The 97317-nt window shown below is 71.3% G+C and carries 93 protein-coding genes and 1 tRNA gene; 41 read left to right on the top strand and 53 right to left on the bottom strand.

All coding sequences use genetic code 11. The features are described from left to right. A partial coding sequence (locus MKK68_RS25935; protein ID WP_244033362.1) for a TolC family protein occupies positions 1-751 on the top strand: 751 nt, incomplete at its 5' end. 208 nt (positions 752-959) lie between these two features. On the opposite strand, the gene MKK68_RS25930 is transcribed toward MKK68_RS25935, so the two are convergent. The 3 genes from MKK68_RS25930 to MKK68_RS25920 are packed head-to-tail and all read right to left on the bottom strand — an operon-like array spanning position 960 to position 4224. Beyond that, positions 960-1427: a secondary thiamine-phosphate synthase enzyme YjbQ gene (locus MKK68_RS25930; protein ID WP_147843099.1), complete on the bottom strand. Its 468-nt coding sequence runs from the start codon at positions 1425-1427 to the stop codon at positions 960-962. After that, positions 1424-3175 (bottom strand): cisplatin damage response ATP-dependent DNA ligase, encoded by a 1752-nt coding sequence (locus tag MKK68_RS25925; RefSeq protein WP_244033361.1) that lies wholly within the window; start codon positions 3173-3175, stop codon positions 1424-1426. The genes MKK68_RS25930 and MKK68_RS25925 overlap by 4 nt, the downstream gene beginning before the upstream one ends. Beyond that, positions 3172-4224, bottom strand: coding sequence for a ligase-associated DNA damage response exonuclease (locus MKK68_RS25920; protein WP_244033360.1), 1053 nt, complete (start codon positions 4222-4224; stop codon positions 3172-3174). Before MKK68_RS25920 ends, MKK68_RS25925 begins: the two co-directional genes overlap by 4 nt. Before the next feature lie 77 nt (positions 4225-4301). On the opposite strand from MKK68_RS25920, the gene MKK68_RS25915 reads away from it, so the two are divergent. Both MKK68_RS25915 and MKK68_RS25910 read left to right on the top strand, forming a co-directional pair. Continuing rightward, entirely contained in the window at positions 4302-5249 is a 948-nt protein-coding gene (locus MKK68_RS25915) for a class I SAM-dependent DNA methyltransferase (protein ID WP_244033359.1), read from the top strand. Between the two features lie 178 nt (positions 5250-5427). Next, positions 5428-6195 (top strand): YoaK family protein, encoded by a 768-nt coding sequence (locus MKK68_RS25910; RefSeq protein ID WP_147729555.1) that lies wholly within the window; start codon positions 5428-5430, stop codon positions 6193-6195. Between the two features lie 47 nt (positions 6196-6242). Here the strand turns inward: MKK68_RS25910 and arfB are convergent, their stop codons facing one another. Then, positions 6243-6662: an alternative ribosome rescue aminoacyl-tRNA hydrolase ArfB gene (gene arfB / locus MKK68_RS25905; protein ID WP_147729556.1), complete on the bottom strand. Its 420-nt coding sequence runs from the start codon at positions 6660-6662 to the stop codon at positions 6243-6245. An 18-nt stretch (positions 6663-6680) separates the two neighbouring features. Beyond that, entirely contained in the window at positions 6681-6965 is a 285-nt protein-coding gene (locus MKK68_RS25900) for a BolA family protein (RefSeq protein WP_147729557.1), read from the bottom strand. Between the two features lie 130 nt (positions 6966-7095). Between MKK68_RS25900 and MKK68_RS25895 the strand changes: the two genes are divergently transcribed. The 4 genes from MKK68_RS25895 (at position 7096) to cobT (ending at position 11427) form a co-directional block, all read left to right on the top strand. Then, positions 7096-7758, top strand: coding sequence for a J domain-containing protein (locus tag MKK68_RS25895; protein ID WP_147860001.1), 663 nt, complete (start codon positions 7096-7098; stop codon positions 7756-7758). Positions 7759-8020: 262 nt separating this feature from the next. Further along, positions 8021-9004 carry a cobaltochelatase subunit CobS gene (gene cobS / locus MKK68_RS25890; RefSeq protein ID WP_147728552.1) on the top strand — a complete coding sequence of 328 codons (984 nt, stop codon included), beginning with the start codon at positions 8021-8023 and terminating at the stop codon, positions 9002-9004. A gap of 18 nt (positions 9005-9022) precedes the next feature. Next, positions 9023-9520 carry a DUF29 domain-containing protein gene (locus MKK68_RS25885; RefSeq protein WP_243933877.1) on the top strand — a complete coding sequence of 166 codons (498 nt, stop codon included), beginning with the start codon at positions 9023-9025 and terminating at the stop codon, positions 9518-9520. A gap of 5 nt (positions 9521-9525) precedes the next feature. Further along, positions 9526-11427, top strand: a complete 1902-nt coding sequence (gene cobT, locus MKK68_RS25880) for a cobaltochelatase subunit CobT (RefSeq protein ID WP_244033358.1) — start codon at positions 9526-9528, stop codon at positions 11425-11427. A gap of 4 nt (positions 11428-11431) precedes the next feature. Here the strand turns inward: cobT and MKK68_RS25875 are convergent, their stop codons facing one another. Together MKK68_RS25875 and rpmB are read right to left on the bottom strand one after the other, a co-directional pair. Beyond that, on the bottom strand, positions 11432-12193 hold the full coding sequence (locus MKK68_RS25875; RefSeq protein WP_244033357.1) for a TraX family protein: 762 nt from the start codon (positions 12191-12193) through the stop codon (positions 11432-11434). Positions 12194-12221: 28 nt separating this feature from the next. Continuing rightward, on the bottom strand, positions 12222-12533 hold the full coding sequence (gene rpmB / locus MKK68_RS25870) for a 50S ribosomal protein L28 (protein WP_147728548.1): 312 nt from the start codon (positions 12531-12533) through the stop codon (positions 12222-12224). 468 nt (positions 12534-13001) lie between these two features. On the opposite strand from rpmB, the gene MKK68_RS25865 reads away from it, so the two are divergent. The 7 genes from MKK68_RS25865 (at position 13002) to MKK68_RS25835 (ending at position 20780) form a co-directional block, all read left to right on the top strand. Then, entirely contained in the window at positions 13002-13880 is an 879-nt protein-coding gene (locus tag MKK68_RS25865) for a DUF3108 domain-containing protein (RefSeq protein ID WP_243933383.1), read from the top strand. A gap of 2 nt (positions 13881-13882) precedes the next feature. Then, on the top strand, positions 13883-14218 hold the full coding sequence (locus tag MKK68_RS25860) for a hypothetical protein (RefSeq protein ID WP_243933381.1): 336 nt from the start codon (positions 13883-13885) through the stop codon (positions 14216-14218). Between the two features lie 139 nt (positions 14219-14357). Beyond that, positions 14358-17678, top strand: coding sequence for a helicase-related protein (locus MKK68_RS25855; protein WP_409567327.1), 3321 nt, complete (start codon positions 14358-14360; stop codon positions 17676-17678). 16 nt (positions 17679-17694) lie between these two features. After that, complete coding sequence (locus MKK68_RS25850) at positions 17695-18021, top strand: RNA-binding S4 domain-containing protein (RefSeq protein ID WP_147728547.1); 327 nt, start codon at positions 17695-17697, stop codon at positions 18019-18021. A 207-nt stretch (positions 18022-18228) separates the two neighbouring features. Beyond that, positions 18229-18567, top strand: a complete 339-nt coding sequence (gene fdxA / locus MKK68_RS25845) for a ferredoxin FdxA (protein ID WP_147728546.1) — start codon at positions 18229-18231, stop codon at positions 18565-18567. A gap of 441 nt (positions 18568-19008) precedes the next feature. Beyond that, on the top strand, positions 19009-19602 hold the full coding sequence (locus MKK68_RS25840) for a CarD family transcriptional regulator (RefSeq protein WP_147728545.1): 594 nt from the start codon (positions 19009-19011) through the stop codon (positions 19600-19602). Positions 19603-19904: 302 nt separating this feature from the next. Next, positions 19905-20780, top strand: coding sequence for an RNA polymerase factor sigma-32 (locus MKK68_RS25835; protein WP_244033356.1), 876 nt, complete (start codon positions 19905-19907; stop codon positions 20778-20780). 113 nt (positions 20781-20893) lie between these two features. Here the strand turns inward: MKK68_RS25835 and MKK68_RS25830 are convergent, their stop codons facing one another. The 3 genes from MKK68_RS25830 to MKK68_RS25820 form a co-directional block, all read right to left on the bottom strand. Continuing rightward, entirely contained in the window at positions 20894-22114 is a 1221-nt protein-coding gene (locus MKK68_RS25830) for an SMP-30/gluconolactonase/LRE family protein (RefSeq protein ID WP_409567326.1), read from the bottom strand. 98 nt (positions 22115-22212) lie between these two features. Then, on the bottom strand, positions 22213-22599 hold the full coding sequence (locus MKK68_RS25825; RefSeq protein WP_243951472.1) for a cell division protein ZapA: 387 nt from the start codon (positions 22597-22599) through the stop codon (positions 22213-22215). Positions 22600-22669: 70 nt separating this feature from the next. Next, a complete protein-coding gene (locus MKK68_RS25820) occupies positions 22670-22978 on the bottom strand; it encodes a DUF4164 family protein (RefSeq protein ID WP_147860338.1) in 309 nt (102 codons plus the stop codon). A gap of 417 nt (positions 22979-23395) precedes the next feature. Here MKK68_RS25820 and gap point away from each other — a divergent pair, with 417 nt between their 5' ends. The 6 genes from gap (at position 23396) to MKK68_RS25790 (ending at position 29439) form a co-directional block, all read left to right on the top strand. After that, positions 23396-24403: a type I glyceraldehyde-3-phosphate dehydrogenase gene (gene gap / locus MKK68_RS25815; RefSeq protein WP_147729605.1), complete on the top strand. Its 1008-nt coding sequence runs from the start codon at positions 23396-23398 to the stop codon at positions 24401-24403. A gap of 143 nt (positions 24404-24546) precedes the next feature. Then, positions 24547-25074 carry a hypothetical protein gene (locus tag MKK68_RS25810; protein ID WP_243951470.1) on the top strand — a complete coding sequence of 176 codons (528 nt, stop codon included), beginning with the start codon at positions 24547-24549 and terminating at the stop codon, positions 25072-25074. Positions 25075-25100: 26 nt separating this feature from the next. After that, positions 25101-26303: a phosphoglycerate kinase gene (locus MKK68_RS25805; RefSeq protein WP_244033355.1), complete on the top strand. Its 1203-nt coding sequence runs from the start codon at positions 25101-25103 to the stop codon at positions 26301-26303. 98 nt (positions 26304-26401) lie between these two features. After that, a complete protein-coding gene (gene fba, locus MKK68_RS25800) occupies positions 26402-27472 on the top strand; it encodes a class II fructose-bisphosphate aldolase (RefSeq protein WP_147860113.1) in 1071 nt (356 codons plus the stop codon). 282 nt (positions 27473-27754) lie between these two features. Continuing rightward, the gene (locus MKK68_RS25795) at positions 27755-28405 is read left to right on the top strand and encodes a thiamine phosphate synthase (RefSeq protein WP_147728079.1); all 651 of its coding nucleotides are present in this window, start codon (positions 27755-27757) and stop codon (positions 28403-28405) included. A 32-nt stretch (positions 28406-28437) separates the two neighbouring features. Then, positions 28438-29439: a tetratricopeptide repeat protein gene (locus tag MKK68_RS25790; protein ID WP_244033364.1), complete on the top strand. Its 1002-nt coding sequence runs from the start codon at positions 28438-28440 to the stop codon at positions 29437-29439. Positions 29440-29463: 24 nt separating this feature from the next. Here MKK68_RS25790 and MKK68_RS25785 read toward each other — a convergent pair whose 3' ends face one another. The 7 genes from MKK68_RS25785 to glgX form a co-directional block, all read right to left on the bottom strand. Beyond that, complete coding sequence (locus MKK68_RS25785) at positions 29464-29886, bottom strand: DUF779 domain-containing protein (protein ID WP_243933366.1); 423 nt, start codon at positions 29884-29886, stop codon at positions 29464-29466. A gap of 206 nt (positions 29887-30092) precedes the next feature. Then, the gene (gene adh, locus MKK68_RS25780; protein WP_243951464.1) at positions 30093-31616 is read right to left on the bottom strand and encodes an aldehyde dehydrogenase; all 1524 of its coding nucleotides are present in this window, start codon (positions 31614-31616) and stop codon (positions 30093-30095) included. A 185-nt stretch (positions 31617-31801) separates the two neighbouring features. Then, on the bottom strand, positions 31802-32122 hold the full coding sequence (locus MKK68_RS25775) for a plasmid stabilization protein (protein ID WP_147860111.1): 321 nt from the start codon (positions 32120-32122) through the stop codon (positions 31802-31804). Between the two features lie 50 nt (positions 32123-32172). Further along, complete coding sequence (locus MKK68_RS25770; RefSeq protein ID WP_244033354.1) at positions 32173-33795, bottom strand: hybrid sensor histidine kinase/response regulator; 1623 nt, start codon at positions 33793-33795, stop codon at positions 32173-32175. A gap of 306 nt (positions 33796-34101) precedes the next feature. Then, positions 34102-36063, bottom strand: coding sequence for an AI-2E family transporter (locus MKK68_RS25765; RefSeq protein ID WP_244033353.1), 1962 nt, complete (start codon positions 36061-36063; stop codon positions 34102-34104). Between the two features lie 205 nt (positions 36064-36268). Continuing rightward, complete coding sequence (locus MKK68_RS25760) at positions 36269-36646, bottom strand: response regulator (protein ID WP_147728597.1); 378 nt, start codon at positions 36644-36646, stop codon at positions 36269-36271. Between the two features lie 141 nt (positions 36647-36787). After that, entirely contained in the window at positions 36788-39058 is a 2271-nt protein-coding gene (gene glgX / locus MKK68_RS25755; RefSeq protein ID WP_147844239.1) for a glycogen debranching protein GlgX, read from the bottom strand. Between the two features lie 307 nt (positions 39059-39365). On the opposite strand from glgX, the gene MKK68_RS25750 reads away from it, so the two are divergent. The 3 genes from MKK68_RS25750 to MKK68_RS25740 all read left to right on the top strand — a co-directional run bounded on the left by MKK68_RS25750 (position 39366) and on the right by MKK68_RS25740 (position 41768). Continuing rightward, complete coding sequence (locus MKK68_RS25750) at positions 39366-40118, top strand: SHOCT domain-containing protein (protein WP_244033352.1); 753 nt, start codon at positions 39366-39368, stop codon at positions 40116-40118. A 52-nt stretch (positions 40119-40170) separates the two neighbouring features. Continuing rightward, entirely contained in the window at positions 40171-41238 is a 1068-nt protein-coding gene (locus MKK68_RS25745; RefSeq protein ID WP_147726083.1) for a spore photoproduct lyase family protein, read from the top strand. Between the two features lie 65 nt (positions 41239-41303). Continuing rightward, on the top strand, positions 41304-41768 hold the full coding sequence (locus MKK68_RS25740) for a nucleoside deaminase (protein ID WP_147726082.1): 465 nt from the start codon (positions 41304-41306) through the stop codon (positions 41766-41768). 24 nt (positions 41769-41792) lie between these two features. Here the strand turns inward: MKK68_RS25740 and MKK68_RS25735 are convergent, their stop codons facing one another. The 3 genes from MKK68_RS25735 to MKK68_RS25725 form a co-directional block, all read right to left on the bottom strand. Further along, entirely contained in the window at positions 41793-42104 is a 312-nt protein-coding gene (locus MKK68_RS25735; protein WP_243988837.1) for an ETC complex I subunit, read from the bottom strand. A 28-nt stretch (positions 42105-42132) separates the two neighbouring features. After that, a tRNA-Pro gene (locus tag MKK68_RS25730) sits at positions 42133-42209 on the bottom strand. Between the two features lie 61 nt (positions 42210-42270). Further along, a complete protein-coding gene (locus MKK68_RS25725; RefSeq protein WP_147726073.1) occupies positions 42271-42504 on the bottom strand; it encodes a hypothetical protein in 234 nt (77 codons plus the stop codon). Positions 42505-42764: 260 nt separating this feature from the next. On the opposite strand from MKK68_RS25725, the gene MKK68_RS25720 reads away from it, so the two are divergent. After that, positions 42765-43469 (top strand): glutathione S-transferase N-terminal domain-containing protein, encoded by a 705-nt coding sequence (locus tag MKK68_RS25720; RefSeq protein ID WP_244033351.1) that lies wholly within the window; start codon positions 42765-42767, stop codon positions 43467-43469. Positions 43470-43511: 42 nt separating this feature from the next. Here MKK68_RS25720 and MKK68_RS25715 read toward each other — a convergent pair whose 3' ends face one another. From MKK68_RS25715 to MKK68_RS25620, 20 genes are all read right to left on the bottom strand, one after another. After that, positions 43512-44378, bottom strand: a complete 867-nt coding sequence (locus MKK68_RS25715; RefSeq protein WP_244033350.1) for an MBL fold metallo-hydrolase — start codon at positions 44376-44378, stop codon at positions 43512-43514. Positions 44379-44445: 67 nt separating this feature from the next. After that, positions 44446-45456, bottom strand: a complete 1011-nt coding sequence (locus tag MKK68_RS25710) for an SDR family oxidoreductase (RefSeq protein WP_244033349.1) — start codon at positions 45454-45456, stop codon at positions 44446-44448. Positions 45457-45576: 120 nt separating this feature from the next. Then, a complete protein-coding gene (locus MKK68_RS25705; protein ID WP_244033348.1) occupies positions 45577-48786 on the bottom strand; it encodes an efflux RND transporter permease subunit in 3210 nt (1069 codons plus the stop codon). Between the two features lie 110 nt (positions 48787-48896). Then, entirely contained in the window at positions 48897-50030 is a 1134-nt protein-coding gene (locus MKK68_RS25700; RefSeq protein ID WP_244033347.1) for an efflux RND transporter periplasmic adaptor subunit, read from the bottom strand. Positions 50031-50148: 118 nt separating this feature from the next. Further along, positions 50149-50469, bottom strand: coding sequence for a rhodanese-like domain-containing protein (locus tag MKK68_RS25695; protein WP_147841424.1), 321 nt, complete (start codon positions 50467-50469; stop codon positions 50149-50151). Between the two features lie 100 nt (positions 50470-50569). Further along, the gene (locus MKK68_RS25690; RefSeq protein WP_244033346.1) at positions 50570-51847 is read right to left on the bottom strand and encodes a glycosyltransferase family 4 protein; all 1278 of its coding nucleotides are present in this window, start codon (positions 51845-51847) and stop codon (positions 50570-50572) included. Between the two features lie 258 nt (positions 51848-52105). Beyond that, the gene (locus MKK68_RS25685; RefSeq protein ID WP_244033345.1) at positions 52106-52678 is read right to left on the bottom strand and encodes a GbsR/MarR family transcriptional regulator; all 573 of its coding nucleotides are present in this window, start codon (positions 52676-52678) and stop codon (positions 52106-52108) included. 6 nt (positions 52679-52684) lie between these two features. Then, positions 52685-52792: a DUF2474 domain-containing protein gene (locus tag MKK68_RS25680; protein WP_244033344.1), complete on the bottom strand. Its 108-nt coding sequence runs from the start codon at positions 52790-52792 to the stop codon at positions 52685-52687. Next, a complete protein-coding gene (cydB, locus tag MKK68_RS25675; RefSeq protein ID WP_244033343.1) occupies positions 52792-53808 on the bottom strand; it encodes a cytochrome d ubiquinol oxidase subunit II in 1017 nt (338 codons plus the stop codon). Before cydB ends, MKK68_RS25680 begins: the two co-directional genes overlap by 1 nt. Positions 53809-53813: 5 nt before the next feature. Next, positions 53814-55238, bottom strand: coding sequence for a cytochrome ubiquinol oxidase subunit I (locus MKK68_RS25670; protein WP_244033342.1), 1425 nt, complete (start codon positions 55236-55238; stop codon positions 53814-53816). 290 nt (positions 55239-55528) lie between these two features. Continuing rightward, positions 55529-56419 (bottom strand): LysR family transcriptional regulator, encoded by an 891-nt coding sequence (locus MKK68_RS25665; RefSeq protein WP_147727817.1) that lies wholly within the window; start codon positions 56417-56419, stop codon positions 55529-55531. Between the two features lie 288 nt (positions 56420-56707). Next, the gene (gene trxB, locus MKK68_RS25660) at positions 56708-57685 is read right to left on the bottom strand and encodes a thioredoxin-disulfide reductase (RefSeq protein ID WP_244033341.1); all 978 of its coding nucleotides are present in this window, start codon (positions 57683-57685) and stop codon (positions 56708-56710) included. Between the two features lie 21 nt (positions 57686-57706). Beyond that, positions 57707-58744 carry a mitochondrial fission ELM1 family protein gene (locus MKK68_RS25655; protein WP_244033340.1) on the bottom strand — a complete coding sequence of 346 codons (1038 nt, stop codon included), beginning with the start codon at positions 58742-58744 and terminating at the stop codon, positions 57707-57709. 1 nt (position 58745) lies between these two features. After that, on the bottom strand, positions 58746-59297 hold the full coding sequence (locus MKK68_RS25650; protein WP_243933915.1) for a hypothetical protein: 552 nt from the start codon (positions 59295-59297) through the stop codon (positions 58746-58748). A 9-nt stretch (positions 59298-59306) separates the two neighbouring features. Then, a complete protein-coding gene (greA, locus tag MKK68_RS25645; RefSeq protein ID WP_187274882.1) occupies positions 59307-59783 on the bottom strand; it encodes a transcription elongation factor GreA in 477 nt (158 codons plus the stop codon). Between the two features lie 131 nt (positions 59784-59914). Further along, on the bottom strand, positions 59915-63388 hold the full coding sequence (carB, locus tag MKK68_RS25640; protein ID WP_243951436.1) for a carbamoyl-phosphate synthase large subunit: 3474 nt from the start codon (positions 63386-63388) through the stop codon (positions 59915-59917). Between the two features lie 300 nt (positions 63389-63688). Beyond that, complete coding sequence (locus MKK68_RS25635; protein WP_244033339.1) at positions 63689-64066, bottom strand: hypothetical protein; 378 nt, start codon at positions 64064-64066, stop codon at positions 63689-63691. A gap of 150 nt (positions 64067-64216) precedes the next feature. Further along, a complete protein-coding gene (gene cysK / locus MKK68_RS25630; RefSeq protein WP_244033338.1) occupies positions 64217-65191 on the bottom strand; it encodes a cysteine synthase A in 975 nt (324 codons plus the stop codon). Between the two features lie 243 nt (positions 65192-65434). Continuing rightward, the gene (locus tag MKK68_RS25625) at positions 65435-65590 is read right to left on the bottom strand and encodes a hypothetical protein (RefSeq protein WP_187276110.1); all 156 of its coding nucleotides are present in this window, start codon (positions 65588-65590) and stop codon (positions 65435-65437) included. A gap of 98 nt (positions 65591-65688) precedes the next feature. Continuing rightward, on the bottom strand, positions 65689-66195 hold the full coding sequence (locus MKK68_RS25620; RefSeq protein WP_147727014.1) for an META domain-containing protein: 507 nt from the start codon (positions 66193-66195) through the stop codon (positions 65689-65691). A gap of 343 nt (positions 66196-66538) precedes the next feature. Here MKK68_RS25620 and MKK68_RS25615 point away from each other — a divergent pair, with 343 nt between their 5' ends. From MKK68_RS25615 to MKK68_RS25600, 4 genes are all read left to right on the top strand, one after another. Then, positions 66539-66808 carry a multiprotein-bridging factor 1 family protein gene (locus MKK68_RS25615; protein ID WP_147841634.1) on the top strand — a complete coding sequence of 90 codons (270 nt, stop codon included), beginning with the start codon at positions 66539-66541 and terminating at the stop codon, positions 66806-66808. A gap of 103 nt (positions 66809-66911) precedes the next feature. Further along, positions 66912-67166 (top strand): hypothetical protein, encoded by a 255-nt coding sequence (locus MKK68_RS25610; RefSeq protein ID WP_244033337.1) that lies wholly within the window; start codon positions 66912-66914, stop codon positions 67164-67166. 76 nt (positions 67167-67242) lie between these two features. After that, entirely contained in the window at positions 67243-67842 is a 600-nt protein-coding gene (locus MKK68_RS25605; RefSeq protein ID WP_244033336.1) for a nitroreductase family protein, read from the top strand. Positions 67843-67848: 6 nt separating this feature from the next. Further along, a complete protein-coding gene (locus MKK68_RS25600) occupies positions 67849-69444 on the top strand; it encodes an AMP-binding protein (RefSeq protein WP_244033335.1) in 1596 nt (531 codons plus the stop codon). A 192-nt stretch (positions 69445-69636) separates the two neighbouring features. Here MKK68_RS25600 and msrP read toward each other — a convergent pair whose 3' ends face one another. The 4 genes from msrP to MKK68_RS25580 form a co-directional block, all read right to left on the bottom strand. Beyond that, complete coding sequence (gene msrP, locus MKK68_RS25595; protein ID WP_244033334.1) at positions 69637-70575, bottom strand: protein-methionine-sulfoxide reductase catalytic subunit MsrP; 939 nt, start codon at positions 70573-70575, stop codon at positions 69637-69639. A gap of 86 nt (positions 70576-70661) precedes the next feature. After that, the gene (locus MKK68_RS25590) at positions 70662-72380 is read right to left on the bottom strand and encodes an AMP-binding protein (protein ID WP_244033333.1); all 1719 of its coding nucleotides are present in this window, start codon (positions 72378-72380) and stop codon (positions 70662-70664) included. Positions 72381-72526: 146 nt separating this feature from the next. Beyond that, positions 72527-73207, bottom strand: coding sequence for a hypothetical protein (locus MKK68_RS25585; RefSeq protein WP_244033332.1), 681 nt, complete (start codon positions 73205-73207; stop codon positions 72527-72529). A gap of 30 nt (positions 73208-73237) precedes the next feature. Next, complete coding sequence (locus tag MKK68_RS25580; protein WP_244033331.1) at positions 73238-74737, bottom strand: leucyl aminopeptidase; 1500 nt, start codon at positions 74735-74737, stop codon at positions 73238-73240. 226 nt (positions 74738-74963) lie between these two features. Here MKK68_RS25580 and lptF point away from each other — a divergent pair, with 226 nt between their 5' ends. The 5 genes from lptF to rsmA all read left to right on the top strand — a co-directional run bounded on the left by lptF (position 74964) and on the right by rsmA (position 82241). Then, positions 74964-76121: an LPS export ABC transporter permease LptF gene (gene lptF / locus MKK68_RS25575; RefSeq protein WP_147860261.1), complete on the top strand. Its 1158-nt coding sequence runs from the start codon at positions 74964-74966 to the stop codon at positions 76119-76121. 6 nt (positions 76122-76127) lie between these two features. Continuing rightward, a complete protein-coding gene (gene lptG / locus MKK68_RS25570) occupies positions 76128-77216 on the top strand; it encodes an LPS export ABC transporter permease LptG (RefSeq protein ID WP_244033330.1) in 1089 nt (362 codons plus the stop codon). Positions 77217-77296: 80 nt separating this feature from the next. Beyond that, a complete protein-coding gene (locus tag MKK68_RS25565) occupies positions 77297-79897 on the top strand; it encodes an LPS-assembly protein LptD (RefSeq protein ID WP_147860262.1) in 2601 nt (866 codons plus the stop codon). A 75-nt stretch (positions 79898-79972) separates the two neighbouring features. Further along, complete coding sequence (gene pdxA, locus MKK68_RS25560; RefSeq protein WP_243933274.1) at positions 79973-81091, top strand: 4-hydroxythreonine-4-phosphate dehydrogenase PdxA; 1119 nt, start codon at positions 79973-79975, stop codon at positions 81089-81091. A 286-nt stretch (positions 81092-81377) separates the two neighbouring features. Beyond that, a complete protein-coding gene (gene rsmA / locus MKK68_RS25555) occupies positions 81378-82241 on the top strand; it encodes a 16S rRNA (adenine(1518)-N(6)/adenine(1519)-N(6))-dimethyltransferase RsmA (RefSeq protein WP_243933272.1) in 864 nt (287 codons plus the stop codon). Between the two features lie 34 nt (positions 82242-82275). On the opposite strand, the gene MKK68_RS25550 is transcribed toward rsmA, so the two are convergent. The 3 genes from MKK68_RS25550 to MKK68_RS25540 form a co-directional block, all read right to left on the bottom strand. Next, positions 82276-83244, bottom strand: a complete 969-nt coding sequence (locus tag MKK68_RS25550; protein WP_243933270.1) for a TIM44-like domain-containing protein — start codon at positions 83242-83244, stop codon at positions 82276-82278. 142 nt (positions 83245-83386) lie between these two features. After that, positions 83387-84478 (bottom strand): ATP-binding protein, encoded by a 1092-nt coding sequence (locus MKK68_RS25545; protein ID WP_244033329.1) that lies wholly within the window; start codon positions 84476-84478, stop codon positions 83387-83389. A 335-nt stretch (positions 84479-84813) separates the two neighbouring features. Beyond that, positions 84814-85446, bottom strand: a complete 633-nt coding sequence (locus MKK68_RS25540) for a helix-turn-helix transcriptional regulator (protein ID WP_147727904.1) — start codon at positions 85444-85446, stop codon at positions 84814-84816. Positions 85447-85635: 189 nt separating this feature from the next. Between MKK68_RS25540 and MKK68_RS25535 the strand changes: the two genes are divergently transcribed. Further along, positions 85636-85983, top strand: coding sequence for a DUF952 domain-containing protein (locus MKK68_RS25535; protein WP_147843452.1), 348 nt, complete (start codon positions 85636-85638; stop codon positions 85981-85983). Beyond that, positions 85980-87068: a quinone-dependent dihydroorotate dehydrogenase gene (locus MKK68_RS25530; RefSeq protein WP_244033328.1), complete on the top strand. Its 1089-nt coding sequence runs from the start codon at positions 85980-85982 to the stop codon at positions 87066-87068. Before MKK68_RS25535 ends, MKK68_RS25530 begins: the two co-directional genes overlap by 4 nt. Positions 87069-87148: 80 nt before the next feature. On the opposite strand, the gene MKK68_RS25525 is transcribed toward MKK68_RS25530, so the two are convergent. Next, complete coding sequence (locus MKK68_RS25525) at positions 87149-87430, bottom strand: hypothetical protein (RefSeq protein ID WP_244033327.1); 282 nt, start codon at positions 87428-87430, stop codon at positions 87149-87151. Positions 87431-87591: 161 nt separating this feature from the next. Here MKK68_RS25525 and MKK68_RS25520 point away from each other — a divergent pair, with 161 nt between their 5' ends. The 3 genes from MKK68_RS25520 to MKK68_RS25510 are packed head-to-tail and all read left to right on the top strand — an operon-like array spanning position 87592 to position 91033. Next, positions 87592-89901 carry an FdhF/YdeP family oxidoreductase gene (locus MKK68_RS25520; RefSeq protein ID WP_244033326.1) on the top strand — a complete coding sequence of 770 codons (2310 nt, stop codon included), beginning with the start codon at positions 87592-87594 and terminating at the stop codon, positions 89899-89901. Continuing rightward, a complete protein-coding gene (locus MKK68_RS25515; protein ID WP_244033325.1) occupies positions 89898-90203 on the top strand; it encodes a hypothetical protein in 306 nt (101 codons plus the stop codon). Before MKK68_RS25520 ends, MKK68_RS25515 begins: the two co-directional genes overlap by 4 nt. Positions 90204-90262: 59 nt before the next feature. Then, positions 90263-91033 (top strand): class I SAM-dependent methyltransferase, encoded by a 771-nt coding sequence (locus tag MKK68_RS25510; RefSeq protein ID WP_244033324.1) that lies wholly within the window; start codon positions 90263-90265, stop codon positions 91031-91033. Positions 91034-91265: 232 nt separating this feature from the next. On the opposite strand, the gene MKK68_RS25505 is transcribed toward MKK68_RS25510, so the two are convergent. Both MKK68_RS25505 and MKK68_RS25500 read right to left on the bottom strand, forming a co-directional pair. Then, the gene (locus MKK68_RS25505) at positions 91266-91661 is read right to left on the bottom strand and encodes a hypothetical protein (protein ID WP_243951411.1); all 396 of its coding nucleotides are present in this window, start codon (positions 91659-91661) and stop codon (positions 91266-91268) included. Positions 91662-91778: 117 nt separating this feature from the next. Next, positions 91779-92663: an HpcH/HpaI aldolase/citrate lyase family protein gene (locus MKK68_RS25500; RefSeq protein WP_147729473.1), complete on the bottom strand. Its 885-nt coding sequence runs from the start codon at positions 92661-92663 to the stop codon at positions 91779-91781. Between the two features lie 198 nt (positions 92664-92861). Between MKK68_RS25500 and MKK68_RS25495 the strand changes: the two genes are divergently transcribed. Next, positions 92862-93191 carry a hypothetical protein gene (locus MKK68_RS25495; RefSeq protein WP_243987644.1) on the top strand — a complete coding sequence of 110 codons (330 nt, stop codon included), beginning with the start codon at positions 92862-92864 and terminating at the stop codon, positions 93189-93191. A 10-nt stretch (positions 93192-93201) separates the two neighbouring features. Here MKK68_RS25495 and MKK68_RS25490 read toward each other — a convergent pair whose 3' ends face one another. The 3 genes from MKK68_RS25490 to MKK68_RS25480 all read right to left on the bottom strand — a co-directional run bounded on the left by MKK68_RS25490 (position 93202) and on the right by MKK68_RS25480 (position 95352). Continuing rightward, a complete protein-coding gene (locus MKK68_RS25490) occupies positions 93202-94479 on the bottom strand; it encodes an MATE family efflux transporter (protein ID WP_243951504.1) in 1278 nt (425 codons plus the stop codon). Positions 94480-94718: 239 nt separating this feature from the next. Next, positions 94719-94979, bottom strand: coding sequence for a hypothetical protein (locus MKK68_RS25485; protein ID WP_244033323.1), 261 nt, complete (start codon positions 94977-94979; stop codon positions 94719-94721). A 28-nt stretch (positions 94980-95007) separates the two neighbouring features. After that, positions 95008-95352, bottom strand: coding sequence for a DUF6460 domain-containing protein (locus MKK68_RS25480; protein ID WP_147844799.1), 345 nt, complete (start codon positions 95350-95352; stop codon positions 95008-95010). Between the two features lie 226 nt (positions 95353-95578). Between MKK68_RS25480 and MKK68_RS25475 the strand changes: the two genes are divergently transcribed. Together MKK68_RS25475 and MKK68_RS25470 are read left to right on the top strand one after the other, a co-directional pair. Then, a complete protein-coding gene (locus MKK68_RS25475) occupies positions 95579-96535 on the top strand; it encodes an alpha/beta hydrolase (RefSeq protein WP_244033322.1) in 957 nt (318 codons plus the stop codon). Next, positions 96532-97317 (top strand): DEAD/DEAH box helicase (locus MKK68_RS25470; RefSeq protein WP_244033363.1); only part of this gene is annotated, 786 nt, incomplete at its 3' end. The genes MKK68_RS25475 and MKK68_RS25470, both read left to right, overlap by 4 nt.

Here is a 97317-nt window from a genome sequence, read left to right as displayed (position 1 = left end):
GCCGCTGGAGAAGCAGCTGGCGCAGCAGCGCAACCTCCTGACCGCGCTCGCCGGCCGGCTCCCGAGCGAGGAGGTGGCCGAGACCTTCACCCTCGCGGCCCTGCGCCTGCCGACGAAGGTGCCCGTCAGCCTGCCCTCGCGCCTGGTGCAGCAGCGGCCGGACGTGAAGGCCGCCGAGGCCCTGGTGCAGCAGGCCAGCGCCGGCATCGGCGTCGCGGTGGCGAACCGCCTGCCGCAATTCGCGATCACCGGCGCCGGCGGCTCGAGCGCGGTGCGGCTCGCGCAGATCGCCAACCCGGGCGCCGGGTTCTTCACCATCCTCGGCCAAGCCACCGCGCCGATCTTCGACGCCGGCACGCTCTATCGCCGCCAGCGCGCCTCCGAGGAGACGCTCACCCAGGCCCAGGCCCAGTACCGCGCGGTGGTGATCGCCGCGTTCCAGAACGTGGCCGACGCGCTGCGCGCGCTGCAGGCGGACGCCGGCGCGGTCGCCGCCGCCTCGGCCGCCGAGAAGGCCACCGGCCAGAGCCTCGAGCTGATCCGCAAGCAGTTCTCGGCCGGCGCCGTGAACTCGACCCAGGTGCTGATCGCCCAGCAAGGCTACCTTTCGGCGCTCGTCACCTCGGCCGGCGCGCGCGCGACGCAGTACGCCGACACCGCGGCCCTGTTCCAGGCGCTCGGCGGTGGCTGGTGGAACCGCGCCGACGTCGCCCCGCCCCCGCCCGAGACCGACCCGCTGAAGTTTCTCTAGGCGGCCTCGGCGCAGCCGCCGATCCGGAGCTTGGCGGACGCGCGAGGTGGCAGGGGCGATATCGGCATGGTGACGTCATCGCCGGAGCCGCCTGCGATCGACATCACACCCACGCCGTCATTCCGGGACTGCGAAGCAGAGCCCGGAATGACGGAGCGGGCACGGTCATCCCCGCACGAACAGACCGGACGCGCGGGGCGATCCGCCCTCAAGCCCCCGCCACCACCAGGACGATCTCCCGGCGATGCGGCCGGTCGCGGTGCTCGATCAGGTACACGCCCTGCCAGGTGCCGAGGGCGAGGCGGCCGTCCAGAACGGGAATCGTCAGCGCGGAATCGGTGACCATCGTGCGGATGTGGGCGGGCATGTCGTCCGGCCCTTCCGCGCCGTGGACGTAGGCGACGTGGCGCGGGGCGAGACCGTCCAGCGCCGTCATCAGGTCGGCCTGCACGTCGGGGTCGGCGTTCTCCTGGATGGTCAGCGAAGCCGAGGTGTGCCGGCAGAACACCGTGGCGACGCCGTCGCGGACGCCGCTGCCGCGCACGAAGGCGGCAACCGCGTCCGTGAACTCGGTGAAGCCCGGACCCGGCGTCGCGATCGTCAGCCGCGCGCCGGCCTGCCGCCGGATCTCGCCCGAAAACAGGGTCTCGACGGGTCCCACCGTGCCGCGCTTCATTCCGTCGTCTCCAGGGTCGTGCCCGGCATCGTCTCGCGCTCGCCCCGCGCCAGGATGCGTTCCAGAAGATCGATCCGGTCGGCCTCGGCCGCCGGCTTGTCCCAGCGGATGCGGCTGACGCGGGGGAATCGCATCGCGACGCCCGACTTGTGCCGGGTCGAGCGTTGCACGCCCTCGAAGGCGATCTCCAGCACCAATCCGCCCTCCATCCCGTAGCTGACCTCGCGCACCGGGCCGAAGCGCTTGACCGTGTGGTTGCGGACGTAGCGGTCGAGCTTGGCCAGCTCGGCGTCGGTGAAGCCGTGATAGGCTTTGCCCACCGGCACCAGCTCGGGGCCGCCCGCGCCGTCCCGCCACACCCCGAACGTGTAGTCGGAGTAGAACGACGAGCGCTTCCCGTGCCCGCGCTGGGCGTACATCATCACCGCGTCGACCAGATGCGGCTCGCGCTTCCACTTCCACCACGGGCCCTTGGGGCGGCCGGGCAGGTACGGGCTGTCGCGGCGCTTGAGCATCACGCCCTCGATCGCGTCGGCGTCGTCGCCCGCCCCGACCGCGGCCGGGTCGGCCCGCGCCGCCGCGAGATCGTCCCAGGTCGCGAACGGCACCAGCGGCGACACGTCGATCCGGGCGTGGTCGAGCGTCGCCACGAACGCCTCCAGCCGGGCGCGCCGCTCCAGGAAGCCGAGGGCCCGCAGGTCCTCTCCGTCGGCGGTCAGCAGGTCGTAGGCGCGCACATGGGCCGGGAACTCCTCCGTCAGCTTGCCCGTCACCGCCTTGCGGTTGAGGCGCTGCTGCAGGACGTTGAAGCTCTGCACGCGGCCCTCGCGCAGGATCAGCAGCTCGCCGTCCAGCGTGCCGGTGAAGGTGACGGCCTCGGCGAGGTCGGGAAAGGCGCCGGAGATGTCCTCGCCGGTGCGCGAGTAGATCCGCGCCACCTGCCCGCCCGCCGCGTCGCGCCCGCCGACGAGCTGAACGCGGATGCCGTCCCACTTCCACTCGCCGGAGAAGTCGGCCGGGGCGAGCTTGTCGAAGTCGGTCTCCTCCTCGATCGGGTGCGACAGCATCGGCGGCCGGAACGGGGCCGGGTTCAGGGTCTCGGGCCGCGGGCCGCGCCCCTCCGCCCAGGCGAACAGGGTCTCGAACGGCGCCCTGAGCCCGTGCCAGACCTCCTCGACCGCGTCCGCCTCGTGGCCGCCGAGCGCGCCGACCGCGGTCTTGGCGAGCCGGGCCGAGACGCCGACGCGCAGGTTCCCGGTCACGAGCTTCAGGAGCGCCCACCGCCCGGTCTCGTCCAGCGCGTCGAGCCAGGTCGCCAGGTGGCCGGGCAGGTCGGCCTTGCGGATGGTGGACAGGGTCTCGACCACCTCGGCGAGCGTCGGCACGTGCGGGGGCGGGTTGTTGTGGCCGGGGCCGGGCGCGCCGACCGGCCCCCCCTCCCGCTCGGGAGAGGGGGCCGGCGCTGCGTCCGCGACGGGCCCCGGCCAGATCAGCGCGGTCGTCTCGGCGAGGTCGCCGACGTAGTTGTGCGAGAGCCGGAACAGCACCGGGTCGATCCGGGCCTCGACGAGGCCGCGGATCAGCGCGGGCTTGGCCTCGCGAAAGCTCAGGGTGCCGGTCATCGCCGCGAGCGCGTAGCCGCGCTCCGGGTCGGGCGTGCGGGCGAAGTAATCCTGCAGCAGCCGCAGCTTGGCGTTGCGGCGCGGCTCGTAGGCCAGGCGGTCGAGGAGCTCGGCGAACTCGTTCACGCGGCGGCCTCTTCGGCGGCGTCCCCGGCGGCCGGCTCGGCCTCGCCGTCGTCGCCGTAGCCCAGCATGTGCAGCGGCTTGGCCTTGATCCCTTGGCTTCCGCACCAGTGCACCAGCGCGTCCTCCTGCCCGTGCGTCACCCAGACCTCGCCGGCCCCCGTCTCGCGGATGGTGCGGCAGAGATCCGGCCAGTCGGCGTGGTCGGAGATCACCAGCGGCAGCTCGACGCCCTTCTGGCGGGCGCGGGCCCGCACCCGCATCCAGCCCGAGGCGAAGCTCGTGACGGGATCGGGGAATTTTCGCGACCACACGTCCTGGATCGAGGAGGGCGGGCACAGCACGATGGCCCCCTTCAGGCTCGCCCGGTCGGCCGCCGCCACCTTGGGGGTCTCGCCGAGCGCGAAGCCCTCGCGCTTGTACAGCTCGGTCAGCTTCTCCATCGCCCCGTGCAGGTGGATCGGCCGGTCGTAGCCGGCCTCGCGCAGCAGCATCATCACCCGCTGCGCCTTGCCGAGCGCGTAGGCGCCGACGATGTGGGCGCGCTCCGGGAACAGCGCAACGGAATCGAGGAGCTTGCGCACCTCCGCCGCGGTGTCGGGCATGCGGAACACCGGCAGGCCGAAGGTCGCCTCGGTGATGAACACGTCGCACGGCACCACCTCGAACGGCAGGCAGGTCGGGTCGCGCGCGCGCTTGTAGTCGCCCGACACCACGACGCGCACGCCCCCGGCCTCGATCCCGATCTGCGCCGAGCCGAGCACGTGGCCGGCGGGGGCGAACCGCACCGTCACGTCGCCGATGCGGATCGGCGCGCCGAGCGCCGCCTCCTGGCGCGCACGGCAGAAGTCCTCGCCGTAGCGCACCGCCATGATGCGCAGGGTCTCGCCGGTGGCCAGCACGCTGCCGTGGCCGGCCCGGGCGTGGTCGGCATGGCCGTGGCTGATCAGCGCCCGCTCGACCGGCCAGGTCGGGTCGACGTGGAAGCGCCCGAGCGGGCAGTACAGCCCCTCGCGGGTGAGGGTGAGAAGGTCGCCGGCGCGAAGCGTCATCGGTCCCGTGGTGACGGTGGATGGGATCGGGGGTGATATAGGGCGTCGTCCCGACGAGACCCGGATCGATCCCCACCATGTCCCAGACCGGCTCCGGCGACCTGCTGGCCGACCGCCGCTTCGCCTATGCCGAGGCGTGCCTGGCCGAGGGCGATTGCGTCGGCGCCGCCGAGATGGCGGAGCAGGCGCTCGAGCGCGCCCCGCGCTTCGCCGCCGCCTGGGTCCTGCTCGGGCGGGCCCGCGAGGCGCGCTACGCCGCCGGGGCCGCGGCCGGCACCGCCGAGCCGGGCCTGTTCCAGGCGGCGTTGCGCGCCTACGAGACCGCCCGCGACCTCGACCCCGAGGACACGCTCGGCATGCTCGTCCACCTCGCGCGCCTCGGTGGCGACGCGGCGCTGCCGGTCCTGTCGCCGGCCTATCTGCGCGCGCTGTTCGACGGCTATGCCGGACGCTTCGAGCGCCACCTCGTGGAGGGCCTGGGCTATTGCGGCCCGGCGCTCCTCTGCGCGGCACTCGATGCGGACGGCCCCCGGCGATACCGCGACGCGATCGATCTCGGCTGCGGCACCGGCCTGATGGGCGCCGCGCTCGGCCCCCGCGTCGAACGGCTCACCGGCGTCGACCTCGCGCCGGCGATGCTGGCGCTCGCCCGGCGGAAGGGCATCTATGCCCGTCTCGTCGAGGCGGGGATCGACGGGTTCCTGGCCGAGGCGCCGGCGGCCTCCGCCGACCTCTGCGTCGCGGCCGACGTCTTCATCTACGTCGGCGCGCTCGAGGGCGTGCTCGCCGGGATCGCGCGGGTGCTGCGCCCGGGCGGGCGCGTCGCCTTCACGGTGCAGTCGCACGACGGCGCCGGCGTCGTGCTCGGGCCGGACGGGCGCTACGCCCACGCCGATGCCTGCATCGCGAAGGCCGCGGCCCAGGCCGGCCTCGCCGACCTCGCGCTCCGCCCGGCGGCGGTCCGGCGCGAGCGCGGCCACGACGTTCCCGGCCGAACGGTGATCGCAGTCAAACCCGAGACGTGACGCAGTTTAATCCCTGCGCCGCACAGCAACGTGAGGAAAAACACGCCGCCGTGATGAGCAGGTTGAACCTTGGCCGTGCTCGACCCTTTATAGCCGGCGATTCCGCCAAGACCCGTTCAACGATCTGCGCCTTCCTGCGGGGGCGCGGGCGCGACCCACGACGCTTGCGAGGTATTCCATGGTGAACGAGAAGACCGCTCCCGGCGATCCGCCGGACAAGGCCTTCCCGGCGAGCGCGGCGACCCGCATCCCGCTCGCGATCGTGCTCGCGTTCCTGGCCGGCGCGACGGACTCGATCGGCTTCCTCGAGTTCTCGCAGCTGTTCATGTCTTTCATGTCCGGCAACACCACCCGCTTCGGCGTCGCCGTCGCCAACGCCGACTGGGAGAACACCGCCCGCGTCGTCACGGTGATCCTGGTGTTCTGCTTCGGCGCCTTCCTCGGGACGCTGATCGCCGCCTGGGTCGGCCGCTGGCGACTCTCGGTGCTGCTGACGATCGAGGCCGCGCTGCTGGCGCTCGGCCTGCTGATGCCCTGGGGCACCTTCGCCTTCCCGCTGCACGCCTACCCGATCGTGCTGGCGCTCGGCCTGCAGAACGCGATCCTTCAGGACGAGGGCGGCCGCAGCATCGCGCTCACCTACGTCACCGGCGCGGTGGTCCGCTTCGGCACCGGCATGGCCAACCTGATCCTCGGGACGGTCGCGTCCTCGTTCTGGATCCAGGCGCCGCTCTGGGCCGGGCTCTCCTCCGGCGCGGTCGTCGGCGGCCTGCTGCAGATCCGCTACGGCGAGACCGCCTTCCTGTTCCCGGCGGCGCTCGCCGCCCTGCTCGCCGTGGTCGCGGTGATCCTGACGATCGCCAAGCCCGGCAGCACGCTGGTCGCCGGCTCCTCGCCGGCCCCCGACGCCAGCCCCGACGCGAAGGCGATCGACGCGATCCACTGATCGCCCTCTCTTCCCCTCCCCCCTCTGCGGGGGGAGGAAAGAAACGCTCAATCCACCGGCGCCCCACGCAGGCGCTTGGTCGCGCCGCGCTGGGTCTTGGCCTCGAGCCGGCGCTTCTTCGAGGCGAGGGTCGGACGCGTGGCCCGGCGCGGCACCGGGGGCACCGCGGCTTCGGCGACGAGCTTGGCCAGCCGCTCGCGGGCGTCGGCGCGGTTGCGCTCCTGCGTGCGGAACTGCTGGGCGCTGATCACCAGGACGCCGTCGGCGGTGAGCCGGCGCCCGGCGAGCCGCATCAGCCGCACCGCGACCGCGTCCGGGAGCGCAGCGGAGCGACGCACGTCGAAGCGCAGCTGCACCGCGGTCGAGAGCTTGTTGACGTTCTGGCCGCCGGGACCCGACGCCCGCACGAAGGTCTCGTGCAGCTCCGCCTCGTCGATGGCGATCTGGGGCGTGCAGACCAGGGCCACGGCCCCCTCCCCTCCGGCTCAGCCGGCTTCCGCCGGGGTGCGCGCCTTCACGGCCAGCGCATGGAGGCCGCGCGCGAACGCTTCGGCCATCAGCGCGTTGACGACGCGGTGACGGTCGACGCGGCTCTTCCCCTCGAAGGCGGCCGAGACCACATCGATGCGAAAGTGCGTCTCGCCCCCCGGCCGCGCGCCGGAATGGCCGGCATGCAGGTGGGATTCATCCACCACCGAGAGGCGCGCGGGCGCGAGTTCCGCCGCCAGCTTGCCCTCGATCCAGTCCCGCAGCGTCGCTGTCTCGGTCATCCGCCCGTCCCTCGTCTCACCCGAACAGCCGCGTCACTAAGCGGCCGGGCCGTCAAGCCCGTTCGCCCGCATGCGTCATCAGGCCCGGCGCCCTTGTGTCTCGGGTCCGCCCCCTCATAATCGCCCCGTCATGGATCTCAACTCGCCCCTGTTCGACAGCATCCGCATCCGGCGCACCTGCGACGAGCCGAAGACCGCGGCCGGCAAGACCGCCGGCGGGAAGACCGCGAGCGGCAAGCCCGCCGGCACCTGCGAGGCGGAGGGCTGCACCCATGCGGGCCTGTTCCGCGCGCCCAAGGGCCGCCGCGCCGAAGGGCAGTACTGGAACTTCTGCATCGACCACGTGAAGGCCTACAACGCCACGTACAACTACTTCGACGGCATGAACGACGACGCCGTCCAGGCCTTCCAGAAGGACGCGATCATCGGCCACCGCCCGACCTGGGCGATGGGCGTCAACCGCCCGGCGAGCGCCAAGGCGGCCGACGCGCCGCCGCGCGACTGGGCCTATGTCGACCCGCTCGGCGTGCTGCGCGCCGAGGGCGTCGGCGGCGCCCGCGGGCGGCAGGCCCCGGCCGAGCCCGCGCGCCCGAAGCTCTCGGCGACCGTGCGACGGGCGCTCGACGTGCTCGGCCTCGAGGAAGGCGCCGACACCGCCGCGATCAAGGCGCAGTACAAGTCCCTGGTGAAGCGCTTCCACCCCGACGCCAACGGCGGCGACCGCTCGTTCGAGGAGCGCCTGCGCGACATCATCCGGGCGCACGACGTGCTGCGCGCGGCCGGGCTCTGCTGAGGCGGCTCGGCACGATCGATGCAAAGTCGACCGTCGCGCCGTCGTCGGCGGCTTTCGCGCGCGGACGACCGGCAATTTTCGATTGCAGGCCTATATGGGGGTCTTGCACCCGATCCGGCCCGTCTGTGGCGCCCCGGCGCGACGACGTTTAAGGAAGGGCCTGCATCCCGGCAGCGACTGGCCGGCGAGGCGAGGCCCGAGACAAGTTCCGCGCGGCTTTCGATCCGATGCCCTTCGGAAGACCGCCCCTACGAGGTTCCGTATGCTCTCTGACGACAAGCCCGCCATGCTCCCCGACCGCACCGTCTCCGTCCGCGCCACCTTCGGCATCGACATCGACCTCGAGGTTCCCGCGTTCGCCGAGACCAGCGAGCACGTGCCGGATCTCGATGCGGACTACATCTTCGACCGCGAGACGACGCTGGCGATCCTGGCGGGCTTCGCGCGCAACCGCCGCGTCATGGTCACCGGCTATCACGGCACCGGCAAGTCGACCCATATCGAGCAGGTCGCCGCCCGGCTGAACTGGCCCTGCGTGCGGATCAACCTCGACAGCCACGTCTCGCGCATCGACCTCGTCGGCAAGGACGCGATCGTGCTGCAGGACGGCAAGCAGATCACCGCCTTCCAGGACGGGATCCTGCCCTGGGCGCTGCAGAACAACGTCGCGCTGGTCTTCGACGAGTACGATGCCGGACGGCCCGACGTGATGTTCGTGATCCAGCGCGTGCTGGAGCTCTCCGGTCGCCTGACGCTGCTCGACCAGAAGCGGGTCATCCGCCCGCACCCGGCCTTCCGGCTGTTCGCCACCGCCAACACGGTGGGCCTCGGCGACACCTCGGGCCTCTATCACGGCACCCAGCAGATCAACCAGGGCCAGATGGACCGCTGGTCGATCGTCACCACCCTGAACTATCTGCCGCACGACCGCGAGGTCGACATCGTGCTGTCGAAGGCGCTGCACTACAAGGGCGACCCCGGCCGCGACATCGTCAGCCGCATGGTCCGCGTCGCCGACCTGACCCGCAACGCCTTCATGAACGGCGACCTCTCGACGGTGATGAGCCCGCGCACGGTGATCACCTGGGCCGAGAACGCCGACATCTTCCGCGACATCGGCTTCGCCTTCCGGGTCACCTTCCTCAACAAGTGCGACGAGCTGGAGCGGACGCTGGTCGCAGAGTTCTACCAGCGCGCCTTCGGCAAGGAGCTGCCCGAGAGCGCGATGAACGTCGCGCTGAGCTGATCGACGATGGAGGAATCGATGGCGCAGGTTGCTTCGGGCCCGGAGACGGAGCCAGCCGGCTTCGCGTCGCCGCGCGCGGGTACGCGCCACGAAGCTGACCTCTACACGTGGGTGCAGGAGCAAGTGGCCCACCTTCGCGCTGGCCGGGTCGAGGTTCTCGATCTCGACAACATCGCTGAGGAACTGAGCGACGTGGGTTCGGAGCAGTACGATAAGCTAGAGAGCGCGATCGAGGTCCTGCTCGCCCATGCCCTGAAGTGGGACTTCCAGCCGGAACGCCGGAGCAGGAGCTGGGCGTTGACCATCGCGGAGCAGCGCCTGCGGATCGAGAGGCAGTTGCGCAAGAACCCCGGCCTGAAGTCGCGCATCGCGGAGGCGGTCACGGACGGATTCCGGACCGGCAGGCTTCGGGCTGCGCGCGAGATGCGTCGCTCGCTCGAGACCCTCCCCACCGACAATCCCTACGCCTGGGACGACATCCTGAACCGCCCCTTCGAACTCGACGCCGACCGGTAGCCCACATGTCCATCTCTAACCGCAAGCCGGGCGAGCGCCGCGAGCCGGTCGCCGAGCCCCTGAAGCGCTCGGTCGCCGGGTGCCTGCGCGCCATCGCCAAGCGCTCCGAGGTCGAGGTCACCTACGCCACCGACCGGCCGGCGCTGACCGGCGACAAGGCGCGCCTGCCCGAGCCGCCGCGCAAGCTCACGGTCGGGGACGTCGCGGTGCTCCGCGGCAACGCCGACGCCATGGCCCTGCGCCTGGGCTGCCACGACATCGCCGTCCACCGCCGGCTCGCGCCTGAGAATTCCGCGGCGCGCGCGGTGTTCGACGCGGTCGAGCAGGCCCGCGTCGAGGCGATCGGCTCGCGGCGGATGTCGGGCGTCGCCACCAACATCTCCGCGATGCTGGAGGACCGCTACCACCGCGGCGGCAAGTACGAGACCATCACCGACCGCGCCGACGCGCCGATGGAGGATGCCGTCGCGCTGATGGTGCGCGAGCGCCTGACCGGCCAGAAGCCGCCGGAGGCCGCCAAGCGCATCGTCGAGCTGTGGCGCGCGCACATTGAGGACAAGGCCGGCCCGAACCTCGACGGGCTGATCGGCTCGATCGAGGATCAGCGCGGGTTCGGCCGCTCGGTGCGCGAGCTGCTCTCCTCCCTCGACATGGCCGACGAGACCCCGTTCGACCCCGAGGACGATGAGAACGACGACGAGAACGAGGCCCAGGACGACGAGCAGACCCCGAGCGAGGGCGATGCCGAGGAGCAGAGCCAGGGCGACCGCGCCGAGGTCGAGACCTCGGAGGAGGCCTCCGACGACATCGAGGAAGGCGCGCAGGAGGCGGCCGACGCACCGTCCGGCGAGCTTCCCGAGGAATCCGAGGACGCGGATTCCGAGGAGGCCTCCGAATCCTGGCGGCCGCCGTCGAAGGTCGCCAACGAGCTGCGCGGGCCGGACTACCGGGTGTTCAATCCGAGGTTCGACGAGGTGATCCACGCCGAGGACCTGTGCGACGCCGAGGAGCTGGCGCGGCTGCGCAGCTACCTCGACAAGCAGCTGTCGCATCTCCAGGGCGTGGTCGGGCGGCTGGCCAACCGCCTCCAGCGCCGGCTGCTGGCGCAGCAGAACCGCGCCTGGGACTTCGACCTCGAAGAAGGCCAGATCGACCCGGCGCGCCTGGTGCGCGTGGTCATCGACCCGTTCCAGCCGCTGTCCTTCAAGCAGGAGAAGGACACGAACTTCCGCGACACCGTGGTGACGCTGCTGCTCGACAATTCCGGCTCGATGCGGGGGCGCCCGATCACCGTCGCCGCGACCTGCGCCGACATCCTGGCCCGCACCCTCGAGCGCTGCGGCGTGAAGGTCGAGATCCTGGGCTTCACCACCCGCGCCTGGAAGGGCGGCCAGTCGCGCGAGGCGTGGCTCGCCGCCGGCAAGCCGAACGCGCCGGGCCGCCTCAACGACCTGCGCCACATCGTCTACAAGAGCGCCGACGCGCCCTGGCGCCGGGCGCGCAAGAATCTCGGGCTGATGATGCGCGAGGGCCTGCTCAAGGAGAACATCGACGGCGAGGCGCTGGACTGGGCGCACAAGCGCGTCCTGGCCCGGCCCGAGCAGCGCAAGATCATGATGGTGATCTCGGACGGCGCGCCGGTCGACGACTCGACGCTGTCGGTCAACGCCGGCAACTATCTCGAGCGCCACCTGCGCTGGATGATCGAGGAGATCGAGCAGCGCTCGCCGGTGGAGCTGCTGGCCATCGGCATCGGCCACGACGTGACCCGCTACTACCGTCGCGCGGTCACGATCATCGACGCCGAGGAGCTCGGCGGCGCGATGACGGAAAAGCTCGCCGAGCTGTTCGAGGAGGATGCCGCCGGCCGCGCCCCGATGCGCGCCGCCGGCGGACGCCGGCGCTGACGCCTCAAGCCAGCGCCCGCAGGGCGATCAGCACGGCGAGGTGCCCCGGGTAGAACGCCTGCAGCGCGTAGGGCGGCAGGAAGCGCGGTCGGCCGCGCAGCCGGAGGGCGGCGAGCAGGATTAGGGGGACGCCGATCCCGATCGTCGCGGCGTCGGCGAGCGCCGAGAGGGACGCGGCCTCGCCCCGCGGGTGCCAGCTGTGCCAGTTCAGCCCGACGATCGCGGCGACGAGCCAGGCGCCGTAGGCGCGCGGTTCGCGGAGCGCCAGAAGGATCGCCGCCGGCAGCAGGATGCCGGCCAGGCCGAAATCCACCGCCGTCTTGGCGAGCGCCGGGGCGAGGAACACCACGGCGAGGCCGAGCGCCAGGGCCGCGTGGCGTAGCGGAGGGCGTCCCCTCTCGAGCGCGGTCGCGAACGCGATGCCCGCCGCCAGGGTGAACAGGATCGACCCCTCGGTCGTGCCGAAGGGGAAGGCGGCGGCGTAGATCGCCTGCGTCGGCACCGCGAGGGCGAGCAGCGCCAGCCCGTAGCGGCCGGGATCGGCGCCGCGCAGGATGTGCAGCACGGACACCACGCAGAACAGCGGGAAGGCGATCCGCCCGAGCCGCCACAGGGCGACGGCGTGGCCGTCGAGCAGGATGGTGTCGACGTGGTCGCCGACCATCAGCACGGCGGCGGCCCCCTTGATCGCGTCGAGGGGCGCGCCGGCGAACGACGCGGCGGGCACGAAAAAACCGCCGGCATGGGGGTCCATGCGGCGGTTCATGATCTCACATCGCCCGGAGGCGACCGCTTCAGGCGGCGACGGCGTCCGGAGCCGCGGTCTCGCCGAGCTTCTTGTGGATCTCGCGCTTGAGGAGCTTGGCCGTCTGCGACAGCTCGACCTCGTGCGCCTTCACGAGGAAGGCGTCGAGGCCGCCGCGGTGCTCGACCGAGCGGAGCGCGTGCGCGGTGACGCGCAGGCGCACGCGGCGGTTCAGCGCGTCCGAGGTCAGCGTGACGTTGCAGAGGTTCGGCAGGAACCGGCACTTCGTCTTGCGGTTCGAATGGCTCACGAGGTGGCCGACCTGAACGGCCTTGCCGGTGAGTTCGCAGCGGCGTGCCATGATAACGCTATCCTGTCTCGTTCCTGGGCGATGCGGACCCGCCCTCCCGGGCCGGATGCGCCGCCTGCGCGGCCCCACCCGAACGTCGTTCCAGGTCTCGCGCAGTCGTGTCTGAGTGGCGGCCTATAGGCGAGACGGCCCGGGACCGTCAAGGCAAAACCCGACCGGGCGCCCGGATTGGGGGCGCCTGCGGACGCGCACGACGCCGCCGGCGTCGCGGCGCGTGCCGTCGCCCGGTCGATATGAGCACGGAACGGCCGAGGGTCCAAGCGCGGAGGCGGGAAGGCTCGCGCGGGCGACGCCGCCTCGGCCCTGAGGCGACCCGCCGGCCCGGCGGCCACGGGCCCTGGGCGTGCGCGGAACGGCCTGTTAACCATGCGCCTCGGATAACCGTCGCCTGGGCAGCCCCGGGGCTCCGCGTCGTCGGGGCCGGTGCCCGGACGACCTCGTGAGGATGCGATTCGGACCATGAGCGCCCGCCCCCACCGCAGCGCCTTCCCACTGATGCGCCTCGTTCTCGCCGCCGCCCTCGGCGCCGGCGCCCTCTCGCCGGCCGAGGCGCGGGAGCGCAAGGCCGCGCCCGCCAGCATCGCCGTCGATTACGGCATCGCACTCGCCGGCCTGTCGATCGGCACTGCGCGGCTCGCCGGCACCTTCGAGAACGCGAAGTACCGCGTCGACGTCTCGGCGACGCTGACCGGTCTCGTCGGCGCGATCACCGGCGGCCAGGGCTCGGCCCGCTCCGCCGGGATCATCGCCGCCGCGCCGCAGCCCAACACCTTCTCGATCGCGACGCGGACCGCCAATTCGGGGATCGCCGTGCGCATGGCGCTCGCCCACGGCAACGTCACCCAGTCCGAGGTCACACCGCCGCTGGTCGACATGGACGACCGCGTGCCGGTGACGCCCGCCAACAAGCGCGGGATCATGGACCCCGCCAGCGCCCTGCTGATGCCGGCCCAGGCCTCCGGCGATCTGACCAACCCGGACAATTGCAACCGCACGCTGCCGGTCTTCGACGGCGCGACCCGCTTCAACGTGGTCCTGAGCTACGGCGAGACCCGGGCGGTGGAGAAGCCGGGCTATTCCGGCCCGGTGCTGGTCTGCAACGCCCGCTACCAGGCGGTCGCCGGCCACCGGCCGGACCGGCCCGGGGTGCGCTTCATGGAGGAGAACCGCGACATGTCGGTCTGGCTCGCGCCGGTCGAGGGCACGCGGATGCTGGTGCCGATGCGCATCTCGGTGCGCACCACGGTGGGCACAAACATCATCGAGGCGACCCGCTGGGTGCGCGGCGCGGCCACCGCCGAGGCGCCGGCCACCACCGGCAGCCTCGCGAGCCGCTGAGGATGCGCGGCGCCGCGCTCGCGACGATCCTGGCGGCCTTCGCGCTGCTCGCATCCGGCCCGCGCCCGGCCGCGGCCGCGCCGCTGGAGGCCGGCGCCAGCCCCTGCGGCGGAAACGCCTACTCCTCCGCCGAGGTGACGGAGGGTCGCGGACGGCGGCGCGGGCCGCTCACCGCCGTGCCGGACACGCTCTGCGCCGACATCGAGACCGGGCAGCCGCCGACGCGGATCGAGCTCTACGGCATCCCGGATCGCGACGGATCGGCTTACGGCCTTGGCGGAGCGCCCGGAAGCGCCCCATATGAGCGCTCGTTCCGGCGCCGGCCGTCGGCCGACTGACGATCTCGCCCTTCCGGGGCGGGGCCCGTCGCCACCCGGCGTCCCGCGCCGTGCGGCTCCCAGCGCCGAAGGGATTGCTCCGATCCTCCAGCACCGCCGCTCCCTTCCGCCCTCGGCCCGCGCGCGCGGGGTCACGGCGGTGCTGGGGCCGACCAACACCGGCAAGACGCACCTGGCGATCGAGCGCATGCTGGCCCATCCCACCGGGATGATCGGCCTGCCGCTGCGGCTGCTCGCCCGCGAGGTCTACCTGCGGGTCGTGGCCCGCGTCGGCGTCGACAAGGTCGCGCTGGTCACCGGCGAGGAGAAGATCAAGCCGGACCGGCCGCGCTACTGGATCTCCACCATCGAGGCGATGCCGCGCGACCTCGACGTCGCCTTCGTGGCGATCGACGAGATCCAGCTCTCCGCCGACATGGACCGCGGCCACGTCTTCACCGACCGCCTGCTGAACCAGCGCGGCCGCGAGGAGACCCTGCTGATCGGCTCCTCGACGATCCTGCCGCTGGTGCAGGCGCTGATCCCCAACGTCCACACCACCACGCGCCCGCGCCTGTCGACGCTGACCTATGCCGGCGAGAAGAAGCTCGGGCGGATGCCGCGGCGCACCGCGATCGTCGCGTTCTCGGCCGAGGAGGTCTACGCCATCGCCGAGCTGATCCGGCGCCAGCGCGGCGGCGCCGCCGTGGTGCTCGGCGCGCTCTCGCCGCGCACCCGCAACGCGCAGGTCGAGCTCTACCAGTCCGGCGACGTCGACTACCTCGTTGCCACCGACGCCGTCGGGATGGGCCTCAACCTCGACGTCGACCACGTCGCCTTCGCCGCCACCTGGAAGTACGACGGTACCCGCTTCCGCAAGCTGACGCCCGCCGAGCTTGGGCAGATCGCGGGCCGCGCCGGGCGCCACCTCTCGGACGGCACCTTCGGCTCGACCGGGCGCTGCCGCCCGTTCGAGCCCGAGATGATCGAGCGGCTGGAGAACCACGATTTCGACCCCTTGCGCATCCTGCAATGGCGCAACCCGGACCTCGACTACGGCTCCCTCGAGGCGCTGCAGGCGAGCCTCGACGTGCATCCGAGCGAGCCCGGCCTGACGCGGGCGCCGATGGGCGAGGACCAGCAGGCCCTCGAGATCCTGATGAAGGAGGACGACATCCGCGACCTGTCGCGGAGCCAGTCCGCGGTGCGCCGCCTGTGGGACGTCTGCGGCGTGCCGGACTACCGCAAGGTCCACCCGCAGGTGCATGCCGACCTCGTGGCCGAGCTCTACCGCTTCCTGATGAAGGGCATGGCCGGTCGCATCCCCGACACCTGGTTCGCCGAGCAGGTGGCGATGATCGACCGCACCGACGGCGACATCGAGACCCTGTCGCGCCGGATCGCCCACGGGCGCACCTGGACCTTCGTCGCCAACCGCCCCGATTGGCTTCGCGATCCGGAACATTGGCAGGGCGAGACGCGTCGGGTAGAGGACAGGCTGTCCGACGCCCTGCACGAACGCCTCGCGAGCCGCTTCGTCGATCGGCGCACCAGCGTCCTGATGCGGCGCCTGAGAGAGAACACGATGCTCGAAGCCCAGATTACCCCCGACGGTGACGTGACCGTCGAGGGTCAACATGTCGGCCACCTCCACGGCTTCCTGTTCGTGCCCGATGCCAGCGCCGAGGGCCACGAGGCCAAGACGCTCCGCAGCGCCGCCGAGAAGGGCCTCGCCGGCGAGATCGAGGCCCGCGCCGAGCGCTTCGCCGCAGCCGCCGACGCCTCGCTGGTGCTGAGCCACGACGGCGTGATCCGCTGGACCGGCGCGCCGGTGGCCAAGCTCGCCCCCGGCGACAAGATCTTCGCGCCCCAGATCCGCCTGCTCGCCGACGAGGCGCTCGCCGGCCCCGCCCGCGAGAAGGTGGTGGCGCGCCTCGACGCCTGGCTGAAGGCGCACGTGACGCGCCTGCTCGGCCCGCTGATCGAGATCGAGACCGCCGCCGACCTAACGGGCCTCGCCAAGGGCATCGGCTTCCAGGTCGTCGAGGCGCTCGGCGTGCTGGAGCGCGCCCGCGTGGCGCAGGAGATGCGCACGCTCGACCAGGACGGCCGCGGCGCGCTGCGCCGGCACGGCGTGCGCTTCGGCGCCTACCACCTGTTCCTGCCGGCCCTGCTCAAGCCGGCGCCGCGGACGCTGGCCGCCCAGCTCTGGGCCCTGCAGAACGGCGGCCTCGAGCAGCGCGGCCTCGACGAGATCGGGCATCTCGCCGGCTCCGGCCGCACCTCGATCAAGGTCGATCCCGAGATCGCCAAGGGGCTCTATCGCGCCGCCGGCTTCCGCGTCTGCGGCGGGCGCGCCGTCCGCGTGGACATCCTCGAGCGGCTCGCCGACCTGATCCGCCCCGCGGTCGCCTATCGCCCCGGCACCACGCCCGGCGCGCCGCCCCCCGGCACCGCGGACAAGGACGGGTTCGTCGCCACCGTCGGCATGACCTCGCTGGTCGGCTGCTCGGGCGAGGACTTCGCCTCGATCCTGACCTCGCTGGGCTACGCCGCCGAGACCCGGCCCGGCCCGGCGATCACGGTGCCGCTGCTCCCCGCCGCGTCGACGACGCCGGTCCAGCCCGCCGCCCCCGCCGCGGAAGCCACGCCCGAGGCGGCCTCCGAGACCGAGGTCGCCGAGGCCGCGCCCGCCGACGCGGCGACCTCGGAGGCCGTCTCGGACCCGGCGGAGCCGAACGCGCCGGATGCGGAGGCCGTCCACGGCGACGCGCCCGAGGCAACGCACGAGCCTGAGGCGGCGCCTGCCGCCGAGGAGCCGGTTGCGGAAGCAGCGCCCGCCGAGGAGGCCGTCGCCGAACCGGCGACGGACAGGGCAGGCGTCGAGGCGACGGCGGCCGAGCCCGCCGAGGCGCCGGCGACCGAGGCGGCTACGGCCGAGGCCCCGACGGTCGGCGAGGGTGCCGTCGCGCCGGCGGCCGACGCGATTCCCGCCGAGGCCGCGTCCGAGCTTCTCGCCGACACCGTCGCCGAGGAGCCGGCGACCATCGAGGTGTGGACGCTGCAGCGTCACCAGCGCCAGGCCAACCCGCGCCCGAACCGCCCGCGCGGTGCCGGCCGCGGCCGCGACGGCGCCCCGGGCGCGCCCCAGGGCGAGCGCCGCGAGGGCGAGCCACGCCGGGACGGCGGTCGCGACCGGCCGCGCCCCCATGCGGCCGAGGGCCGCGACCGGCCGCCGCGGCCGGACGGACCCCGGCCCGAGGGCGGCCGCCCGGAGGGTCCGCGCCGCCACGACGGCCCGCGCCGCGAGCGCTTCGAGCCCGGCGCCCGGCCCGACCGGCGCGACGAGCCGCGCCATGCCGGCCCCCGGCCGGATGCGCGCCCCCCGCGCCGCGAGCGGGCACCCGATCCCGATTCGCCCTTCGCCAAGCTCGCCGCCCTGAAGGCGCAGCTCGAATCCGGCGAAGGCGGCAAGCGCTGAGGCATCACCGGTCCGCATGAAGGAAGGGCGGCAGCGGCTGGACAAGTGGCTGTGGTTCGCGCGGGTGGCGAAGTCCCGCTCGCTCGCCGCCCGCCTCGTCGAGGACGGCCACGTCCGCCTCAACGGAACCCGGACCACGCTGCCGGCGAAGGGCTTGGCCGTCGGCGACGTGCTGACGGTGGCCGCCGCCCACGCCACGATCATCGTGCGCGTCGTCGACCTCGGGACGCGCCGCGGCTCGGCCGAGGTCGCCCGGCGATTGTATGCGGACCTGTCGGCCGGCGGCGAGGCGGCGCAGGCTCGATCGGTTTCCGAGCCCGAGCCGCCCCTAGAATCAGTGTAGACAAGCCACACTCCGGCACCGCGGGCCGGTTGCGGCATGGGTGCGCTTGTCAGCCCCCTTGGCAGGGGCTAGAGCCCTTGCCATCCAAGGGCCGACCCAAGGCCCGTCGACACGCAAGCCGAACGCGTCCTCGCCCGCCCGCGAGACCGTTCGAGCCCCCGGCGACCGCGGATGCGGCCAGCGCGGATCGAGGACGAAAATCGCACCATGACCTACGTCGTCACCGACAATTGCATCAAGTGCAAGTACATGGACTGCGTGGAAGTCTGCCCGGTGGACTGCTTCTACGAAGGCGAGAACATGCTCGTCATCCATCCCGACGAGTGCATCGATTGCGGCGTCTGCGAGCCGGAATGTCCGGCCGAGGCGATCAAGCCGGACACCGAGCCGAACCTCGAGACCTGGCTGAAGGTCAACGCCGACTACGCCAAGGACTGGCCGAACATCACCCAGAAGAAGGACGCTCCCGGCGACGCCAAGGAGTGGGACGGCGTGGCCGGCAAGTTCGAGGCGCATTTCTCCGCCGCCCCCGGCACCGGCGACTGATCACCCCAGCATCGGCCCGCGGCCTCGATGCCGCGGTTGCCTTGCCGGCTCGGTCCCGGCCTCAGCCAAACCGTGCATAACGTGCTTCGGACGGTGTCGAACCGTCGGGAGCGCGTCGCGCTGCTTTGATTCGACGGTTGATTTGTGATACACAATCCGCCTGCCGTCGCTCGCGCCTGACGTGCTGCCTGTCGCGTCCAAAAACGCGAATTCCGGATCGTCCAGGATAACAGGTGGCACGCGCTCGACTGCTGGAGGCTTCGCCTTCGGCGGCCGTTCTATCATGGGCTGCGCACGGCTGCGCCTGGGAGCTTTCGCCTGCCCGACCGATCCGGTCGGCGGCGTCGGTCGGGCGGTTGAAGCCGGGTGTCCCACCCCGGAAAGACATGGTCACGCGGGTGCTTGCAACCCCCCGCGCTTTGTTCTGGAGGCCCTTCTCGCATGACAACAGCCAAGAAGCCGACGACGGGCCGCCAGGGATTCAAGACCGGCGAGGCGGTGGTCTATCCCGCCCACGGCGTCGGCCGCATCACCGCGATCGAGGAGCAGGAGATCGCCGGCTACAAGCTCGAGCTGTTCGTCGTCTCCTTCGAGAAGGACAAGATGGTCCTGCGCGTGCCGACCGCGAAGGCCAACAGCGTCGGCATGCGCAAGCTCGCCGAGCCGGAACTGGTGAAGAAGGCCCTCGATGTGCTGACCGGCCGAGCCCGCGTCAAGCGGACGATGTGGTCGCGCCGCGCCCAGGAATACGAGGCCAAGATCAATTCCGGCGACCTGCTCTCGGTCACCGAGGTGGTGCGCGACCTGTACCGCTCGGAGGCCCAGCCCGAGCAGTCCTACAGCGAGCGCCAGCTCTACGAGGCCGCCCTCGACCGGATCGTGCGCGAGATCTCGACCGTCAACCGGATCACCGAGACCGAGGCGCTCAAGCTGATCGACCAGAGCCTGCAGAAGTCGCCCCGTCGCGGCAAGGCCGAAGCGGAGGCGGAAGCCGAGGCCGACGGCGACGAGGCCATCCAGGAAGAGGCCGCCTGAGGGCGCGCCCACCGGCCGGGATCGTTCCGGCCCCGTCCCATCCCGATCAGGCCCGGCGCGCGAGCGCCGGGCTTTTTCGTCCGTGCCGTCGCCCGCTCGATGGAGCGGTGGTCGGGTAACCTTCGATCGCGCAATCGTGCGTCCGACGGAACCGGACATCCTCGGCCCTGTTGGATCGCCGGCGGAACCTTCGCCTTCGCCCTCCCGTTGTTCGGTGCCTTGCGTGGACGCCCGGTCGGACCGGTGCCTCCGCAGGACGCGGCCGAGGCCGCAGCAGCGCTCGGAAGGAAGAGGCAGGCGGCATGGCGGAAATCGCGGGAATTCGTCGGCAGTTCATTCGCACCGCGATGGAAGCGCCGTTCCTCCAGCGGGACGAGGAACGCGGGCTGGCGGTGAGCTGGAAGGACGAGCGCGACGAGCGCGCCCTCCACAAGCTGATCTCGGCGCACATGCGCCTCGTGATCGCGCTGGCCGGTCGCTTCCGGCATTACGGCCTGCCGATGGCCGACCTCGTCCAGGAAGGCCATGTCGGCCTGATGGAGGCCGCCGCCCGGTTCGAGCCGGAGCGCGAGGTGCGGTTCTCGACCTACGCGACATGGTGGATCAGGGCCTCGATCCAGGACTACATCCTGCGCAACTGGTCGATCGTCCGCGGCGGCACCAGCTCGGCGCAGAAGGCGCTGTTCTTCAACCTGCGGCGGCTGCGCGCACGCCTGATGCAATCCACCGAGGAGCGCGTCGGCGACGAGATCCACCGCCGCATCGCCACCGCCATCGGCGTCTCCCGCGAGGACGTGGCGCTGATGGATGCCCGCCTGTCCGGCCCGGACATGTCGCTCAACGCCTCGGTCGGCGAGGAGAGCGAGGCCTCGTCCGAGCGCATGGACTTCCTCGTCGACGGCGCGGCGCTGCCCGACGAGACCGTGACCGCCACGGTCGACGGCGAGCGCCGCCATCTCTGGCTGCAGCAGGCGCTGACCGTCCTGTCCGAGCGCGAGCTGCGCATCCTGCGCGAGCGCCGTCTCGCCGAGGACCAGGCCACGCTGGAAGCCCTCGGGCATCGCCTCGGCATCTCCAAGGAGCGCGTCCGCCAGATCGAGAACCGCGCCCTGGAGAAGCTCCGCCGGGCCCTGGCCGACCGCTTCCCGCAGACGATCGGTGCCGCCTACGCCGGGTAGGACGCCTCTCCGCATCGGTGACGAGAAAGGCCCGCCCGGATGGTCGGGCCTTTCTCGTTTTCGCGACGTCCCGTCTTCCCTCCCCCTCTGCGGGGGAGGGAGAGCGTCGCCCCCTACTTCGTCGACGTGCCCGTCGAGCCGGTGGCGTCCACCGGGCCCGGCTTGATGCTCCACAGCTCGGTCGGCAGGGCCGCCGGGGCGTCGGGCTTGTAGAAGGCCGAGTCCTGAATGTGCGAGGTCGTGAACAGGATGGTGCCGTCCGGCGCCTCGGCGAAGGTGTCGGGCCAGCGCAGGCGCGGATCCTGGATCAGCACCGTCGGCTTCCCGCCCTTGGCGGACAGGTCGCGGACCTTCACCGCGTTCTCCTCCGGCGCGCTGACGTACATCCGGCCGTCGTGCCGGCTGATGATCAGGCCGTCGGCGGGGCCGTTCTCGCCCACCGTCTCGACCTTGCCCGACAGGCTCTTGTCGGTGAGCGCGCTCGGCACCACCGAGGACGTCAACCACCCGGTCAGCGCGTCGGTCGGGAGGCTGTAGAGCGTCTTGCCCTTGATCGCCTGCCAGTAGAGCGTCTTGCCGTCGGGCGAGAGCGCGATGCCGTCGGCCGCGAACTCGACGCCGCGCCCGTCGGACCGGCGCAGGGGCTTGCCGTCGTAGGTCACGGTCACGCTCTTGTCGGGCATGGTGGTCGGGTCGCCGTCGAGCAGGCGACGGGCCTTGCCGCTGTCGAGGTCGACCACGACCAGAGCGCCGCTCGCGCCGGAATCGGTGAGGTAGGCGGTCTTGCCGTCGGGCGAGAAGCGCACGTCGTTCAGGTACGAGCCCTGGGGCGCCACCGTCTCGTCGAAGGCGATGGTGCGAGCGGGCTTGTTGGTGCTCAGGTCGATCTCGACGAGCTTCGGCCCGTCCTTGACCACCGCCGCCATCGCGGGGGCGGCCGGATCGAGCACCCAAACGTTTCCCTTCGGGTCGGCGACCACGCTCTGCACGCAGATCCAGTGGTTGCGCGCGTCGACCTCGTCCTTCTTCGCGTTGCGCCACGCATTCCACTCGGCATCGGGGAACGGCGTCAGCTTGCCGTCCTTCAGCTCGGCGACCGAGATCGCGGTATCCTCGGTCCAGCGCGGGAAGTTGACGAAGATGCGCCCGTCCTTTCCGACGGTGACGCCGGTGACCTGATGCTCGAAGCTCGCCACCTTGGTCAGCGCCGGCACGGTGCCGGGCTGGGACGCGACCGTTTCCTGCGCCACGGCGGCGCCGGAGAGCGCGGTTCCGGCAAGGAGGGCGCTGCCGAGCACGAGGCGCGCGCGGATGCCGGTGATCGTCATGGTCATGGAGAACCTTTTTTCGGGGCGGCGGACGCGCCGCATCAGCCCGAACAACGCAGCCGGAGCCGGCCAAGCTTCATCGGACCGGCATCGTTCCGGGACGATCAGCGATGGTCGGCGCCCGCCGGCCCGGCGGTGGCGGCGAGGGTGCGGGCCATCCGCTCGATCCGCTCGGCGGCCCGCGACACGCCGTCGGAGACGCGGGCCGACCGATCCGCCTCGACCGCCTGCGACGCGGCCACCTCGGCGCGCAGCCGCTCGGCCTCGGCCTCCGCCACCGCGAGCCGGCGCTTCAGCTCCGACACCTCGTCGGAGATGGTCAGCGCCGCCATCACCTGAAGGCGCATGTCGCCGATCTCGCCGAAGGCCTTGCGCATGTCCGCGACCCGCGCGCCGAGGTCGGCGGCGAGCGCCGCCAGATGCGCCTCCTCGCCCTCGCCGCAGGCCATGCGGTAGCTCTTGCCGTCGATGGTGACGCTGATCTGGGGCATGCGTGCTGCAGGTCGGCCGAGGACGAGGAAATCGGGGCGTCGGCGGATTGGGCGCGTGCGCGCCGCCCGGTCAAGGGTCCGGGCGGGCGAGCACGGTCTCGACGGTGCCGATCGCCCGATCCAGCCGGCGGCCGACCGTGTCGGCGGCGGCCTCGACCTCGGCGAGGCGCGCGCTCGCGGCGTCGAGCGCCGCGGCGAGGCGGGCCCGGTCCTCGGCCATGATCGCGCGCTCCGCCGCGACGTCGTCGGGGTTGGCCTCGGCCTCGAGCCGGCGGGCGACCGCAGCTTCGAGTTGCAGCAGCGCCGCGTCGAGCCTGCGCAGGGCGTCGCCGGTCGGGTCGCCGGTCGGGTCGGTCGGGGGGCTTGCGGCATCGCTCATGTCTGCCGGCAGGTTTCCCCCATGCCGCGAAGGATTTCCAGCCGAATCCGCCGCCGACGCCCAGCCAAATCCAGTCCGGTCAGGCCGCCCGGATTGTCAGGACTTCGCACAGGCGGTCCCCGTCCTTCGCTTTGACAGCCCGGGGCACCATGTTAGAGACCCGCCGCACGCGCCTGGCCGGTTCTCGCGCGCGCTTTGTCCGGATACCCGACCCGTGCCAGTCAAGAGGCCCTCGCCCGCATCGTCCGTCTCACGGATGGTCCCCGGCGACCTGTGCCCGGGCCTCGCGTCGGTTCATCCCTGGTTCAATTCGGCGGTTCATAGAGCCGGCCGCAGCACCGGACGGCCGACGCGCCGTTCCGGTACCATCGAACGGCGCCCGCAGGTCGGCGCCTCATCTCGCGAAGGAGTCACGCCGTGACGGTGAAGGTTGCCATCAACGGGTTCGGGCGCATCGGCCGCAACGTTCTGCGCGCGATCCACGAGGCCGGCCGCAAGGACATCGAGGTCGTGGCGATCAACGACCTCGGGCCGGTCGAGACCAACGCGCACCTGCTGCGCTTCGACTCGATCCACGGCCGGTTCAACGCCAAGGTGGTGGTCGACGGCGAGTCCATCATCGTCGACGGCAATCGCATCCGCGTCACCGCCGTGCGCAACCCGGCCGAGCTGCCGCACCGCGAGCTCGGCGTCGACATCGCGCTCGAGTGCACCGGCATCTTCACCTCGAAGGACAAGGCCAAGGCCCACCTGGATGCCGGCGCCAAGCGCGTCATCGTCTCGGCGCCCGCCGACGGCGCCGACCTGACGGTGGTCTACGGCGTCAACCACGACAAGCTGACGGCCGATCACCACGTGATCTCGAACGCCTCGTGCACCACCAACTGCCTCGTGCCGGTGGCGAAGGTCCTCAACGACCTCGTCGGGATCGAGCGCGGCTTCATGACCACGATCCACTCCTACACCAACGACCAGCCCTCGCTCGACCAAATGCACAAGGATCTGTACCGGGCCCGCGCCGCCGCGCTCTCGATGATCCCGACCTCGACCGGCGCCGCCAAGGCCGTCGGCCTCGTGCTGCCGGAGCTCAAGGGCAAGCTCGACGGCACCTCGATCCGCGTGCCGACCCCGAACGTCTCGGCGGTCGACCTCGTGTTCACCGCCAAGCGCGCCACCTCCGTCGAGGAGATCAACGCGGCGATCGTGGCGGCGGCCGACGGCCCGCTCAAGGGCGTGCTGGCCTACACCGACCAGCCCAACGTCTCGATCGACTTCAACCACGACCCGCACTCGTCGACCTTCCACCTCGACCAGACCAAGGTCATGGACGGCACCTTCGTGCGCATCCTCGCCTGGTACGACAACGAATGGGGCTTCTCGAACCGCATGGCCGACACGGCCGTGGCGATGGCCAAGCTGATCTGACGAGCCGATCTGATCCGTCTCCCCCGGCCGGCTCGCGGACACCCCGCGGGCCGGCGGTTTCGCGACCCGGCCCGACCATCCGCGAAAAGCCGCGCCCCGCCGGGCCGCCCTCCGAACCGCAGACGAGAAAGGGTCCGTGACGAATGACCGACGCCCCCAAGACCGCGACCGGGCAGGACTTCATCCCGACGACGACTTCGCCCGTCGACACCCGGCCCGTCGACACCCGGCCTGTTGAGGCCAAGCCCGTCGAGGCCAAGCCCGCGGCCGCCGGTCCGGCCGGCGCGACGCCGATCGCCGCCAACCAGCTGTTCGACCAGCTCGCGCGGATCGAGGACAAGACCTCGCGGATCGAGGACAAGTACGCCCGCTCGGAGTCGCTGCTGACCCGGGTCGAGGACAAGGTCGAGGGCGCCTCGAACCGCATGAACGAGGCGGCCCGTCAGTCCGACCTCGCGGCGCTCCGCTCGGAGATGCGCGGCCTGACCGAGCGCCTGCGGCGCCTGCCCGGCACCGGCGCCCTCGTGCTCACCGCGATCATCACCGCCGTGCTGACCGTCGTGCTGATGATCGCCGTGCAGCGGCTCAACCTCGACAGCCTGCTGCCGCCGCGCGCGAACGCGACCGCCGCGGCGCCGGCCCCCGCCCCCGCCCCTTCGCCCGCGCGCTGACCGAAAGCCGACCGGAGCCCGACCGCATGACCGCCTTCCGCACCCTCGACGATGCCGGCCCGCTCGCCGGCAAGCGCGTCCTGCTCCGCGTCGACCTCAACGTCCCGATGGAGGCCGGCCGCGTCACCGACGCGACCCGGATCGAGCGCGTGGTGCCGACGATTCGCGAGATCGCGGGCCAGGGCGGCAAGGTCGTGCTGCTCGCCCATTTCGGCCGGCCGAAGGGCAAGCGCGAGGCCAAGGACTCGCTTCGGCCCGTCGTCGCCACCCTGTCGGACAAGCTCGGAAGCCCGGTGGCCTTCGCCGAGGATTGCGTCGGCGAGGCCGCCGCGACCGCCGTCGCCGCGATGCGGGACGGCGACGTGCTGCTGCTGGAGAACACCCGCTACCACGCCGGCGAGGAGAAGAACGACCCGGCCTTCGCCGACGCCCTCGCGACGAACGGCGACGTCTACGTCAACGAGGCGTTCTCGGCCGCCCACCGGGCGCACGCCTCGACGGAAGGCCTCGCCCACCGCCTGCCGGCCTATGCCGGACGCCTGATGCAGGCCGAGCTCGATGCCCTGACCAAGGGTCTCGAGGCGCCCAAGCGCCCGGTGATCGCGCTCGTCGGGGGTGCCAAGGTCTCGTCGAAGATCGACCTGTTGGAGAACCTCGTCACCAAGGTCGACATGCTGGTGATCGGCGGCGGCATGGCCAACACCTTCCTGCACGCGCAGGGCAAGGCGGTCGGCAAGTCGCTGTGCGAGAAGGACCTCGCCGAGACCGCCCTGCGCATTCTGGCCGCGGCCGAGGCCGCGAAATGCCGGATCATCCTGCCGGTCGACGCGGTCGTCGCCTCCGAGTTCAAGGCGAATGCCGCCAACGAGACGGTGCCCGTCGACGCGGTGCCCGAGGGCGGCATGATCCTCGACGCCGGCCCGAGATCGGTCGCCGAGATCGACGCGGCGATCGACGAAGCCGCGACCCTGGTCTGGAACGGCCCGCTCGGCGCCTTCGAGATGACGCCGTTCGATGCCGCCACGGTCGCCGCGGCGCGGCACGCGGCCGAGCGCACCACGGCCGGCAAGCTGGTCTCGGTCGCCGGCGGCGGCGATACCGTGGCCGCCCTGAACCATGCCGGCGTGTCGGAGCGGTTCTCCTACATCTCGACCGCCGGCGGCGCCTTCCTCGAATGGCTGGAGGGCAAGACCCTGCCCGGCGTCGAGGCGCTGCGCGCCAAGGACTGAGCCGCGAAACGATTTCGCGCCGCCCCACGCGATCCAGGCGTGCCGTGGCGGCGTTCTTCCCCCACAGACCCGAACAGAGCTTAGACGGAGCACGGACGATGGCGCGGATCACGTTGAGGCAGCTTCTCGATCACGCCGCCGAGTACGGCTACGGCGTGCCGGCCTTCAACATGAACAACATGGAGCAGGGGCTCGCCATCATGGCGGCCGCCGACGCCACCGATTCCCCGGTGATCCTGCAGGCGAGCAAGGGCGCCCGCGCCTACGCCAACGACATCGTCCTGGCCAAGCTCATCGACGGGCTCGTCGAGATCTACCCGCACATTCCCGTCTGCATGCATCTCGACCACGGCAGCGACGAGGCCACCTGCGCCACCGCGATCCAGTACGGCTTCACCTCGGTGATGATGGACGGGTCGCTCAAGGCCGACGGCAAGACCCCGGCCGACTACGCCTACAACGTCGGCATCACCCACAAGGTGTCGGAGATGGCGCACTGGGCCGGCGTCTCGGTGGAGGGCGAGCTCGGCGTGCTCGGCTCCCTCGAGAGCGGCGAGGGCGAGGCCGAGGACGGCCACGGCGCGGAAGGGGTGCTCAGCCACGACCAGCTCCTCACCGACCCGGACGAGGCGGTGAAGTTCGTCGCCGCCACGAAGGTCGACGCGCTCGCGGTCGCGATGGGCACCAGCCACGGCGCCTACAAGTTCACCCGCCAGCCCGACGGCGACGTGCTCGCGATGAACGTCATCGAGGAGATCCACCGCCGCCTGCCGACGACCCACCTCGTGATGCACGGCTCGTCCTCGGTGCCGCAGGAGCTGCAGGACATCATCAACCGGTACGGCGGCCAGATGAAGCCGACCTGGGGCGTGCCGGTCGCCGAGATCCAGCGCGGGATCAAGCACGGCGTGCGCAAGATCAACATCGACACCGACAACCGCATGGCGCTGACCGGCCAGATCCGGAAGGTGCTGGCCGAGAATCCGTCCGAGTTCGATCCGCGCAAGTACCTCAAGCCCGCCATGGAGGCGATGACCAAGCTGTGCAAGCAGCGCTTCGAGGAGTTCGGCACCGCCGGCCAGGGCTCGAAGATCCGCCCGATCTCGGTCTCGGCCATGGCCAAGCGCTACGCCAACGGCTCGCTCGACCCGAAGATCACCGCGAACTGAGGCGACCCGTCTTCGTTCCAGGCGATCGGAGAGACGAGCTCCACCCGATCGCCCCATACCCGTCATTCCGGGGCGCCGAAGGGCGAACCCGGAATCCGGATCCGCCGACGGAGCCGAACCGATCGCGTCCTTTGGTTCCGGATTCCAAGCTTTGCCGCGCAGCCCCGGAATGACGAGCGGGCCTGACAAGGTCTGCGCAGGACGTCGGGATCGATCGCCTTCGCAGCCCCTGAAACGTCCCTCTCCGCTTCCCCGACGCGCTGCGCGGCGGTATCAGGGCGCATGACCGACGCACCCCGCCTCACCCTGCTGACGCCGCATCGCGTCGGGCCCGAGCATGTCGACGCGCTGCTGCCCGCGCTCGAGCGCGCCTGCGGCGCCGGCGACGTGGCCGCGGTGATCCTGCGGCTGGCGCCGTCCGATGAGCGCAGCCTGATCGCCCTGGTCAAGCGCGTCGCCCCCGCCGTGCAGGCGGCTGGGGCGGCCTTGGTCGTCGCCGCGGCGGGCTTCCCGGGCGACCTCGTCAGCGTCTCGGCCCGCGGCGGCGCCGACGGCATCCACGTCGACAAGCCCGAGGACGGCACGCTGCAGGAGCTGCGCGGGCGCCTGCGCGACGGCCGGATCCTCGGCGTTGGCGGGATCGAGACCCGGCACGCGGCGATGGATGCGGGCGAGGCGGGCATCGACTACCTGATGTTCGGCGGCCTCTACCCGGACGGCGTCGCCGCCGAACCCGAGGCGGTGCGTGAGCGCACCGCGTGGTGGGCCGAGATCTTCGAGACCCCATGCATCGGCGTCGCCTGCGCCGAGACCGAGATCGCCGGGCTCGCGGCCACCGGCGCCGAGTTCGTCGGGCTGGAGAGCGGCCTGTGGATGGACGATCCCGCACGCATCGCGACGCTGCAGACGTCGCTGTCGGAGGTCGCCTCGTGAGGCGGCTCCGCGCCCTCGGCCTCGCGTTGCTCATGGCCGGGGGGGCCGTCTCCACCGGCGGCCCCGTCGTCGCGTCCCCCGGCACGGTCGAGCCGGCCAAGACGCCGGGCACCGATCCGGTGAAGCCGCCGATGCGCGAGCTGCCGACCCCCTACACCATCGGCTATTCCGGCGGCGCCCGCCCGCCGCCGACCGACCGCACGCCGGACTTCGCCTACGGCGCCTATCAGCGCGGGCAGTACGTGACCGCGTTCCGGGAGGCGACGAAGCGGATCGAGGCCGACCGCAAGGACGCGGCGGCGATGACGCTGCTCGGCGAGTTGTACAACCAGGGCCTCGGCATCAAGCCGGATCCGGTAAAGGCCGCCGACTGGTACCGCCTCGCCGCGGCGCAGGGCGAGCCCGGGGCGATGTCCTCGCTCGGGCTGATGTCCCTCGACGGGCGCGGCGTGCCCAAGGACCCGAAGGCCGGCCGGCGCTGGCTGGAGCAGGCGGCCGAGCACGGCTCGCCGACGGCGGCCTACAACTTCGCGCTGCTGCTGCTCGGCAGCGGCACCGAGGCCGACTTGGCACGCGCGGCGACGATGTTCCGCAAGGCCGCCGACGGCGAGATCGGCCCGGCCCAGCACGATCTCGGGGTGCTCTACCTGCAGGGCCGCGGCGTGCCGCAGGACGCGACCAAGGCGGCCGAGCTGTTCCGGCGGGCGGCCGACAACGGCGACCTCGCCGGGGAGGTCGAGTTCGCGATCCTGCTGTTCAACGGCAAGGGCCTTCCGAAGGACGAGGGACGTGCCGCCCGCTACTTCCTGCACGCGGCCGCCCGCGGCAACGCCATCGCCCAGAACCGCGTCGCACGGCTCTACGCCACGGGGCGCGGCGTGCCGAAGAACCCGGTCGAGGCCGCGGCCTGGAACCTCACGGCGGCCGGCCAGGGGCTGTCGGATGCCTGGCTCGACCAGGCGCTCGCCGGGCTCACCGCCGACGAGCGCACCCGCGCCGAAAGGCTGGCCGGCGACCGGTCCGAGGCGCGCTGAGCCCGCGCGGGCCGGCGGCGGCGCTCAGAGCTTGCAGGCGCCGTCGAGAGCTGCGTTCTCGGCTGCGGTGAACAGGCGCGAGCGGATGTGGAAGCGCTTCTCGCGGCCATTCTCGAGGGAGAACATGCCGCCGCGCCCGGGCACCACGTCGAGCATGATGTGGGTGTGCTTCCAGACCGCAAATTGCGGGCGGCTGATGTAGAAGTCCGCGCCGCCGACCTGGCCGAGATGGACGTCGCCGTCGCCGGTGATGAAGTCGCCGACGCCGTAGCACATCGGCGAGGAGCCGTCGCAGCACCCGCCCGACTGGTGGAACATCACCGGGCCGTGCTCGGCCCGCAGCTCCGCGATCAGCTCGAGGGCGGCGGGCGTCGCGGTGACCCGCAACGGGGTGCCGTCGACGCCGGCCTGCTCGGCGGTGGTCTCGGTCGTCGCGGTCTCCGTCATGCGTCGCTCCCGTTCGCCGTGATCGCCCGGCTCGATCCTATGTGGATCGCGCCGCGCCGAAATGCAGGGGGCCCGCGCCGGGCGGCGATCGGCACCGGCAAAAAGCCCCGGCCGTTGCGGGCCGGGGCAAGGTCGTCTCGGGCGACGTCGTCTTGCGGTCGAGACCGAAGCCCCGGCCTTGGCGGCCGGGGCGGTTTCTCGCTGGCCTAGAAGAAGCCGAGCTTCTTGGCCGAGTAGCTCACCAGCATGTTCTTGGTCTGCTGGTAGTGGTCGAGCATCATGCGATGGTTCTCGCGGCCGATGCCGGACTGCTTGTAGCCGCCGAAGGCCGCGTGGGCCGGGTAGGCGTGGTAGCAGTTGGTCCAGACGCGGCCGGCCTGGATCGAGCGGCCGAAGCGGTAGGCGCGGGTGCCGTCGCGGGTCCACACGCCGGCGCCGAGGCCGTAGAGCGTGTCGTTGGCGATGGCGAGCGCGTCGGCGTCGTCCTTGAAGGTCGTCACCGAGAGCACCGGCCCGAAGATCTCCTCCTGGAAGATCCGCATCTTGTTGTGGCCCTGGAGCACCGTCGGCTGCACGTAGAAGCCGTCGGCCAGGTCGCCGTCCTTCACGTTGCGCGCGCCGCCGGTAAGCACCTGCGCGCCCTCCTGCCGGCCGATGTCGATGTAGGAGAGGATCTTCTCCATCTGCTCGGACGAGGCCTGCGCGCCGATCATCGTCGTGGGATCGAGGGGCGAGCCCTGGGTGATCGCCTCGACGCGCTTGACCGCGCGCTCCATGAACCGGTCGTAGATCGACTCGTGCACGAGCGCGCGGCTCGGGCAGGTGCAGACCTCGCCCTGGTTGAGGGCGAACATGGTGAAGCCTTCGAGCGCCTTGTCGAAGAAGTCGTCGTCCTCGTTGGCCACGTCCGCGAAGAAGATGTTCGGCGACTTGCCGCCGAGCTCCAGAGTCACCGGGATCAGGTTCTGCGAGGCGTACTGCATGATCAGCCGGCCCGTCGTCGTCTCGCCGGTGAAGGCGATCTTGGCGATGCGGGGCGAGGAGGCGAGCGGCTTGCCGCATTCCAGGCCGAAGCCGTTGATGACGTTGAGCGTGCCCGGCGGCAGCAGGTCGGCGATCAGCTCCAGCACCACGAGGATCGAGGCCGGGGTCTGCTCGGCCGGCTTCAGCACGATGCAGTTGCCGGCGGCGAGCGCCGGGGCGACCTTCCACACCGCCATCAGGATCGGGAAGTTCCACGGGATGATCTGCCCGACGACGCCCAGCGGCTCGTGGAAGTGGTAGGCGACCGTGTCGTGGTCGATCTCGGAGATGCCGCCTTCCTGGGCGCGGATGCAGCCGGCGAAGTAGCGGAAGTGGTCGATGGCGAGCGGGATGTCGGCGTTCACCGTCTCGCGGATCGGCTTGCCGTTGTCCCAGGTCTCGGCCAGCGCGATCAGGTCGAGGTTCTCCTCCATCCGGTCGGCGATCTTGTTGAGGATGCGGGCGCGCTCGCCGGCCGAGGTGCGGCCCCAGGCCTCCTTGGCGGCGTGGGCGGCGTCGAGCGCCTTCTCCACGTCCTGCGCGTCCGAGCGGGCGACCTCGCAGATGACCCGGCCGGTGATCGGCGAGGTGTTCTCGAAGTAGCGGCCGTTCGCCGGCGCGACCCACTGCCCGCCGATGAAGTTGTCGTAGCGGGCCGAGAACGGCGACTTGGTCTTGGCGTCGGCCAGGAATTCCGGCTTGTTCATGGTGCTGTTCCTCCGTGCGGTTCCGGCATGGCGTGCCGGCCTTTTTCGGCTTCTCGCTGGCCGATCGCAGCCAAAGCCAGTTGGGAGGCCTTGGCAAGTTGGACTTTTGGCCAACCAGGTCCGCGAGTGCTCGTCGGAGGGTAGCCGGATCGCCGCCGTTTGGCGACCGCCGCCGGCAGCAGGGGTCAGCCGCCGCGATTCGCCTTGCGGGTGGCGGCCGCCTTCCTGGCGGAGGCGGAGCGCTCTTCCGGCGTGCGCGCGGCCGAGGCCTTGCCGCCCGCCTTGCCGCCCTTCTCCCCGCCCGCATGCGCCGCCGGGTGGCCGGTGGCCTTGCCCCGGCCGGAGCCGCCGGGCTTCTTGCCGCCGCCGTCGTCCTTGTTGACCGTCGCCCAGGCGCGGGCCTCGGCCGCCTCCTCGGGCACGCCGCGCTTCTCGTACGAGTCGGCGATGTGCTCGGCCTTCCGCACCTGCTTGTCGGTGTACTTGCCCTTGTCGCCCTGCGGCATGATCGACCTCGCGTCTCCGCCCGATTCACCCGTCCGCCGACGCGACGTCCTCAGCCGGTCCCGGTCGGCCCGTCGAGGACGGCGCGCACGCGACGGATCAGGTCCGTGCGGCGGTAGGGCTTGTTCAACACGTCGAACTCGGATCCCCCCGCGTCGGTTCGCTCCAGGCTCGCCTCGGCGTAGCCGGTGGTGAGCAGCACCTTGAGCCGCGGCTGCCGGCGCCGCGCCTCGCGGGCGAGCATCACCCCGTTCATGCCGCCGGGCATGATCAGGTCGGTGAAGATCATGTCGATGCGGTCGTTGCCGTCGAGGATCTCCAGGGCTTCGCGCCCGTTCCCGGCCATCAGCGTGACGTAGCCGAAGTCGCGCAGGATCGTCCGGGCGAGCTCGGCCACGTCCTCGCGGTCGTCGACGATCAGGATGGTCTCGGTGCCCTGGCGCTCGATGGCGCGGGCCGCCGGCTTCGGCGCCTCCTTCACCCCGGTCTCGGTCACCGGGAACGACAGGCGCACGGTGGTGCCCTCCCCCTGGACCGATTCGATCTGGGCCGCGCCGCCCGACTGCTTGGCGAAGCCGTAGACCATCGAGAGGCCGAGCCCGGTACCCTTGCCCTCCTCCTTGGTGGTGAAGAACGGGTCCATCACCCGCGCCAGCACCGAGGGCGGCATGCCGGTGCCGGTGTCGGTGATCGAGACCCGGACGTAGCGGCCGGCGCGCAAGGGGCCGGTCCCGGTGATGTCGCGCTCGGACACGTCGAGGTTCTCGGTGATGATGCGGATGCGGCCGCCCTCCGGCATCGCGTCGCGGGCGTTGATCATCACGTTGAGCAGCGCGACCTCGGCCTGGGTCGGGTCGACCCGGCAGTTCCACAGGTCCGGCGCCGGGTCGTAGTCGACGGTGATCGCCTCGCCGACGGAGCGGGCGACCATGTCGCGCATGCCCTCGATCAGGGCGTTGAGGTTGACCGCGCGGCCTTCCAGCCGCTGCTTGCGCGAGAAGGCGAGGAGCTGCTGCGTCAGCGTCGTGGCGCGCTGCGCGGCCTGGCGGATGTTGTCGGCGGCACGCCCGAGGCGGCCCTTGTCGGCATCCGGCTTCTCGAGCCCGGCGCTGAGGATGTCGACGTAGCCGACGATGACCTGGAGCAGGTTGTTGAAATCGTGCGCGATGCCGCCGGTGAGCTGGCCGAGCGCCTCCATCTTCTGGGCCTGGCCCAGCGCCTCCTCGGCGTCGCGGCGACGCGACACGTCGAGCTGCGAGGCGAAGAAGTACAGCAGCTCCCCCGCGGTGTCGTAGAGCGGCGAGACGAACAGCGCGTTCCAGAAGGTCGAGCCGTCCTTGCGGTAGTTCAGGATCTCGGTGCTGTACTCGCGCCGCTCGTCGATCGCCGCGCGCACCTGCGCGACCGCCTCGCGGTCGGTCTCCGGTCCCTGCAGGAAGCGGCAGTTGCGGCCGACGATCTCCTCGCGGCTGTAGCCGGACATCGCGATGAAGGCGTTGTTGGCGAAGATGATCGGGTTGTCGGACTGGCGCGGGTCCGTCACCGTCATCGGCATGCGGGTCGTCTCAACGGCCGCGAAGAAGATCTCGTTGCGCGGGTCCGACATGGCGGAGACGGACCCGGTGCCGACACGGGTGGTGCGGCCGGTCGGCGGTGTCTCGGGCGTCTGGGTCATGTCGACGGGGTCTCATCCTTCGGCATCGGTCGGCCGCTCCATCGCTTCGTTCGACGCCGGCGAGCCGCTGCGCCTGCGCAAACGCGTTCTGGCTTACGATCCGGATCGACACCACCGCGATAACGCCAGGGGGCGCCCGGGCGATCCCGGCATTCTGGCGAAGGTCAGGCCCGCGCCGAAGCCGAAAGCGCGGATGCCGCCCGGCGAGCCGGTCTCGCGCATCGGCGAAGGCGTGAAAACCCGCTTCGCCGCCCAGCCGTCGCGCCGGCCGGTGCACGACGTCGCCCACATCGTCGATCGCCGCCGCTACTCGGCGGCCTGCGGCAGGCGGGGCTCGGATCGCGCGGCCGGTTGCGCCGCCGCCGGCATGCGCGAGACCGCGATGGCGTTCTCGATCGCGTCGTTGAGCGTCGTGACCAGGAAGTCGGCCGAGGTCGCCCGGCGCAGGTGATCGAGGGTGGCGGGATCGCGCTCGCCCCAGAACCCGACGAGGACGCTGACGCCCGGCACCGCGGCGCGCGCCTGCCGCACGGTGAAGCGGATCTGCGACAGGCTCACCGGCTCGAGATAGGAGAAGCAGATCATCGCCAGGCTGCCGACATCCTTCGGCCGCGCGCCGGCGCGGATCGCGGACATCGCGATCACCTCGGAGCGCAGGCCGTGGCGGTCGAGGGTCTGGCTCAGCATCAGCGTCGCCGCCTCGTCAAACGGGCCGCGGCTCGAGACGCAGAGCACCGGCACGGCGCCGCGCCAGGCCGGCGCAAGGTCCGACGGCTTGAGCACGACGGCGGCGACCTCGCGGTCCGGCCCCGCCGCGGCGACGGCGGCGGCGGCCTCGGAGCTCCCGGTGCGGGCCTTGCCCCTGCCGGGGCGCCGGGCCACCGGCGTGGTGCCGAGCCGCGCGACCACGGTGCGGATCGCGGCGCCGACCTCGCCCTGGCGCTCCCGGTCGAGCGTCCCGCGCGACAGGTCCTCCTGCGCCAGCCTGAGGCCGGCGAGCACGACCTCGTCGTAGTAGGTGACGAGCGCCCGCTCCTTGAGGAACTGCCGGCCCTGATCGATCGCCTCGGCCGGATCGTTGGCGAGCATGCGCTGGTAGAAGATCTCCGGCGGATCGAGGGCCGGCTGGTCGCCGAGCAGCACGTCGAGATACCAGAGCCGGTCGACGTGGCGGCCGAGCACAACGAGGCAGACGGTGAGCGGGGTGGCGAGCACGAGGCCGATCGGCCCCCACAGGAAGGTCCAGATCGTCGCCGAGAGGATGACCGCGATCGGCGAGAGCCCGGTGGAGTGCCCGTAGAGCAGCGGCTCGATCACGTGGCCGGCGATCGGCTCGACCACCAGGAACAGGGCCGCGGTGGCGATCACCATGGTCCAGCCCGGATCGACCGAGGCCGCCAGCACCAGCGGCAGCAGGGCGCTGATCGCGGCGCCGATATAGGGCACGAAGCGCAGGATCGCCGCGAGCACCCCGAACAAGGTCGGGCTCGGCACGCCGATCAGCCACAGCCCGACGCCGATCACCACGCCGAAGGCGACGTTGAGGGCGAGCTGCGCCAGGAAGAACCGGCTGAGGCGGCGCGCCGCGTCGTCGATCGCCGCGGTGGTGCGGCGCAGGTCGCCCGAGCCGCCGGCCAGCCGGATCATCCGGTTCCGCAGATCCTCGCGCTGGAGCAGGATGAAGATCGTGAAGATCAGGATCAGGCCGGTGGTGGCCAGCGGGTGCAGGATCGGCCCGGCGAAGGTCTGGAGGTTCTCGACGAAGCCGGCCCGCGCCGCGCGGATCTCGACGGTGAGCGGATGCCCGGCGCTGCCCGGATCGCCCTTCAGCTCGGGCGGCGGCGGCGGCGACAGGGTCGCGCTCAGGTCTTGGAACACGTCGACGATTCGCGACAGCGTGCCGGTGTCGGCGGTCGCCCCGCGCAGAGACTTGATCTTGTCCTGCATCACCAGGGAATAGCGCGGCAGGTCGGACACGAGCTGGCCGCCCTCGCGCGCGATCAGGGTTCCGATCCCGAACAGCGCGCCGAACACCACCACGACGACGAGCAGCACCGCCGGCACCCGCGGCACGCGGATATGCCCGAGCAGGCGCACCGCCGGCACCAGGACGAAGCTCAGCAGGATCGCGAGCGTCACCGGAACGAGGATGTCGCGCCCGAAATACAGCGCCGCCATCACCGCGACGACGAGGAGGAACGAGGCCAGCGCGACGAAGACCGGCAGGCCGTTCTTGAGGCGCTGCGCGGTGACGGGATCGTCGCTCATGGGATTACGCTCCGGTTACGCTTGAGTTCGACCGCTCGAGTGTTCTCCCATCCGCGCTCCTCATCCTGAGGTGGCCGCGTCAGCGGCCCTCGAAGGAGCCCTCCAGGCCCCACCGAGACCGCTGGAGAGCTCCTTCGAGGCCTCCGCTGCGCTGCGGCACCTCAGGATGAGGGGGATGGATGGGAGGGAACCGCCCTATCCCGCCTCAGGCCGACGCCGTCTCGCCCAACGCCGCGCTGATCTGGCTGAGCAGCTTCGAGAAATCGACGGGCTTCGGGTGGTAGTCGTCGCAGCCGGCCTGGATCGCCTTGTCGCGGTCGCCCGACATGGCGTGGGCGGTGAGCGCGATGATCGGGATGCCGCGGGTGTCGCTGCCGGACTTCAGCGCGCGCGCCGCCGACCAGCCGTCGAGGATCGGCAGGTTCATGTCGAGCAGGATCACGTCGGGGCGCCCCGAGCGCGCCTGCTGCACCCCGGCCTCGCCGTCATGGGCCAGGATCACCTCGTACCCGCGACGCTTGAGCCGGCGGGACAGGAAATCCCAGATCTCCTCGTGATCTTCGACCAGCAGTATCTTGGGCATGGATGATGGATCCCTCGACGCATGACCGTCAGACTCGTCGCCGCCGCGCGTCGATACCCAACGCACGGCGGCCCGCGATCGTCCGATTTTTGTATTCAGCCCCTCGTGGCAGATCGTCCGCCCGAGGGGAAGACGCCGAAATCAGCGATCGGATTCGTCGAGGTGGAAGTGGACCTCGTGGATGTTGGCCCGCTCGAAGGCCTGCATCACGTGCTGGTAGGACCGCTCCATCTCCGTCACCGCGTCGCCGGGCGTGTCGTCCGGCTTCAGCACGAACATCAGCATCGAGCGGCCGGTGACGTCGTAGCGCTCGCCCGAGGCGAAGCTCGCGATCTCCTGGCTGTCGGGCAGGTTGGTGTCGAGCAGGCGCGTCCAGGCCGATCCGCCGACCGACTCCGGCAGGGTGAACTGCACGAGGTCATGGTAGGCGTTGTACATGATGAGCAGGGTGGCATCGCCACCGCGGCGGTGAACGCCGGTCGCCTGGGCCCGCCCGTCGAGCAGCACCGCGAGCGAACGCGCGCCACCGTCGGTCCAGTTCTCGGACCCCATCTCGGCCCCGTCCGGGCGCAGCCAAGTCACGTCCTTGACGCCGAACTCCTCGTCGTACCGGCCCGTGAGGAAGCGGCCGCGGCTCAGGATCGGCAGCGCGTTGCGCAGCAGGATCAGGCGTTGGGTAAACTCGGCGAGATCGCGCTCCTCGGCGCCGATCGCCCCCCAGTCGATCCACGACACCTCGTTGTCCTGGCAGTAGGCGTTGTTGTTGCCCTTCTGCGTCCGCGCGAACTCGTCGCCGGCCAGCAGCATCGGCGTCCCGTGGGACAGGAACAGGGTCGCCAGCATGTTGCGCATCTGGCGTAGGCGCACGGCGCGGATCGCCGGGTCGTCGGTCGGTCCCTCGACGCCGTAATTGTACGAGAGGTTGTGCGAATGGCCGTCGCGGTTGTTCTCGCCGTTGGCCTCGTTGTGCTTGTCGTTGTAGGCGACCGTGTCGTGCAGGGTGAAGCCGTCATGCGCGGTGAGGAAGTTCACCGAGGCCCAGGGCTTGCGCCCGCGCTTGTTGAACTTGTCGGCCGAGCCGGTGATGCGGTTGGCGAGATCGGGCAGCAGACCCTCGTCGCCCTTCCAGTAGCCGCGGACGTCGTCGCGGAAGCGGTCGTTCCACTCGGCCCAGCCCGGCGGGAAGCCGCCGACCTGGTAGCCGCCCGGGCCGCAATCCCACGGCTCGGCGATGAGCTTCACGTCGTTCAGCACCGGGTCCTGGCGGCAGGCGTCGAGGAAGCCGCCGCCCTCGTCGAAGCCGTGCGGCTCGCGGCCCAGGATGGTGGCGAGGTCGAAGCGGAAGCCGTCGACGCGCATCTCGGTCGCCCAGTAGCGCAGGCTGTCCATGACGAGTTGCAGCACGCGCGGATGCGAGAGGTTGAAGGTGTTCCCGGTGCCGGTGTCGTTGATGTAGTAGCGCTCCTGCCCCGGCAGCAGCCGGTAGTAGGAGGCGTTGTCGATCCCCTTGAACGACAGGGTCGGGCCCTTCTCGTTGCCCTCGGCGGTGTGGTTGTAGACCACGTCGAGGATCACCTCGAGGCCGGCGCCGTGCAGGCGCGCGACCATCTCCTTGAACTCGGAGAAGGCGAAGTCCGGCACCGCCGCGTAGCGCCGCGCGGGGGTGAAGAACGAGATCGTGTTGTAGCCCCAGTAATTGACCAGGTTCTTTTCCTGCAGGTAGTCGTCCTGCACGAAGGCGTGGACCGGCAGCAGCTCCACCGCGGTGACGCCGAGGCTCTTGATGTAGTCGAGCACGTCGGGGTTGCCGAGGCCCGCATAGGTGCCGCGCAGGCGCTCGGACACCCGCGGATGGTTCTTGGTCAGGCCCTTCACGTGGGCCTCGTAGATGATGGTCTTCTCCCAGGGGATGTTCGGCTTGCGGTAGGCGCCCCAGGTGAAGGCCGGGTCGATGACCTGGCTGCGACGGGTGAACGGCGCGCTGTCGCGCTCGTCGAAGGTCAGGTCGTCGCCGGTCTCCATCTGGTAGCCGAACAGGGCCGGGTTCCAGGTGATCGAGCCGACGAGCCCCTTGGCGTAGGGGTCGATCAGCAGCTTGTTGTGGTTGAAGCGGTGCCCGGCCTTGGGCTCGTAGGGGCCGTGGACGCGGTAGCCGTAGATCGTGCCGGGGCGCGCGTCGGGCAGGTACCCGTGCCAGACCTCGTCGGTGTATTCGGGCAGCGCGATCCGCTCGATCTCCTTCTCGCCGGACTCGTCGAACAGGCAGAGCTCGACCTTGGTCGCATGGGCGGAGAAGACGGCGAAGTTCACGCCGAGGCCGTCCCAGGTCGCGCCGCGGGGATAAGGCTTGCCTTCCTGGATGCGCGAACGAACGGGACGGGTCGAGGCTGCGTAGCGGTTATGGTCGGCCATGTTCACTCCGGCGGCCGGGGCCGCATCACGACGACCGCTGCCTGACGCTCGGCAGCGGGGCCCCCGGGCCATTTTGTGAACGTGCGTCCGTGGGCGAAGCTCCGCCGTGCGCGAAATTTTTGCAGCGCAGCGAGGGGTGCCGAAGGTTCGGGCGGAAACCGTTCGCGGGCCTGGCATTTTTGCGCAGCCCGGGTTCTTCCACCGCTCCGCCGACCGCGGCATAGTGCGGGCTCGCCCCGGGCGCGAGGCCCGGCACACGCGGCCCCCAGCAGCGCCTCGGCGCATCGCGTCCCCCGGAGCAGCCCGCATGACCCTTGAGGCACACAACGACGAGGGCCCCGACCACGCCTCCGGGCTGCAGATCGTGGCGGATCGCCACGGCGTCAGCCTCGAAGCGGTGCGCCATCTAATGCGGGCGCTGGAGGCCGGCAACGGCACGATGGCGCAGTTCGACCACCCGGAGCTCGGCGGCATGGGCCAGTGGTTCTCCGGCGGCATGGTCATGGTCGGGCGGATGTTCGACGCGGAGCTGAAGGCCCGCGTCGCCGGCCTCTGCGCCGAGCTGGCCGACGCCCTGCCCCCGGGCGGCTGGAGCGGGAGCGGCCGGGCCGCGGGCGGCCGCGGCGGCGGCGAGTGGTGGCCGGCGGGCCTCGGCCGGCCGTCGAGCGCGGGCGCCCAGGACGGCCTGCGCTATGCCTACTTCCCGGAGACGCGGCGCCTGGCGATCGAGTCCGACGCCGGGGTCGCGCTCTACGACACCGGCGAGCACCAGATCTCGGGGGTCTCCCAGTCCGACGGCGCCCTGCGCTTCACCGGGCCGCAGGGCAGCATCGCCCTCGATACGCTGCGCCGCCTCGCGCCGGACGCGCCGACGCCCGCGCGCGACGCTTCTCCCGCTTCGGCCCCCGCCCGCGCTTCCATCCCTGCCGCGCCGCCGGACTCGTCGGGCGACGGGGACGTGTTCACGAAGATCGAGCGGCTCGCCGAGCTTCACGGCCGCGGGGTGCTGACCGAGGCCGAGTTCGCCGAGAAGAAGGCCGACCTGCTCTCGCGGCTCTGAGCCGGCGCCCCATATCGCAGGGGCGGCCGCGTTCCGGGCCGCCGGACCCCGCATGGCCTCGATCGGCGACCTCCTCGACATCTCCACGATCTATCACGAGCCCGCGGTGGAGACGTTTCCGCGCGGGCGCGAGATCCTGGCGCGCTACCCGGACGCGACGCGCATCCCGGTACCCTCGCACTGGAACATCCCGGCGCTCCACGGCAACGAGGGCTCGGTCGAGGACTGGGTCCGGATCAAGCGCTCGACTCTGGTGCTCGGAGTGAAGAAGGGGCTGACGATGCGGCCCAACGGCCGCAGCGCCCACTTCATCGCGCCCTCGACCTCGAACGGCTGCGCCATGGCCTGCGCCTACTGCTACGTGCCGCGGCGCAAGGGGTTTTCCAACCCGATCTCGCTGTTCGTGAACGTCGAGGCCGCCTGCGCGGCGATCGCGCGGCATGCCCGGAAGCAGGGCGCGCTGCCGGAGCCCGACACCATCGATCCCGCCGCCTGGGTCTACGACATCGGCGAGAACGGCGACCTCTCGGTCGACGCGGCGATCTGCGACAACGTCCGCGACCTCGTCGCGCTGTTCCGCACCCTGCCCAACGCCAAGGGCTCGTTCGCGACCAAGGCGGTGAACCGCGACCTGCTCGCCTACGACCCGCAGGGGCGCACCCGCATCCGATTCTCGCTGATGCCGGCACGGATCGCTAAGGTGGTCGACGTGCGCACGACGCCGATCGCGGAGCGGATCGCGGCGATCGACGACTTCGTGGCCGCGGGCTACGAGGTCCACGTCAACTTCTCGCCGGTCATCCTCTACGAGGGCTGGGAGGCGGATTGGCGGGCCTTGTTCGCCGAGATCGACGGCACGCTGTCGGACGCCGCCAAGGCCCAGCTCAAGTGCGAGATCATCCTGCTGACCCACAATGCCGGCCTGCACGCGGTCAATCTCGGCTGGCATCCGCGCGCCGAAGAGCTGCTGTGGCGGCCCGACATCCAGGAGGCCAAGGTCTCCGAAGGCGGCGGCGCCAACGTCCGCTACCGCGCCGGCTGGAAGGGCCGCTGGCTCACGCGCTTCAAGGCGGTGCTCGCGGAGACGATGCCGTACTGCACCGTGCGCTACGCGTTCTGAGCGGCGGGATCGAACCGTTCTCCGCCCCTGGGCGTTCCCGACCGCATCCGGGAGGACCGACCATCATGAGCGATCACGCACGGTACCTGAGCGAGGCGGTGCAGTTGGCCGCCGACAACGTCTGCGACGGCGGCACGCCCTACGGCGCCGTCCTGGTGCGCGGCGACGAGGTCCTGGCCCGGGTCGCCAACAACGTCCACACCACCAACGACCCGACCGGCCATGCCGAGATGGTGGCGCTGCGCGAGGCGAGCCGGCGCCTCAACAGCCGCGACCTGTCCGGCAGCGTGATGTACGCCAGCGGCCAGCCCTGCCCGATGTGCCACGCCGCGATGCGGCTGTCGGGCATCCGCGAGGGCTACTTCGCCAACGCCGCCGCCACGGCCGGCGAGTTCGGGCTGCTCGGCGCCGAGATCTACGCCGAGCTGTGCCGCCCGCTCGACGCGCAGCCGATGCGGCTGAAGCACCTCGACGTGCCGGACGCGACCGCGCCCTACGCGGCCTGGAAGGCGCGCAAGGACGAGGCCTGAGCCGATCGGCTCGGCGCGTCCCGGTCAGTGCGTCCAGGGCGCCGTGCGGTTGAACTTGAAATTGTCGGAGTAGGACAGCCCCTTGCGCGGGGGGGCCGTCTTCGGCTCCTCGACGCGGTAGGCGATGCCGGCCTTCTTGGCGTAGGCGACCGCATCCTCGAGGGTCTCGAACTTGAGGTGGACCTGCTGCAGCATGTCGCCCGAGCCGGTCCACCCCATCAGCGGGTCGGTCTCGCGCGGCGCGGTCTGGTCGAACTCGAGGTGCCAGACCTTGGTCCGGGCCGTCCCCGACTGGGACGCGTCCTTCGACGGCTGGAAGATGCGGGCGCTCGACATGGCCTTCAGACACCGCTCCGGAAATCGATGGTCGGGGCGATAGGATTCGAACCTACGACCCCCTGGTCCCAAACCAGGTGCGCTACCAGACTGCGCTACACCCCGACATGCCATCGGTCTTACGGGGTCGCCGGGGCGCGGGCAAGGTTCGATCGGTGTCGCGGCCCTAGACGCGGATGTCGAGGACTGTCCGCTCCATCGCGTCGGACGCGCGCAGGACCGCCGCGTTGGCCGCGAAGGCGGCCTTGTCCTCGATCAGCCGGACGGCCGTGCTCGACAGGTCGACCTGGGCCGCGCTCGGAAGGCTCGTCCCGATCTCGGCCACGCGCGTGGCGGTCGACTCGAACCTCTGCGACGCGGCAGCAAGGCCGGCACTGCTGATCGACGTCGCGCTGATCATGACCCGCCTCCCCGATGACGCGACTCAAACCATGGCGGGCCTGAAGGAAACGGCCGAGGATTGCCGCGCATTTGATCGATGGCGGCGTGAAGACGAAGATACGATTGCGAAAGGCCGACGGCCAACGTGGTCCTTGCGGTATGACCGATGCGCGGGCGGTCCCAGAGGCGCCCCGTGCCGAACGCCGCTTGATCCGCGGCGCATCCGACCCACCTGCGGCATCGAGGGCGCGACGGTCCACGTCACCTGAGGATGTTTCGATGATCGATCTCTACTACTGGCCGACCCCGAACGGTCACAAGGTGACGATGTTCCTCGAGGAGGTCGGCCTCCCCTACACGATCAAGCCGGTCAACATCGGCAAGGGCGAGCAGTTCGATCCCGGCTTCCTGAAGATCGCGCCGAACAACCGCATGCCGGCGATCGTCGACCACGCGCCGGCCGACGGCGGCGCGCCGATCACGCTGTTCGAGTCGGGCGCGATCCTGCTGTACCTCGCCGAGAAGACCGGCCGGTTCCTGGCCACGGACCTCCGCGGCCGGCAGGAGGCGCTGCAATGGCTGTTCTGGCAGATGGGGGGCCTCGGCCCGATGCTCGGCCAGAACCACCACTTCTCGCAATACGCCCCCGAGAATATCCCCTACGCGATCAACCGCTACGTCAACGAGACCAACCGGCTCTACGGCGTCCTCGACCGACGGCTCGCCGACCGCGACTTCGTCGCCGGCGATTACGGCATCGCCGACATGGCGGCCTATCCCTGGATCGTCCCGTGGGAGAAGCAGGGCCAGACCCTCGACGATCACCCGAACCTGAAGCGCTGGTTCCACGCCATCGCCGAGCGCCCCGCCACAAAGGCCGCCTACGCCCGCGCCCCGGAGGTCAACCCCGACCACGGCAAGACCATGAGCGAGGACGCCAAGAAGGTGATGTTCGGGCAGACGGCGGGGAACACCAAGCGCTGACGCGCACCTCCCTCCCCTCTTTGCGGGGGGAGGAAAGCGGCGTTACCGCCGCAGGCCGTCCAACCGCACCGGCGCCGCGTGCGGCCGCGTCGCCAGCATCTCGTCGATCAGCGCCAGGACCTCGGCACGCCCGCAATTGGCGGCGGGCTCGAACGGGGTCCAGGTCTGGGTGAAGTCAAGGCGGGCGAACACGTCGCGGTAATGGCGAAGCTCGTTCGTCGTCAGCGGCACGCCGCGCACGAAGGCCTTGTGCGCCGAGATCGTCACGGCGCGGCGGAAATCCTCCGGGTCCAGCTCGAACTTCAAAGCGTCGCCGCAGAAGCAGATCTTCCGCTGGCGATCGAACAGCACGGCGTGGCCGTCGAAGTGGCCGGCGGTGCGGTGGAGCTCGAGTCCCGGCAGCGGCTCGAGGAAGTCGTCGTAGGGCCACGAGACCTGCAGCGCGGCGCTCCAGGCGAAGTCGGCGGCCGGCAGGCACAGCTCCGGGTCGAACCGGTCCTGCAGCTGCACCAGCGCCCCGTAGGCGTGCGGGTGCGAGGCCGAGAGCACCTGCATGCCGCCCAAGCTCGCGATGTGGTCGAGCGCCGCCTCGCTGAAGACCGGGCAGCCCTCGAAGCCCATGTTGCCGGCCTCCGTGCAGATCAGGTAGCTCGACGGGCCGATGCCCGAGACCGGCTCGTTCCAGAACCGCCAGACGCCCGGCTCAAGCTCCTGCCAATGGCAGGGAAAGCGCGCCTGCGCCTCGCGCTTCGTCCAGAAGCGCCAGCCGTCCTGCGGCACGACGTGGCGGGCGTCGAGGCACATCGGGCAGGCCGGCGGGGTCTCGAAGTGGCGCTGCCAGAAGCCGCAATTGTCGCAAACGTAGGCCGGCAGATCGAGGGCGCCGGCAAAGGGCAGGTATCCGGGCACGCGTCGCCTCGTGGCAGTGGGGATGGTGCGGAGTTCCTATCAGGCGCCCCGCCGAAACGGGAGCCCGTCAGGGCCGCGGCAGCAGCAGCCGCGGGGAACGCGCCACCGCCGCGGCGCTCGCGAGCCCCGCCAGGGCGATTCCGGCCAGGCCCGCCATGAGCAGGTCGCGCTCCCGGCTGGTCCAGAACGCGGAACGGGTGCGCTTGGTCCGGGCGCCGAAGCGCCCGTCGATGCCGACGTCGCCCGGCACCGGGGCGTCGAGGTTGCCGGCCCGGTACGGCAGGTCCTCGTCGGCCATCTGCTTGGGCCACATCTCGGCGGCCTTCCGGTCGGCATAGCCCGGGACCAGGGCCTGGGCCGCAGCCATCATCACCGTGCTGCGGCCGACCCAGACCTCGCGGCGCGGATGCTCGGCGGCGTAGACGATGGCCTCGGCGCACAGGCGCGAATCGTAGACCGGGTCCGGCGCATTCTGGTCGCGGCCGGTCCGGTTGCGGGTCCAGCGGTATTGCGGGGTGTTGACCGCCGGCAGGTAGATCACGCTGAGCGAGACCGCGGACTTGTCGTGGATCAGCTCGCAGCGCAGCGAATCGGTGAAGCCCGAGACGGCGAACTTGGCCGCGCAGTACGGCGCCTGCAGCGCCGCGGCGCGGTAGCCCAGCCCGGACGAGACCTGGATGATCGCCCCGCGATCGCGCGGCTTCATGAAGCGCAGGGCGGCGAGCGTGCCGTAGACCTGGCTGAGATAGGTCGTCTCCGTGACGCGGCGGTACTCGGCCGGCGTGATCCGGTCGGCCCGGCTCACCACCGTCGACATCGCATTGTTGACCCAGGCGCGGACCGGCCCGAGCTCGGCTTCGATCCGGGCGGCGGCGGCGTCGACCGCCTCGGCATCCGACACGTCGGCCGGGATCGTCAGCACCGGGCGGCCGTAAGCCGCGAGGGCGGCGGCGGTCGCGCGCAGCCGGCCTTCATCGCGGGCGATCACCGCCACCGACCAGCCGCGGGACGCGAACAGGTGGGCGGTGGCCAGGCCGATCCCGGCGGTGCCCCCTGTGACGACTGCGACCCGTGCCATGCGCGACTTCCCCCGACGTACCGCAGCGACAAGCGGTTGCGGCGCAAACGGTTGCGGCCCGCAGGCCGTGCCCAATGGACACGCCCTGCGGGCCGCGAAGGTCGCCGGCGCCGGGCCGGATCAGGTATGCGCGGGCGCCGCGTGCGCCGGGGCGCCGCCGTGGCCGTCGTCGGTGCTCTTGCCGCGCTTCTTGCCCACCCAGATCACGATGTTCCGGATCATCACGTAGAAGACCGGCGTCAGGAACAGGCCGAAGAAGGTCGCGCCGATCATCCCGAAGAACACCGCGGTGCCCAGCGCCTGGCGCATCTCGGCACCGGGGCCGGTGGCGATCACCAGCGGCAGCACGCCGAGGATGAAGGCGAAGGCGGTCATTAGGATCGGGCGCAGGCGCAGGCGGCAGGCCTGGATCGCGGCGGCGACGGGGCCCTTGTGCTCCGCCTCCTCGATGTCGTGGGCGAACTCGACGATCAGGATGGCGTTCTTCGCCGCGAGACCGATCAGCACGATCAGGCCGATCTGGGTCAGGATGTTGTTGTCCTGCCCGCGCAGCTGCACGCCGAACAAGGCGGCCAGCACCCCGGTCGGCACCACCATCAGGATTGAGATCGGCAGCGCCCAGCTCTCGTACTGCGCGGCGAGCACCAGGAACACCAGCAGGATGCCCAGCGCGAACACGTAGACCGCCGTGTTTCCGGTGGCCTTCTGCTGGTAGGCGATCTCGGTCCAGTCGTAGGCGTAGCCCTCGGGCAGCGCCTTGGCGGCGATCTCCTCCATGGCGGTGAGCGCCTGGCCGGTCGAGACGCCGGGCTTGGCCACGCCCTGCACCGGCACCGAGTAGTACAGGTTGAACCGCTGCACGATCTGCGGGCCGGCGACGGTGCGCAGCGAGGCCAAGGTCCCCAGCGGCACCAGCGCGCCGGTGGAGGAGCGGACCTTGATCTGCGAGATGTCCTGCTGCGAGGTCCGGTAGGCGGCATCGGATTGCAGGCGCACCTGGTAGATGCGGCCGAGCGTGTTGAAGTCGTTGACGTAGGCGCCGCCCAGGTCCGCCTGCACCGAGGCGAAGACGTTGGCCAGCGGCACGTTCAGCATCCGCGCGATCGTGCGGTCGATGTCGAGGTAGAGCTGCGGCGTGTCGTTGCCGAAGGTGGTGAACACCCGCTGCACGTCGCTGCTCTGGTTGGCCTGGCCGATCAGCTCGCCGGCGGCGGCCAGCAGCGGCCCGGTCTCCGAGGATTGCCGGCTCTCGACCTGCATCTTGAAGCCGCCGCCGTTGCCGAGGCCGCGCACCGGCGGCGGCGGGATGACGATGACCCGCGCCTCCTGGATGTTGGCGGTGGCCTTCAGCACCTCGCCGGTGATCACCGCCGCGCTGCGCCCGTGGGTGGCGCGCTCCTTGGCGCCGGCCAGCGTGATGAACATCACGCCGGAGTTGGTGGTGTTGGTGAAGGTCGCGCCGTCGAAGCCGGCGATGATGACGGTGTTGGTCACGCCGTCGATCTTGCGCGCTTCCGCGGCCGCCCGGTTCACCGTCTCGGTGGTGCGGTCGAGCGAGGCGCCGGCCGGCAGCTGGACCACGCCGATGAGGTAGCCCTGGTCCTGGTCGGGGATGAAGCCCGTCGGCGTCGTCTGCACAAGGTGGATCGTGCCGAAGATGACGAAGCCGTAGAACACCATCACGGCGACGATGCCGACGCTGTAGCCGGTGAGCAGGCCGACGACCCGGGCGTAGCCGTTCGAGAGCGCCTCGAAGCCGCGGTTGAACAGGTCGGCGAGCCAGGCGATGAACCGCGTGAGGAAGAACTTCGGCTGCTTGCGGGCGTGGTGGGGCACCAGGAGCAGCTTGCAGAGTGCCGGCGACAGGGTCAGCGAGTTGAAGGCGGAGATGATCGTCGAGGCGGCGATCGTCAGCGCGAACTGCTTGTAGAACTGGCCCGAGATGCCGGGGATGAAGGCGGTCGGGATGAACACCGCGGCCAGCACGAGCGCGATGGCGACGACGGCCGAGCCGACCTCGTCCATGGTCTTGTGCGCGGCCTCGCCCGGCGACAGCCCCTCCTCCATGTTGCGATCGACGTTCTCGACCACGACGATCGCGTCGTCGACGACGATGCCGATGGCGAGCACCAGCCCGAACAGGGTGAGGTTGTTCAGCGAGAACCCGAAGGCCGACATCGCCGCGAAGGTGCCGACGAGCGAGACGGGGATCGCGATCACCGGGATCAGCGCCGTGCGCCAGCTCTGGAGGAACACCAGGATCACGATCACCACGAGGCCGACGGCCTCGAACAGGGTCTTGTAGACCTCCTGGATCGACTCCTCGATGAACTCGGTCGGGTTGTAGGCGATGCGGTACTCGACGTCGGGCGGGAAGTTCTTCTTCAGGTTCTCCATCACCTTCTTGACGGAGGCCGCGGCGTCGAGCGCGTTGGTGCCCGGGCGCTGGAACGCGCCGATGCCCACCGCCGGCGTCGCGTTCAGGAAGGAGTTGGTGGTGTAGTCCTTCTGGCCCATCTCGGTGCGGGCGACATCCTTCACCCGCACCAGGCGGCCGTTGGTCGCCTTGACGATGACGTCGGCGAACTCCTCCGGCGTCTGGAAGCGCCCCTGCGACTGCACCACGAGCTGGAACGCCTCGCCGGTCTGGGCGGGCGGCGCGTTGAGCGCGCCGGCGGCGACCTGCACATTCTGCTCCTGCAACGCCGTGGTCACGTCGGTGGTGGAGAGCCCGTAGGCGGCGAGCTTGTTCGGGTCGAGCCAGATGCGCTCGGCGTACTCGTTGCCGCCGAAGATCGTGATGTCGCCGACGCCGTCCAGGCGCAGCATCTCGTCACGGATGTTCAGGTAGATGTAGTTGGCCAGGTAGTTCTGGTCGTAGGTCTTGTTCGGCGAGAGCAGGTGCACGACCAGCATCAGGTCGGGCGAGGCCTTGCGCACGGTGACGCCGAGGTTGCGCACGTCCGGCGGCAGGCGCGGCTGCGCCACCGAGAGCCGGTTCTGCACCAGCACGTTGGCGATATCGAGGTTGGTGCCGACCTTGAAGGTGACGGTCAGCAGCATGTTGCCGTCGTTGGTCGACAGCGACGTCATGTAGAGCATGTTGTCGACGCCGTTCACCTCCTGCTCGATCGGCGTCGCGATCGTCGCGGCCACCGTCTCGGCGTTGGCGCCGGGGAAGCTCGCGCGCACGGTGACCGTGGGCGGGACGATCTCGGGATATTGCGAGACCGGCAAGCTCTCGTAGGCGACGAAGCCGAGGAGCAGGAAGATGATCGACGTGACCGACGCGAAGATCGGCCGATCGACGAAGAAGTGGGCAAAACGCATCGGTCAAACCTCTGGGTCGCCGCCCCTCGCGGAGCCGGCGACCGGCGTCGTCGATGGCGCCGCACCGGTCGGGACCGGTGCCGCTCGTACGCTCGAGACCGCGGACGGCCTCAGGTCTTGCTCGGCGGCAGCGTGATCGATTCCGGCGAGACCTTGGCGCCGGGGCGCACGCGGGAGGTGCCGTTGACCACGATGGTCTCGTCGCCCTTCAGGCCGTCGCGGATCACGCGGTAGCCGTCGACCTTGGGCCCGAGCTTCACGTCCTTGGCCGTCACCGTCCCGTCCTCGCCGACGAGGTAGACGATGCGCTTGTCCTGGTTGGCGGCGACCGCCTCGTCCGGGATCATGACGCCCTGGAACGGCTTCGTCGCGGGCATCGAGACGATGCCGAACAGGCCCGGCTTGATGAAGCCGTCGGCGTTCTCGACCGTGGCGCGCAGGAGGATCGTGCCGGTGGAGTTGTCGACGCGGTTGTCGACGAAGTCGAGGGTGCCCTTGCGGGTCGGCTTGGCCTCGCCCGACAGGGCGATCAGGATCGGGACGCCCCTGCCGCGCTGGGTCTGGCCCATGCCGATGCCGAGCGAGCCCTGGTACTTCAGGAACGACTTCTCGTCGACGGTGAAGGAGAAGTAGATCGGATCGAGCGAGACGATGGTGGTCAGCATCGTCTGGTCGGTGATGACGATGTTGCCCTCGGTCACGAGGCGCTGGCTGATCCGCCCGTTGATCGGCGACTTCACTTCCGAGAAGTCGAAGTTCAACTGGGCGTTGCGGAGCGCCGCCTCGGCGCTGTCGACGTCGGCCTGCGCGGTCTGCGAGGCCTGGCGGCGCTGGTCGGTGACCTGCTCGGAAATGTTGCCGCCCTTCGACAGGGTCTGCGCGCGCTCCAGGTCGGTCTGCGAGAACGAGAGGCGGGCCTTGGCCGAGGTCAGCGAGGCCTGCGCCTGCTCCAGGGCCGCCTTGTAGGGCCGCCGGTCGATGACGAAGAGCACGTCGCCCTTCTTCACCGTGGCGCCGTCCGTGAAGTTGATCTTCTCGAGGTAGCCCGTCACCCGCGCGCGGACCTCGACGAACTCGATCGGATCGAAGCGGCCGGTATACTGGTCCTGCTCGATGATCTCGCGGACCACGGGCTTGGCGACCGTCACCTTCGGCGGCGGGCCGCCCGGCGCCTGGGCACGGGCCTGCGGCGCGGCGAGCGCCGCGGCGATCACGATGAGGCTTGCGAGCCGACGCTTGTACATGGATGGTTCCCCAGCAGCCCGCCACCTATTCCCCGCAGCGCGCACAGGTTGTGCGACACCGCACATGGCTTCGCCGCGACCGACCGGGCGACGCGCATGCGGCCGTGCTTCGACGGGTCTACTCAATCGCTTCACCGGCCGACGACCAGTCGCGATAGCCGCCCTTGTAGTGTTCCGTGAGGCCGAGCCCGGTCTGCTGCATCGCGTTGAGCGCGTGGACCGAGCGCACGCCGGAGCCGCAGGAGAAGACCGCGCGGCGCCCGTCCGCCTCGATCAGAGCGGCCACCGCCGCCGGATCGAAGCTCGAGAGCGGGTGCATCACCGCTCCGGGGATGTGGCCGTTCTCGTATTCGTGCGGCTCGCGCACGTCGATCACCAGCATCGACCCGTCGGCGAGACCCTGCTTGATCGCATCGCGGTCGAGGTCGACAACACGCATCGAACGATTCCCTGGAAGAGAGGCCGGCCGCGCGGGCTGACGCTTTTCCTTATTCGTCAGCCGTCCGCGGTGCAACACGCCGCCGGAGGCGCGCCGCGGATCAGAGCGCATCGAGCAGCGCGTCGGCCTGCTCGAAATGCGCCGCCCAGGTCGGTGCGGCGTAGCCGTCGAGACGTTGGGCCAGCGTCTCGCGAAGCCCGGAGCCCGGCCGGCTCAGATCCTCGACCGCCCGCCCCCAGCCGAGGCCGTCGAGGGGATCGAGGAAGGCGGCGAAGCCCTCGGCGATCTCGCGGTGGACCGGAATGCCGGAGGCGACCACCGGCACGCCGGACGCCGCCGCCTCGACGATCGGGATGCCGTAGCCTTCGGTGAAGGACGGCATCAGCAGCGCCGTGCAGCTCCGCGTGAGCGCGGCGAGGCCGTGGGTCGAGAGCCCGGAGACCTCGACGACGTGCGGGCGGATCGCCTCGCAGCGCTCCAGCAGGTCGACGACGTTCTCGGCCTCCCACCCGCGGCGCCCGACCAGCACGAGCCGGGGCGCGGCCGGGCCGTGGCGCTCGGCGAGCTCCCGCCAGAGATGGAGCAGCAGCAGATGGTTCTTGCGCGGCTCGATCGTGCCGCAGACGAGGAAGGTCGGCCGGTCGGGGACGAAGCGCGGGCCGTCGCGCCCGAAGGCCGGCTCGACGCCGAGATGGCCGACCGCGAGCGGCGGACGCCCGAACCCGTCGGCGGCGAGGTGCGCCAGCGTCCGCTCGCCGGTATCGGCGGAATTCACGACGATGGCGGCCGCGTGCCGGCCGATGGTCCGCAGGCGCCGGCGGTGGCGCTCGGCCTCGCCGGGGCGGCCGTATTCGGGATGGGTGATCGGGATCAGGTCGTGGACGAAGAACGCCGGCCGCACGTCGGTGCGGGTGTAGAGCCAGTCGAACTGCTCGGGCTTGTCGAGGCGCAGGTGCGAGGTGTGCAGGTAGAGGCTGCCCTCCGGCAGGGCCGAGATCGGCGCGGCGCGCAGGATCCCGAGCACGGTCTCGGCTTGGATGCGCCGCCGGCGGATCGTGCCGGACCGCTGGTCGCGCCCGGCGACGGCCTCCGCCGGGCGGCCGGTGAGCCGTGCCTCGAGGCGGCGGTAGACCGGATCGGATTCGGCCACCACGTCCTCGGTCCAGCCGTCCGCGACCGCGTCGACGATGCGGGACGCGTGGTCCCGCTCGAGGATGCGCGGCCCGAGGCCGGTGGAGACCAGCCCGAAGCGCGCGCCGGCGCCGTCGAGCACGTGGCGGGCATAGGCGAGGTCGACCCGGTCGATCCCGGACGGGCTCGCATGGCGCAGGCGGGTGACGAGGCGGGTGAGGTCGAAGGCGATCGGCCGTGTCGACATGATGCTCCGGATTGCGGCCCCCATGCGGGCCGGCCGGGTGTTACCGGGCCGAGGCGCGGAGGGCCAGCCGGTGCGATGCCTCGGGTTCGAACCGTTGGCCGATCGGGAATCGGTCGCGGTCGGCATATCGGAAGCCGGACAACGAGGAACGGGAGCCTGCGCCGGGGGCGGCCGCCGCCCGCCGCCGGCGACGGATGAAGGCTCTCGCGGCACGCGACGGACCGACCGCCGGGTTGCGCGCCCGGCTCCGGGCAGCCGTCAGCCGATCGACGCCTTTCCTCGTGCCGCCCGTCCCGGCAGGAAACGATCCTTCATCTCCAGCACCTTCTGCACCTGGGCCCCGAGCGTCAGAAGCTGCACGAGGCGTTGCGTGTCGAGGCGGCGCACGTCGCCGTACCAGCCGGCGAACAACTCGAACAGATCGCGCATCTCGGTCAGGCGTTGCTGGGCGTAGCGTTCGTCGTCATCGCTCGGCGCCTCCATCAGCAGCTCGCGCAGCAGCGTCAGCGTCGGGTCGATCTCGCGCTTCTTGCGCTCCTCCACCAGGGTCCGGACGATCTGCCAGATGTCCTCCGGCGTCGAGAAGTAGTCGCGGCGGTCGCCGGGCCTGTGCTGAAGGCGGACGAGGCTCCAGGCCTGCAGCTCCTTGAGCCCCATGCTCACGCTCGAGCGGGACAGGCCGAGCTTGTCCACGATCTCCTCGGCATTGAGCCCCTGCGGCGACACGAACAGCAGCGCGTAGATCTGGCCGACCGTGCGATTGATGCCCCAGCGGGAGCCCATCTCGCCGAAATGCAGCACGAAGGCTTGCGCGAGGGGAGGAAGCTGCATCGCCCGCTATGCCTTGAGCCAGAGGCGCAGCACGAAGGCGATCCCGCCGCCGACGACGACCCCGCCGATCCAGAGGGCCAAGGACCAGCCGAGCCGGCCGGCCCAACGCGGCATCAGCCTGCGCAATGGTAGCCGTCCGCGCCGACCTTGCCCCGGAAGACCCAGTACGCGTAGGCGGTGTAGGCCAGGATGACCGGGATGAGGACGCCCGCGCCGACCAGCATGAAGATCTGCGAGGATCTCGGCGAGGGCGCCTCCCAGATCGTCACCCGGCCGGGGACGATGTCGGGATAGATGCTGATTCCCAGACCGACATACGACAGGCCGAACAGCCCGAGCGCCAGCAGGAACGGCGCCCGCTCGGCCCCGCGCAAGAGCGTCCGGAAGAACAGGACGCTGCCGAGCACGACCAGCAACGGCACCTGAGCCGTCAGCAACACGTTCGGCCAGGCGAACCAGCGGGCGGCGAAGGCGGCGTCGAGCAGCGGGGTCGCCGCGCTCACGGCCGCGATGCAGGCGATGGTGGCGATCCCGAACCGGAACGCCATGCGTCGGCCGAGTTCGCGCGTCGTTCCCTCGGTCCGCATCACGAGCCACGTGGCGCCCAAGAGCGCGTAGCCCAGCACGAGGCTGATCCCGGTGAACAGGCTGAACGGCGTCAGCCAGTCCCACCGCCCGCCGCCGTAGCCGCGCCCGGTGACGGCGATGCCCTGGAGGAGAGCGCCCAGGGCGATGCCCTGCGCCAGGGCGGCGACCAGCGAGCCGCCCGCGAAGGCGACGTCCCAGAGGGCGCGATGGCGGGGATCGCGCCAGCGGAATTCGAAGGCCACGCCTCGGAAGACCAGGCCCAGCAGCATGGCGACGATCGGTGCGTAGAGGGCGGGCAGGATGATCGCGTAGGCGAGCGGGAACGCGGCGAAGAGGCCGCCGCCGCCGAGCACCAGCCACGTCTCGTTGCCATCCCAGACGGGCGCGATCGAGTTCATGGCGACGTTGCGTTCCTCCCCGGCCCGGAGGCTGGGAAACAGCAGCCCGACGCCGAGATCGAAGCCGTCCATCACCACGTAGGCGAAGACCGCGAACGCGATCACGAAGGCCCAGACCGTCGAGAGATCGAAGGCGGCGTCCATGGCTCCTACTCCGCCGGCTGCAGATGGCGATCGGGATCGACGGCGGGCGCGGGCGTGAGGCCGGCGGCGCGGATCGGCAGGCCGACCTCGGGGCCTTCCTCGCCGCGATGGGGCGCATGCGCCATCAGCCGCAGGATGTAGAGGATCCCCATGCCGAAGACCGAAAGGTAGATCACGACGAAGGCGAGCAGCGAGCTCGCGACGGCCTGCACCTGCAGCGGAGACGCGGATTGCGCGGTGCGCAGCAGGCCGTAGACCGTGAAGGGCTGGCGGCCCACCTCCGTCGTGATCCAGCCGGCCAGCACCGCCACGAAGCCCGCGGGCCCCATCGTCACCGCGACGCGGTGCAGCCAGGTCGTCTCGTAGAGGCGCCCGCGCCACCGCGCCCACAGGCTCCACAGGCCGACGCCCAGCATCGCGACGCCGAGCCCGACCATGATGCGGAACGACCAGAACACGATCGGCACCGGCGGCCAATTCGCGCGCGGGACGCTGTCGAGCCCGTCGAGGGCGGCGTCGCGCGAATGCTTCAGGATCAGCGACGAGAGCTTGGGCACCTCCAGCGCGTAGCGGACGGTCGCCGCGTCCTGGTCCGGCAGGCCGAACAGGATGAGCGGAGCGCCGTCCGGATGACCCCGGAAGTGGCCCTCCATCGCCATGACCTTGGCCGGTTGATGCGCGAGCGTGTTCAGGCCGTGGGCATCGCCCGCGAGGATCTGGAGCGGCGCGACGCAGGCCAGCATCCACATCGCCATGGAGAACATGGTGCGGGCGCCCGCATTGGCGCGGTCCCGCAGCAGGTGCCAGGCGCCCACGCCGCCGACCACGAGCGCCGTCGTCAGGTAGGCGGCCAGCACCATGTGCACGAGCCGATACGGGAACGACGGGTTGAAGACGATCGCCCACCAATCGAGGGGCACGAACTGACCTTGCGCATTCGTGCCGTACCCGGCCGGCGTCTGCATCCAGGAATTGACGGATACGATCCAGAATGCCGAGAAGCCGGTGCCGACCGCCACCATCAGGGTCGCCAGCATGTGCAGGCCGCGGCCGACCTTCTTCATGCCGAACAGCATCACGCCGAGAAAGCCGGCCTCCAGGAAGAAGGCCGACATGACCTCGTAGGCCATCAACGGCCCGAGCACCGGCCCGGTCCTGTCGGAATAGACCGACCAGTTGGTGCCGAACTGATAGCTCATCACCAGGCCGGAGACGACGCCCATCGCGAAAGCGATGGCGAAGATCTTGAGCCAGTAGTGGAAGAGATTGATGAACACCTCGCGGCCGGTCGCCAGCCACAGACCTTCGAGCACCGCGAGGTAGCTCGCCAGCCCGATCGAGAAAGACGGGAAGACGATGTGGAAGGCGACGGTGAACCCGAACTGCGCCCGCGCAAGCGTCAGCGCGTCGATCTCGGATAGGAGAGACATGCCCGCGGCCTCGTCGATCTCGTCATTTCAGGAATTACCGAAATGACGATGAGAATGCAAGACTAGACGACGCACAAGGATAGGTCGTATGTCTCATCGGCGGATGCCGCCGGGACCACGGGCCTGCAGGCGGGCGCCGGAGGTACGCGCCATCGCCGACCCCGCGATCCGACGACGAAGCCCCGACCCGCCGGCCTCGGCCGATCCGGCTGGCTTCGAGGGTCGCTTCGGAGCCCGTTCGACGACGGGCGCCGCCGAGCCGCCTCGGAAGGGCGGTGGCGGCCGGCGCCTCAGTACGTCCAGCGCTGCGCCTTCGAGACGAGGAAGTCGCGGAACGCCTGGACGCGGGCGACCGTGCGCATCTCCTCGGCGTAGACGAGATAGCTCTCCAGCGTCGGCATCTCGCTGTCGCGCAGCACCTGGACGAGGTGGTCGTCGCCGTCGACCGCGTAGTCCGGCAGGATGCCGATGCCGGCGCCGGTCTCCATCGCCCGCTGCAGCGCGCCGATGTTGTTGACGGTGAAGGCGACCGGGCGGCGCTCGCGGCCCTCGCGGCCGACATTGGCGAGCCAGTGCGCAGCCAGCAGGTAGGACGGCTCGTTGCCGCCGAAGGAGACGAGGCGGTGCTCGTCGAGGTCCTCGACGGTCTTGGGCTCGCCGAAGCGCTTGACGTAATCCTGGCTGGCGAAGGCGTGGTAGTGCACCGTGAACAGCCGGCGCTGGATCAGGTCGGGCTGGGCCGGCCGGCGCATGCGGATCGCGACGTCGGCCTCGCGCATGGCGAGGTCGAGCTCCTCGTTGGTCAGGATCAGCTCGATCCGCACGTCCGGGTAGAGGTCGAGGAATTCGGCGACGCGCTGGGCGAGCCACGCGGTGCCCAGCCCCACGGTGGTGGTCACCTTGAGGTCGCCCGACGGCCGCTCGCTGGTCTCGACGAGGCGGGCGCGGGTGTTCTCCAGCCGGAGCTTCATGTCGCGCGCGGCGCGGAACAGAAGGTCGCCCTGCTCGGTCAGGATCAGGCCGCGGGCGTGGCGGTGGAACAGGGGCGCCTTCAGCTCGCGCTCCAGGGCGCTGATCTGGCGGCTCACCGCGGATTGGCTCAGGCCGATGTCGTCGCCGGCACGGGTGAAGCTGCCGGCTTCCGCGACGTTGAGGAAGATCCGGATCTTGTCCCAATCCACGGCGAGACTCCCTCACGCACCCAGACGACGCCGAGGCACGCGCGCCCCATTCCGGCCACCCGCGCCGTCGACCGACGCGGGCGTTTCCCGGACCCGCTGCGACGCATCGGACCCGGCTGCGGTCGAACGGGCCCGGCCTCGTCGCGACGCCCGTCACTCATGCGTCCTGAGCATGGTCGCGCGCAAGGCGCCGCAAAAAGAAAATGTTGACAGATCCTCGGCACGGGGCCGAACCGCGCAGTCCTCACCCGCCCGAACGGGGATTCGGGCCGGTGGACGAGCTCGCGCCTACTCGGCGGCGGCCTGTCGCGGGCTCTCGCCGATGTCGAGGTTGGCGAGGTACTTCTCCGCTTCCAGCGCAGCCATGCAGCCCATGCCGGCCGCGGTGATCGCCTGGCGGTAGACGTCGTCGGTGACGTCGCCGGCCGCGAACACGCCGGGAATCTCGGTCTCGGCGGTGCCGGGGCGGACGCTGAGGTAGCCGCCGTGGCGCATCGCGAGCTGGCCGTCGAACACCTCGGTCGCCGGCTTGTGGCCGATCGCGACGAACACGCCGTCGACCGGCACCGCGCTGGCCTCGCCGGTGCGGGTGTCCTTGAGGCGCAGGTGCGTCACCGACGGCGCGGGCGTGGTGGTGCCGCAGATCTCGTCGATCTCGCGGTTCCACAGCACCTCGACGTTCGGATGCTTGAACAGGCGCTCCTGCAGGATGCGCTCGGCGCGGAAGCTGTCCCGGCGGTGGATCACCGTGACCTTCGAGGCGAGGTTGGCGAGGTACAGGGCCTCCTCGACGGCCGTGTTGCCGCCGCCGACCACCGCCACCGGCTTGCCGCGGAAGAAGAAGCCGTCGCAGGTGGCGCAGGCCGAGACGCCGCCGCCCTGGAACTTGGCCTCCGAGGGCAGGCCGAGCCACTTCGCCTGGGCGCCGGTGGCGATGATCAGCGCGTCGCAGGAATAGGTCTCGCCGGAATCGGCCTCGAGCCGGAACGGGCGCACCTTGAGGTCGACCTTGGTGATGTACTCCGACAGGATCGTGGTGCCGACATGCTCGGCCTGGAGCCGCATCTGCTCCATCAGCCACGGCCCCTGGATCGCCTCGGCGAAGCCCGGATAGTTCTCGACGTCGGTGGTGATCATCAGCTGGCCGCCGGGCTGGAAGCCCGAGATCAGCAGCGGCTGCACCATGGCGCGGGCCGCGTAGATCGCGGCCGTGTAACCGGCCGGCCCCGAACCGACGATGATCAGCCTGGAATGGGTGTGGGCCATGACGTCCTCGAATCCCTCGCTCTAAGCCTCGGCGGCGTGCCGGCCGGCCGGCAGACCGCCCTGTGCCGCCCGGAAGGCGGCGTAGCCGTCGGCGAGCGCCTGAGCGATCACCGGCGTGGCGTTGATCGGCTTGTAGGCCAGCGGCTCCAACCGCCCGGTAAACGGCCGCAAGGCGCCGGCCATCGCCAGCCCCGCGAACATCCGCCGGTGGCGGATATAGGTACGCGGCAGGTCGAACAGCAGCACCGGCGCGCCGGTGGACACCGCCTCGCTGACCATGTTCGCCGAATCGGAGGTGACCACCACCGCGTCGGCCAGCGCCAGCATCGCCACGTAGGGGTTGTCGCCGCCGCCGTCCCAGAGGAAGCCGCCGGTCTCCGAGACGAGCGTGCGGATCGCGTCGCGCAGGGGGTCCGGCGTGCGGCGCGAGACGGTGACCATCAGCCGGCAGCCCGACCCGGCGAGCTTGCGCAGGTCGTCGACCAGGCGCTGCATGTCGAGGGCGCGATAGCTCAGGTGCCGGCTGTCCCCGCCGATCAGCACCGCGACCCGCGGCCCGTCGAGCGCCGTCAGCCGGGGGTCCGGCCGCGCGCGGGCGGCCGCGATCCGCTCGGCGGTGACGAGGTGCGGCGCGGTCAGCGTGGTGAAGACGTTGGGGCCGCGCAGGTCGTCGTAGTCGGGCACCCAGATGAAGTCGGCGCTGTCGTGCCCGGTGCGCGGGTCCTTCAGGAAGGCGGTGAAGGTGCGTCCCGGCGCGGCCCGGCGCATCGCGCGGAGATAAGGCACCGCGCGCCGCCCGGAGGCGATCAGGATGTCGGGATAGGGCCCGGCCAGCGCGCCGCGGCTGCGATACGGGCCCTGGCGCGGGTCAATCGGCCCCCACGGCGCCGTCCAGCCGAACGGGCCGCGCGACGGCACCCGGCGGATCTCGTAGGACAGGCGAAGGGTCTCGGCGATGCCGACGCACTGGTTCTCGTCGCCGGCCTTGCCGTCGGTGACGATCCAGGCGCGGGCGGCGGAAAGCGCCGGGGCGGCGTGCGTCTCGGAGGGGGGGATCACGTCAGTCGACGGGCAGGTTGCGGACGAGCCAGTCGGCGTAGATGTCGGCGATGGCGGTCACGCGGCGGCGCTCGGATTGCGGATCGTACCACGCCCCGCCGAAGCTCGACGGGGTGGCGGTGAGCTGCGGGTGGCGCCCGAGGATCGCGCCGTCGCGGGCGACCAGCAGCGCCTCGCCGTCGAGGTAGTCGTTCTGCGAGCCGCCCCCAAAGCCGGAGCGGCCGCTGTTGTTGCCACCGGCGTAGGGCCGCAGCGAGAAGCCGCGGACCAGGACCACGAGGCTCGGGCCGCGGCCGCCGAGGCGGGCCGCGAAGCGGCTGCGCAGGGCCGCGGTCAGGTCGGCGCGCAGCGCCTCGGCCTCTGCCCCGGCGCCGAGCGCCACGAGCGGGCGCACGTCGACGCGGACGTCGGAGAAGCGGTCGCCCCGCAGGCTCGGAAAATCGCCGGCCGAGGCCGGGGCGGCGACGGCCGAAGCGGTCACGGCCAGGGCGGTCACGGCCGGTGCGGCCAGAGCCGGGAGGGCCAGCAGCCCGGCGATCCAGCGTCGCGCCATCCGCACCGGTCAGCCCCCGTACCGGATGCCGACGACCTCGTAGGACTTGCCGCCGCCGGGCGTCGTCACCTCGACGGAATCGCCGACGCCCTTGCCGATCAGCGCCCGCGCGATCGGCGAGGTGATCGAGACCCGGCCCGAATGCACGTCGGCCTCGGGCTCGCCGACGATCTGGTAGGTCTTCTCTTCCTCGGTATCGTCGTCGACGAGCTTCACGGTCGCGCCGAACTTGATCTTGTCGCCCGAGAGCTTGGTGACGTCGATGATCTCGGCGCGCGCGATCAGGCTCTCCAGCTCGAGCACGCGGCCTTCGTTGTGGGACTGCGCCTCCTTGGCGGCGTGATACTCGGCGTTCTCGGAGAGGTCGCCGTGCGCGCGCGCCTCGGAGATCGCCGCGACGATGCGCGGGCGCTCCACCTGCTGGCGGTGCTTCAGCTCCTCCTCCATGGCTGCGAAGCCACGCACCGTGATCGGAACCTTGTCTATCGCCATCGTCTCGCGCCACAATGAAGAGGCCCGGCCGGACGCGGGGATGCCGCGCCCTCCGGGCCAGATTCCAAAACCTGTCCGAGCGCAGGGTCCGCGATCGGTCAGAAACGTCGTGTCGCCGCCCGGCTTCAGGCTGCGAAGTATTCCTGCAGGGCGCGGACCCGAAGGTCACCTTCGAGATAGGCCTGAATGCCCTCGGCCGCCGCCATCGCTCCGGCCAGAGTGGTGTAGTACGGCACCTTATGCAAGAGGGCCGCCCGGCGGAGCGAGCGCGAGTCCGACAGCGCGCCGGCCCCCTCGGTGGTGTTCAGGACGAGCTGGATGTCACCGTTCTTAATCGAGTCGACCACGTGCGGCCGGCCTTCGAGTACCTTGTTCACCCGGTCGCAGGCGACGCCGTTCTCGACGAGGTAGCGCTGGGTGCCGCCGGTCGCCACGATCGCGAAGCCGAGCCCGGCCAGCAGCCGGATCGAGGGCAGGATGCGTGCCTTGTCGCCGTCCCGCACCGAGACGAACACCGTCCCCGAGCGCGGCACCTTGGTGCCCGAGCCGAGCTGGCTCTTGGCGAAGGCGACGCCGAAGCCGGCATCGAGCCCGATGACCTCGCCGGTGGAGCGCATCTCCGGCCCGAGGAGCACGTCGACGCCGGGGAAGCGCGCGAACGGGAACACCGCCTCCTTCACCGCGATGTGGTTGAGGACCTTCTTCTTCAGCCCGAACGCGGCCAGCGCCTCGCCGGCCATGACCCGGGCGGCGATCTTGGCGATCGGCTCGCCGATCACCTTGGCGACGAACGGCACCGTGCGGGACGCGCGCGGGTTCACCTCCAGCACGTAGATCGTGCCGTCCTTGATCGCGTACTGCACGTTCATCAGGCCGCCGACCTTCAGCGCCAGCGCCATCGCCTTGGTCTGGCGCTCCAGCTCGGCGATGATCTCGGGCGAGAGCGAGCGCGAGGGCAGCGAGCAGGCCGAGTCGCCGGAATGGATGCCGGCCTCCTCGATGTGCTCCATGATCCCGGCGATGAACACGTCGGTGCCGTCGCAGACCGCGTCGACGTCGATCTCGACCGCATCCGACAGGTAGCGGTCGAACAGCAGCGGGTTCTTGCCGAGCACCGTGTTGATCTGGCCGGTCTTGTCGTTGGGGTAGCGCGACTTGACCTCGGACGGGATCAGGCTCGGCAGGGTGTCGAGCAGGTAGTCGGCGAACTGGGTCTCGTCGCGGATGATCGCCATGGCGCGGCCGCCGAGCACGTAGCTCGGGCGCACCACGAAGGGCAGGCCGAGGTCGGCCGCGACCATCCGGCCCTGCTCGACCGAGTAGGCGATGCCGTTCTTGGGCTGCTTCATCCCGAGCTTGTCGAGGAGCCGCTTGAACTGGTCGCGGTCCTCGGCGAGGTCGATCGCGTCCGGCGAGGTGCCGAGGATCGGCACGCCGGCAGCTTCGAGCGCGCGGGCGAGCTTCAGCGGGGTCTGGCCGCCGAACTGGACGATGACCCCGTGCAGGGTGCCGTTCTGCCGCTCGGTCTCGATGATCTCGAGCACGTCCTCCTGCGTCAGCGGCTCGAAGTAGAGCCGGTCGGAGGTGTCGTAATCGGTCGAGACCGTCTCCGGGTTGCAGTTGACCATGATGGTCTCGTAGCCCGCCTCCGACAGCGCGTAGCAGGCGTGGCAGCAGCAATAGTCGAACTCGATGCCCTGGCCGATCCGGTTCGGGCCGCCGCCGAGGATGATGACCTTCCTGGCCGCGGTCGGCTGGGCCTCGTCGGCGACCGTGCCGGCGAAGGGGGCGACGTAGGTCGAGTACATGTAGGCGGTCGGCGCCTTGAACTCGGCGGCGCAGGTGTCGATCCGCTTGAACACCGGCCGCACCTTCAGCGCGCGGCGCGCCTCGCGCACCGACGGCTCGTCGGTCCCGGCGAGGACGGCCAGGCGCGCGTCGGAGAAGCCCGCGGCCTTGAGCTGGCGGAACGCGCCCGGCGTCGCCGGCAGGCCGTGCGCCTTGACCCGGTTCTCCAGGTCGATGATGCCCTGGAGCTGCTCCAGGAACCACGGGTCGATCTTGCACGAGGCGTGGACCTCGGCATGGCTTACCCCGAGGCGCAACGCCTGCGCGACGTTGAGCAGCCGGTCCGGCGTCGGCGTGCCGATCGCCGCCTTGATCGCGTTGTGGTCGTCGCCCTTGCCGAGCCCCTCGATCTCGATCTCGTCGAGGCCGGTGAGCCCGGTCTCGAGGGAGCGTAGGGCCTTCTGCAGCGATTCGGCGAAGCACCGGCCGATCGCCATCGCCTCGCCGACCGACTTCATCGCGGTGGTCAGCGTCGGCTCGGCGCCGGGGAACTTCTCGAACGCGAAGCGGGGGATCTTGGTGACGACGTAGTCGATCGTCGGCTCGAACGAGGCCGGGGTCGCGCCGCCGGTGATGTCGTTGGCGATCTCGTCGAGGGTGTAGCCGACGGCCAGCTTGGCCGCGACCTTGGCGATCGGGAAGCCGGTGGCCTTCGACGCCAGCGCCGAGGAGCGCGACACGCGCGGGTTCATCTCGATGACGATCATCCGGCCGGTGGCCGGGTCGATGGCGAACTGCACGTTCGAGCCGCCGGTCTCGACGCCGATCTCGCGCAGCACCGCGAGGGATGCGTCGCGCATCACCTGGTATTCCTTGTCGGTCAGCGTCAGCGCCGGCGCGACGGTGATGGAATCGCCGGTGTGGACGCCCATCGGGTCGATGTTCTCGATCGAGCAGACGATGATGCAGTTGTCCGCCTTGTCGCGGACGACCTCCATCTCGTACTCCTTCCAGCCGAGCACCGATTCCTCGATCAGCACCTCGTTGGTCGGCGACGCGTCGATGCCGCGCTCGACGATGTCGAGGAATTCCTCGCGGTTGTAGGCGATGCCGCCGCCGGTGCCGCCCATGGTGAAGGACGGCCGGATGATCGCCGGCAGGCCGACCTCGGCGAGCGCGATCAGGGCCTGGCCCAGCGCGTGCTCGATGTAGCGCTTGCGCCGGTCGCCCTCGCCCGCATGCCAGGTCTTCTCGAAGGCGGCGACCGCCGCGTCCCGGTCGGCACCCGCAGGCCACTGCGCCTCGATGCGGGCGATCTCGGCGAGGCGCCTGTCGCGGTCGGCCTTCTTCGGCACCGAGGCGTTGGCGAGCTCCGATTTCGGCGTCTCGAGGCCGATCTTGGTCATCGCGTCGCGGAAGAGATGGCGGTCCTCGGCCTTGTCGATGGCCTCGGCCGTCGCGCCGATCATCTGCACGCCGTACTTCTCCAGCACGCCCATGCGCTGGAGCGAGAGCGCGCAGTTCAGCGCGGTCTGGCCGCCCATGGTCGGCAGGATTGCGTCCGGCCGCTCCTTCTCGATGATCTTGGCGACGATCTCCGGGGTGATCGGCTCGACGTAGGTCGCATCCGCCATGTCCGGGTCGGTCATGATGGTGGCCGGGTTCGAGTTGACCAGCACGATCCGGTAGCCCTCCTCGCGGAGCGCCTTGCAGGCCTGGGTGCCGGAATAGTCGAACTCGCAGGCCTGCCCGATGATGATCGGCCCCGCACCGACGATGAGGATCGAGGAGATATCGGTGCGCTTCGGCATCGGACGCCTTGGATGCGCTCACGCGTGCCCGACCGCGCAGCCCGGCTCTCGGGGCGGCGCGGATGGGCGCAGGCGGCGGGATTGTCGTTGAGACCCGCGTCTACACGCAGCCGGAGGCGTTTGAAAGGGCGTGTGCACGCATGGTTGGGCCGTCCCGAAACCGGGGACGCGTTTCCGATCCGGCCGGGATGGGTTCAAGCCCTCTCAACGCTCGACCGTATGATGCGTCCCCCCTCCCGCACGCGGGAAGAGGGATCGCTTGGCTGTCGAAGCGGGAGCGGAGAAACCGCCCTGCTCGCGTCAGAGGCCGGCGTAGAGCGCGGCGACGGCGCGGTCGATCGAGAGGTAGAACACGCCGAAGGCGACCAGCGCCGCGACCGCGAACTCCATGGCGACGCTCGGAAGCGTCTGCGAGCGGCGGATCACCTCGCGGCCGAAGACCAGCGAGACCCAGGCCAGCGTCAGCAGCGCCGGCATCACGAACAGGTAGGAGACCGTGCTCTCGATGTGGTCGAGGCCGTTGGCCGGGTCGAGGATCGCTCGGATGTTGCGCACCCACGGCGCGTAGCAGGCGGCGTAGAGCGTGGTCAGCCACGACAGGCCGACGGCGACCCCGAGATGGAAGCTGAAGATGCGGTGCAGACGGGAGAAGTCGTCGAGCGCGTCGTCGAAGGTCATTCGTCAGCCCCGTTCATCGTCGAGATCGGCCCGGCGACGATCGTTGCGGCGTCGTCGTTAACGGGCGGTTGACGACGGGATGGGGGACGATCCTGTGTTTTGTGTGACGCCGGGCCCCAGGCCCGGCGCCCAAATCGTGGCAGTCCCGGTCTAGCCGACGCCCTCGAACAGCGCCGAGGAGATGTAGCGCTCGGCGAACGAGCACGCGACCGTGACGATGCGCTTGCCCTTGAACTCCGGCCGGCCCGCCAGCTCCAGCGCCGCCGCGACGTTGCCGCCGGTGGAGATGCCGCCGGGGATGCCCTCGAGGCGGGCGAGCTCGCGGGCGGTCTCGAACGCCTGCTGGTTCGAGACGGTGATCACGCCGTCGACGATCGCGCGGTCGAGGTTGTCCGGGATGAAGCCCGCGCCGATACCCTGGATCTTGTGCGGCCCCGGCTGCCCGCCGGAGATGACCGGCGAATCCGTCGGCTCGACCGCGAACACCTTCAGGTTCGGCAGGCGCGGCTTCAGCACCGAGCCGACGCCGGTGATCGTCCCGCCGGTGCCGACGCCGGCCACGAACGCGTCGAGCTGGCCGTCGGTGTCGTTCCAGATCTCTTCCGCCGTCGTCTTGCGGTGGATCTCCGGGTTGGCGGGGTTCGAGAATTGCTGCGGCATCACCGAGCCGGGGATCTCGCCGAGCAGCTCCTCGGCCTTGGCGATGGCGCCCTTCATGCCCTGCGGGCCGGGCGTCAGCGCCAGCTCGGCGCCGAGGAAGGCCAGCATCTTGCGGCGCTCGAGCGACATCGTCTCGGGCATCACCAGGATCAGGCGGTAGCCGCGGGCGGCGGCCACGAAGGCCAGCGCGATGCCGGTGTTGCCGGAGGTCGGCTCGACCAGGGTGCCGCCGGGCTTCAGCTTGCCCGAGGCCTCCAGCGCGTCGATCATGTTGACGCCGATGCGGTCCTTCACGCTGGCGATCGGGTTGAAGAACTCGAGCTTCAGCAGGATCTCGGCGTCGATGCCGCGCGCCTGCGGCAGGCGGTTCAGGCGGACGAGCGGCGTGTTGCCGATCGTCTCGGTGATCGAGCCGTAGACGCGGCCATGGCCGGGCTTGCGGGCTGGGGTCTCGACAGATGCCATGGTCGCGAATCTCCGAAGGACGCTCAGGTGACGGCGCGCCGGGCCGCCCGCGCGGGGGCGGGACCGGGCGTTTCCGGAGCCGGGATATCGCGTGCGGCGGGCGGGGGCAATCGGGCCAAGTGCCGGATACGGCGATCATTTTCTCCCGCGGCGGCGTGCCTCGCCGGAGCGTGGAAGATCGCTTCTGCGCGGTCGGCGATATGGGGAAGATCGTTCTTCGCCGGCCGGGTCGCGGCGGCTGCGTCAGCGGGCGCCGAGCGCGAGAAGGAGGCCGAGGAGCGGCACGGCGGCTGCGATCCAGGCCGCGCCGGGGTGGAAGCTCGGCGGCGCGACGTAGCGGGAGGCGTCGTGCACGCCCGCGCGGAGGGTCGCTCGCCCGAGACCGATCTTTGCCGCCATGCGCCCCTCCGACCGTGAACCGGATCGAAGAAGGCGCAGGGGCGTCTCAAGGCCTGGTGAATCGGGCCCGGCCGCGTGGAAGCGTGGTCAACGGCGCCTTAAAGCGCGCGGTCGAACTTCAGCTCGCCGTTGGGGCTCTTCAGCACGAGCTGCGAGCCGACCATGTCCCACTGCGCCGCCGTGCGGAGCGCCACGAAGTAAGCCTGCTCGGTCGCCTGGAGGCTCTTGTCGCAGGACTTCTTGGTGAGGGCGAGCGGGCCGACCGCGAGGTGCTGCTCCTTGAGCGGGAAGGCGGTCGCCGCGAAGGTGTTGCAGCCACCGTAGCCGCGGGCGCGGTACTGCTTGTCGATGATGAAGCTCGGCCGGTCGGTGCCGCCGAACGGCTTGCCGTTGATGCTCACCGCGGTCCAGGTCGAGTCCAGCGGAAACACCTTCTCGGTCTGCTTGGCGCCGGGGATGTACTGCTCTTTCTTGTCCTCGCCGCCGGGCCGGCGGTTGCCCTTGCCGAAGCCGCTTATCGAGTTCTGCGCCCTCGTCTCGGTCGCCGTGGTGAGAACCAGCGCACCGGCGGCGCAGGCCAGAGCGGCGATCAGCATCGGTTTCATGGTACGCCCCTTGTCCCTCGTTTCCGGTGCGCCACCCTCGGGATGCCTTGGAGGCATTCGGGAGCCCGTGCCTGGGCCCGTGGCGGCGCGCGGAAGCGCCAATGCGATAGGATTTCAGCACAATTGTGGTCAAGGCGGCCGCAGGCGGGCTTTTGTCGGCGTCCCGCGCGAAGTTCGCCGGCCCGTCCGCAGGATTCGGGGCCGTTCGCCGGAATTCTGAAACGATCCGCGTTCCGCTCCGTTGTCACGCACCGGATGGCGGTCGGCCAGATCGGCGAATCGAGGAGAGTTCGGCTTGGCGGGATCTGACGAAGGTGGGCAGAGCGGCGCTGCCCCGAGGCCGTTGAGCCCGGTCCAGTCGCGGGCGGCGCGGGGGCTGCTCGGCTGGTCCGAGGCCGACCTGGCCGCCAAGGCCGGGCTCGATGCGGGCTTCGTGCGCGACTTCGAGGCCGGCACCGGCGATCCGCCCTCGGGCCAGGTCGAGGTCCTGCGCAGCGCGCTGATGACGGCCGGCGTCGCCTTCAGCGAGGACGGCAGCTCCGGCGTCCGGCTTACGCAGACCGGCGGCGAGGGCACCCGCCTCGACGCCCTGACCACTGAGAACGACCGCTGACCCGGACGCGGGGGCGCCGTCGGCGCCCGCGCTCCCGTGCCGCCTATGCGGCGACACCGCGTCGGCTCAGGATCGCACGATCCGAGGGCGCGGGGTGCGGGCGATGGCGGACCACAAGGCCGAGCTCCGCGAGACCCTGCGCAAGATGGAGGTCGCGACCGGCGAGGCGGCCGCGGCCTGCCTTCCGCGCCTCGTGGCCCGGCTGCGCCACCACGAGACCCGGCTTCCCGGTCATCCGCTGATCCGCCCGTGGCGACGCTGGCGCATCCGCCGCCTCGCCGATGCCGTCGAGGAGACGCGCTGGCACGTCGAGCAGGGGCGGCTCGCCCGGATGGGCGGGCTGTCCGGCCGCCGCTAGGCCGATCTTGCGGACAGGGCCGCCGCTCGTGCAAAGGGATGCCACGAGTGCGCCGCACCATCCGGAGACAACGCCCGTGACCGCAGACAACCCGCGCCGGCCCGACCACGCGGTCGATCCGATCTTCGTCGATCGCCGCTCCCCCCGCCTGTTCACCGGCGAGGCGGTGCCCGAGGCGGAGCTGATGCGGATGTTCGAGGCGGCGCGCTGGTCGCCCTCCTCCTACAATTCCCAGCCCTGGCGCTTCCTCTACGCTCTGCGCGACGACGCGAACTGGGAGACGTTCTACGGCCTGATCCTGCCGGGCAACCAGAAATGGGCAGCCGGCACCGGCGCGCTGGTGTTCCTCGTCTCCAGCGAGCGCATGAAGGTCGGCGACGAGCTCAAGCCGGCGGGGAGCCATGCGCTCGATGCCGGCGCCGCCTCGCTCGCCTTCCAGCTTCAGGCCAACCGCCAGGGCTGGCACGTCCACGGCATGGGCGGCTTCGACCGCGCGCGGGCGCCGGGGGTGCTCAACGTGCCGGAGCACCACACCATCCAGGCCGCCTACGGCGTCGGCCGCGCGGTGGCGCCGGAACACCTCGACCACGAGCAGCGTGCCAAGGAGGCCCATAACGGCCGGCGCCCGATCACCGACTTCGTCTTCTCCGGCGGCTTCCCCGCGACCGGCGGCTAGACGCGGGTGGACGCGCCCGAGGCCGGCTTCCGCTGGGACATCCCGGCCCGGTACAACATCGGCGTCGACGTCTGCGACCGCTGGGGCACCGCCGAGCCGGAACGCCCGGCGATCCTGGAGGTCGCCGCCGACGGCACCGTGGCGACCACGACGTTCGGGCGGCTTCGCACGGACTCGGATCGGCTCGCCGGAGCGCTCGCCGGCCGCGGGATCGGCCCGGGCGACCGCGTCGCGGTGCTGCTGCCGCAATCGACCGCCGTGATGGTGGCGCACGCCGCCGCCTACAAGCTCGGCGCCATCGCGCTGCCGCTCGCCGGCCTGTTCGGCCCGGAGGCGCTGGCCTACCGCCTCGCCGACTCCGGCGCGCGCGCCTGCATCACCGACGCGGCCGGGCTGGCCAAGCTCGAGCCGATCCGCGGGCAGCTGCCGGAGCTGTCCCTGCTAGTCTCGGTCGACGGCGCCTCGGGCGACGCGCTCGGCCTCGCCGACCTGCTCGCGGCCGCCGCACCCGACTTCTCGGCCCACGACACCGGCCCCGACGACCCGGCGCTGATGATCTACACCTCCGGCACCACGGGACAGGCGAAGGGCGCCCTGCACGGGCACCGAGTGCTGCTCGGCCACCTGCCCGGCTTCGACCGGATGCATGCCTTTCCGCCGCGCCCCGGCGACCTGATGTGGACGCCCTCGGACTGGGCCTGGGCCGGCGGCCTGCTCAACGTGCTGATGCCGGCGCTGCGCCACGGCGTGCCGGTGGTGGCCCGCGCCGCCCGGTTCGAGGCCGACGCCGCCTTCCGGGTGATCGAGCGCTTACGGATCACCAACGCCTTCCTCGCGCCGACCGCCCTGCGGATGCTGCGCGCGGTCGAGGCGCCGCGCACGCGCTACGACCTCTCGTCGCTGCGCAACGTCGCCTCGGCCGGCGAGGCGCTCGGCGCCGACACCTATCGCTGGGCGGAGGACGCGCTCGGGCTCGCCGTCGGCGAGGCCTACGGGCAGACCGAATGCAACCTCGTGCTCGCGGCCGCGCCGGCGGAAGGGATCGGCCGGGCGGGCTCGGCCGGCAAGCCGGTGCCGGGCCACCGCGTCGCGATCCTGCGGCCCGACGGCAGCGAGGCCGGCACGGACGAGCCGGGCGAGATCGCCGTCGCCCGCCCCGATCCGGTGATGTTCCTGCGCTACTGGAACCAGCCCGAGGCGACCGCGCGCAAGTTTTCCGGCGACTGGATGCTCACCGGCGACCAGGCCCGGCGCGACGCGGACGGCTACGTCCACTTCGTCGGCCGCGACGACGACCTGATCACCTCGGCGGCCTACCGGATCGGCCCCGCCGAGATCGAGGCCTGCCTGTGCGCCCACCCGGCCGTGGCGCTCGCCGCCGCGGTCGGCAAGCCCGATCCGCTGCGCACGGAGATCGTGAAGGCCTTCCTCGTCCTGCGCCCGGGCTACGCCGCCTCGCCGGCGCTCGCCGACGAGATCCAGGCCTTCGTGCGCATGCGGCTCTCGGCCCACGAGTACCCGCGCGAGATCGCCTTTCGCGACGCCCTGCCGATGACCACCACCGGCAAGATCATCCGCCGGGCGCTGCGCGACGCGGAGTGAGGCGGATGGCCTCCCTCCCCCCTCTGCGGGGGAGGGAGGGCCTCGCGTCAGCGAGGGTCGGGAGAGGGGAGCGACCTTCCCGGACAGCGCGCTCCCCTTTCCCGACCCGCTTCGCGGGCCACCCTCCCCCGCAGAGGGGGGAGGGAAGAGCCCTGTCGAGACTTCAGCGGCTTCCCCGGACGGGGTTTCACCTCACACGAACAGCCGCTCGCCCTGCAGGTCCTTGTACAGCCCCGCCACCTGCTCGCCGTAGCCGTTGTAGATCAGCGTCGGGACGCGGGTGTCGGTGCCGAGCACGCGCTCGCTCGCCTGGCTCCAGCGCGGATGCGGCACCGCCGGGTTGACGTTGGCCCAGAAGCCGTACTCGGACGGGCCAAGCGCCTCCCAGAAGGTCTTCGGCCGCTCGGCCACGAACGAGACCTTCACGATCGACTTGATCGACTTGAACCCGTACTTCCACGGCAGCGCGAGGCGGATCGGCGCGCCGAACTGGTTCGGCAGCGCCTTGCCGTAGATGCCGGTGGCGACGAAGGCGAGGTCGTTGCCGGCCTCCGCCATCGTCAGCCCCTCGACGTAAGGCCACGGGTAGAAGGTGCGCTGGCCCGGCGCCATCTTGCGGTCGAGGAAGGTCGTCAGCTGGACGTACTTCGCCCCCGAGGCGGGCTTCGCCAGCGCCACGAGTTTGGACAGCGGGAAACCGGTCCACGGCACCGCCATCGACCACGCCTCGACGCAACGGTGGCGGTAGAGCCGCTCCTCCAGCCCGATCTTGCGGATCAGGTCCTCGACGCCGAGCTCGAACGGCTTCTCGACGAGGCCTTCGATCTTGATCGTCCACGGGCTGGTCTTGAGCGCGTCGGCGGCCGGCAGCACGGTCTTCGAGGTGCCGAACTCGTAGAAGTTGTTGTAGTCGCCGCTGAAGGCCTCCGGCGTCAGCGGGCGGTCGAGGGCGTAGGCGTCGTTGCGCTTGGCCGGATAGGGCCCCGTGTCGGCGAAGGCCCGCCCGCCCAGCATCGCCCCCGCGGCGAGCCCGGCGGAGCCGCCGAGCAGCGCCCGCCGGTCGAGGAACACGGATTCCGGGGTAACGAGGTGCTCGGGCATCTCCCAGCCGCGCAACCGCTTGATCAGCATCGTCGTCTCCGCACTGTCCTGCCCGCACGTGTCGCGACCGCCCCCTCGAGGGGCCGGTGGACCGCTGCGCGCGTCTTGTTCGCCGTCTACGGCGGAGGGGTTACCTCCGTTTCGGATCCGGTCGGCGGCGCTTCGTCGCGGAGCATCCGGCGCAGGACCTTGCCGACGTTGGTCTTCGGCAGGCTCTGGTGCAGCACGACCCTGCGCGGCACCTTGTAGCCGGTGAGCTGGGTCCGGGCATGCGCGCGGATCGCCTCGGCGGTGAGCGCGGGGTCGCGCAGGACGACGTGGGCCACCACCATCTCGCCGGTCTCGGCGTGGGGCGCGCCGACCACGGCGCATTCGAGCACGCCGGGATGGGCCGACAGCACGTCCTCGACCTCGTTCGGGTAGACGTTGAAGCCGGAGACGAGGATCATGTCCTTCATCCGGTCGACGATCCGCACCTGACCGTCCGCCTCCATCACGGCGATGTCGCCCGTGCGGAAGAACCCGTCCGCGGTGGTCGCCGCGGCGGTCTCGTCGGGGCGCTTCCAGTAGCCCTTCATCACCTGCGGCCCGTGCACGCAGATCTCGCCGGGGGTGCCGGCGGGCACCGGCATCCCGTCCGATCCGCGGATCGACACGTCGGTCGAGGGCAGCGGATAGCCGATCGTGCCGGACCACGCCGCGAGGCGATACGGGTTGACGCAGACCACCGGCGAGGTCTCCGACAGGCCGTAGCCCTCGATGATGGTCTTGCCGGTGATCGCCTTCCAGCGCGCGGCGACCGCGCTCTGCACCGCCATGCCGCCGGCCACCACGTAGTCGAGCTGCGAGAAGTCGACCGTGCCGATCTTCGGGTGGTTGTTCAGCAGGTTGAACAGCGTGTTGACGCCGGAGAAGTGGGTGAACCGGGTCCTCGACAGCGTCCTCACGAAGCCGTCGCCGTCGCGCGGGTTCGGGATCAGGAGGCAGCTCCCGCCGGTGCGCATGAAGAAGAAGAAGCAGCAGGTCAGCGCGAAGATGTGATACAGCGGCAGCGCCGTGACCATCACCCGGCCGGGCTCGTCGAGGCCCTCGAACCAGACCTCGCTCTGGACGACGTTCACCATGATGTTGCGGTGGGTCAGCATCGCCGCCTTGGCGACGCCGGTGGTGCCGCCGGTGTATTGCAGGAAGGCGAGGTCGTCCTGCGTCACGGCGGCCTTCGGCGCCGTCAGCCCCCTGCCCTGGCGCATCACCGCGTCGAGCCGCACCGCCTTGCCCGCCGGCAGGACGAAGGGCGGCACCGCCTTCTTCAGGTGGCGGGAGGCGAGGTCGATCACCCGGCCCTTGAGCCCGAGGCCGTCGCCCGGACCGGCGAGCACCACGCGGTCGAGGGCGATCCCGGGCAGCGCCTCGGCGACGGTGTGGGCGAAGTTCTCGAGCACGAACAGGATGCGGGCGCCGGAATCGTTGAGCTGCGCCGACAGCTCGCGCGGCGTGTAGAGCGGGTTGATGTTCACCACCGTGCCGCCGGCGACCAGCACCCCGAAGATCGCCACCGCGTAGGCCGGCACGTTCGGCATCATGATCGCGACGCGGTCGCCCTTGGCGAGGCCCTGGGCGGCGAGCCACGCGGCGACGGCACGGCTGGCGCTCCCGAGCGCGGCATAGGTCATCGAGGAGCCGAAGCACGTCAGCGCCGGCCGGTCGGCGAAGCGCGCCGTGCTGGTCTCGAACAGGTCGACGAGGGTGCCGAGGCTGTCGGCGTCGATCTCCGCCGGCATGCCCGGCGGGTAGGCGGCGAGCCATGGGCGCGGTGCCCGGCTGTCCTGGATCACGGCGTTTCTCCATCGCGCGCGGCATTCGCGGCCACGCTTATCGGCTTTGTGCGTTCGCTCCCCTTGGCCCGGACTGTGCGGGATCGCTCCGCCCGCGGCAAGCAAGCGCCGGCGCCGAGGGTTCGCCGCGGCTGACAGCGCGGCCGTTATGGTGCGGCGATGCGGGTGCGCTGGCGGAAGGCCGAGACGACGGCGTGCGGCAGGGCGGCCGCCAGGACCAGGAGCGCGGCGATGCCGGCCTCCCGCGCGGTGAACGCCCGGTGCGGCCACGGCCCCGCGCCCTCGCTCCTCGCGAGCCCGAGCAGGGCGGCGGCGAACCACAGGGAAAGGACGCTGCAGAAGGCCAGCCCGATGCGGGCGCGCCAGCCGTCGCGCGGGCGGAGGCGCCCGCTGGCGAGCCAGCCGAACAGGCCGAGGATCGCGCCGAAGGCGATCGCCCCGACCGCGGCCCCGAGGGCGTAGGCGAGCCAGAGCGGCTGGCCGGTCAGGAACGCCATGCTGCCGCTGCCGTAGGCGCCGCGCAGGATCACGCCGCCGAAGGTCGGGTACGACCCGGCCGCCAGCAGCGCCGCGATCCCGACGGCGCACCAGGCGACGCGGCGCGGCAACCCGGCCGGCCCCGGCGCCGCGGCCGTCGCGACGAGGCGGGCGACGCCGTAGACCAGGGCGAAGGCGAACAGGGGATAGCTGTCGAGGAAGAACCCGTAGGCGCGCGGCGCCAGCCAGTCCGGCAGGTCGGAGCGCTGGCTGACCCCGGTCGCGGCGACGAGACCGAGGCAGAGCAACGCCGCCGCCACGGGTGCGGCCGCGAGGGTTGTCCTGCGCATCGGGCGCTCCGCCGTGACGCGGCCGGGCCGCTACTTCGCCTCGTAGTGGTCGCGCACCAGCCGGTCCAGCAGGCGCACGCCCCAGCCGGCGCCCCAGCTCTTGTTGATCTCGCTCGCGGTCGAGGACATGCCGACGCCCGCGATGTCGAGATGCGCCCACGGCACGTCGTTGACGTAGCGCTTGATGAAGGCCGCCGCCGTCGCGGCGCCGCCGTGGCGGCCGCCGGTGTTCTTCATGTCGGCGAACTTCGAGTCGATCGCCTTGTCGTAGGCGGGAATGAGCGGCATCCGCCAGACCTTCTCGCCGACCGCCTCGCCGGTGGCGTGGATCTTCGCCGCCAGGTCGTCGTCGTTCGAGAACAGGCCGGCGATGTCCTGGCCCAGCGCCACGATGATCGCGCCGGTGAGCGTGGCGAGGTCGATCATGAATTTCGGCTTGTAGGCGCCCTGCACGTGCCAGATCACGTCGGCGAGGACGAGGCGGCCTTCCGCGTCGGTGTTGATCACCTCGATGGTCTGGCCCGACATCGAGGTGACGATGTCGGACGGCCGGTAGGAGGCGCCGTCGGGCATGTTCTCGACGATGCCGATGGCGCCGACCACGTTGACCCGCGCCTTGCGGGCGGCGAGCGCGTGCAGGGTGCCGACGACGGCGGCCGCGCCGCCCATGTCGCCCTTCATGTCCTCCATGCCGCCGGCCGACTTGATCGAGATGCCGCCGGAATCGAACACCACGCCCTTGCCGATGAAGGCCACCGGCGCCTCGCCGGCCGGGCCGCCGTTCCAGCGCATCACCACGACCCGCGGCTCGCGCACCGAGCCCTGCGCCACGGCCAGCAGCGCGCCCATGCCGAGCTCGCGCATCCGGGCCGGCTCCAGCACCTCGACCTCGACGCCGAGCCTGGTCAGCTCGGAGGCGCGACGGGCGAACTCTTCCGGCGTCAGGACGTTCGGCGGCTCGTTGAGCAGGTCGCGGGCCAGCGTCACGCCCTCGGCGACGGCGGTGCTCGCCTGCGCCGCGGCCTCTGCCTCGGCGTGGCCGGCGAGCATCAAGGTCAGCGTGGTCGCGGCCTTGGTGTCCTCGGCGTCGGGCTTCTTCTTGGTCTTGTAGCGGTCGAAGCCGTAGCTGCGCAGGCGCGCGCCGAGGGCGAAGTCGGCGGCGTTCGCCGCCGCGATCGCGGCGCCCGGCCAGTCGAGCACCACGCGGGCCTCGCGGCCCGAGACCTTGCCCGCGGTGAAGCCGCCGAGAACCGGCCAGTCGATCTTGGCGCGGTCCTTGTCGGTGCCGAGGCCGACCACCACCAGCCGATCGGCGTCGACGCCGGCCGGCGCCGGCAGCACCAGCGCGCTCGAGGCCCGCGCCTTGAACTTCTCGCTGCCGGCGGCGCGGGCGATCAGGTCGATGCCGCCCTGGCCGAGCGCATCCCGCGCGCCCGCGCCGAGCACGAGGTCGTCGCCGACGAACACCACGAGGTCCCCGGATCCGCCCCGGCCGAGGGGGGCGAAATGGATGGTGATGCCGTCCGACATGGCGTTGCCTTCTGCCCTGTTCCGCTGTCACGAGCGTGCTCGACAGCCGCACGCCCATCGGTGCCCTGTGTAGCCGGTGAGGCGGAGAACGCAACGCGACCCGGGCGCCCTCGAAAGGCCCCAGTTCACGCGCCATCGGAAAGGACGGCCGGGCGATCCGGCGACGGGGCCCCAGACCGTGCGAGCGGGCGCGGCGACGGGCGGGCATGGCGGAAGTAGGGGTTCGATGACGCAGATCGCGCGCTACATCTTCCGCATCGCGCTCGGGGCCTTCCTCGCCTGCCTCGTCGGCCTCACCGGCACGATCTGGGTGACGCAGGCGCTGCGCGAGCTCGACCTGATCACGGCCAAGGGCCAGACCGTGCTGGTCTTCCTGTTCATCACCGGCCTGTCGCTGCCGACCCTCGTCGTTGTGATCGCGCCGGTGGCCCTGTTCATCGCCGTCGTCTACGCGCTCAACCGCCTCAACGGCGATTCCGAGCTGATCGTGATGTCGGCGGCCGGGATGAAGCCGCGCGCGATCCTGCGGCCGTTCCTCACGCTGGCCTTCGCGGTGAGCGCGCTGGTCGGGTTCGTGACCATCGTGGTGATGCCGGCGAGCTTCCAGGAGCTGCGCGACGTGATCACCCGCGTGCGCGGCGACTTCATCGCCAACGTCGTCAAGGAAGGGCAGTTCACCCAGCTCGACAACGGCATCACCTTCCACTTCCGCGAGCGCGGCCCCGGCGGCGCCCTGCTCGGCCTGTTCATCCAGGACCGGCGCGAAGCCGGCAAGACCAAGGTCTATCTCGCCGAGCGCGGCAACGCGATCGACGTGGACGGCGGCAGCTACCTCGCCCTGCAGAACGGCAGCGTGCACCAGCAGCAGAAGGATTCGCGGGACAGCTCGATCCTGACCTTCGAGCGCTACACGATTGACCTCGCGGCCTTCGCGCCGCCCGACGGCGACACGGTGTACAAGCCGCGCGAGCGCTCGACCGCGCAGCTGCTCTTCCCCGACAGGACCGAGGGCTACTTCCAGCTGCAGAAGGGCCGCTTCCGCGCCGAGCTGCACGACCGGCTCTCGGCCTGGCTCTACCCGCTCGCCCTGGTCTTCATCGCGTTCGCGGCGCTCGGCGACCCGCGCACCACCCGACAGGGCCGGGCCGGCGCGGTCGCGAGCGCGGTCATCGCGGTCATCGCCCTGCGCATCGCCGGCTTCACCGCGACCAGCGCGGCGACCCGCAGCGCCGGGGCGGTGGCGGCGATCTACGCGGTGCCGCTGCTGGCGATCGCGCTGTCGTCGCTGATCATCTTCCAGGGCCCGGCGGTGCGCGCCCTCAACGGCCGCCTCGCGGCCGCCGTGCGGGGGCGGTTCCGCGCGCCCCGCCTCGCCGCCGGCTGAAACCGCATGCTGATCGGGTTCACCCTCGGGCGCTACTTCGCGGCCCGCTTCGCGCGCACCGTGCTCGGCGTGTTCATCACGGTGTTCGCGCTCGTCTACACCCTCGATTTCGTCGAGCTGCTGCGCCGCGCCGGCGACGCGGAGGGCGCGTCCACAGGTTTGATGGCCCAGCTCTCGCTCTACCGCACGCCCGCGGTGGCCGAGGGCGTGCTGCCCTTCGCCGTGCTGTTCGGCTCGATGGCGGCCATGCTCCAGCTCTCGCGCAAGCTCGAGCTGGTGGTGGCGCGCGCCGCCGGGATCTCGGCGTGGCAGTTCCTGCAGCCGGGCTTCTTCGTCGCCCTGGCGCTCGGCGCCTTCACGGTCGGGGTCTACAACCCGGTCTCGGCGATGATGAAGCAGCGCTCGACCGAGATCGAGGCGAAGATCTTCGCCAAGTCGACCAAGGCGTCCTCGGGCAAGGACCTGTGGATCCGCCAGAAGAGCCTCGACGGCGGCGCGATCATCCGCGCCGAGACCGCGATCGAGGGCACGACGACGCTGGCGGGCGTGCAGGTCTTCACCTTCGACGATGCCGGCCTGTTCGTCTCGCAGATCGTCGCCGCGCGGGCGAGCCTGCACGACGGCTACTGGGAGCTGACCGACACCCGGGTGCTGACGCCGGGCAGCCCGCCGGAGGCCTTCGGCACCTACCTCATCGCCTCGACCCTCGATCCGAGCCAGGTGCGCCAGCGCTTCACCCACCCGGAATCCGTGCCTTTCTGGCAACTACCCGACACCATCGCACGCACCGAGCGGGCCGGGTTGGATGCGACCCGCTACCGTCTCCAGTATGATGTGCTGTGGGCCCGGCCGATCCTCTTCCTGGCCATGGTCCTGGTGGCGGCAACCGTTTCCTTACGGTTCTTCCGCTTTGGTGGTGTGGGAAAGCTGGTGCTCGGAGGGGTCGCCGCGGGGTTCGCCCTGTACGTCGCCCGCCAGGTGATGGAAGGCCTCGGAGCCTCCGGGATCGTCGCGGCGCCGGTGGCGGCGTGGTTCCCGGCCGTGGTAGGAAGCCTTCTCGGTACGCTCACGCTTCTGTACCAGGAAGACGGCTGACGCCCGCTCTCCGGAGCGGGCACGGGAGACGGACGTGGACGGAAACGTGGCGGCGGGCGTCAGCGGAGTTGGGACAGGCGTTGCGTAAGGTCGCCGACATCGCGAAGGTCCTCGGGCTGCTGGCGCTGCTCTGCGCCGGCACGTCCGTCGGCGGTGCCGTGCCCGCGGGCGCCCAGGGCCTGCCGGGCGGCAAGCCGGTCGCCGGCAAGCCCGTGGCCGGCAAGCCCGGCGACAAGCTCCTCGTCGAGGCCGACGAGCTGATCTACGACAACGACAAGAACACCGTCACGGCGCGCGGCAACGCCGAGCTGCATTACGGCCCGCGCACGCTGCAGGCCGACCGCGTCCGCTACGACCGGGCCTCGAGCCGCGTCTTCGCCGAGGGCAACGTCCGCCTGACCGACCAGGACGGCGCCGTCGTCACCGGCGAGAAGATGGAGCTCACCGACGACTTCAAGAGCGGCTTCATCGACAGCCTGCGCATCCAGCAGACCGTGGAGCGCAAGGGCGAGACCATCCGCACGCGCTTCTCGTCGCCGCGCGGCGAGCGGCTGGAAGGCGAGCAGACCAGCTTCGATTCCGGCACCTACACCGCCTGCGAGCCGTGCCGCGACCACCCGGAGAAGCCGCCGCTGTGGCAGGTGCGCGCCGCCAAGATCATCCACAACAACGAGACCCATACGATCTACTTCGAGGACTCGACCGTCGAGATCGCCGGGATCCCGGTCGCCTACCTGCCGTATTTCGAGTCCGCCGACCCGACGGTGAAGCGCCAGAGCGGCTTCCTGACCCCGCGCTTCATCAACACGACGGCGCTCGGCACCGGCCTGACGGTGCCGTACTTCTTCAACCTCGCGCCGGATTACGACCTGACGCTGTCGCCGTCCTTCCTGAGCCGCCAGGGCGTGCTCGGGCAGGGCGAGTTCCGCCAGCGCCTCGACAACGGCAGCTACAACCTGCGGGTCTCGGGCATCTTCCAGACGACGCCCTCGGCCTTCCTGCCGGGACCGATCGGCGCGGGCGACCGCGACTTCCGCGGCTCGATCGAATCGAAGGGCCGGTTCTACATCAACGACCGCTGGCGCACCGGCTGGGACCTCGTCGGCGTGACCGACAAGTGGTTCCTCGACAACTACCGCATCCGCAACCAGTCGATCACGACGGACTACTTCCGCGAGGCGGTATCGACCGCGTACCTCACCGGCCAGGGCGATCGCTCGTACTTCGAGATGCGCGGCTACTACTTCAAGGGCCTGTCGAGCTTCGATTGGCAGAAGGAGCAGCCGCTGGTCCTGCCGGTGATCGACTACGACAAGCGCATCAACGGCCCGGGCGAGCTCGGCGGCGAGGTCCGCTTCCAGGCCAACATCACCAGCCTGACCCGCGAGGCGACGGACTTCCAGGGCCTGCCGCGCACCGGCACCTACCTGTTCAGCCCGAGCGTCAACGGCATCAGCTACCCGCTCTACGAGACCTGCACGACCTTCAACCGCAACACCTGCCTGGTGCGGGGCCTGGCCGGCACGGACACCCGCGCCTCGGCCCAGCTCTCCTGGCGCCGGACCTTCATCGACGACCTCGGCCAGGCGATCACGCCGTTCGCGTACCTGCGCACCGACGCGTTCTTCGTGAACCCGAGCCTGTCGGGCTACCAGAACGCCCTGGTGCCGCAGATCGCCTCCGTCGACGACGGCTTCTCCGGCCGGGTGATGCCGGCGGTCGGCATCGACTACCGCTATCCGTTCGTCAGCGATTTCGGGCCGCTCGGCGTCCACACCCTGGAGCCGATCGCCCAGGTCATCGCACGCCCCTCCGAGACCCGGATCGGCCACCTGCCGAACGAGGACGCGCAGAGCCTCGTCTTCGACGACACCTCGCTGTTCCAGTGGGACAAGTTCTCCGGCTACGACCGGGTCGAGGGCGGTGTGCGCACCAACCTCGGCGCGCAGTACTCGGTCGTCACCGCCTCGGGCTGGTACGCGAACGCGATGTTCGGCGAGTCGATCCAGCTCGCCGGCGTCAACTCGTTCCGCCGCGGCGACATCGCCAATGTCGGCCTCGATTCCGGCCTGGAGAGCACCGCCTCCGACTTCGTGGGCCGCTTCCAGGTCTCGCCGAACCAGAACATCAGCCTGATCACCCGCGCCCGCTTCGACCACGCGGACTTCAAGGTGAACCGCTTCGAGACCGGCGTCACCGCGCGCTTCGCGCCGTTCCTGCCGCTGTCGCTGTCGGCGTTCTACTCGTACTACGAGGCGCAGCCGCTGCTCGGCTTCAGCCATCGCCGCGAGGGCATCACCGCGACGGCGACCTACAACATCACCCCGAACTGGTTCGTCACCGGCTCGGCGCTCGTCGACCTGACGCACTACCTCGACACGCGGACGCTCTATTCCGAGGCGCTGGCGAGCTACATCGCCAACCCGGTCGGCACCCTGCCGACCTACCAGAACCCGGGCCGGTTCTACCTGTCGGGCATGAGCGTCGGCGCCGGCTACCAGGACGAGTGCACCACGGTGTCGCTGAACTACATCGTCTCGCCGATCGCCACCGTGACCGGCGTCGCCGAGCGCAACCAGACCGTGCTGCTGCGCGTCGAGCTCAAGACCCTCGGCGAGGCCGACCTGCGCCAGAACGTCGGCACCGCCACCACCGCGGACGGCATCGCCTCGGCGCACTGAGCGCGGGAGCGGGTCGCGGCGGCGCGGGCGGCCTGCTAAGGCAGGCCTCCCCGCCGCGAAACCCCGCCGACCCCGATGCTCCCCCTCGCCCTGACGCTCGGAGACCCCGCCGGGATCGGACCGGAACTGGCGCTGGCGGCCTGGCTCGCCAGCACGCCGCGCGATCCGCTCCCCGCCTTCTTCCTCGTGGCCGACCCGGCCTTCGTCGAGCGGACCGCCAACCGGCTCGGCCTGCCCGTGCCGGTGGCCGAGATCGACCCCGAGACGGCGGCCGAGGTGTTTCCCCGCGCGCTCCCCGTGGTGGCGCTGCCGAGCGGCAGCGAGACCGAAGCCGAGCCGGGTGTCCCGGATTCGGTCACGGCCGGGGCGACGATCGAGTCGATCACCGCCGCCGTCGGATTCGTCCGCGCGGGCCGGGCCAGCGCGGTGGTGACCAACCCGATCGCCAAATTCGTGCTGACGCGGGCGGGCTTCGCCCATCCCGGCCACACCGAGTTCCTGGCGGCGCTCGCGGTCGCGCCCGGCCGCACCCCGCCGCGCCCGGTGATGATGATCTGGAGCGAGACGCTGGCGGTCGTGCCGGTGACGATCCACGTGCCGTTGCGCGACGTGCCGGGCCTGCTGACGCAGGATCTCGTGGTCGAGACCGCCCGCATCGTCGCCCGGGATCTCGCCGAGCGCTTCGGGCACGAAGCGCCGCGTCTGGTGCTGGCCGGCCTCAACCCGCATGCGGGCGAATCCGGCACGATCGGCCACGAGGACCGCGACGTGCTGGCACCGGCGGTGGCGCGGTTGCGTGCCGAGGGCATCGACATCCGCGGGCCGCTGCCGGCCGACACCCTGTTCCACGCGCGGGCGCGGCAGACCTACGACGTGGCGCTCTGCCCGACCCACGACCAGGCGCTGATCCCGGTGAAGACCATCGCCTTCGACGACGGCGTCAACGTCACCCTCGGGCTGCCCTTCGTGCGCACCTCGCCGGACCACGGCACCGCCTTCGACATCGCCGGCAAGGGCCTCGCCCGCCCCGACAGCCTGATCGCCGCGATCCGTCTGGCCGACCGCCTCGCCCGCACCGCCGCGGCGCGGGCCGGCGGCGCGGGCCGCACCGCCGACGTGATCCCGCTCAACGCCTATGCCGGCCGCCCCCGCTCCGCCCCGGCCGCGCATTTCGATGCGGAGGACGAGCTGTGAGCGAAACCTTGCAAGGCGCCGAGCGAGCTTCCTTGCGCATCCCCTCTCCCCGCACGCGGGGAGAGGGCTCTGTCGACCTCGTCGTCGACAGAGCGAGGCGGCAGCCGATGGTGAGAGGGCTGCGACGGACGAGCCTACGCCGTCGAGGCCCCCTCACCCTCGCTCCGGCTGCGCCTCCGCTGCCCAGCTGCACGACGGGGTGCAGCTGGGCCTCTCCCCGCGTGCGGGGAGAGGGGACGCGCGTGCTTTTCGGCGCCGGCGCAATCCTTCACGCGCGAACAGTCCGATGACCGCCCCCGACGGCCTGCCCCCCTTGCGCGAGGTGGTGGCGCGGCATGGGCTGGAGCCGAAGAAGGCGCTCGGCCAGAACTTCCTGTACGACCTCAACCTCACCGGGCGGATCGCCCGCGCGGCCGGCCCGCTCGCGGGCGTGACCGTGCTGGAGGTCGGGCCGGGGCCCGGCGGGCTGACGCGGGCGCTGCTCGCCGAGGGCGCCGCGCGGGTGATCGCGGTCGAGCGCGATCCCCGCGCCCTGCCGGCCCTGGCCGAGATCGCGGCGCACCATCCCGGGCGGCTGACGGTCGTCGACGCCGACGCCCTGGCCTTCGACCCGCGGCCGCTGATCGGCGACGGGCCGGCGCGGATCGTGGCGAACCTGCCCTACAACGTCGGCACCGCCCTGCTCACCGGCTGGCTCGACGGCGAGGCCTGGCCGCCGTGGTGGGATTCCGCCACGCTGATGTTCCAGCGCGAGGTCGCCGAGCGCATCGTCGCCGACGAGTCGGAGCGGGCCGATTACGGCCGCCTCGGCGTGCTGTGCGGCTGGCGCACGCAGAGCGACATCCTGTTCGACGTGGCGCCCTCCGCCTTCGTGCCGCCGCCGAAGGTGACCTCGAGCGTCGTGCGCATCGTCCCACGCGCCGACCCGCTGCCCTGCCGGGCGGGCGCGCTAGAGGCGGTGACGCGCGCGGCCTTCGGGCAGCGCCGCAAGATGCTGCGCCAGAGCCTGAAGGGGCTGACGCCGGAGCCCATCGCCCTGCTCGCGGAGGCCGGCATCGCCGAGACCGCGCGGGCCGAGGAGGTGCCGGTGGCCGGCTTCGTCCGGCTCGCCAACCTGTGGGACGCGCATAGAAAGGCCGGCGCCCCGTGAGGGACGCCGGCCGGTTTCGTCGAAGCGTGGCGTCTTAGCGGGTCTGCTGGATCGCCGAGAGGATCCACGGGCGCCCGGGCGTGCGCACGAAGGTCCAGAACTCGGTCGCCTCGCCCGGCTCGGTGGAGACGACGCGGTTGCTGTTCCGGTCGATCGTCACGTCCTTCAGGGTGTAGCGCATCGCCACCGTGGCGAAGTCCTGCGCGCCCTCGCCCCACGATTCCGACAGGTCGCCCTGCTGCAGCTTCACGTCCGAGATGCGGTTGACGACGCCGCGGGCGGCATTGCCGCGCAGCTCCTCCTCGAAGTAGCCGGCCATCTCCGGCGTCGCGAGGTTGCGCAGGCCGACCATGTCCTCGTGCGAATAGGCGTCCTGGACCTCGTTGAGCAGGCGCTCGAACGACTGGAAGTCGTTCGGGCCGATCTGCACCGGGCGCTGCTGCGGCGGACGCTGGGGGCCGCCCATCATGCCGCCGGCGCCGGCCGAACCGCCGAGGCCGGGATTGCCGCCCCCGGCCGCGTTCGGATCCATGCCCGAACGGGCGTAGGGCGCGCCCGCGGCGGCCGGCTCTCCGTTGCGGCGGCGGAACCAGCGCACCGCGAAGGAGACGAGCAGCACGACCAGGCCGACCTGCAGCAGCAGACCGAGCATGGAGGCGATGCCGCCGAGCCCGCCGAAGAAGCCGCCGCCGAGCAGCGCGCCGAGGAGGCCGGCGCCGAGCAGGCCGGCCATGAAGCCGCCGCCGAAGCGGGGGCGCGCGGCAGGGGCCTGCATGCCGGGGTTGGTCATGCCGGGCGAGGGCTGCGTCTGGGTGCGCTGCATCGGCGCCGCGCTCGGGGCGGTCGTGGTGGCCGACGGCGCGTTGAACGTGCGCGAGCCGCGCGAGCCCATGCTGGCGCCGCCGCCCGGCCGGGCCTCGACGGCGGGCGCCGCGACCGTCAGCGCGGCCGCCAGCGCCAGGATGGTCGCCGCACGCTTGCGGCGCGTGGTGGAGGTGAGCATCGATACGCCTCTAATCATCTCGAAACGTCGTGGACGTCGTCAAACGTCCTGGCGCGAGCGCCGACGATTAAGATGGTGACGCCGGGCGCGGGGTTTTAGTCCGTCGGTCCGCGATGTTTTCCGCAGCATCGCGAACGAATCGTCAGTGCGGGCCGGATGCGGCCCGCTCGGGCGCGGCCGGAAACACCAGCCGCACCTGCGTGCCCTCCCCCGCCCGGCTGTCCAGGGCGATGGTGCCGTTCTGCCGCTTCATCAGCCCGTGGACGATGGCGAGCCCCGCCCCGCGGCCGGCCTCGCGGCTGGTGGCGAAGGGTGCGAGCGCCCGGGCCAGCATCTCCGGCGACATGCCGGCGCCGGTGTCGGCGATGCGGATGCCGACCGCGCCGTCCTCCGGACGCTGGACCGACCGGTCGCCGGGTGCGATGCGGAAGCTCTCGATCCGGATCGTGCCGCCGTCCGGCATCGCCTCGCAGGCGTTGGTGACGACGTGGCCGAGCGCCAGCTCGACCTGGAGCGGGTTGCTGATCGCCCGCGGCAGGCCGGGCGTGCCGGCGACCTCCAGGCGCACGCCGGCGGGCAGGCCGGGGCGCAGGCGCTCCGCCGTCGCGGCGACGAGCGCGTCGAGGTCGATCGGGCGCACGTCGGGGGCGATCTTGCGCGAGTAGGCCAGCAGCTGGCGCGTGAGGATCGCGGCACGCTCGGTGGCGTCGGTCGAGCGGCTCATCGCCCGCTGGATGAACGGCTCCTGGCTTTCGCCGAGCCGGCGCTTCAACCCGTCGATGTAGCCGATTAGGATCTGGAGGAAGTTGTTGAACTCGTGCGCGACGCTGTTGGTGAGCAGCCCCAGCGCCTCGCGCTGTCGCGACAGCACCAGGGCGCTCTCGGCGTCGCGCCGGCGCGTCACGTCGAAGACCTGCCCGAGGCGGTACGGGCTCCCGGCGATGGGACTGAGGGTCAGGCGCGCCCAGAAGGTGGAGCCGTCGCCGCGCGCCGCCAGGAACTCGGCGCCGTCGTCGAGAGTGCGGCGGTCGGCAGCCAGAAGCCGGACGTTCCGCCCGACGAGGGCCGCGGCTTCCAGCCCGGCGAGGTGCAGCAGGGCCGGGTTGGCGTGGACGATCGGCGCGTCGGGCCGGCGCGGGTCGAACAGGAAGGCGGGCGCCGCGGCATCGAGCAGCGCGGTCCAGCCGGCCTCGAGCGCCGGTTCGTCGAAGGCGTCCGCGTCGGGCTCTGCCATGCTCTCGTCCGGCCTCGCGGAGCGACGGCCCCGACGCGCTCAGCGATAGCCGCATCGCGCCGGACGGCCAAGCCTGAAGCGCGGCCGCGGGACGCGGCGGCGGTCGGGCGCCCAACTGCCGAAGAGGGTCCACCGTCTCTCGCAGGCCCATCCGGGGCTGCGTCGGGCCTCAGGCCCTTCAACACAATCGCGTCATTCCGCGTTGCCGAAGGCGAACGCGGAATCCAGAACCGCAGGCCGTGCTCGGGAAAGCGCCGCCGACGGGTCTGGATCCCCGGCTCCGCTGCGCGGCCCCGGGACGACGGAGCGGAGGACCGCCCGCTCTCCGGCAGCCTCTACTGCCGGATCCACATCACCCGGGCGATCCAGGCGATCTCGCCGACGTTGAGGTTGCGGTCTTCGTGCTCGGGGTTGAGCGAGGCGAGCTCGACCGTGCGCGCGGTGCGCCGGCGGAGTTCCTTGGCCAGCACCTCGCCGGAATGCAGCCGCACCACCACGCGGTCGCCCTTGCGCACGCCGGCCGACGGCGAGACGATCAACACGTCGCCGTCGCGGAACAGCGGCAGCATCGAATCGCCTTGAACCTCCAGGGCGAAGGCGCGCTCCTCGCCGAGATCGGGAAACTCGATCTCCTCCCAGCCGGGGCCACCGGTCGGCATGCCCTCGTCGGTGAACTGGCGTCCGGCGCCGGCCTGGGTCAGGCCGATCAGCGGAACGGTCGCGCGCGGCGGCCCCTCGCGCGCCTCGATCAGCCGCAGGAAGTCGTCGAGGCTAGCGCCGGTCGCGGCCAGCACCTTCGACACCGACTCGGTGGAGGGCCAGCGCTTGCGGCCGTCGACGCCGACGCGCTTGGATCGGTTGAAACTGGTGGCATCGAGGCCGGAACGTCGGGCGAGGCCGGATGGCGAAAAGCCGTGGCGCTCGGCCAGCCGGTCGATGGCATTCCAAATCTGCTCGTGGGACAGCATGCGTGACCAAGGCGAAAACGACCGCTGAGACGCACGGCCTAGTTGTAGGAAAGTAGAACTACGGATTGAAAAAGGCAATCGGCCGAATGGGTGATCCACGCCGTTCCGCTGGCCCGATCGCACCCCGAAACGGTTGCCAGGAAGCGGCCCGGCACCCTATCGACGGCGCATCGGAGACCGGGTGCCGCGATGACGCTGATCTACAAGATCTGTCCCGAGACGCTTTGGCGGGACGCGGAGGGCCTCGGCCGGTTCACCGGCGCCGGGATCGACCGGGCCGACGGTTTCATCCACTTTTCCACAGCCGCGCAGCTCGCGGAGACCGCGCGGCGGCACTTTTCCGGTCAGAACGACCTCGTGCTCGTCGCCGTCGAGGCGGAGGCGCTCGGCCCCGCGCTGCGGTTCGAGCCCTCCCGCGGCGGCGATCTGTTCCCGCACCTCTACGGCGACCTGCCCCTCGACGCGGTACGCAGCGTGAGCGCGCTGCCGCTCGGCCCCGACGGCGTGCCCGCGCTGCCCGCGGAGATTCCGGCATGATCGGCGCCCTGTTCCCGCTGCTGCGCCCGGCCCTCCACGGTCTCGACGCGGAGCACGCACACAACCTCACCGTTCGCGCGCTGACCCTGCTGCCGGCCCGCACGCCGCCGGCCGACGATGCTCGGCTCGCGGTCGAGGTGTTCGGCCGGAGGTTTCCGAATCCGGTCGGGCTCGCGGCGGGCTTCGACAAGGGCGCGGAGGCGGCCGACTCCCTGCTCGGCCTGGGTTTCGGCTTCGTCGAGGTCGGCGGCGTGGTGCCGAAGCCCCAGCCCGGCAACCCGCGCCCGCGGGTGTTCCGGCTTCCCGGCGACCGGGCGGTGATCAACCGTTTCGGCCTCAACAGCGCCGGCCTCGACGTCGTCGCCGAGCGCCTGCGGGCGCGGGCCGGGCGGCCGGGGATCGTCGGCGTCAACATCGGCGCCAACAAGGACGCGACCGACCGGCTCGCCGACTACGTCGCCTGCACCGGGCGGCTGGCGCCGCTGGTCGACTTCGTCACCGTCAACGTGTCGTCGCCCAACACCCCGGGCCTGCGCGACCTCCAGGGCGAGGCCTTCCTCGACGACCTGCTCGCCCGCGTGGTCGCGACCCGCGACGCGGCCGCGGCTCGGAACGGCACGAAGGCCGCGATCCTCCTGAAGATCGCCCCCGACATCACGCTGGACGCGCTCGATGCGATCTGCGCGACCGCGATCCGCCGCGGGGTTCAGGCGCTCGTGGTCTCGAACACCACGATCGCGCGGCCGGCCTCGCTCACCGAGACGAAGCTCTCGGGGGAGGCCGGCGGCCTGTCCGGCCGCCCGCTCTTCGCGGCCTCGACGCGGATGCTGGCCGAGACCTACCGGCGCGTCGGCGACAGGCTGCCCCTGGTCGGCGTCGGCGGCATCGACTCGGCCGAGGCCGCCTGGACCAAGATCCGCGCCGGCGCGAGCCTGCTGCAGCTCTACTCGGCGCTGGTCTACGAAGGCCCCGGCCTCGTCTCCACGATCAAGCGCGGCCTGCTCGAGCGGATGCGGGCGGAGGGGCTGGCGAGCCTGGCCGAGATCGTCGGGCGCGACGCGACGGCGTTGTCCAAGGCGGCTTAGACCGGCGCCCTTCCCTCCCCCGCAGGGGGGGGAGGGAGGGCGCGGCTTCGTTTGCAGTCGCGGAAGCGCTTGCCGTCCGCTCACGCACGCCGCCGGGTCCCGACCAGCACCGCGCCGGCGACGACGGCGCCGATCAGACCCCACTTCACCGGCAGCAGCGCGGCCCCCTCGCTCGGGAGCGGCTCCGCGACGAAGCGGCCGGGTGCGATCTCCACCCCCGGCTTGCCGTGCGCCCGCGCGTCGGCGATCTGGCTCGCCGTGACGGCCCAGGCGGTATCCCGGGCGCGGTCGTGCGCCATCATCGCGATCGCGACCGCGCAGCCGGCCGCCAGCGCCGCGACGATCCGAACCCGTGCCTGCATCGACCGACCCTTCGCCGTGTCCGGAAACGAGAACCGTTAAAAATGCCCGCGTGCCGGACGCATGAGGGGGGTGCGCCGGGGCACGATTGAGAAGCACCCACGCGGTCTCTTATCTCGCAAGTGCGTGATCGCCACGCGCGAAACCCGATTCAGGCCCCGTCATGACCGACCCCGTCGCCACGCCCAAGCGCTCCTCGGCCGCAGGCGGCTGGGGCGCGCTGAAGAGCTGCGGCAAGCATCTCCTCGGCAGCCGCTCCCCGCTCTCGGGTGCCCGCGCCCTGCTCAAGGCGAACCAGCCCGACGGGTTCGACTGCCCCGGCTGCGCCTGGGGCGACCCGGAGCACGGCTCGTCGTTCGAGTTCTGCGAGAACGGCGTGAAGGCGGTGTCGTGGGAGGCCACCGACAAGCGCACGCCGCCGAAGTTCTTCGCGCGCCACACCGTGACCGAGCTGCGCGGCTGGAGCGACTACGCCCTCGAAGGCGAGGGCCGCCTCACCCATCCGATGCGCTACGATTCCGCGAGCGACCGCTACGTCGCGGTGACGTGGGACGCGGCCTTCGCCGAGATCGGCGCGACGCTGCGCGGCCTCGACCACCCGGACCAGGCCGAGTTCTACACCTCCGGCCGCGCCTCGAACGAGGCCGCCTACCTGTACCAGCTGTTCGCCCGCGCCTACGGCACCAACAACTTCCCCGACTGCTCGAACATGTGCCACGAGGCCAGCGGCATCGGGCTCGGCCAGGCCATCGGCATCGGCAAGGGCACGGTGCTCCTGGAGGATTTCGAGAAGGCCGACGCGATCTTCGTCGTCGGGCAGAACCCCGGCACCAACCACCCGCGCATGCTGGCCGACCTGCGCAAGGCCGCCGAGCGCGGCGCCAAGGTCGTCGTGTTCAACCCCGTGCGCGAGCGCGGCCTGGAGCGCTTCGCCGACCCGCAGAACACCGTCGAGATGCTGCGCGGCGCGAGCCGGCCGATCGCCAGCCACTACCTGCAGCCGCGGCTCGGCGGCGACATGGCCGCCTTCCGCGGCATCGCCAAGGCGGTGTTTTCCGCCGACGACGCGGCGCTCGCCGCCGGCCGCCCCTCGGTGCTCGACCGCGCCTTCCTCAACAGCCACACCGAAGGCCTCGCCGCCTACCGCGCCGCGGTCGACGCGACCACTTGGGATGCGATCGAGGACCAGTCGGGCCTCGCCCGCGCCGTGCTCGAGGAGGTGGCGGCGATCTACGTCGCCTCGTCGAAGTCGATCGCCACCTGGGCGATGGGCGTGACCCAGCATCGCCACTCGGTGGCGACGGTGCGCGAGATCGCCAACCTGATGTTCCTGCGCGGCAACATCGGGCGGCCCGGCGCGGGCCTGTGCCCGGTGCGCGGCCACTCGAACGTGCAGGGCGACCGCACGGTCGGCATCAACGAGAAGCCCCCGGCCGCCCTGCTCGATGCGCTCGAGCGCGAGTTCGGCTTCGCAGCCCCGCGCCGGCACGGCCACAACGTGCTGGCCGCCATCGGCGCGATGCTCGACGGCAGCGCCAAGGCCTTCATCGGCCTCGGCGGCAACTTCGCCCGCGCCACGCCGGACACGGCCCTGGTGGCCAAGGCGCTGGCCTCGTGCGAGCTGACCGTCCACATCGCGACGAAGCTGAACCACTCGCACCTGGTGCCGGGCCGGGTCGCCTACGTGCTGCCCTGCCTCGGGCGCACCGAGATCGACCGGAACGCCGCCGGCAAGACTCAGATCGTGACCGTCGAGGATTCGATGAGCATGGTCCACGGCTCGGGCGGCATCAACAAGCCGGCCTCGAAGGAGCTGCGCTCGGAGATCGCGATCATCGCCGGCATGGCCGCGGCCACCGTCGGCTCGGGCCGGATCGACTGGGCGGAGATGGCCGAGGATTACGACCGCATCCGCGACCGGATCGAGCGCACGATCCCGGGATTTACCGGCTACAATGTCCGGGTGCGGCGCCCGCGCGGCTTCATGCTGCGCAATCTCGCCGCCGAGCGGGTGTTCGAGACCGCCACCGGCCACGCCAACTTCTCCGCCGACGCGCTCCCCGAGGCGACCGAGCACCAGGTGGCCTCGGCGGCCGAGAACACCTTCGTGCTGCAGACCTTCCGCAGCCACGACCAGTACAACACCACGATCTACGGCCTCGACGACCGCTACCGCGGCGTCTACGGCGAGCGCCGGGTGATCTTCTGCCACCCGGACGACCTCGCGACCCTGCGTGAAAGCTTCGGCGAGCGGGTCGACGTGGTCGGACTGCATGCGGACGGCACGTCGCGCATCGCCGAGGATTTCCGGCTGGTGCCGTTCGACATGCCGCGCGGGAGTCTGGCCGGCTACTATCCCGAGCTCAACGTGCTGGTGCCGCTCTCGACCTTCGGCGCCGAGAGCGACACGCCGACCTCGAAGTCGGTGCTGGTCACGGTGCGCGGGCGCGTGGAAGCGGCCGCGGCGGCTTGAGCGAGGCTGACGACGCCGCGTTCCTCGCGCTGGTCGACGCGATCGCCCGCCGGCGGCCGGATCTCGGATCGATCGAGGCCGTGCTGCTGGGGGCGGCACAGGGCGGCCTGGCCGCCGACAGCCGCGGCCTCGCCAAGGCCCTCGACGTCGCCCACGCCCACGCGCTGCGCGCCGTCACCGCCCTGGAGGAAGCCGGGCTCCTCGCGGTGGGCCGGCGCGACGCCCGGTCGGGCCGGGCGCACTACGCGCTGACCGGGGACGGCACGGCCCTGGTCGCCGCCGCGGCGGCCGACCCGGCTTGACGCATGCCTGCGGGGCGGCGAACCCGTGGGGCAGCGTTCGAGGGAAGCGAGGGCTCGGGATGGACACGATCCACCGGTCGGCCGCGGCCGGCTATGCCGCCCAGGCCGACACCTACGTCAGCGGCCGCCCGGACTATCCGCCCGCCCTCGACGGCTGGCTGCGCGACGACCTGCGGCTCGGCCCCGGCCGCACCGTGCTCGACCTCGGCGCGGGCACCGGAAAGTTCACCCCGCGCCTCTCCGCCACCGGGGCGCGCGTCGTCGCCGTCGAGCCGGTGCCGGAAATGCTGGCACGGCTCGCCGCGCGAAATCCCGATGTCGCGGCGCATCCGGGGCATGCGGAGGCCATCCCCCTCGCGGACGGTTCGGTCGACGCGGTCGTCTGCGCGCAGTCCTTCCACTGGTTTTCCACCCCGGCGGCGCTCGCCGAGATCCGCCGCGTGCTCCGCCCCGGCGGCACGCTCGGGCTGGTCTGGAACGTGCGCGACGAATCCGTGCCCTGGGTCGCGGCGCTGACGCGGATCGTCGACGCCTACGAGGACGACACCCCGCGCTACCGCACGCAAAACTGGCGCGCGGTGGTCCCCGGCCCAGGCTTCGGCCCCCTGCACGAGCGGCGCCTGCCGCACCGGCACGTCGGACCGCCGGAGGACGTGATCGTCGGCCGTGCGCTCTCGGTCAGCTTCATCGCCGCCCTGCCCCCGGGCGAGCAGGCGGCCGTCGCCGCCGAGATACGGGGGCTGATCGCCGCCACGCCGGACCTCGCCGGGCACGACAGCGTGGCCTACCCCTACGAGACGGTGGCGTTCCACTGCACGGCATCGGGCTGACCGGTCGCGATTTGATGCCGGAACAGCCCAGGACGTTGTCACGAGCCAGGAAGGGGAGACCTCATCGCGGGAGGAATATCGAACTCCCGAGCGATGTCCGTGATCCCTGGATCACGGGAATGGCTCCATTTGGGCGGTCGCGTTTTCTGCACGCGAACCGGAAGCAACCTCGCCCTGGAATGCTCCAGCTCTTTCCCCGAAGCGAACACGACGATTGCCACGATCGGCGCCGTCATCCTCTCGGATGAGCCGGCAGCGGATCGATCTGCAGAGGCGCGGGGCGAACGAGGCCGCACGCCCGATCGCCGATCGCGAGGGTCTTCATCTGATCGGCCTTGAAGCGTTCGGCGAACGCGTCGGGAATCGCGCACCACGCCCGATGCGTTTCGATCCAGGCGATCGCAATGGCGCCATTCCGCTGCAGATCACCGAACAGTGCGCAGGTCGCCTCAGGCGTCTTCGTGATCGCCGACTTCGAACCGGCATTCACCGCCGCCACGAACGCCCTGCGTTCCTCGAGCATCTCTTGAAGTTTGCCGCACTCGGCTGGCTGCGCGAGCGCTACGGTTCCATGCAGGGCGCTTCCCGCGAGAGCGGCCGCCAGTGGTCGAGAGATCGCGCTCAGCATGAGCTTGACCCTTCGCGTTGCCGCAGCGTCGGAGATGGCTACGGCGTGTGGTGCGCGTTGCGCGTTTCACGCGATCGGCGCTTACCGAAAGCGGCCATTCGTCGGCCGCCCGTCCCCTCACTGCCCCTTGGCCTTGATCGCCTCCGACCACGTCACCGCGCGCTTGGCCATGCCGACGTGCTGGCGCTCGTACATGCGGTTCTCGACCTTGATCGCCGCGCGCTTGGCGTTCTCCGGCCGGTCGAAGGCCTCGAGCACGAGGCGGGCACGGCGGACCTCCTCCTCGGTCGGGGCGAAGGAGGTGTTGGCCGGCTCCAGCTGGTTGGGGTGGATCAGCGTCTTGCCGTCGAAGCCGAGGTCGCGCGCCTGGCGACACTCGGCGCGGCAGCCCTCGACGTCGCCGATGTCGTTCCACACGCCGTCGAGGATCGTCAGCCCGGACGCGCGGGCCGCGGCGAGGGTGAACATCATCCACGGCAGCATCGGCACGCGGCCGGGCACGAGCTGGGCCCAGGTGTCCTTGGCCAGGTCGTTGGTGCCGAGCACGAAGCAGGTGAGCCGGGTGCGCCGGTCGCGGCTGGCGCGGGCGATGTCCTGGATGTTCAGGATCGCGGCCGGCGTCTCGATCATCGCCCAGACCGCGATGTCGTCCGGCGCGTCGAGGGCCTCGAGGTGGTCGGCGATGCTCTCGAGCACGGCCGGCGAGGACACCTTCGGCATCAGGATCGCGTCCGGCCGCGCCTCGATCGCCGCGCGCAGGTCCTTCTCGCCCCACGGCGTCTGGGGGGCGTTGACGCGGATGATCAGCTCGCGGTCGCCGTACGCACGGCTCTTGACCGCGGCGCAGACCTGATCGCGGGCGAGATCCTTCTCCTCCATCGAGACCGCGTCCTCGAGGTCGAGGATCAGGCAGTCGGCCGGCAGGGTCTTCGCCTTGTCGAGCGCACGCTGGTTCGAGCCCGGCATGTAGAGGACGCTGCGGCGGAGGCGGAGATCGGACATTCGGCTGGGACCCCGGATAAAATCACGCGACCCTACCGCAACGCACTCGCCTGACCAGGGGCCGCGGCGCCGAAACCCGGAGATTCCGGCGCAATCGAAACCGCCGACGCCGTGTCGTTCGTGCAACGGCCGGGCCCCGCTTTGGTCACGTTCCGCGGCCAAGGGCTGGGGAAATGCCACCGATCGAAGGGCAAGACCATGCTGCGACACGCACTTTTCGGGCTGATGCTGACGGCGGGCCTCGCCCTGCCGGGGACGGCCTCGGCCGCCAGCAACACGGTGGTCGGCGTCGGCTCCGGCGCGGTCGCCGGCGCCCTCGTCGCCGGCCCGATCGGGGCGGTCGCGGGGGCGGTGATCGGGGGCGTCGTCGGCTCCTCGAGCGAGCGGGCGCGGCGCCCGCGGATGCGGCGCGCCCGCCTCGTCCGGCAGCGGCGCGCGGAGGCGCCGGCCCGGCGCAGCGTGCAGCGCCGGGTCGAGGCGGTGCCGCCGGCCGGGTCCGCGCCGACCACCTGGAAGGACCCGCGCTGAGGCGGGCCGCTCAGGCGCGGCCCGGGAGGAACGTCCGCCGGGCGAGCCCCGGATAGGCCAGCGCCTGCCCGATGCCGCGCGCCCCGAGGAAGGCGAGGAAGGCCAGCCACAGGCCGGCATTGCCGAGATTCAAGCCCTGCACGAGCACGAGGGCGGCGCAATAGGCGGCGAGCGCGGCCAGCATCAGGTTGCGCATCGCCCGCGTCCAGGTCGCGCCGATGTAGATGCCGTCGTAGGCGAAGGGCAGCGCCGCGACGAAGGGGGCGGCGGCGGCCAGCGGCAGGTAGCGCCGCGCGACCGCGCGCACCGGCTCGCTCGTGGTGACGAAGTCGATGAAGGCGTGGCCGCCGACGAGCGCCAGCAGGCTGACGCCGAGGCCGAAGCCGAGGCACCAGCCGAGCGACAGCGCCGACGCCTTGCGGAACCCGCCGGCGTCGCGCCCGCCGACCGCCTGCCCGCACAGGGCCTCGGCGGCGGTGGCGAAGCCGTCGAGGAAGAACCCGCCGATCAGAAACAGATTCCACAGCACCGCGTTGGCCGCCAGCACCGCGTCGCCCTGGCGTGCGCCGAGCGCGGAGAACAGGACGATGCCCGACACGAGCGCCAGCGTCCGCACGATCACGTCGCCGTTGACCGCGAGCGTGCGCCGCAGCGCGACGGGATCGCGGACCTCGGACCACGGCACCCGCCAGGGCTTCGAGCCGAGGCGGACCAGGATCGCGAGGCCGAGGGCGAGGCCGGCCGCCTCCGCGATCACGGTGGCGAGGGCGGCGCCGGACAGGCCGAGGTCGAGGCCGAGGACCAGCGCGAGCGTCAGGCCGATGTTCACCAGGTTGATCGCCACCTGCAGCAGCAGGCCGAGATCGGTGCGGCCGCGCCCGAGCACCGAGCCGAGCACGGCGTAGTTCGCCAGCGCGAACGGCGCCGAGAGGATGCGGATGTGGATGTAGGTCGCGAGGCCCGCGATCACCGCGGGGCTCGCGCCGGTGATCCGGAAGGCGGCGGCCGCGATCGGTCCTTGCAGGACGACCAGGGCGAGGCCGGCGACGAGGGCCGCCGCGAGGGCGCGCGCCAAGGTCCGGTCGACCTCGGCGCCGTCTCGGGCGCCGACCGCCTGCGCGGTGAGGCCGGCGGTCGCCATGCGCAGCGCGCCGAACGACCAGAACAGCGCGTCGAAGATCACGGCGCCGAGGGCGATCGCCCCGAGCAGCGCGGCGTCGCCGAGCCGCCCGATCACCGTGGCGCCGACGAAGCCGAGCATCGGCGTGGTGACGTTGGCGATCGTCATCGGCAGGGCGAGCGCGAGCACGCGCCGGCCGGTGATGGGGAGAGGTGGGGTCAAAGGCTCTGGAGGTTCCGGTGCGTCGCCCGCGCTGCGCCGCGCGAGCGCGAAGAGGGATGCATCATCGGCCGCGGAGCGACGTCAGTTTCCCTACGACGCCTGATGCAGGTGCCAGCGCATCGCGGCATATCCGATCGCCACGATGATGACCGGCAGGACGACGTTGGCGTAGATCGCGAGTTCCATCACCTGAGTGTCCCGAGCACGTGCCGCGCCATGAGGTGGAGCAGCAGGGCGGCAAGAGGCCGGAGCATAGCAGTTCCCGCGTAAAAGGCACCGCCGCGACCGGGCAGCGCCGCGCCCAGCCCATACAGCGCCGCCGCGGTCGGACCGAGGATGCCGACGGTGATGCAGGCCGCCGATGAGCGATCGAGGGCGTTGGCGAGAAGTTTCGCACGTTCGTTGGCGATCGCCAGGTCACGCTTGGCCTCGTCCTCTCCGCCCATCGGCGACCTCTCTCGTCGGATCGCTCTCCTACCGCGAGACCGCGAACAGCCGCGAGATGAGCCACAGCGGCACCACCACCACCGCGCCGGCCAGGATCCAGCCGCCGAAATCGTGGAAGGTGGCGAGGCCGAGATCGATCAGCGCGCGGGCCGCGTCGTAGATCTGCCAGAACAGCCGCGCCGGGGTCAGCCCGAGCATCGCCATGAAGGCGCCGACCAGGACCGAGAGGAACAGCAGCCGCAGGAACACACCGGCCGGCGAGCCGCCGAGGAAGCGGCGCAGGGCCGAAGCGCGATAGCCCGGCGGCGGTCCCTGGTAGGGGTCTCCCGAATAGTTCTGGCCTGGGCGGCGCGGGTCGTGCTCGACGATCATCGACATTCCTTTGCGGGATGAAGGTCTTCCAACCGTCCGAAGCCGGCGGAACCGTGACGGATGCACCACACCGGGCGCGAAACCGGATCGTGGTTCGGGCGTTAGGCGGTTTCGCCGGCCGAACCGAGATGGCAATGCAGCGCTCGCGCGCCAAGATGGGTTCGGAATTCGCGGATGCCGTGACGCCTCGCCCCGCGCAGCCCCAAGAGACGAGACGAAACGCCCCATGATCGACCACGCCCTGTTCGACCCGGCGACGATCGATCCGGACACCAAGCGCCTCAACGCCGAGATCGTCGCGGCGCACGCGGCGCAGGCCGACCCGTGGTCGCTGCCCATCGCCGAGGTGCGCGCGCGGCGCCGCGCCGGCACGCCCGCCTCGCCCGCGATGCCGCGCAGCGCCCGCGCCGAGACCATGACGATCTACAGCCCCGGCGGCCCGCTGAACCTGCGGGTGATCCGCCCCCGGGCCGGCGTGAAGCTGCGCGGCGCCTACCTGCACATCCACCGCGGCGGCTGGGTCTGGGGCTCGGCCGACGAGCAGGACCCGTGGCTCGAGCGGATCGCCGACACCAGCGGCTTCGTCTGCCTCTCGGTCGAGTACCGCCTCGCCCCCGAGCACCCCTACCCGGCGGCGCTCCTCGATTGCGAGGCGGCGGCGCTCTGGCTCGCCGGCCCGGGCAAGGCCGAGTTCGGCATCTCGGCGCTGACCATCGGCGGCGAATCGGTCGGGGCGCACCTCGCGGTGATGGTGCTGCTGCGCCTGCGCGACAAGCACCGGCTTCCGCGCGCCTTCCGCGGCGCGAACCTGAACGCCGGCTTCTTCGACCTCGGGCTGACCCCGTCGGTGCGCAACTGGGGCGACGAGCGCCTCGTGTGCAACACCACCGACCTCACCGCCTTCGCCGACGGCTACGTCCGCAACGGCATCGACCGGCGCCGGCCGGACGTGTCGCCGATCTACGCCGACCTCAAGGGCCTGCCGCCGGCCCTGTTCACCGTCGGGACCTGCGACCCGCTGCTCGACGACACGCTCTACATGTCCGCCCGCTGGGCGGCGGCGGGCAACGGCGGCCACACGGCGGTCTATCCCGGCGGCTGCCACGTCTTCATCCGCTATCCCGGCGCGATGACGGAGCGAGCGCTGGAGCTGATCGACCGCTTCCTGATGGCGCTCGCCTGAGCCGGCGCGCGGCGGCCGACCCGAGCGCCCTGCCGCCGGCCTTCGCCGCCTGGTTCGCCGCGCGCGGCTGGGCCCCGCGGCCGCATCAGCTCGACCTGCTGCGCATCGCGGGCGCCGGCCGCTCGGCGCTGCTCGTCGCCCCGACCGGCGCCGGCAAGACGCTCGCCGGCTTCCTGCCGAGCCTGGTCGCGCTGTCGCAGAGCCGGGCGAAGCCCTCCGGGCGCCGGCTCCACACCCTCTACATCTCGCCGCTGAAGGCGCTCGCCGTCGACATCGCCCGCAACCTCGACGCGCCGGTGGAGGGCATCGGCCTGTCGCTGCGGATCGAGACCCGCACCGGCGATACCCCGTCGCACAAGCGCACCCGCCAGATCGAGCGGCCGCCGGACATCCTGCTGACCACGCCCGAGCAGCTCGCCCTGCTCATCGCCCACCGCGAGGCGACCGAGTTCTTCTCCGGGCTGCGCTGCGTCGTCCTCGACGAGCTCCACGCCCTCGTCACCTCGAAGCGCGGCGACCTGCTGTCCCTGGCGCTCGCCCGCCTGCACCACCTCAGCCCCGGCCTCACCGCGATCGGGCTGTCGGCGACGGTGCGCGAGCCGGACGAGCTGCGGAAGTACCTCGTGCCGCAGAACGCCGCCTTCCCTCCCCCCCCTGCGGGGGAGGGTGGCCAGGGAAGCGGGTCGGGAGAGGAGAGCGCCGCTTCCGGAAATGTCGCTCCCCTCTCCCGACCCTCGCTCACGCGAGGCCCACCCGCCCCCGCAGGGGGGGGAGGGGAAGGT

The sequence above is a fragment of the Methylobacterium sp. E-016 genome (genome assembly GCF_022829745.1).
In the GTDB taxonomy this organism is placed as follows: Bacteria; Pseudomonadota; Alphaproteobacteria; order Rhizobiales; family Beijerinckiaceae; genus Methylobacterium.
This window is presented reverse-complemented; position numbering and strand designations above follow the sequence as displayed.

Coding starts and splice junctions, on each gene's coding strand:
- MKK68_RS25930 (WP_147843099.1), bottom strand. CDS start 1,427: ATGAAGCGCGGCACGGTGGGACCCGTCGAGACCCTGTTTTCGGGCGAG.
- MKK68_RS25920 (WP_244033360.1), bottom strand. CDS start 4,224: ATGACGCTTCGCGCCGGCGACCTTCTCACCCTCACCCGCGAGGGGCTG.
- MKK68_RS25915 (WP_244033359.1), top strand. CDS start 4,302: ATGTCCCAGACCGGCTCCGGCGACCTGCTGGCCGACCGCCGCTTCGCC.
- MKK68_RS25910 (WP_147729555.1), top strand. CDS start 5,428: ATGGTGAACGAGAAGACCGCTCCCGGCGATCCGCCGGACAAGGCCTTC.
- MKK68_RS25900 (WP_147729557.1), bottom strand. CDS start 6,965: ATGACCGAGACAGCGACGCTGCGGGACTGGATCGAGGGCAAGCTGGCG.
- MKK68_RS25895 (WP_147860001.1), top strand. CDS start 7,096: ATGGATCTCAACTCGCCCCTGTTCGACAGCATCCGCATCCGGCGCACC.
- cobS (WP_147728552.1), top strand. CDS start 8,021: ATGCTCTCTGACGACAAGCCCGCCATGCTCCCCGACCGCACCGTCTCC.
- MKK68_RS25885 (WP_243933877.1), top strand. CDS start 9,023: ATGGCGCAGGTTGCTTCGGGCCCGGAGACGGAGCCAGCCGGCTTCGCG.
- cobT (WP_244033358.1), top strand. CDS start 9,526: ATGTCCATCTCTAACCGCAAGCCGGGCGAGCGCCGCGAGCCGGTCGCC.
- MKK68_RS25875 (WP_244033357.1), bottom strand. CDS start 12,193: ATGAACCGCCGCATGGACCCCCATGCCGGCGGTTTTTTCGTGCCCGCC.
- rpmB (WP_147728548.1), bottom strand. CDS start 12,533: ATGGCACGCCGCTGCGAACTCACCGGCAAGGCCGTTCAGGTCGGCCAC.
- MKK68_RS25865 (WP_243933383.1), top strand. CDS start 13,002: ATGAGCGCCCGCCCCCACCGCAGCGCCTTCCCACTGATGCGCCTCGTT.
- MKK68_RS25860 (WP_243933381.1), top strand. CDS start 13,883: ATGCGCGGCGCCGCGCTCGCGACGATCCTGGCGGCCTTCGCGCTGCTC.
- MKK68_RS25850 (WP_147728547.1), top strand. CDS start 17,695: ATGAAGGAAGGGCGGCAGCGGCTGGACAAGTGGCTGTGGTTCGCGCGG.
- fdxA (WP_147728546.1), top strand. CDS start 18,229: ATGACCTACGTCGTCACCGACAATTGCATCAAGTGCAAGTACATGGAC.
- MKK68_RS25840 (WP_147728545.1), top strand. CDS start 19,009: ATGACAACAGCCAAGAAGCCGACGACGGGCCGCCAGGGATTCAAGACC.
- MKK68_RS25835 (WP_244033356.1), top strand. CDS start 19,905: ATGGCGGAAATCGCGGGAATTCGTCGGCAGTTCATTCGCACCGCGATG.
- MKK68_RS25830 (WP_409567326.1), bottom strand. CDS start 22,114: ATGACCATGACGATCACCGGCATCCGCGCGCGCCTCGTGCTCGGCAGC.
- MKK68_RS25825 (WP_243951472.1), bottom strand. CDS start 22,599: ATGCCCCAGATCAGCGTCACCATCGACGGCAAGAGCTACCGCATGGCC.
- MKK68_RS25820 (WP_147860338.1), bottom strand. CDS start 22,978: ATGAGCGATGCCGCAAGCCCCCCGACCGACCCGACCGGCGACCCGACC.
- MKK68_RS25810 (WP_243951470.1), top strand. CDS start 24,547: ATGACCGACGCCCCCAAGACCGCGACCGGGCAGGACTTCATCCCGACG.
- MKK68_RS25805 (WP_244033355.1), top strand. CDS start 25,101: ATGACCGCCTTCCGCACCCTCGACGATGCCGGCCCGCTCGCCGGCAAG.
- fba (WP_147860113.1), top strand. CDS start 26,402: ATGGCGCGGATCACGTTGAGGCAGCTTCTCGATCACGCCGCCGAGTAC.
- MKK68_RS25795 (WP_147728079.1), top strand. CDS start 27,755: ATGACCGACGCACCCCGCCTCACCCTGCTGACGCCGCATCGCGTCGGG.
- MKK68_RS25790 (WP_244033364.1), top strand. CDS start 28,438: ATGGCCGGGGGGGCCGTCTCCACCGGCGGCCCCGTCGTCGCGTCCCCC.
- MKK68_RS25785 (WP_243933366.1), bottom strand. CDS start 29,886: ATGACGGAGACCGCGACGACCGAGACCACCGCCGAGCAGGCCGGCGTC.
- adh (WP_243951464.1), bottom strand. CDS start 31,616: ATGAACAAGCCGGAATTCCTGGCCGACGCCAAGACCAAGTCGCCGTTC.
- MKK68_RS25775 (WP_147860111.1), bottom strand. CDS start 32,122: ATGCCGCAGGGCGACAAGGGCAAGTACACCGACAAGCAGGTGCGGAAG.
- MKK68_RS25770 (WP_244033354.1), bottom strand. CDS start 33,795: ATGACCCAGACGCCCGAGACACCGCCGACCGGCCGCACCACCCGTGTC.
- MKK68_RS25765 (WP_244033353.1), bottom strand. CDS start 36,063: ATGAGCGACGATCCCGTCACCGCGCAGCGCCTCAAGAACGGCCTGCCG.
- MKK68_RS25760 (WP_147728597.1), bottom strand. CDS start 36,646: ATGCCCAAGATACTGCTGGTCGAAGATCACGAGGAGATCTGGGATTTC.
- glgX (WP_147844239.1), bottom strand. CDS start 39,058: ATGGCCGACCATAACCGCTACGCAGCCTCGACCCGTCCCGTTCGTTCG.
- MKK68_RS25750 (WP_244033352.1), top strand. CDS start 39,366: ATGACCCTTGAGGCACACAACGACGAGGGCCCCGACCACGCCTCCGGG.
- MKK68_RS25745 (WP_147726083.1), top strand. CDS start 40,171: ATGGCCTCGATCGGCGACCTCCTCGACATCTCCACGATCTATCACGAG.
- MKK68_RS25740 (WP_147726082.1), top strand. CDS start 41,304: ATGAGCGATCACGCACGGTACCTGAGCGAGGCGGTGCAGTTGGCCGCC.
- MKK68_RS25735 (WP_243988837.1), bottom strand. CDS start 42,104: ATGTCGAGCGCCCGCATCTTCCAGCCGTCGAAGGACGCGTCCCAGTCG.
- MKK68_RS25725 (WP_147726073.1), bottom strand. CDS start 42,504: ATGATCAGCGCGACGTCGATCAGCAGTGCCGGCCTTGCTGCCGCGTCG.
- MKK68_RS25720 (WP_244033351.1), top strand. CDS start 42,765: ATGATCGATCTCTACTACTGGCCGACCCCGAACGGTCACAAGGTGACG.
- MKK68_RS25710 (WP_244033349.1), bottom strand. CDS start 45,456: ATGGCACGGGTCGCAGTCGTCACAGGGGGCACCGCCGGGATCGGCCTG.
- MKK68_RS25705 (WP_244033348.1), bottom strand. CDS start 48,786: ATGCGTTTTGCCCACTTCTTCGTCGATCGGCCGATCTTCGCGTCGGTC.
- MKK68_RS25700 (WP_244033347.1), bottom strand. CDS start 50,030: ATGTACAAGCGTCGGCTCGCAAGCCTCATCGTGATCGCCGCGGCGCTC.
- MKK68_RS25695 (WP_147841424.1), bottom strand. CDS start 50,469: ATGCGTGTTGTCGACCTCGACCGCGATGCGATCAAGCAGGGTCTCGCC.
- MKK68_RS25690 (WP_244033346.1), bottom strand. CDS start 51,847: ATGTCGACACGGCCGATCGCCTTCGACCTCACCCGCCTCGTCACCCGC.
- MKK68_RS25685 (WP_244033345.1), bottom strand. CDS start 52,678: ATGCAGCTTCCTCCCCTCGCGCAAGCCTTCGTGCTGCATTTCGGCGAG.
- MKK68_RS25680 (WP_244033344.1), bottom strand. CDS start 52,792: ATGCCGCGTTGGGCCGGCCGGCTCGGCTGGTCCTTGGCCCTCTGGATC.
- cydB (WP_244033343.1), bottom strand. CDS start 53,808: ATGGACGCCGCCTTCGATCTCTCGACGGTCTGGGCCTTCGTGATCGCG.
- MKK68_RS25670 (WP_244033342.1), bottom strand. CDS start 55,238: ATGTCTCTCCTATCCGAGATCGACGCGCTGACGCTTGCGCGGGCGCAG.
- trxB (WP_244033341.1), bottom strand. CDS start 57,685: ATGGCCCACACCCATTCCAGGCTGATCATCGTCGGTTCGGGGCCGGCC.
- MKK68_RS25650 (WP_243933915.1), bottom strand. CDS start 59,297: ATGGCGCGACGCTGGATCGCCGGGCTGCTGGCCCTCCCGGCTCTGGCC.
- carB (WP_243951436.1), bottom strand. CDS start 63,388: ATGCCGAAGCGCACCGATATCTCCTCGATCCTCATCGTCGGTGCGGGG.
- MKK68_RS25635 (WP_244033339.1), bottom strand. CDS start 64,066: ATGACCTTCGACGACGCGCTCGACGACTTCTCCCGTCTGCACCGCATC.
- cysK (WP_244033338.1), bottom strand. CDS start 65,191: ATGGCATCTGTCGAGACCCCAGCCCGCAAGCCCGGCCATGGCCGCGTC.
- MKK68_RS25625 (WP_187276110.1), bottom strand. CDS start 65,590: ATGGCGGCAAAGATCGGTCTCGGGCGAGCGACCCTCCGCGCGGGCGTG.
- MKK68_RS25620 (WP_147727014.1), bottom strand. CDS start 66,195: ATGAAACCGATGCTGATCGCCGCTCTGGCCTGCGCCGCCGGTGCGCTG.
- MKK68_RS25610 (WP_244033337.1), top strand. CDS start 66,912: ATGGCGGACCACAAGGCCGAGCTCCGCGAGACCCTGCGCAAGATGGAG.
- msrP (WP_244033334.1), bottom strand. CDS start 70,575: ATGCTGATCAAGCGGTTGCGCGGCTGGGAGATGCCCGAGCACCTCGTT.
- MKK68_RS25585 (WP_244033332.1), bottom strand. CDS start 73,207: ATGCGCAGGACAACCCTCGCGGCCGCACCCGTGGCGGCGGCGTTGCTC.
- MKK68_RS25580 (WP_244033331.1), bottom strand. CDS start 74,737: ATGTCGGACGGCATCACCATCCATTTCGCCCCCCTCGGCCGGGGCGGA.
- lptF (WP_147860261.1), top strand. CDS start 74,964: ATGACGCAGATCGCGCGCTACATCTTCCGCATCGCGCTCGGGGCCTTC.
- lptG (WP_244033330.1), top strand. CDS start 76,128: ATGCTGATCGGGTTCACCCTCGGGCGCTACTTCGCGGCCCGCTTCGCG.
- pdxA (WP_243933274.1), top strand. CDS start 79,973: ATGCTCCCCCTCGCCCTGACGCTCGGAGACCCCGCCGGGATCGGACCG.
- rsmA (WP_243933272.1), top strand. CDS start 81,378: ATGACCGCCCCCGACGGCCTGCCCCCCTTGCGCGAGGTGGTGGCGCGG.
- MKK68_RS25550 (WP_243933270.1), bottom strand. CDS start 83,244: ATGCTCACCTCCACCACGCGCCGCAAGCGTGCGGCGACCATCCTGGCG.
- MKK68_RS25545 (WP_244033329.1), bottom strand. CDS start 84,478: ATGGCAGAGCCCGACGCGGACGCCTTCGACGAACCGGCGCTCGAGGCC.
- MKK68_RS25540 (WP_147727904.1), bottom strand. CDS start 85,446: ATGCTGTCCCACGAGCAGATTTGGAATGCCATCGACCGGCTGGCCGAG.
- MKK68_RS25535 (WP_147843452.1), top strand. CDS start 85,636: ATGACGCTGATCTACAAGATCTGTCCCGAGACGCTTTGGCGGGACGCG.
- MKK68_RS25530 (WP_244033328.1), top strand. CDS start 85,980: ATGATCGGCGCCCTGTTCCCGCTGCTGCGCCCGGCCCTCCACGGTCTC.
- MKK68_RS25525 (WP_244033327.1), bottom strand. CDS start 87,430: ATGCAGGCACGGGTTCGGATCGTCGCGGCGCTGGCGGCCGGCTGCGCG.
- MKK68_RS25520 (WP_244033326.1), top strand. CDS start 87,592: ATGACCGACCCCGTCGCCACGCCCAAGCGCTCCTCGGCCGCAGGCGGC.
- MKK68_RS25510 (WP_244033324.1), top strand. CDS start 90,263: ATGGACACGATCCACCGGTCGGCCGCGGCCGGCTATGCCGCCCAGGCC.
- MKK68_RS25505 (WP_243951411.1), bottom strand. CDS start 91,661: ATGCTGAGCGCGATCTCTCGACCACTGGCGGCCGCTCTCGCGGGAAGC.
- MKK68_RS25500 (WP_147729473.1), bottom strand. CDS start 92,663: ATGTCCGATCTCCGCCTCCGCCGCAGCGTCCTCTACATGCCGGGCTCG.
- MKK68_RS25495 (WP_243987644.1), top strand. CDS start 92,862: ATGCTGCGACACGCACTTTTCGGGCTGATGCTGACGGCGGGCCTCGCC.
- MKK68_RS25490 (WP_243951504.1), bottom strand. CDS start 94,479: ATGACGATCGCCAACGTCACCACGCCGATGCTCGGCTTCGTCGGCGCC.
- MKK68_RS25485 (WP_244033323.1), bottom strand. CDS start 94,979: ATGGGCGGAGAGGACGAGGCCAAGCGTGACCTGGCGATCGCCAACGAA.
- MKK68_RS25480 (WP_147844799.1), bottom strand. CDS start 95,352: ATGATCGTCGAGCACGACCCGCGCCGCCCAGGCCAGAACTATTCGGGA.
- MKK68_RS25475 (WP_244033322.1), top strand. CDS start 95,579: ATGATCGACCACGCCCTGTTCGACCCGGCGACGATCGATCCGGACACC.